Origin of the sequence: Kibdelosporangium persicum (assembly GCF_013280595.1) — a bacterium.
Taxonomy (GTDB): domain Bacteria; phylum Actinomycetota; class Actinomycetes; order Mycobacteriales; family Pseudonocardiaceae; genus Kibdelosporangium; species Kibdelosporangium persicum.
The window spans coordinates 1-88247 of the sequence record NZ_JAAATY010000037.1 but is presented as its reverse complement, the minus strand read 5'-3'; the positions used below and the strand labels follow the sequence as shown (position 1 = coordinate 88247).

Annotated in this window: 59 protein-coding genes; 29 read left to right on the top strand and 30 right to left on the bottom strand. The window is 68.2% G+C overall.

Annotated features, from left to right (window positions below):
* Positions 1 to 19 precede the first annotated feature (19 nt).
* The 3 genes from GC106_RS40515 to GC106_RS40505 all read right to left on the bottom strand — a co-directional run bounded on the left by GC106_RS40515 (position 20) and on the right by GC106_RS40505 (position 3397).
* Positions 20 to 1402, bottom strand: a complete 1383-nt coding sequence (locus tag GC106_RS40515) for an IS1380 family transposase (protein WP_312872492.1) — start codon at positions 1400 to 1402, stop codon at positions 20 to 22.
* Positions 1403 to 1554: 152 nt separating this feature from the next.
* Positions 1555 to 2193, bottom strand: a complete 639-nt coding sequence (locus GC106_RS40510; RefSeq protein WP_173141486.1) for a class I SAM-dependent methyltransferase — start codon at positions 2191 to 2193, stop codon at positions 1555 to 1557.
* Between the two features lie 31 nt (positions 2194 to 2224).
* Positions 2225 to 3397 (bottom strand): cytochrome P450, encoded by a 1173-nt coding sequence (locus GC106_RS40505; RefSeq protein ID WP_312873265.1) that lies wholly within the window; start codon positions 3395 to 3397, stop codon positions 2225 to 2227.
* An 89-nt stretch (positions 3398 to 3486) separates the two neighbouring features.
* Between GC106_RS40505 and GC106_RS40500 the strand changes: the two genes are divergently transcribed.
* Both GC106_RS40500 and GC106_RS40495 read left to right on the top strand, forming a co-directional pair.
* Positions 3487 to 4101, top strand: a complete 615-nt coding sequence (locus tag GC106_RS40500) for a TetR/AcrR family transcriptional regulator (protein ID WP_173141484.1) — start codon at positions 3487 to 3489, stop codon at positions 4099 to 4101.
* A 540-nt stretch (positions 4102 to 4641) separates the two neighbouring features.
* On the top strand, positions 4642 to 5499 hold the full coding sequence (locus GC106_RS40495) for a DUF8757 domain-containing protein (RefSeq protein WP_173141483.1): 858 nt from the start codon (positions 4642 to 4644) through the stop codon (positions 5497 to 5499).
* On the opposite strand, the gene GC106_RS40490 is transcribed toward GC106_RS40495, so the two are convergent.
* Positions 5485 to 5937 carry a DUF488 domain-containing protein gene (locus GC106_RS40490; RefSeq protein ID WP_173141482.1) on the bottom strand — a complete coding sequence of 151 codons (453 nt, stop codon included), beginning with the start codon at positions 5935 to 5937 and terminating at the stop codon, positions 5485 to 5487. The two genes, GC106_RS40495 and GC106_RS40490, sit on opposite strands and share 15 nt — an antisense overlap.
* A 461-nt stretch (positions 5938 to 6398) precedes the next feature.
* Here GC106_RS40490 and GC106_RS40485 point away from each other — a divergent pair, with 461 nt between their 5' ends.
* The 7 genes from GC106_RS40485 to GC106_RS40455 all read left to right on the top strand — a co-directional run bounded on the left by GC106_RS40485 (position 6399) and on the right by GC106_RS40455 (position 14397).
* Positions 6399 to 6890, top strand: coding sequence for a SigE family RNA polymerase sigma factor (locus tag GC106_RS40485; protein ID WP_173141481.1), 492 nt, complete (start codon positions 6399 to 6401; stop codon positions 6888 to 6890).
* Entirely contained in the window at positions 6887 to 7660 is a 774-nt protein-coding gene (locus GC106_RS40480) for a hypothetical protein (protein ID WP_173141480.1), read from the top strand. The genes GC106_RS40485 and GC106_RS40480 overlap by 4 nt, the downstream gene beginning before the upstream one ends.
* Positions 7661 to 8306: 646 nt before the next feature.
* Complete coding sequence (locus GC106_RS40475; RefSeq protein ID WP_173141479.1) at positions 8307 to 8810, top strand: MarR family winged helix-turn-helix transcriptional regulator; 504 nt, start codon at positions 8307 to 8309, stop codon at positions 8808 to 8810.
* A gap of 277 nt (positions 8811 to 9087) precedes the next feature.
* On the top strand, positions 9088 to 9321 hold the full coding sequence (locus tag GC106_RS48420) for a hypothetical protein (protein ID WP_246367938.1): 234 nt from the start codon (positions 9088 to 9090) through the stop codon (positions 9319 to 9321).
* Positions 9322 to 9347: 26 nt separating this feature from the next.
* Positions 9348 to 10226, top strand: coding sequence for a phytanoyl-CoA dioxygenase family protein (locus GC106_RS40465; protein WP_217281565.1), 879 nt, complete (start codon positions 9348 to 9350; stop codon positions 10224 to 10226).
* A gap of 17 nt (positions 10227 to 10243) precedes the next feature.
* Entirely contained in the window at positions 10244 to 12166 is a 1923-nt protein-coding gene (asnB, locus tag GC106_RS40460) for an asparagine synthase (glutamine-hydrolyzing) (protein WP_173141478.1), read from the top strand.
* A 308-nt stretch (positions 12167 to 12474) separates the two neighbouring features.
* Positions 12475 to 14397 carry a S53 family peptidase gene (locus tag GC106_RS40455; protein WP_173141477.1) on the top strand — a complete coding sequence of 641 codons (1923 nt, stop codon included), beginning with the start codon at positions 12475 to 12477 and terminating at the stop codon, positions 14395 to 14397.
* Between the two features lie 114 nt (positions 14398 to 14511).
* Here GC106_RS40455 and GC106_RS40450 read toward each other — a convergent pair whose 3' ends face one another.
* The gene (locus tag GC106_RS40450) at positions 14512 to 15219 is read right to left on the bottom strand and encodes a DUF2306 domain-containing protein (RefSeq protein WP_376777816.1); all 708 of its coding nucleotides are present in this window, start codon (positions 15217 to 15219) and stop codon (positions 14512 to 14514) included.
* Between the two features lie 118 nt (positions 15220 to 15337).
* On the opposite strand from GC106_RS40450, the gene GC106_RS40445 reads away from it, so the two are divergent.
* Positions 15338 to 16129, top strand: a complete 792-nt coding sequence (locus GC106_RS40445; RefSeq protein ID WP_173141476.1) for a TetR/AcrR family transcriptional regulator — start codon at positions 15338 to 15340, stop codon at positions 16127 to 16129.
* Between the two features lie 118 nt (positions 16130 to 16247).
* Positions 16248 to 16616 (top strand): AQJ64_40280 family protein, encoded by a 369-nt coding sequence (locus tag GC106_RS40440; RefSeq protein WP_173141475.1) that lies wholly within the window; start codon positions 16248 to 16250, stop codon positions 16614 to 16616.
* Between the two features lie 157 nt (positions 16617 to 16773).
* Here the strand turns inward: GC106_RS40440 and GC106_RS40435 are convergent, their stop codons facing one another.
* From GC106_RS40435 to GC106_RS40410, 6 genes are all read right to left on the bottom strand, one after another.
* A complete protein-coding gene (locus tag GC106_RS40435) occupies positions 16774 to 21549 on the bottom strand; it encodes an RHS repeat-associated core domain-containing protein (protein ID WP_173141474.1) in 4776 nt (1591 codons plus the stop codon).
* Positions 21550 to 21567: 18 nt separating this feature from the next.
* A complete protein-coding gene (locus GC106_RS40430; protein ID WP_173141473.1) occupies positions 21568 to 22191 on the bottom strand; it encodes a YbaB/EbfC family nucleoid-associated protein in 624 nt (207 codons plus the stop codon).
* Positions 22191 to 22577 carry a type VII secretion target gene (locus tag GC106_RS40425; protein WP_173141472.1) on the bottom strand — a complete coding sequence of 129 codons (387 nt, stop codon included), beginning with the start codon at positions 22575 to 22577 and terminating at the stop codon, positions 22191 to 22193. The genes GC106_RS40430 and GC106_RS40425 overlap by 1 nt, the downstream gene beginning before the upstream one ends.
* Positions 22578 to 22605: 28 nt before the next feature.
* Positions 22606 to 23403 (bottom strand): ESX secretion-associated protein EspG, encoded by a 798-nt coding sequence (locus GC106_RS40420; RefSeq protein WP_312873263.1) that lies wholly within the window; start codon positions 23401 to 23403, stop codon positions 22606 to 22608.
* 4 nt (positions 23404 to 23407) lie between these two features.
* Entirely contained in the window at positions 23408 to 25423 is a 2016-nt protein-coding gene (locus GC106_RS40415; RefSeq protein ID WP_173141471.1) for a WXG100 family type VII secretion target, read from the bottom strand.
* A gap of 175 nt (positions 25424 to 25598) precedes the next feature.
* Complete coding sequence (locus GC106_RS40410; protein WP_246367936.1) at positions 25599 to 26009, bottom strand: hypothetical protein; 411 nt, start codon at positions 26007 to 26009, stop codon at positions 25599 to 25601.
* Between the two features lie 168 nt (positions 26010 to 26177).
* Here GC106_RS40410 and GC106_RS40405 point away from each other — a divergent pair, with 168 nt between their 5' ends.
* Positions 26178 to 28904 (top strand): AfsR/SARP family transcriptional regulator, encoded by a 2727-nt coding sequence (locus tag GC106_RS40405; RefSeq protein ID WP_173141470.1) that lies wholly within the window; start codon positions 26178 to 26180, stop codon positions 28902 to 28904.
* A 103-nt stretch (positions 28905 to 29007) separates the two neighbouring features.
* Here the strand turns inward: GC106_RS40405 and GC106_RS40400 are convergent, their stop codons facing one another.
* Together GC106_RS40400 and GC106_RS40395 are read right to left on the bottom strand one after the other, a co-directional pair.
* Positions 29008 to 29442: a hypothetical protein gene (locus tag GC106_RS40400; protein WP_173141469.1), complete on the bottom strand. Its 435-nt coding sequence runs from the start codon at positions 29440 to 29442 to the stop codon at positions 29008 to 29010.
* Positions 29443 to 29896: 454 nt separating this feature from the next.
* Positions 29897 to 32554 carry a helix-turn-helix transcriptional regulator gene (locus GC106_RS40395; RefSeq protein WP_246367934.1) on the bottom strand — a complete coding sequence of 886 codons (2658 nt, stop codon included), beginning with the start codon at positions 32552 to 32554 and terminating at the stop codon, positions 29897 to 29899.
* Between the two features lie 213 nt (positions 32555 to 32767).
* Here GC106_RS40395 and GC106_RS40390 point away from each other — a divergent pair, with 213 nt between their 5' ends.
* The 7 genes from GC106_RS40390 to GC106_RS40360 all read left to right on the top strand — a co-directional run bounded on the left by GC106_RS40390 (position 32768) and on the right by GC106_RS40360 (position 42340).
* Entirely contained in the window at positions 32768 to 34198 is a 1431-nt protein-coding gene (locus GC106_RS40390; protein WP_173141468.1) for a vanadium-dependent haloperoxidase, read from the top strand.
* Between the two features lie 61 nt (positions 34199 to 34259).
* Entirely contained in the window at positions 34260 to 34745 is a 486-nt protein-coding gene (locus tag GC106_RS40385; RefSeq protein ID WP_217281564.1) for a DUF4904 domain-containing protein, read from the top strand.
* A gap of 113 nt (positions 34746 to 34858) precedes the next feature.
* Positions 34859 to 36523 carry an NAD(P)/FAD-dependent oxidoreductase gene (locus tag GC106_RS40380; RefSeq protein ID WP_217281563.1) on the top strand — a complete coding sequence of 555 codons (1665 nt, stop codon included), beginning with the start codon at positions 34859 to 34861 and terminating at the stop codon, positions 36521 to 36523.
* A gap of 46 nt (positions 36524 to 36569) precedes the next feature.
* Positions 36570 to 37097 (top strand): flavin reductase family protein, encoded by a 528-nt coding sequence (locus GC106_RS40375; protein ID WP_173141467.1) that lies wholly within the window; start codon positions 36570 to 36572, stop codon positions 37095 to 37097.
* A 213-nt stretch (positions 37098 to 37310) separates the two neighbouring features.
* Positions 37311 to 38594 (top strand): cation:proton antiporter, encoded by a 1284-nt coding sequence (locus GC106_RS40370; RefSeq protein WP_173141466.1) that lies wholly within the window; start codon positions 37311 to 37313, stop codon positions 38592 to 38594.
* A gap of 31 nt (positions 38595 to 38625) precedes the next feature.
* On the top strand, positions 38626 to 40620 hold the full coding sequence (locus GC106_RS40365) for an FAD/NAD(P)-binding protein (protein ID WP_173141465.1): 1995 nt from the start codon (positions 38626 to 38628) through the stop codon (positions 40618 to 40620).
* The gene (locus GC106_RS40360; RefSeq protein ID WP_217281562.1) at positions 40607 to 42340 is read left to right on the top strand and encodes an AMP-binding protein; all 1734 of its coding nucleotides are present in this window, start codon (positions 40607 to 40609) and stop codon (positions 42338 to 42340) included. The genes GC106_RS40365 and GC106_RS40360 overlap by 14 nt, the downstream gene beginning before the upstream one ends.
* A 9-nt stretch (positions 42341 to 42349) precedes the next feature.
* Here GC106_RS40360 and GC106_RS40355 read toward each other — a convergent pair whose 3' ends face one another.
* Positions 42350 to 43576 carry an MFS transporter gene (locus tag GC106_RS40355; protein WP_246367932.1) on the bottom strand — a complete coding sequence of 409 codons (1227 nt, stop codon included), beginning with the start codon at positions 43574 to 43576 and terminating at the stop codon, positions 42350 to 42352.
* 548 nt (positions 43577 to 44124) lie between these two features.
* Here GC106_RS40355 and GC106_RS40350 point away from each other — a divergent pair.
* Positions 44125 to 45135, top strand: a complete 1011-nt coding sequence (locus tag GC106_RS40350) for an alcohol dehydrogenase catalytic domain-containing protein (RefSeq protein ID WP_173141464.1) — start codon at positions 44125 to 44127, stop codon at positions 45133 to 45135.
* A 169-nt stretch (positions 45136 to 45304) separates the two neighbouring features.
* Here the strand turns inward: GC106_RS40350 and GC106_RS40345 are convergent, their stop codons facing one another.
* From GC106_RS40345 to GC106_RS40325, 5 genes are all read right to left on the bottom strand, one after another.
* Positions 45305 to 45514 carry a hypothetical protein gene (locus GC106_RS40345; protein WP_173141463.1) on the bottom strand — a complete coding sequence of 70 codons (210 nt, stop codon included), beginning with the start codon at positions 45512 to 45514 and terminating at the stop codon, positions 45305 to 45307.
* Positions 45515 to 45637: 123 nt separating this feature from the next.
* On the bottom strand, positions 45638 to 47362 hold the full coding sequence (locus GC106_RS40340; protein ID WP_173141462.1) for an HAL/PAL/TAL family ammonia-lyase: 1725 nt from the start codon (positions 47360 to 47362) through the stop codon (positions 45638 to 45640).
* A gap of 152 nt (positions 47363 to 47514) precedes the next feature.
* The gene (locus GC106_RS40335) at positions 47515 to 48651 is read right to left on the bottom strand and encodes a hypothetical protein (protein WP_173141461.1); all 1137 of its coding nucleotides are present in this window, start codon (positions 48649 to 48651) and stop codon (positions 47515 to 47517) included.
* A gap of 722 nt (positions 48652 to 49373) precedes the next feature.
* On the bottom strand, positions 49374 to 50783 hold the full coding sequence (locus GC106_RS40330; protein ID WP_173141460.1) for a glycosyltransferase family 87 protein: 1410 nt from the start codon (positions 50781 to 50783) through the stop codon (positions 49374 to 49376).
* Positions 50784 to 50979: 196 nt separating this feature from the next.
* Entirely contained in the window at positions 50980 to 51546 is a 567-nt protein-coding gene (locus tag GC106_RS40325; RefSeq protein WP_173141459.1) for a helix-turn-helix domain-containing protein, read from the bottom strand.
* A gap of 52 nt (positions 51547 to 51598) precedes the next feature.
* On the opposite strand from GC106_RS40325, the gene GC106_RS40320 reads away from it, so the two are divergent.
* Complete coding sequence (locus tag GC106_RS40320; RefSeq protein ID WP_173141458.1) at positions 51599 to 51961, top strand: nitrilase-related carbon-nitrogen hydrolase; 363 nt, start codon at positions 51599 to 51601, stop codon at positions 51959 to 51961.
* The gene (locus tag GC106_RS40315; protein WP_173141457.1) at positions 51958 to 52872 is read left to right on the top strand and encodes a serine/threonine dehydratase; all 915 of its coding nucleotides are present in this window, start codon (positions 51958 to 51960) and stop codon (positions 52870 to 52872) included. Before GC106_RS40320 ends, GC106_RS40315 begins: the two co-directional genes overlap by 4 nt.
* Before the next feature lie 682 nt (positions 52873 to 53554).
* Here GC106_RS40315 and GC106_RS40310 read toward each other — a convergent pair.
* On the bottom strand, positions 53555 to 53785 hold the full coding sequence (locus tag GC106_RS40310) for a hypothetical protein (protein ID WP_173141456.1): 231 nt from the start codon (positions 53783 to 53785) through the stop codon (positions 53555 to 53557).
* Here GC106_RS40310 and GC106_RS40305 point away from each other — a divergent pair.
* The 7 genes from GC106_RS40305 to GC106_RS40275 all read left to right on the top strand — a co-directional run bounded on the left by GC106_RS40305 (position 53711) and on the right by GC106_RS40275 (position 59983).
* Entirely contained in the window at positions 53711 to 55069 is a 1359-nt protein-coding gene (locus GC106_RS40305) for an asparagine synthase-related protein (RefSeq protein ID WP_246367954.1), read from the top strand. The genes GC106_RS40310 and GC106_RS40305 overlap by 75 nt on opposite strands.
* Positions 55066 to 55320 (top strand): lasso peptide biosynthesis PqqD family chaperone, encoded by a 255-nt coding sequence (locus GC106_RS40300; protein ID WP_173141454.1) that lies wholly within the window; start codon positions 55066 to 55068, stop codon positions 55318 to 55320. The genes GC106_RS40305 and GC106_RS40300 overlap by 4 nt, the downstream gene beginning before the upstream one ends.
* Entirely contained in the window at positions 55320 to 55730 is a 411-nt protein-coding gene (locus GC106_RS40295) for a lasso peptide biosynthesis B2 protein (RefSeq protein ID WP_173141453.1), read from the top strand. The genes GC106_RS40300 and GC106_RS40295 overlap by 1 nt, the downstream gene beginning before the upstream one ends.
* Before the next feature lie 243 nt (positions 55731 to 55973).
* A complete protein-coding gene (locus tag GC106_RS40290) occupies positions 55974 to 56096 on the top strand; it encodes a lasso RiPP family leader peptide-containing protein (RefSeq protein WP_173141452.1) in 123 nt (40 codons plus the stop codon).
* 232 nt (positions 56097 to 56328) lie between these two features.
* Positions 56329 to 56451, top strand: a complete 123-nt coding sequence (locus tag GC106_RS49565; protein ID WP_173141451.1) for a lasso RiPP family leader peptide-containing protein — start codon at positions 56329 to 56331, stop codon at positions 56449 to 56451.
* 98 nt (positions 56452 to 56549) lie between these two features.
* Positions 56550 to 58244: an ABC transporter ATP-binding protein gene (locus tag GC106_RS40280; RefSeq protein WP_173141450.1), complete on the top strand. Its 1695-nt coding sequence runs from the start codon at positions 56550 to 56552 to the stop codon at positions 58242 to 58244.
* Complete coding sequence (locus GC106_RS40275) at positions 58238 to 59983, top strand: ABC transporter ATP-binding protein (protein WP_173141449.1); 1746 nt, start codon at positions 58238 to 58240, stop codon at positions 59981 to 59983. The genes GC106_RS40280 and GC106_RS40275 overlap by 7 nt, the downstream gene beginning before the upstream one ends.
* Here GC106_RS40275 and GC106_RS40270 read toward each other — a convergent pair.
* The 10 genes from GC106_RS40270 to GC106_RS40230 all read right to left on the bottom strand — a co-directional run bounded on the left by GC106_RS40270 (position 59963) and on the right by GC106_RS40230 (position 88229).
* On the bottom strand, positions 59963 to 61753 hold the full coding sequence (locus GC106_RS40270) for an AfsR/SARP family transcriptional regulator (protein WP_173141448.1): 1791 nt from the start codon (positions 61751 to 61753) through the stop codon (positions 59963 to 59965). The two genes, GC106_RS40275 and GC106_RS40270, sit on opposite strands and share 21 nt — an antisense overlap.
* Before the next feature lie 235 nt (positions 61754 to 61988).
* Positions 61989 to 63818: an AfsR/SARP family transcriptional regulator gene (locus GC106_RS40265; protein WP_173141447.1), complete on the bottom strand. Its 1830-nt coding sequence runs from the start codon at positions 63816 to 63818 to the stop codon at positions 61989 to 61991.
* 94 nt (positions 63819 to 63912) lie between these two features.
* Positions 63913 to 64047: a hypothetical protein gene (locus GC106_RS49050; protein ID WP_281368752.1), complete on the bottom strand. Its 135-nt coding sequence runs from the start codon at positions 64045 to 64047 to the stop codon at positions 63913 to 63915.
* 391 nt (positions 64048 to 64438) lie between these two features.
* On the bottom strand, positions 64439 to 65317 hold the full coding sequence (locus GC106_RS40260; RefSeq protein WP_173141446.1) for a GHMP family kinase ATP-binding protein: 879 nt from the start codon (positions 65315 to 65317) through the stop codon (positions 64439 to 64441).
* The gene (locus GC106_RS40255) at positions 65314 to 66528 is read right to left on the bottom strand and encodes an ATP-grasp domain-containing protein (RefSeq protein WP_173141445.1); all 1215 of its coding nucleotides are present in this window, start codon (positions 66526 to 66528) and stop codon (positions 65314 to 65316) included. Before GC106_RS40255 ends, GC106_RS40260 begins: the two co-directional genes overlap by 4 nt.
* Entirely contained in the window at positions 66518 to 67933 is a 1416-nt protein-coding gene (locus GC106_RS40250) for an argininosuccinate lyase (RefSeq protein WP_173141444.1), read from the bottom strand. The genes GC106_RS40255 and GC106_RS40250 overlap by 11 nt, the downstream gene beginning before the upstream one ends.
* Positions 67930 to 68970: a pyridoxal-phosphate dependent enzyme gene (locus tag GC106_RS40245; RefSeq protein WP_173141443.1), complete on the bottom strand. Its 1041-nt coding sequence runs from the start codon at positions 68968 to 68970 to the stop codon at positions 67930 to 67932. The genes GC106_RS40250 and GC106_RS40245 overlap by 4 nt, the downstream gene beginning before the upstream one ends.
* On the bottom strand, positions 68967 to 69374 hold the full coding sequence (gene panD, locus GC106_RS40240; protein WP_217281566.1) for an aspartate 1-decarboxylase: 408 nt from the start codon (positions 69372 to 69374) through the stop codon (positions 68967 to 68969). Before panD ends, GC106_RS40245 begins: the two co-directional genes overlap by 4 nt.
* A gap of 19 nt (positions 69375 to 69393) precedes the next feature.
* Positions 69394 to 84942, bottom strand: a complete 15549-nt coding sequence (locus GC106_RS40235) for a non-ribosomal peptide synthetase (RefSeq protein WP_173141441.1) — start codon at positions 84940 to 84942, stop codon at positions 69394 to 69396.
* Positions 84939 to 88229, bottom strand: coding sequence for a non-ribosomal peptide synthetase (locus GC106_RS40230; protein WP_312873266.1), 3291 nt, complete (start codon positions 88227 to 88229; stop codon positions 84939 to 84941). Before GC106_RS40230 ends, GC106_RS40235 begins: the two co-directional genes overlap by 4 nt.
* Positions 88230 to 88247: the final 18 nt, after the last annotated feature.

Genomic DNA, 88247 nt, shown 5'->3' with positions numbered 1-88247 from the left:
GGGGTGCCTTGGTGGGTGGTCAATGCTGGAGTGGGGGTGGGGAGTGTGCCCGGTCGAACAGCAGTAGCCAGGCGTTGCGGTGGGGCCAGTGGGTGGGCAGGCGCAGGGTGGTGCGGCGTGCTTGGCGGGTGAGTTGGGCGGCCACGGTGATCAGGGTGCGGCGCAGGGTGGTGGTGTGGGCGCGGGCGAAGCGTCCGGTGGCCAGGCAGCCGGTGGCGCGCAGGAGGTTGTGGGTGATGGTGGCCAGGATCAGCCAGGCGGCGTTGGCGATGAAGGCGTGTGACGGGAAGTGGGTCAGGGTGCTGGTGGCGAGTTGGCCCAGGACGTGTTCGATGCTGCCGGCTCGTTGGCGGTGGCAGGCCTCGGCTTGGGTCTTTTCGAGTGGGGAGTTGGTGAGGATGGCGTGGTAGCGGTAAGCGGGGAATAGTGGTTGTTGGTCGGTGTGCGGGGTGGTGATGGGCACGCGGCGCACGATCAGCCGGAGGGTGGCTGGTCCGGTGGGGTGCCGGGTGATGTTGGTGAGAACGGTCAGGCTGGTCTCGGCGATCTCGGCGTGGGTGATCAGCTGCCCGGTGTCCTGGTCGCGGATGGGGGTGGCGAAGGTGACCGGTTGCCAGTGTGGTTCGGGGATGTCGTGGATGGCGGCGGTGACGTTGCCGCTGTGGCGTGCGGTGATGGAAAACCATGCGCCGGCCGTGATCACCTCGGTGATGACCTCGCCGTTGAAGAACGCCGAGTCCATGCGTACCAGGATGGGGCCGGTCGCGCCGCAGGCTCGGGCGGTGGTCAGCGAGCGGCGCAGCAGGCTGGCGGCGTTGCGGGCGGAGTGGGCGTTGCCGCCGCGTAGCCGGCTGTCGAGGATCACCGGAGCGGCCAGCGGGGTGCCCAGCGTGATGAGTTGGTAGTCCAGGCCGAACAGGTTCTTGTGCCCGTACGCGGCACCTTGTTTCTTGCTGTGCACCTGCTGGGTTTTGGAATCCATGTCCACAAAGGCCAGCTGATCGACGCCGGGCAGCAGCGGGGTCTGGGCGGCCAGCCTGACCAGCACCCCGTGAGCCACGTGCTGCAACTGGGTCAGGTGACCGATGCCGAAATACCGCAGGAAGCTGCCCAGCGTGGACGGTGCCCTGATACCGTCGAACAGCAGCGGCAGCCCGCCATGGCGGATCACGTCCAGATCGTCGATCGAGTCCGCGCCACAGACCATGCCCGCCACGATCGACGCGATCTTCGCGCCGGCGTTGGCGCCGATCGAGCCACCCAGCCGGACATGCCTATCGGCCAGCTCAGACAGGCCCGCATCCTGCGCTAATCGCATCGCCGGCACCAGCCCGGCCTGCGACACCAACGTCGGATGGTCGAACCTCGCGTCAATCCCACCACGGGTATGCGATGCTTTCACTTAACAGGTGCCCTCTTCTGTGATGGCTTGTTCCCTAGACAAGAACAATCATCCCAGCTCAGAGGGCACCTGCCCGTCTACGACATACCCACCACCAACACATTCACCGGTGGATCAGGGTTCTAACCCTGATAAACACTCACGAGGAGAGCTCAGCTGCCTTCCGCGGAAGGCTTGGTCGCTGCCACCCGTTCCACCATGCCGGCTTTGAGCCGTTCCTGCCGATGGATGACAAACCCCGCCTGTTCCACCAGCGGCAGCGGCCGGCGGGTCTGGTAGTCCCCCAGCGTCCGCACGGTGAGCTTCTCCAGCAGCCACTGTCCGAAGTAGATCAACCGGTGGTGGCTGCCGACGTGGTCGAGGAGCAACAGTGTCCCGTTAGGACGCAGCACTCGATGCATTTCCGCGATGGCCGTACGTTCGTCTGGAAAACCACACAATCCGAGTGTGCACACCACAGTGTCGAATGAGGCGTCCGGAAACGGCAACGCCTGCGCGTCCCCTTCGTGCAGGTCGATGTCCTGGCCGAGGCCGGCCGCCCGGACGCGGGCCAGCTCCAGCATCGCCGGGCTGAAGTCGACGCCGGTCAGCCGCACGCCGTGCGGGTAGAGCGGCAGGTTCAGGCCGGTGCCGACAGCCACTTCCAGGACGTCGCCGTGGGCTTGCGAACAGACCCATTCGCGCCCTCCGCGGAACTGCAGTCGCTCAAAGAAGCTGATGTCGCGGTCATACCGGGGTGCGTACTGGTCCCACTTCGCTCGCAGTCGGTCGACACCATTGTCCTTGCTCATCGCGTTCTCCTCGTGAACCCAAGCCCGTAGGTCACCATCGCACGGGAAGCTCGGCTGGACCGCCGGTCAGCACGTCGTGGCGCATGGTCAACTCCTGCACGTCGACGGCCAGCCGCAGGGCCGGGAACCGGGTGGCGAGCTGGCGGAACACCACCTGCAGTTCGATGCGAGCCAAGGGAGCTCCGATGCAGTACCGGGCGCCATGGCCGAAGGTGAGGTGGTTGGCAGCCGGGCGGGTGACGTCGACCTGGTCTGGGTCGGCGAAGACGGCCGGGTCGTGGTTGGCTGCGCCGTTGTCGAGGATGACGAGTTCACCGGCGTGCACGGTGACACCGTCGATGTCCAGATCAGTCCTGGCGTAGCGGGGGATGCCGCCGCCTCTGCCGGACGCCCGCAGCAACTCTTCGACCGCGCCTGGCACCAGATCCGGGTTGTTCACCAAGGCTTGCCATTGCTCACGGTTGGCAAGCAACAGAAGGGTGCCCATGCCGATCTGCACGACCGTGGTCTCGTGCCCCGCCAGCAGTAATGCCATGGACATCCCGGCGGCTTCGAGATCCGACACCCCGTCGGTGGCGCACAGCCGCGAGATCACGTCGTCGCAGGGATTTGCCCGCTTGCGGGCCACCAACTTCCGGCCATACTCGAACAGTGCTCCCAGGCCTTGTTCGGAACGGGCCCGATCAGCGGTGTTGATCGCATCGTCCGTCCAGGCCCGGAACTGGTCACGATCCTCGTAGGGAACGCCGAGCAGCTCGCAGATCACCAGAACTGGCAGCGGCAGCGCGAGCGCCGTGTGCAGATCCACCGGCGACCCGTGCTCGGCCATGTCATCAAGCAATCTTTCCGTGAGAGCTTCCGCTCTGTGCCGCAGCGCACGCATGCGTTTGGGCGAAAAGTGCGGCTGCAACAGAGATCGCATCCGTGTGTGGTCGGCCCGCTCGGTGGCGAAGTCACCCAAAGGGCCGCCGAACAAGGCGGAATCGCCGGTTCGAGCCGCGGTCTCCGGTGCCGGATGGCCACGGCTGAGCCGGTCGTCGTCCAGCAAACGCCGCACCTGCGCATGACCGACCACCAGCCACGCCTCATCGTCCACTGCGGTACGGACCCGATGAATCACACCCCGGGACTGCAGCTCGCGCAGCTCGGGCGCTCTGCGCAACGGGTCTACCTGCTCGAACGGCAGGCGCACAGGATCACTCACCACTACCTCCATAGTTACAGATCACTTGTACAAGATGTCTTAAACAAGTTACTTGTATAGTCTGACTTGAACAAGAGGAGGTTGGTGCGATGGCGACGGAACGACGTTCCACGCAGCCGACATCGGCAACGGAAGTGGAGCGCGTCCGACGCATGCCGCGCGCCGAGCGGCGCGAACAGATCCTCGACGCGGCCACCCGCGCGTTCGCCCGCACCGGGTACGCCGCCACCAGCCTCGACGATGTGGCGTCCGAAGCAGGCGTGACGCACGTGATCCTCTATCGGCACTTCGCGTCCAAAAGCGACCTGTACCGTGCGGTACTCGACCGCGCGTGCACCCGACTCGGAGAAGCAGTCGGCACCGAGAACTACGACGAAAGCAGCCTTCCAACGCTGCTACGCGCGGCCGCCGCTGATCCCGACGGGTTCCGGCTGCTGTTCCGCCACGCCGCCAGGGAACCGGAGTTCCGCGACATCACCGACACCATCCGATGGGACTCCACCGACATCGCCTACCGCCACATCGCCGAAGCGATTCCCGACGGCGCCTGGCAGAACTGGGCAGCCCAGGTCATTCCCGCCTTCACGCTGGAAGCCGTGATCGCCTGGCTCGACACAGGCCAGCCCGACCCCGACGGCGCTGCCGAACGCATCTCCCGCGCCATCGCAGGCGTCATACGTGCCGCACAAGCTGACGCACCGTAGGCAGCTCATGAACGATCACCTGGTCGACCATCACACTTGAGTGGTCGAACGAGCGGGACGCCGCATCAACACGTGTGGGAATCACCGGTAGCGCCTCACGAGCCGATGCTCAAGGCATCTGACTCCACTCCGGGACCGATTCGGCCGATCCTCGAGTAGATCGAACAGCCGGCGATGCCTTAGGTCGTGTTTCGAATGTCCCGGTCGATGAGAGTCTGCCCCGGCCGGAGGCCGGAATCGGCTCGGTGGGGCGGTTCCTGGCGTCGCCGCGGGATCGCCGCGAATACTGGTTGTCTTTGGGCGGTCCCGCGGTGGCGTCAGGGGCCGCATCCGGCCCGGCTATCGCGATCGGGCATTTGAAACACGACCCAGGCGCCTGCTTTCCGGGCGCCGTTAACTGGCGGCTCCCACGAGGCGTGTCCACTGGCGCACGTCACCCTGACTCACAGCCGCGCACAGACGGATCACCCCTTCGGACGATCACAAAACGACAGCTTGCGAATTACGTTGAGTAGTTCACGCGCGGATCGGGGAGGTCTGATGACACAACTTCCGATTTTCGGCCAGCCACCGGACAGACCCGCTGAGAAGCCCGCCGGCGACCGGGCTGTCACGCTCCAAGTCCTGGTTACCGTGAAGGCAGCGCCCAATCCTTCGGAAAAGTACGGTGAGACAGTCTGCGTCGCCGGGCTGAGCACCGACCCAGAGCGACCAGGCTGGGTCCGCCTGTACCCGATCAACTTCCGCGAGCTCGGCCGAGACGCCAGCTTCAAGAAGTACGACATCGTGTCGGTGGAAGCAGTACCGGCAAGGCAGGACAGCCGACGAGAGAGTTGGCGACCGCGAATGCCGACACTGAAAGTCACAAATCACTTGAAGGACTGGGCTCGTCGCCGCCGTTGGCTGGACCCGGCAATCACCGAAATCACCATGTGCCGGCTGCACCGCGGCGCCACCATGGACAGCCAGTCGCTCGGACTGATCCGACCGAAGAGGATCACGGCGTTACGGATCACTCGCCACCCCGGCTGGTCATCCAGCCAGCAGGCCAAGATCGACGACTACGTCAAGCAGATCACTCTGTTCGGCAACGAGGACCGCACTCCGCTACGGGCACCGCGCTTCGCGGGCACCTACCACTACGAATGCCAAGAGCCAACCTGCCGCGGGCACAAACAGGGCTTCATCGACTGGGAGTTCGTGGCGTTCCAACTGCTTCGACTCGGCGGACTGAACGACACCGCAGCGTGCGAGCACCTCGAACGGCGATTCCTGCACAAAATGTGCGCCCCCGACCGAGACGTGGCATTCTACGTCGGCAACGTGGCTGCCCATCCCAGGACGTTCAGCGTGCTCGGCGTCTACTATCCGCCACGGCTTGCTTCAGTTTCGAGGTAGTCGGCCGGCTATCTCACCCAGCACGACGTCGCGGTGACAACGCCGTTGATCGGCCTCAAAGCACAGCACGGCGATGCATTCGTCAACAGCCAACCGCGCGAGGTCATCCAGGCTGGCTTGAGCCTCATCCGCCTCAAGCAACTCGGCGTAGCGATCCTTCGCCTGCTTGAGTTCGATCTCGTTCCCCCCGAAACCAGCACGATTCGCTTTGAGGTTTCCCAGTTCCCTGCGATGGTCGTACTCGATCCCCACTTCGGCGAGCGCATCACGCAACGCTGTCTTGCTGAATCCACGCTTGCGAGATATCGGCGTCAGCCTGACGTCGACCAGCCGAGACACCCCGCGCCGCACAAGCTCCGCGACGAACTCGTGGATGTCGCGGCCCTCGTAGCCGACGCCGAACGCCCCACTCCTAAGTCGCGTAGCGCTGCTGCTCATGGTGACACCTTGTCATGACGACGGATCCCACACGACCCCACCCCACTCGACCTGAGGTCAATTCACCTGGTCGCGTACAGCTGTCCGCCACCTCGCGCGGAGATGGCGATGACGTGGTCCGATGGTTGTGCGGCGTGGTGGGATCTCGGCATCCGTGTCTCCGCCGTCTGATCACGGTTGGCGGGTGATTTCTCCGAGGATGGGGCAGTCGCGTAGCTCGCGGGGCTTGTCCGGTCACCGTCATGGTCGATAGTCGCTGTCTATACGACCGCCTTCCCGCCCTACGCGGATCACCCGGCCGAGTGCCAGGAACAGGCGTGCCATGCCGGACGTAGTCGTGGGTGGCCGGTCCGGGCATCAGCGGCAGCATTGGTCCGGTGCGGAACGGTCCGGCGATTCCGGCGCGAGGCAACCTCCGGCGGGTGTCGTTCCGTACTAAGCGGCGACCGAGGAGGGAACCGTTGGACCGTGATCGTGAGTTCGGGGAGTACGTGGACGCGCGTGCTCTCGTGATGCGGCGCACCGCGTACCTGTTGTGCGGGGACTGGCATCGCGCCGAGGACATCGTGCAGACCGCGCTCACCAAGCTCTACGTGGCATGGCCTCGGGTACGGCGCGACGGGACCGTGGACGCGTACGCCAGGAAGGTGCTGGTGCGGTGCGCGATCGACGAAGGCCGGCGTGGCTTCCTCCGGCGGGAGGGGGCTGTTGCCGATGTGCCCGACGTGCCGGTCTCATCGGCCGCGCCGGATCTCGACGTGCGGCGCGCGCTGGCCGCGTTACCGCTGGGGCAACGCACGGTCGTGGTGCTGCGGTACTGGGAGGACCTCAGCGTCGCCGAGGTCGCCCGCCTGCTCGGCCGGACCGAAGGCACCGTCAAGAGTCAGGCCGCGAAGGGTCTCGCCGCGCTGCGCACCCTTCTCGGGACCCCGATGTTCGAGGAGCAGCGATGAACGACATCAAGCAGGTACTGACGACGGCGTTCAAGGCCGAACCACCCGTTCGGATCGACCGGGCACAGCTGATCAAGAACGGACGACGCCGGTTGCTGCGCCGGCGGATGGCGACGACCGGTGGGACGGTGTTGGCCGCGGTCGTCGTGGGCACGACGGTGTTCGTCGGCGTCGGCCAGCCGGAGCAACTTCAGCCTGGCGCACCGCCACCAACGCCCCCAACGCCCTCGACGTCGTCGTCGCGACCAACGACGTCGCCGTCGCCACGACCACCGCTGTCGGCGGGTGTGGCGCAGCAGTTCACCAAGGTGCTCGCGGAAAGCCGGATCGTGCCCGCCGAACTCGCGCTCAGGGCACCCACCGAATCTGGGAGGGCATTGCAGTTCGAACCGGAGCGCAACCACTACGAGGCCGCTGCTGATCTCGTCGACCGACATGGCAACGAGGGCACGTTGTACGTGATGGTCGCCGACAGCAGGAGAAACGACGCGAGGCCGACCTGCGCGGCGCCCAACACCTGCGTCCAGCGCGAGTTCGGTGGACGGTCGGTGCAGCTCACCACCGTGCCTTTTAGTTCCCGGGGTGAAGTACTGCTGATAGCGCACACGAGGCTGCCCAACGGCACGCAGGTCTACGCGATGACGTCCAACGTGTCGACCAACGCTGTGGAGCAGCACGGCAAGGCCAAGTCCCCGCCGACCACTCCGCACCATCTGGTCACGCTCGACCAGCTGGGCCAGATCGTCGGGCTGGCCGAGTTGAAGCTCTGAATCCTGCAGAGGTGACAGAGGACGTGACCGTGACTCGGACGCTGCTTGGACCGGCGTCCGAGTCGCGTGGACGCTTCTCCGGCTCCGCGGGATCGGAGTGGTCCCGCCCGCAACGAGCCCCGCTTCGACCGAGTCAGCGATCAGCTCCGCTCCCCCGGTGACAGCGATGCTGCTGCCGTGGCGCGACACGTCGGGCGGCGGCCGCGCTGATCGCGCTGCCCAGTAAACAGGTAAGTAGTTCCGCCTGACGTTCCGCGGGTGGACGTCGATCGTCCAGGTCAGTCCCCTGAGGACGAAGCCGGGCCCTCGGGGATCGCCGCCGCCGAACCCTTGCGCGGTGCCGCTTCCACAGTGGACGGACGAGCATGCCGCAGCCCGGCTTCACTGTGACGTCAGATCGACTTCAGGCCTCGGACCCGGGCGGCGATGGCGCGGGCGCCGTCGGAGTCGAAGGCGATGGAGTCGAACTCGTGCGGGGCGCCGGGGCGGAGGTGTGCGCGCGGTACTCGACCGACAGCATCGACACACCGCTGGCGGACACGTAAGGGTGACCAGCCCGTCGACACGCGCTCACGAGGTCACCCATCGGGCCGCGATGCCCGCCCAGCCACGGCGCACTTCGAATTCGAAGCAGTAGACTCGTGCCATGCCTGATTCGCCGCCGTCGCTCGATCCCGTGCAGCTCGGCGCTTACTTCGACCTCATCGAGGTGACCAGCCTGCTCCGGCACGCGGTCGAGCAGCAGCTGCGTGAGACCGGCGATCTCAGCTACGTGCAGTTCCAGCTCCTGGCCCGGCTCGGCGACTCGCCGACAGGCAGCCATCGCATGACCGACCTGGCCGACGGCGTCGTCTACAGCCGCAGTGGCCTGACCTATCAGGCAGGTCTGCTCGAAAAGGCGGGCCTGGTCATGCGTGCCCCCTCTCCGGACGACGAGCGGAGCATCACCGTCACCATCACCGATGCCGGACGCGCGCTGCTCGCCAAGGTGCTGCCCGGTCACATCGAGGTCGTCAGCAGCATGCTCTTCGAGCCGCTGTCGCGTGACGACGTCAAGGCCCTCGCCGGTCTGCTCGCACCGGTGCGCGACCACATGCGCTCGACGCCGCCTCGCTCAGCAGCGCCTCGCCGCCGCAGAGGCCGAGCGTGACGCCGTGTCGACGAGGCGATCCGGTGGATGAGGCGACGTAGGTCGCCCTGGACAGGGACTTGTACCGCCCGCCACCGCACACCGGCAACGAGATCCTGGTCCGGTGGCACCAATTCGCCATCCTGCGACGCCAAGTCCACAAACCACCCCTCTCCCCCACCCGGCCGCGCCTTCCTCGCCGCACCGGCAGCCCTGGGCCACTTCCTGCTCAGCCGGGCACCCGCCATCCTCGCCGCCGACGTCTTCGCAGCCCCAGGCCAGGCTGTTCGTCCTCGCCGTGATCGAACACGCCACCCGCCGCATCCGCATCCTCGGCACCACCGCTCACCCCACAGCAGCGTGGACCACCAACAGTCCGGGAACCTTCCCGACGCCGGCGCCGCCGCGGATCAGGGTTCCGGAACTCGCGCTTTTTCACACTCAACCCTCCGTCCTGGATGGACGTAGTAGGGGCAGCGGCATCGCGGACGCCACCGATGCCGGCACCAGGAGGCGGCTGGTGCGCCTTTGACGGTTATTGAGGCAAGAAGGTGACCATTGAGTACTCCGGTGATGAAGCACGCCTGGAAGTCGATGACTCTGACCGAGCGCGACCAGTTCGAGAAGGACGGCTACCTGCTGATCCGCGGCGCGCTCAGCCAAGAGGAAGTCGACTTCTACACCGCGGCGATCGACCGGGTCTACGAGACCGCGGCCGCCGAGCGGTCCAAGGAGGGGTCGTTGCACCTGCTCAGCGCGGTGCGCAACTGCCCCGAGTTGGTGAGCATGCTCGACCACCCCGCGGTCTTCGGCTACGTCTGGTCGATGCTGGGCTGGAACGCCCACGTCTACCACTCCCACATCGACGTGCACCCGCGGATCACCGAGCGGAAACCGTTCTGGTGGCACTGGCACCAGGACGGCGGGCGGCAGAACCGGGAGATCGAGACCGATCCCCGGCCGCGCCTGTCGGTCAAGCTCGCGTTCTGGCTGTCGGACGTCTCCGAGCCCGGGCGCGGCAACCTGACCATCGTGCCCGGCAGCCACAAGACGAACTGGCTGCCCGGCCCGCCCAAGCGCGACGTCGAGTGGCCGCAGCCGCCGGGCGCGATCCAGGTCACCGTCAACCCCGGTGACGTGCTGTTCTTCGACCGGCGCATCTGGCACGCCCGGTCGGACAACTACTCGGACTTCACGCGCAAGGTCGCCTTCTTCGGCTACACCTACCGCTGGATCACCATCCGCGACGAGGTCGCCGACCTGCCGCAGCAGCCGTGGTGGGACACGGTCAACCCGGTGCAGCGGCAACTGCTGGGGCACGTGGGCGACGGCAGCGGCGACCACGCGTGGGGGCACTACCCGGAAACCACACCGCTGTACGGCGAGCTGTCCGGCCGTGGCCTGCTCGACTCGAGCATCCCGGCGCTGATCCCCTGACGAGGACCTGAAAACTCATGTGCGGACTGCTCACCTATGTCAGCGCCGCCGGCGCCGCACGCGCTCACGCGAACGGCATGTCGGAAGCGTTGGAAAGCATTCACCACCGCGGTCCCGACGAGACAGTGGTACGTGTCGAGGGCGACGACGTCGTGATGGGCTTCAAACGGCTGTCCATCATCGACGTCGAGCACAGCCACCAGCCACTGAGCTACGCCGACGGCCGGTACACCATCACCTTCAACGGCGAGATCTACAACTACCTGGAGCTGCGAGCGGAACTCGCGGCCGAGGGAGCGGTGTTCGCCACCGAAGGCGACACCGAGGTGATCGTCGCGGCGTACCACCAGTGGGGGCCCGCGGCCGTCCGGCGGCTGCGCGGCATGTTCGCCTTCGTCATCTGGGACCGGCAGGATCGCGTCGCGTTCGGCGCGCGCGATCCGTTCGGGATCAAGCCGCTGTTCCACCTCGTCACCGAGCACGGCGTGTTCTTCGCCAGTGAGAAGAAGGCGCTACTGCCGTTCGCGACCTCGGGTGACACCACGATCAACCAGGCCAGCCTGGCGCACTACATGACGCTGCAGTACGTCCCCGAACCCGGCACGCTGCACCGGGACATCGGGCGGATCGGCTCGGGCGAGTGCTTCACCTACCGGCCTGGTGGTGACGGGCTCGCCATCCGGCGGTACTGGCGGGCGGAGTTCCGCCCGACACCGCAGGACCACCCGGAGGAGCTGTACCGGCGTATCCGGGAGGTCCTGCGGGAAAGCGTGCGGATCCACATGCGCTCGGACGTGCCGGTCGGGGCGTTCCTGTCCAGCGGGATCGACTCCACCGCGGTGGTGGCGCTGGCGCGCGAGGTCAACCCGCGCATCCTGACGTTCACCGCCGCGCTGGAGGTGGACGGCTACTCCGAACTGCCGGTGGCGCAGGAGTCGGCGCGGCACCTCGGGGTCACGATGCACCCGATCTCGGTGACCGCGCAGATGATGATGGACGCCCTGCCCCGGATCGTCTGGCACCTGGACGAACCGGTCGCGGACCCGGCCCTGATCCCGCTGTACTACGTGGCGCGCAAGGCAAGCGAGCACGTCACGGTGGCGCTGTCCGGCGAGGGCTCGGACGAGTTCTTCGCCGGCTACCGGGTCTACCGCGAGCCGTTGTCGCTGCGCCCGGTGTCCGGGTTGCCGGCGCCGATGCAGCGCGGCCTGCGTGCGGTGTCCAAGGCGATCCCCCAGGGGATGAAGGGAAAGAGCTTCCTCGAACGCGGTACCACGCCGATCGAGGAGCGGTACTACGGCAACGCGCGGATGTACACCGAGCAGGAGAAGGCGACGCTGCTGCGGCAGTACGACTCGTCGGTGCAGTACACCGACGTCACGGCGCCGATCTACGCAGAGGCCGCGCATTTGGGCGACGTCGAGAAGATGCAGTACATCGACGTCTACACGTGGCTGCGCGGCGACATCCTGGTCAAGGCCGACCGGATGTCGATGGCGAACTCGCTGGAGGTCCGGGTGCCGTTCCTGGACTACAACGTGTTCGACGTCGCCTCGACGATCCCCACGGACCTGAAGCTGCCGCCGCGGTCGGCCGACACGAAGTACGCCCTGCGCCGTGCGATGGAGGGCGTGGTGCCGCCGGAGATCGTCAACCGCGTCAAGCTCGGCTTCCCCACGCCGATCCGGGTGTGGCTGCGCGGCGAGATGTACGAGTGGGCCACGCACGTGCTGGACACCTCCAAGGCAGGGCACCTGATCGACCTCGGGTACGTCCGCCGCCTGCTGCACGAGCACAAGCGGGGCGCGGCGGACTACAGCCGCAAGATCTGGACCGTGCTGGTGTTCTGCCTGTGGTACGCCATCTTCGTGGAGGGCACGATCGACCCGCGGCCCGCGCCGGTGGCCTCGCAGCTGCTGAGCAAGCCGGTGGTCAGCTGACGTGCAGTGCGGGCCGGTGAGGCGCTCCACAGTGGACGTGACACGCTCGGCTCGGCCGGGCATCACGGCCCACGCCTCGACCGCGCCGTAGACCGGCGATTCCGGCCAACCGGCCGCGAGCATGCCCGTGCGGGCATGCTCGCGGCCGATGTGGCCTAAGGGCCGCCTGCCCGGCGCGGTGCCATGACCGGGCAGATTTCCCTTGCCAGCCAAGGATTCGAGCTGTTCGTGACGACGTCGGGATGTGGTAAACCTCCGCCCGCGGGCACGCGTCATACGAGTGCGTTGTTGTCGCACCAAGGAGAGACATGCGGAGAAAACGCACGCTCTACACGGCATTGGGCGTTCTCGTCGCCACAGCCGTCAGCCTTTCCGGGATCAGTACGGTTCATGCGGGCGAGCCGGGCCGGGTGCCCGTGGCACGCCTGACGGACACCCTGGCGGACCGGCTGATCCGGAAGGGCACCGACACCGGACCGACTGATCCGTCCACTCAGGTCACCGTCCAGGTGTTCCTCACCGGGGACGCCGCCGGCCTGGCCGCCTACGCCCGCGCGGTGTCCGACCCGGCCAATCCTCGCTACCGCCACTTCCTGACACCTGCCCAGACACGCGCCCGCTTCGGTCCCGCACAGCAACGGATCGACGCGGTCACGGCTTGGCTGCGCGGCACCGGTCTGTCGATCGACCAGATCAGTCACCGTGGCGTCGTCGTGCGCGGCACCGTCGCCCAGGCATCCACCGCCTTCGGCACGCGGATCAGGAACTACACGTTCTTCGGAACCCCGTTTCGCGCAGCGGTCGATCCGGTTACCGTGCCCGCCGCGGTCGGGCGCGACGTTCTCGCCGTCACAGGTCTCACCGTCCTGCGCGGGAAGCCGAAGCCGGCTTCTCCGGCCGGCGCCTTGCGTACGGAATCCGCACCACACAAGGCAGTCCGCTCAGCCGGCGCACCGGTCAACCCCTGTCCCGACCACTACGGTGACACACCGGCCACCGAGCTACCTCCTGCCTACGCGCGCCCCGTCCAATGGGCACCGTGCGGCTACACCCCGAAACAGATCCGCGACGCCTACGGAATCACCGGCACCGGCCTCACGGGCAAGGGTGTGACCATCGGCATCATCGGGTCCAGCTACGAAGCCAACGCCCTGGCCGACACGGACCGCATCTCCGCCGAGCACGGCGAACCCACCTTCGCGCCAGGCCAGTTCACCGTGCACGTCGCACCCGATGTCACCCCGGAACCGACCGGCGGCGAGTTCACCATGGACATCCAGGCCGCGCATGCGATGGCACCGGAGGCGAACATCGCCTACGTGGTCGGATCGAGCAGCACCTGGGGAGACCCTGTGCTGGACGCGATCGCCAGGGTCGTGGACGAACGCCTGGCCGACGTCGTGTCCGGATCGATCATCACCGGCTACACCCCCGGTTCGGCACCCGACGCGATCGCCGCGTATGAGCGGCTGTTCCAGGAGGCGGCCGTCGAAGGCATCACCTTCAACTTCGCCAGCGGCGACTCCGGCGGCGGCATCGTCGATGGCATGAGGACCGTCGAGTACCCCGCGTCCAGCCCGTGGGTCACCGCGGTGGGCGGCACCTCCCTCGGCATCGGCGCGGGGAACAGGCGCCTGTGGGAGATCGTCTGGGCGACCGACTACACCGACCTGTCCGCCGACGGCACTGGCTGGGACACGGAACCGCCCGGCTACCAGGGAAAGGCGACCGGTGGCGGCACCAGCACCGTGTTCGGCCAACCCTCCTACCAACAAGGTGTGGTGCCCCCGGCCTTCGCCGGCACCCCGCCCATGCGCACCATCCCTGACGTCTCCGCGCTCGCCGAGTACTACCTCGGTCTCCGCATCGGCATCACCCAGTACGACGCCGGCCGCAACATCGTCTACATCAAGAGCAACGGAGGCGGAACCAGCCTCGCCTCCCCCTTGTTCGCCGGCGTCGAAGCGCTCCTCGTGCAGAAACACGGGCCGCTCGGCTTCGCCAACCCGGCCTTCTACACCCGCGCACACACCTTCCACCGAATCAGCGACAACCTGGCGGGAACACCGAACACGATCGCCTTCGCGGTCAACTATTTCGACGGTGTCCGACTCGCCACCCCCGGCCAGTACGCCAACCACAACCTCGATTTCGTGCCCGGCTACAACACCTCGACCGGTCTCGGCTCGCCGGCCAGAACACTGATCGACTCGTTCCCACCACGGCGATAAAGACCTGAGCCGTGCGTCGACCGCTGCTGTGCGGCCGACGCACGGCTGTTCACGCCGCTGCACAAGGGGTTACGCCCTTCCGCACCCCTGGCAGGACCGGAGAACCCGCAGGAGTCACGCGGACGGCGCGGGACGGCGGGCACCGGGTTTGCGGCGTTCCAGCAGCCAGTCCGTGAGCAGTAGCAGGAGCAAGGGGCTGAGCCAGACCCCGATGCTCGCGGCGCTGTACTGCATCAGTTCCGCGCTGCCGCCGAAGGTGGTGTCCACCTGGGGCGTGAGCGCGATCGTGGCCACCACGTTGATGACTCGGCTCAGAACGATCGACATGGTGAGCGCGAAACTGCGTGACATCCACTTCCGGTGTTCGCCGTAGCGGCGCTGGCGGGCCATCCGCAGCCCGATGATCGTGACCGTGAGCCACAGCGCCGAGCCCACGAGGTTGGCCACCCGCACGGAGGGGCCGGCCGCGGTGTGCCAGCCGATGTACAGCCCGAGCAGCGCGGCGGGCAGCACCCCGCCGAAGACGTAGACCCGGCCGGTGATCCGGTGCCCGCGCCGGTGTTGTGTGCGGAACGCGGGCCAGATCTGGAAGCACGCAGTCACCATCGCGACGGTGCCGAAGAGGACGTGCGCGACGAGCAACGGGTAGTAGATCTGGTTGCCCTCCGGCGGTTCCAGGCGGGACAGGGACGGGTCGAAGGTCAGGTAGGGCGGCACCGAGAAGGCCAGGAACGCCGCGACCACCAGCAGCAGCGGCACGATCCAGGGGCGGCGCCACCAGGTTTGGGCACGGCGAGGCGGAGCCGCGGGAGGTGCGTTCATCGTGTGGGTCATGGCGATCCGTTCGTGACGAGGCGGGACAAAAACTACGTACACCATACATAAAAACGTATGTCATACATAGTTTTAGAATGGCGGAGACACCACGACGGGATGGCGGATGACAACACGAGACAGCAAGGGCCCTGATCTGCAGCACAGCCTCACGCTGCTGTGGGCGGGGCGCTCCCGGGGCCGGCGCGGCCCCCGGCCGAAGCTCACCGTGGCACAGATCGCGGACGCCGCCGTCCGGATCGCCGACGTCGACGGCCTGGAGGCGCTGTCGATGCAGCGGATCGCCGCCGAGCTCGGCTACTCGACGATGTCCATCTACAACCACATCCCGAGCAAGGACCTGCTGCTGGAGGTCGTGGCCGACATCGCGGCCGGGCAACCACCCGAACTCGACAACACAAGGGACTTCCGGCACGCGGTCCGGCAGTGGGTCGGCGCGCTGTGGACCGGCTTCCGGACCCGCCCCTGGCTACTACGTGTCCCGCTCGACCACGCACCGATTGGACCCAACCAGCTCGCATGGCTCGACCGCCTGCTGCAACCCCTGCTGACGGCCGGGCTGGTGGGTGGCGAGGCAAGGGCGGCAGCCCTGCACCTCACCGCGGTCGTGCGCGGCACAGCACAGATCAGCATGGACATGACCAGCGCACACAAGACCGCCGACGGATCGCCGCACAACGAAGCCGAACTGGCACACGCACTCGCCGAGCTCATCGACCCCCACGCCTACCCCGCGCTGACAGCCGTCCACGCCGCCGAAACCGCCAGCGGCCACTCCGGACCCGAGCGGGCTGACGGGGAAGTACTGCCCGTCGAGCTCAGCTTCGGAGTGGACCGATTCCTGGACGGCATCGAGAACTGGGTAGCGGCGAAGACTCGCCGTGCCGATCGTGGCTGAGCAACTCGCATTCTGAAGCGCGCCGGATGGCACGGTGGTGCTGATCCGATGTGACAGTGGGCGATATCTGTCACAGCCGGCACTCATCAACGCCCCTCGACCAGAAAGCACCGTCCGCATGAAGACGACAGTCGAATGGATCCGGGCCGACGAGCGACTCCCCCGCGACGGCGCCGGCATCGTCGCAGCCGTGACCGGCCGCTATCCCGGCGAGCCGGAAGATGACCCCGACTCGCTCTCCGGCCGGGAGTTCTGGCTGGTACTCCCCATGTACTTCCGTCGCATCCACCCGGTGGAGGAAACCGGAGAGGTCATCGAGAACTGCTTCTTCGACTCCGACGGCGTGGTCCGTCTCCCCATCGGCAGGCCGACCGGCGAGGAGGTTGTCACACACTGGGCCGAGATGCCGAGCCTCCCCGGCACGGACGTACAGCGCATGTTCGGCGACGCAGTACGCCCCGCGCTTCGCGCCGTGTCCGACCGGTAGCCACCTGCTGACCCACCAGGGCCTCGCGAGTTGAGCGAGCAGCCGCTGGCCGGGAGTGCGCACTGTCACCCCTGCGCGAACCGGCCGCCTGACCGCCGGCGCGGCTCAACGCTCCAAAGAGGACATTGCGGTCCTCTTTGGAGCGTCTCACCGCGGGTCAGGGTTTCTTGGTGGGCGGCTTCTGGTAGGGGCGGGTCTCACCGGTGTCGGCGTTGTGCTCGGTGACCTGGATGCCGTGCTTCTCCAGCCTCGGGTACTCGGTCACGTCGAAGACGTTGTTCTCCCGGCGGTAAGGGTAGATGTCGCCGTTCGGGTTGGGGATGCCGGTGCTGGTCTGGCTGCCCGGCGTGCCCGGGAAGACGACGTGGGTGTCCTTGCCCGAGTTCTCCGCGAACGTTTCCGACGCGATGTCCCACTTTTCCTTGACGAACTTCTTCTGGTCCTCGTTGCTCATCGGGGTGCCGTCGGGGTTCTTGAGGTCGCTGTGCGTCCAGTACCCCTGGTTGTTGTCCTTCATCATCTTGTCGTCGACCCAGCCAGGCATCTTCATGCGGTTGTCGGCGACGAGGCCTTCGAGGGTGTTGCCACCGTCCTGCTTGGCCATCTGGTTCGCCTTCATCTCGATCGAGCCCAGGTAGGGGTCGCTGTCGGCACCCTGGCCCTGCTTGTACCCGCCGGACCAGAAGTAGTGCTTGTCGGCGCGCATCATCTGGTCGAGCTGGGGCTTGAACTTCTCGAACTCCTCCCTGCTCATGCGGTGCACGGCGATGCTGGTGTCCTGCTTCTTGGCGGGCGGCGGCGGGTCGAAGTCGTCCGGCCGGGGCCGCTTGCGGCTCGGCGGCGCGCCGCTCGCGCCGCAGGAGCCCACGAGCCCGAGCGGGTCACCGGTGAGCAGGGGTTCGGTCACGTAGCCGACCGGGTTGGGCGCGGCGGCCAGACCGAGCGGGTCCTGACTGATGTAGCGCGCGGTCTCCGGGTCGTAGTACCGGAACACGTTGTAGTGCAGCCCGGTTTCCTCGTCGCGGTACTGCCCGGGGAACGCCAGCGGCATGGCGGCACTGCCCGAGCCGGGCAGCGCCGCGCCCCAGAAGCTGCTCCGGTCCTGCCAGACCACGGCGCCCCGTTCGTCCAGCAGCTCGGTCGGCGTACCGGCGGGCGACGTGATCACCGTGCGGAACCGGCCTTGCTCCGCGAGGCCCGTGCGCTCGATCTGCACGATCGGGCGGCTGTCCATGGGGTGGCGCTCCCAGGTGGTGATCCGGGCTGATCCGTCCACACCGAACTGCACGCGTTCGACGAGGTCGGTGCCGCTCCACAGGAACCGGGTGTCCGCGGTGAGCTGGGGTTCGCCGTCCGGTCCGGTGACCCACCGGCGCTTGGCGAACCGCCTGCCCAGCGGGTCGTAGTGATATGTCCACAGTGCACCGTCCGGCGTACGGACGCCACGCATCCGGTCCAGCTGGTCCCATGTGTACGTCCAGGACGCGCCGGCGCGGTGCCGACCGGTGATCCGGCCCTGCGCGTCGCCGGTGTAACGGGTGCCGCCTGCTGTGAGCAACGCGTTCCCGTTGTAGTTCCGCGGGCCCGGCAGGATCGGCGTGGCGGCCCACGTGATCGCGCCCGTGGCGTCGTAGGCGAACTGCTCGACGCCGGCCGGGCCGTGCGCCTCGCTGATCCGGCCCGCCTGGTCGAACCCGAACCGCCACGGCCGCGACGCGTCGTCGACCGCGGCGAGCTTGCCGTCCGGCCGGTAGCCGTAGGTGCGCTGCCCGACTCCGGCGATGTCCTCCGCGGCGAGCCGGTCCTCCGCGTCGAACCGCCGCCGGAGCACCACTTTGCCGTCGACGCTCCGGAAGACCTCCCGTTCGGCCTGGTCGTGCTGGAACTCGACGACGTGCCCGGCGATGCGCAGTGAACGCGGCAGGCGCGCCTCGTCGAAGCTCCATTCACTGTCCACACCGGACGATGTGCGGCGGCGGAGCACCGTGCCGGCGTAGTCCCAGGCCACGCCGAGCCCGTTGATCGTCTCGGCGATCACGCGGCCGCGCTCGTCCCGGATGATCGCCACCCGGGACTCGGGGTTCTCGGCCAGGACCAGCTGGCCCAGCGCGTCGTAGGCGTACCGGGTGACTTCCTCGGTCGTGCGCCGTTCGACGAGGTTGCCGAGCAGGTCGTAGTCGTACTCGGTGGGCTGGCCGAGGCCGTTCACCATCCGGCGCAGCTGCCCGGCCGCGTCGTAGGTGTAGGTGAACTTGCGGCCGTCGTAGTCGGTCTCCTCGACCAGGCGGCCTGCGGCGTCATAGGTGTAGCGCCACGTCAGGCCGCGCGGGTTCGTCACCGAGGTCAGCCGCAGCTCGCCGTCGTAGGTGTACGTCGTGCGCGCACCCGCGGTGTCGATGTCCTGCATCACAAGCCCAAAAGGCCCGTAGCTGCGCCGCCGCACGCCCCCGGCCGCGTCGCGGTACTCGACGACCTGGCCCTCCGCGTCGTACTGCCAGGTCTCCCGGTGCCCCTGGGGACCGATCCGCACGGACCGGCGGCCTTCGGCCGTCCAGCCCAGGCGAACGGCACCACCGGAAGCGGTGTGCACCAGCTGGGGCCGGCCGAACACGTCCCGGTTCTCCGGGCGCACCGACCGGTCGATCACCGGCTCGTCGCCGAGCGGGTCCGGCGCCGCGGCGAGATCGGTGGACATCGCGGCCCCGGGCAGGGTGGTGAACGGGTCGATCGCGGCGACCACCCGGTGGACGGCCGAGTCTGCCTCGCCCGCCTGCAGCCGCGTCTCGCCCTCGGGCGTGGCCGCCACCCGCACCACCGAGCCGTCCGGCCGGGTGACGGCGGCCAGCTCGCCGTTCTCGTAGTCGTAACGGGTTTCCCGGCCCAGCTCGTCCACTTGGGACAGAAGCTGGTCGTAGCGGCTCCAGGTGTACCGGCGCGAGTTGCCGAGTGGATCGATCCGCTCGACCAGCTGCCCGGCGTCGTTCATCCGGTAGGTCCAGGTGTGGCCGAGTGCGTCGGTGTGCCGGGTGGTCCTGGGGTTGACGTCGTAGGCGAACGCCGCGTCGTAGAAGCCGTCCGCGCCGACCGTGCGCACGCAGCGGCCCGCGGCGTCGTAGATGTACCGGTACCAGGTGCCGGTGCGGTCCTGCCATCCGACGAGCCGGTGCTCGGTGTCGTAGTCCAACGTCATCGGGCGGCCCACGAAGTCCATGACCGTGGTCAGCTGACCCAGCTGGTTGTAGCCGAACCGGACCAGCGGCGCGGCTCCCATGGCGCCGTACGCGACGATCCGGCCGTTGACGACGCTGATCTGGACCTGTGTGCCGTCGTCGCGGCGCAACGCGGTGGGCGCGCCGTCGGCAGCGCGCGCGATCTCGGTTCGGCTGCCGTTCTGCTCGATCGCCGTCAGCGGCACGGTGTCGCCGTTACCGGCGAAGTGCAGGTCGCGAGTGCCGGTGGACAGCACGTAGCCGTCGGGCGTGCGGGACAGCGGGTGCCGCGGCCCTTCCAGCGGCAGCACCGGCTGACCGGCCGGCAGCGGGTAGACCAGGACCATGCCGTCCTCGGCGTAGAACCGGACCTCGTCCCGGCCGACCGCCAGCCGCTGGTCCACTGTGGACGCCCAGGACCGGCCGAACCACCGGCCGGCGCCGTAGGACGACAGGTGGGTGCGGGACAGCACCAGCTCGCCGGCCGCGCTGGGCAGCGTCAGGTCGACCTGGGTCATCACGACCTCGCCGGTCGCGACGTCCACGGGGTCCGAGACGAGGTTCTTCGAGTCCGACGGCACGGCGCGGTCGCGCGGGCCGTCCAGTCCCGGACCGCCGCGGCTGGTGCTGGGACCGTGCGTCGAAGCACCGCTCGTCGTGAAGTCGTTGCCTGTGCCGCCGGCGGGCGGCGGAGTGGCTGGACCGTTGGCGGGCGGCGGGGTGGACGGACCGCCGTTGGTACCGGGTGCGCCGCCGCCCGGCGATCCGGACAGGTTGGTCTGCCCGCCACCGCCCGGCGACCCGCCACCGCCGGGCGAACCACTCGAACCGGTGGAACCCGACGGGGTGGTCACTCCCCCGCTCCCCGGCGAACCCGACGAGCCGCCACCGGGCGAACCACTGGGGCCGGTCGAGCCCGGGGTGCTGGTGTCCGGGCCGAGCGACCGGGTCTGCGGGGCGTCGACCTTGCCCGCCTCGATCTTCTTGAGCGCGCTGCCGACCTCGTCGAAGTTCTTGCTGAGCTTGGTCAGCAGATTGCCGAGCTTGCCCATCGCCTCCACCAGGCCGGAGGTGATCTTGGCGATCTTGGTCGCGGTCTTGGCCACGGCGGCGATCACCTGCGGCACCACCCACACCATGCCGATGCCCAGCGTGAACAACACCTGCAACGCCCAGCTGATCAGGCGCCCGACCAGCTCCGCGATGATGTCACGCACCAGCGTGCGCACCGCCGCGACGACCTCACCGGCGATGCCGACCCCGCTCGCGGCACCGTCGGCGGCCGTCTGCGCGGCGGTGATCAGGTTGGCCATGTCGGTGGCCTGGCCGCGGTAGGCGTCCGCGGACTCGCCGGTCCACGCCGAGGTGTCGGCCTGGATCGCGGACGCCAGATCCGCGCTGATCGACCCCAGCTCCTGGGCGATGTTCGTCCACGTCTGCGCGTGCGCCTTGATCTGGTCCGGGTCGCCGGTCAACGCGTCGAGCGCGTCGGACAACGGACCGACGTGCTCGATCAGCCAGCCGACCCCGGCCGCGAAGATCGAACCGAACGGGTCCAGCGCCATGCTCAGCGCGTCCAGCGCGGTGCCGGCGATGCCCATCACGCCGGACGCCCAGTCACCGCTGCTGATGGCCTGCGCGGTGTCGTTGGCCGATTCCAGCAGCGGCACACCGCTGAACCCCGTCGTGGAGTCCTGGCGTTCGGCGACCAGGGGGTTGCTCATCGGTTCTCCTCGAACGCGTTACTCGCTGAAGGGGTCGAAGTCGTCGTCGTCTTCGTCGCGCGCCGGCGGGCGGCGCCTGGGCGGCGCGGACGGCGGCTGCGTCGGCGACGGTGGCGGCACTGGGGGCGCCGCGGGCGCTGGTGGCGCCGGTGGCGTGCTCGCCGAGTCCTCCACGGGCGGCTCGTCCTCGTCGGTCAGATCCCACTTGTCCGCGTCCGCGGGATCCTCGGCCTGGTCCTCCAGCTCGGGGAACCGGTCACGCAGGTTGCCCAGCATCACCGACCTGGTCTGCTGGTCCTCGTCACCGAGCTGCTCGGTCATCACCTCGCCGACCTTGTCGGCGATGCCCGACTGCGCTTTCCGCATCGTCGCCAGCACCTGCGCGGACAGGTCGGCCAGCGGCATCGACCGGATCTTCTCGGTGAACTGGAGGTCCGAGACGGTCCCGTCGGCGCGCACGGTCACCCGCACGCTGCCGTCGGAGCTGGCCGCGCTGAGCCGCAGCTGCTCGGTCTGCTCCTGCGCCGCGCGGTACCGCTGCGCCTTGGCCTCGAAGCCCGCGGCCCACTGCTGGATGCTCCGTTGGACCGCTTCCGGGTCACGGGCCAGCCCCGCGATCCCCCCGGTGTCAGGCTGGGACATCATCGATCTCCGTCACTGGACTGGGCGACGGCGTTGTCCGCCCGCCGCACGGACAAGGACCTCACGGCCGCCGGGGTGCTCGACTCCGTCAGCGTTTCGGCGAACGGCCGGCTGATGGCCTGGTCGACCTGCTCGTAGCGATCGGCCGCCAGCCGGACGTTCCCGGCGGTCGTGCCGACGGCTTCGCTCGCGGCCCGCAGCGATTTCAGGCCCTCCTGCTCCATCGGGTTGATGATCAGCGGCAGGAACGAGCAGAGCAGGCCGTACGCCTCGTCGCTCATGCTCACGGTGTTGGCGGCATCGATGGCCGTACCCAGCCGGTCCATCAGGCCGTTGAGGTGGCTCGCGTGTCCCCGCAGATCGTCGACCACTACCTCGAACGACATGGCCGGCACCTCCTTCGTGTCGCCCGGCTCACCGGCCGGCTCCGGTCTGTTCGGTCGCGCCGGCCAGCACGTCGGCCAGCCTGCGTTCGATCCGTTCGTTGTCGGTGGGCGCGAAACTGAGCCACGAGTCGTCGGCGACCATCAGGTAGCGCCCCTCGTGGGTGTCGAACCAGGTGATCAACGGGTTGACCCGGCGGCCGCGCACCGACACCCCGAACTGGCCGCCCGCCTTGCGGTTGCGGGCCAGGTCGAGCAGGTTGCCCGCGTCCTCGGCGGACACGCCCGCTCTTGTCAGGGCGGTGCGCTCGTCGTCGTCCCCGGCGAACGGGTCGTCATCGTCGTCGCCGTCGTAGCCGATCGCCGCCGCCAGCGCGGAGGCCTGTACCGCCATGGCCTTGCTGGTCCCCGGCTCACCCGGGGGGAGCAGCGCCACGAGCGACGCCACCAGCGCGGTCGGCCGGACCTCGGCGAGCTTGATCCTCTCGTCCTCCATCCACGCGACCACGCCCATGTCGTGGTCCGTGACCGCGAGGGCCCGCAGCGGCCTGCCCGCGTAGCCGACCGAGTCGATCGAGACGTCGTGCTCCAGCAGCAGGGTCAGCACGTCGACCAGGCCCTCGTCGACGCGGTCCCCGGACGCCAGATCACGCCGGGCCAGTGCCCGGTGCACGTCCTGGCGGATGCTGTCCCGTTCGGACATCGTCCGGCCGACGCTCGGCACCTGCAACGGGTACGGCACCTGGCCGAGGCCGAGATCCCCGCAGAGGATGTCGAACTCGCGCTCGGACAGCACGTAGCCGGGATCGATCTGTGCGGAGTCGGTCACCGGCTCAGTCCTGCTTCTTCTTGGGCTTGGCGCCGCCGATCACCGACGGCGGCAGCTCGGCCCCCGGCACCTCGATGATCTGCTCGCCGTCGACGTACTTCATCTTGCGCTCGGCGTCTTCCTGGTTGCGCGCGCCGCCCGCGGCACCCATGCCGCCCATCGCACCCATGCCCGCGCCACCGGCCGGGCCGGCGGGGCCGGCTCCACGGGGCCCGAACCCGCGCTCCTCGGGCGTCACGGGTCCGGCCACCGGGCCCACACCGGACATCGACGCGGGCGCGCCGGGCATCCGGCCCGCCGCACCGCCACCGAACGCGGCGGCACCGGCACCGCCGCCACCGCCCGGAATCCCGGGAACGCCGCCACCCGCGCCCCCACCGCCGGGAATGCCGCCGCCGGGAAGACCGCCCGGACCGGTTGTTCCACCGCCGAACGGCAAGGGAACGCCGCGGACGCTCGAAGGCGGTGGCTGGAACGGCGGAGGCGGCACGGCGCCGGGTGGCCGCCCTCCGGGCACGTTGCCCGGAGTGGTGTTGTTCGGGAAGTTGCCGGTACCGGAGAAGTTGCCGCCGCCGAAGTTGCCGCCGCCGGTCGGCCCGCTGCCCATCGGCGGCAGCGGGGGAAGCGGCGGCATCACCGGCGGTTGCTGCTGCTGTTGACGCCGGGTGGAGTCCTGGCCGCCGCCCATACCGGAACCGGGGATGCCGCCGGGCATGGTGAACGGCGGCGGCATGCCCGGGGTGTTCTGCGGTGTGGTGCCGGGCATGCCCGGCCGTTGCGACGTGAAGTCCGTACCGCCGTTGGGGCCGAAGCTGCCCGGCAGCGGAGGCATGGCGGCGCTCTGGCCCGTGGTGCTCCCCGGCCCGCCGGGCACGTTCCCGCCGCCCATCGCGCTGCCGAAACCGCCGCCGTCGGGGATGCCGGGCGCGCCGCCGGCCGTCGAGGCCAGGAACCGGTCCGCCGAGCTGGCGAAACCGGCTGGTTCGCCGGCGGCTCCGGTCACATCGGGGATCGGCGGGGGCATGCCCGCGCCTCCGGCACCGCCTGGGCCACCGCCACCGGCGAACGCCGCCCCACCAGCCGGACCACCGCCACCGGCGAACGCCGCCCCACCAGCCGGACCACCGCCACCGGCGAACGCCGCCCCACCAGCCGGACCACCGCCACCGGCGAACGCGGCGCCACCGGCCGGCCCGTTCCCGCCGGGGAAGCCCGGCATTCCGGCCGCCCCGCCCGCCGGGGAGCCCGGCGCGCCGACGTCCATCCTGGTGCCGGTCATCCGCCCGTCGAGGGTCGCCGGGTCGATCTCGCCACCGGCCGGGCCGCTGCGGATGGCCGAGTCGGGGATCGTGGGTTCCCGCAGCTCGCCCTGCCGGAACTCTTCCTGCTCGACGCTGCGGTCCGGGCGTGCGGAACGGAACGCCATCAGCTGGTCGGAGTCGTCACCGCGGACGGGGTTCGGCGGCATCGCGAACACCGGGACGTTGTTGTCCACCGCGCGCGACTCGTTCTCCATGGTGGTCATCACCGCGACAGCCTGCTGGTGCGCCGCGTTGGCCCGGTCGCTGGCCGCCTTGACGTCGGCCGCCGCGATGGCCAGGCCGATCAGCCCGCCCATGGCGAAGCCGCGCATCAGCATCGCGCCCATGTCGAACTCCACCGGTTCGGGCATGGTGTCGCGGGCCTTCTGCGCGATGTAGGCCTGTTCGGCCACCCGCCCGCCGATGCCGGTGGCGGTCTGCGCGGCGCTCTCGCCCCAAGCGGACAGCCGCATCATGGCGTTGCGGGCCTTGGTGGCCGACGCGCCCTGCCACCCGGCCTCACTGGCCCGCAGCCCACGGGCGACCTCCTGGGCCGCCTCGCCGATGTCGCTGCCAATGGTCGCCCACTCGTTGGCCAGCGCCGTGGCCTGCCCTGGGTCGTTGTTGGCGTGGACCGCCTCGTAGAGAGCGCGGTGGCTGCGTGAGCCCCAGTTCTCGACCTCCTGGATCGCAGGCCGGTTCGGCTCCTCGTACGTCATCGAACTGCCCTTCCCCCTGCCACGGCCGGCCCCGGGCCCGCACCGTCCCGTTCGGACCCCGGTTCGGATGTCACCAGTCCGGGTTTCACCGCAGTTGATATCACCGCCGCCGATGTCACTGGGACTGATGTCATTGGGGCTGATGTCACTGGGACTGACGTCACTGCGGCTGATGTCACTGGGCGAGCCTCTTGAACGTCTCGCTCGTCCGTTCCTCCACGTCCCGGTAGCGCCGCATCGCCTCTTCGACGGTGTCGTCGGTGTCCTGCAGGACCTGCCGGTAGCTGGTGAACACCGCCGTGAAGGACGTGCCGCCGCCGCCCGCGCGTTCCTCGAACTTCGCCGCCATCGCGTCACCGACCGGGTTCTGACCGAGCGGGGCCCGCCGGGCCAAGCCGCGGGCCTGGGCCAGCCAGCCGTCCACCTGCTCCATCTGCCTGGCGAGCATGTCGCGGATCTGCTGGCCCGCCTCAGGGTCGAGCCGCAGTTGGCCGCTTTCCACATCGTGGCGCAAAGTTGCCATGTCGGCGGCGAGCACCGCCAACCGCTCCCGCATTCCGGCCTGCACCGGCTGATCGTCGTACATGTCTCCCCGAAACAGTGCGCGCGCGGCGTGAACTGGATCTCCGGCACGCTGCCAGGACCGGCTAATGTTCGGCCAACGCCAGCCCAACTCCGGGCGGGCACCTTGAGGCTCGCGGCGTGGAAGCGCCACCACCCCGGCCTCCGAACCACCGTTGTTGGGGAGCACCACATGCGGATCCGGCTGTTCGGCCCGGTCGAGCTGATCGGCCCAGGCGGGCAGGTCGTGGCGCTGAGCGCGGCCAAACGACGGACCGTGCTGGCCGTGCTCGCCCTCGAGGTGAACAAGGTCGTGTCCGCCGACCGGCTGATGGACATCGCGTGGGACGGCCACCCACCGCCGAGTGCCCGCGCCGCCCTTCAGGGCCACATCGCCCAGCTGCGCAAGGTGCTCGGCAACGGTGTGCGGCTGGTCACCAGGGCGCCCGGCTACCAACTGGTGGCCGACCGTTCCACTGTGGACGTCAGCCGGTTCGACGACCTGGTCGCCGCCGCCAGGACCATGCCCGCGGCCGAGCGGGTGGAGGTGCTGCGGTCGGCGTTGGCGCTGTGGCGCGGCCCGGTGCTGGCCGACGTCCCGGCGGCACCGCTGCGCGAGCAGGTCATGGCCCGGCTGGACGAGACCAGGCTGGTGGCCCTGCAGGAGCTCGGCGAGTCGCTGTCACAGCTCGGCCGGGTCGGCGAGGCGGTCGAGGACCTTCAGGACGCGGTGGACCGCTGGCCGATCCGGGAGCCCCTGGTCGAACTGCTGATGCGGGGCCTGTTCGAGACCGGGCGGCAAACGGAGGCCCTGCGGTTGTTCCACCGCACCAAGGCCGCGCTGGCCGACGAGCTCGGCGTGGACCCGAGCAGCGGCCTGCGGCACACGTACCAGCTGCTCCTGGCGGGCACGACCGTGCCGGACGCGGTCCAGCCCGGTGTGGTGCCCGCGCAGCTGCCCCGCAGGAGCCAGGGCCTGGTCGGCCGGGACAAGCAGCTGGCCGAACTCACCGCCAGCCTGCATCCGCACGACGCGCCGATCCGTGTGCTGACCGGACCGCCGGGCGTGGGCAAGACCGCGCTGGCGCTCCACTGCGGACATAGACTCGCCGCCGACATGCCGGACGGCCAGCTTTTCGTCGACCTCAAGGGGTTCGACGAGGGCGACCCGGTCGAGCCCGGTTCGGCGCTGGCAGGTTTCCTGCGTGCACTGGGTGTCCCCGACGTGCGCATCCCGGCCGAGCCGGCGGAGCGCGCGGCCCTGTACCGCTCCATGGTGGCAGGCAAGAGGATGCTGGTCGTGCTGGACAACGCCCACTCCGCCGAGCAGGTCCGGCAGCTGCTGCCCGGTTCGTCCTCGTGCGCCGTGATGGTGACGAGCCGGCACCGGCTGGACGACCTGATCATCACTGAGGGAGCCGTACCGTTCCCGGTCGACGTGCTGTCCCTTGACGACTCGGTCACCGCGCTCGGCCTGCTGGCCGGCCGCACGCGGGTGTGGGCCGACAAGCAGGCGGCGAAGCGGCTCGCCGAACTCTGCGACCGGCTGCCACTGGCGCTGCGGATCGTGGGCGGCCGGCTCGCGGCAAGTCCCCAGTGGACGGTACGGGACCTCGTCGCGGAACTGTCCGACGAACGCCGCAGGCTCCGTGCGCTCTCGCCGCCGTCCGCGGGATCGGGAGTGGACGCGGCCCTGCGGTTGACCTACCGCAGGCTGTCCCCGTCGGCCGCGCGGCTGTTCCGGCTGCTCGACGGGCACGGCGGGCCGGACATCGACAAGTACTGCGCCGCGGCGCTGATGGGCACCGGCACGGACGAGGCGTGGTCCAACCTGGACATGCTGGCGGCCGTGCACCTGTTGCAGGAGACCAAACCCGGGCGTTACAGCAGCCGCGCCCTCACCCGGCTGTTCATGGCCCGGGTCGCCGGGCAGGAACCTGACGAGCAACGCGAGGCCGCCACCGTCCGGCTCGTCGACTACTACCTGCAGACCGCCGAACAAGCCTGCGCCCTGTTCGCCGGCCATCTCTGGTCGCCGCACCTCGCCGTGGAGTACCCGGCCGCGGAGACACCGGTGCCGCAGGACGCCGTCCACTGGTTCACCACCGAACTGGCCAACCTGCACAGCGTGCTCAATCTCGCCGAGGCACAGGGGTACCGGGAACGCACGTGGCGCCTGGCGCTGTGCCTGGCCCGCTACTACTACCGCCGCAGCGACCTCAACCAGCAAGCCGCGGTGTGCGCCAAAGGGCTGGCCGCCGCCCAGGCCGTCGGCCACGACAAAGCCCAGGCCCTCTTCCTGATGACGCTGGGCACCGTCCTGGTCAAGGCAGGCCAGGCCGCGGACGCCTTGGCGTACTGCACGGCAGCCGCGCGGCTGAGCCGCCACGACCGGCACACTGAGGGCGTCGTGCTCGCTTCGCTCGGTTCCTGCTACCTGTCACTCGGCAGGCTGGACGAGGCGGCCGCCGCCCTTCGGTCCGCAGTGGACATCGCCAGGGAGACCGGCGACGTCGTCCTGGAAACGTACGCCCTGACCGGCAACGCCAATGTGTTGCTGGAACTCGGCCTCTTCCGTGACGCGCTGCGACTGGCTCGGCAGGCGACCGACCTGTGCGCGGTGCACAAGGTGTCCAACGTGCACGCCTTGGCACTGCACACAGCCGGCCGGGCGATGTACGCGTTGGGCCGTCCGCACAGCGCGCTCATGCTGTTCCACCAAGGCCAGGCCATCATCAACGACATCGGCGACCGGTACCTCGATGCGCTGTACCACCGCGAGATCGGCAACGTCATGGCCCATCTCAGCGGTGAGCAGGCGGCCCGGCCGCACTGGGCGCAGGCCGAGCGGCTGGGGAACGAGCTCAGGCTGCCGGCCATCCTCCGGCTCGGCGAGACACCCGCCACCCAGGCCTCCTGAGGCCGGCGGAGCCCGTCGCGAGGCCTGTCAGCCGCTGTGTCAGGACAGGGTGTGTCGCGGACGGGCCCTGCCACGGTGCGCGGCAGGGCCCCGGTCCACCGGGTCAGGGATTGTTGAGCTGGAGACCCTTGACCACCTTGCCGGTGCTTCTCTTGATGATGTTCGCGAAGTACGTGCAGTCGGTGTCCCGCGTCGTGGCGGAGGTATAGGTCGTCCGGTCGATGTCCTTGGACGTCGTGGCGGAAGCGCAACCCAGGCCGATCTGGAATCGCAGGGTGTGGTCGCTGTTGTACGTCGACCCGGGCGAGGCGACCCGGCCCCAGAGGTACGTCCTGCCGTCGTACTTGCCGCGTCGGATCTGGAGGTAACCGCCGGAACCCAGCTCCGCCTCCATCACGGTCTCCACGTTCGTGGCGTTGGTGGGCACGCTGCTGTACCAGCTGGCCGCGTTCGCGGCCGGCGCGGTCAGCAAGCCGGCCACCACCGTCGCCATTGCCATGAGCCCCATACTCGTGGCGCGGCGCGTCGTCTTCCCCATCTGCACTCCACCCTCAGTTCGCTCTCGATGGCCGCGTCGCCGCGGCTATCCATAAGGTAGGAGTACGACTTCGTTTCCGATGTCCGGCGAACACCCGACAGTGCGGCGCCCGACCCAACTGCGACACCTCGGACGCCACTGCCCCGCAACCGGCGAGCTGCGAACCGCCGGTCGCCGAGATCGTCGTCAGTGCTGGGCGTCAATGCTGGGGGTGTGATCAGTCGGTTGGGTAGGTGTTGGTCAGAAATCCGCGACCACCTCGTCCGCCAACGCGGCTGGCCCCGCGGATCGATCACCGTGAAACCCTTCTGGACCCCGGGAAAACGCGGCCTCCACTAGGAGCAAGAGGTCGACGGCACCTCAGTCCCGGCCAGGACAAGCATCATCAACGAGTACCACCAAGCCGTCCGAACTGCGGCGACGAGTTTCGAGCGGCACAGCGTCGGAGAAGGTACTAGGCTTCGTCGATCAGGGCGGCCAGTTCCGCGCGGTTGGAGACACCGAGTTTCGTGCTGGCACGGTAAAGGTGGTTCTCGACTGTCCGGATGGACACGACCAGCCGCTGCGCGATTTCGCCGTTGGACAGGCCACTGGCGGCAAGGGCGATGATCTCGCGTTGCCGGCGGGTGATCTCCGGCGGTGCGGTGAGCGCGGCCAGCGCGGGAGTCCGTGCGCCTTCGCAGGCTTGCGCGAGCCTGCGGGCGCGAGCCGTTGCCGTCTGGGCGGAGCCCCGCCGGTTGTGGCGGAAGAACGCTGCCGCTGCTTGGGCAGCGGCGTCCACGGCCAGGAGCAGGGCGCCGATCTGTTCGAGTCTCACCGAGACGGCCTGCAACCCGGGACCATCGTCGGCCGCCAGTGCGACGGCGTGCGCGGCCGCGATCTGGGCCCGGGGCCCGTTGACCTCCGTGGCCAGCCGAGTGAGCCTGTCGGCCACCGTGCCGTCGCCGAAACGGACCGCGGTGTGCAACGCGAAGACCTCCACCGCCGACTGGCCCTGCGACGCGGCCACGCCCGCCGCCTTGCGGGCCAACGCGGCGGCTTCGCTCACCTCACCTTCGGCGGCGACCACCCATGCCCGCGCTATCAGCACGTTCGGTGCCAGGTAGACGTACGTGGGATGGTGCTCGGCTGTCATCGCCTGCAGTGCCTGGCGTGCGGAAGCCGGGTCACCGCGCATCCCCAGCGCGGTGGTGAGGCCCACCAACCCGGTGAATATCCAGCCGTTGGGATCCGCGCCGTGGTGCGCCGCGACAGCCTGACGGTACCCGCGCGCCGCGGTCTCGACCTGGCCGCGGAAGCTCGCCGACTCCGCCGACATGAAGCCGGTGAAGATGTCAACGGAACGACGCCCGGGGGAATCGGGGCATTGTTCGCGGAACCATCGTGCGATCCGGTCCGCCTGATCGGGCAGACCGGCCAGGAGCAGTCCGCGCATTGAGGACATCACCACGAGGGCCAGTTGGTGCAACCCGGCTCCCGACGCCTCGGACTCGATCCGTCGCAACGCCTTCTCGATGCCGTCGAGACGCCCGAGTCCCCCGCACGCCATCGCCAGCCCCCAACTCACCCACGGCACCGCGGCCGACGGGCATCGCGGGTGGGCCAGCACCTCGGCGCCTGTTTCGGCAGCCTGAACAGTCCGGCCGAGGTAGGCGTCCAGCACCGAACGCACCCCGGCCAGCTCAAGGGCGGCGGCCTCGTCGTTGGTGGCGTAGGCCGCGGCGGCCAGCTCGGCCTCGGCTTCCGCCGGACGGCCGGACCACGCCAGCACCTTCGCCCGTGCCATCGCGGCCTGTGCTTGCTGGACGTCGGTCTGGGCCAGGGTGCGCAGCGCGGCCCACTCGCTGCCGGCCTCGGCCACCCGGCCGGTCCAGCCAAGCGCGGTGCCAAGCAGCAACCGTGACTCGAAACCGCCTCCGACGTACACCGCGGTCCTGGCCAGCCGGGCGGCCAACGCGAGGTCTCCCAGTTCGGTGGCCCGGCGAGCGGCTTTGGTGAGCAACACGGCATCGGGCTGGACATCGGAATCCAGCAGCAGCACCGCATGACGCAGCGCGTCGTCGGCTCGCCGCCCACCCCTCGCGCTCAGCGCGGACGCGATCCGACGGCGCAGCCGCCGGGCGTACAGCGCGCCTGTCCGCATCCGCTGCACCTCACCCAACATCGGGTCGGCCAGCCGGACCTGCCACCGCCGCCCCTGCTGGCATACCTCGATCAGCCCCTTGTCCTCCATCTCCTCCATCACGCGGGCACCGGTCAGCTCCGCCAGCAGCGGCACCTCCAAGGGGCCGCCGAAGGTGAGCACATCGAGAACGTCGCGCTGGTTCTGCGGCAGCTTCCCGATCCGGGGAGCGACCAGCTCCACCAACGCCGGCGACAACGTGAACCGCCCCGACCACCGCCACACCCCGACGACCTGGCGCAGCCGGCCCGATGCCAGCTCGTCGTCGACCAACTGCCGCAGGTACAACGGATTGCCCCGGGTGATGGACCACAACCGCCGCACGGCGACGTCGTCCACCAGGCCACCCAGCCTCGTCTCCACCAGGGTCGCGGTCTCCTGCGGGGACAGCGGTTCGAGTTCCAGCCGCAGTAGGTGCCCGTCCTTCCACAACGCCGTCACCGCGTCCGGCGCTGTCTCCCCGGTGCGCAGCGTGAGCACCACATTCGCCGCCTTGCGCAGCACCAGCTGGTGTACGAGCACCGCGGACAGCTCGTCCAACTGGTGCGCGTCGTCCACCACGACGACCGCACCCGCCGGACCCGCACCCGCCAGCAATGCCTCCGTGGCCTGGGGCACCAACCTGGCCGGGTCCAGGTCGGTGAGTTTCACGGTCGCCGCAAAGGCCCCCAGCGGCAACTCCCGTGCCGAAGCCGTGCCCGCCACCCACCGGACCAGCGCGCCCCGCTGTTCGGCCGCTCGCAAAGCCTCCCGCGCCACCCGGGTCTTCCCCACCCCCGCCGGGCCGATCAGCACCGCTCCAGCGGGCCCGGCCCGGCCACGGGCCGACGCGGCGATCCGCTCCAGCTCCTCGGACCGCCCGGCCAGGGACCAGACCCCGGTCGCGGCCGACGACGGCGAGTCGTCGCGCACCAGTGTCATGCCTTCCATTCGATGCTCCCCCCACCAATGAGGTCATCGACAAAAGAGCACCAGGGCAGAGTGCAGATACCCGTGGCCGCTCCCCCCTTTGAGGGTACTTACGCCCGGAGTTGAGTAGCCGACTACTCATCCCCGCACATCCCGGCCCAGCGACATTGGGAGAGCACCACCAAGCCGAACAGCAATGCCACACGGCCACCCGTTGACGGAGGTAGACAACCGATGGATCCCATCCTGTACTGGAACGAAGTCGCCGCGGAGGCCGACCGGACCACGCACACCACGCTCCCGTCGAGCGAACTCGGCGTCCGCGGTGGTCCGGGAGGGGCACGGGCCAACGCGATCGTGCACCTGGCGATGCACGACGCCTACTTCGGCATCAACACCGGGCACTACGAGCCCTACCTGGGGGACGACCTGCCTGAGGCTCCTCCCGGCGCTGACTCCGCCGCGGCGGTCGCCAGTGCCGCCCACGCCGTGCTGAGCGCGCTCTACCCGACCCAGAAGGCGTTCTTCGACGCGCGGCACGCCGCGGCCGGCCTGATCGCCAGCAAGGCGGACGTGGACGGTCACGACTTCGGCCGGAAGGTCGCCAGCAAGATCATCGCGCTCCGCAAGAACGACCCCGGCTTCGGCGACAACGGGCATAGCTTCTCGGTCGCCCCCGGGCGCCACCGGCAGGACCCGGACAACCCCGGCCAGGGTTTCTACGGGCCGTTCTACGGTGCCCGGTCGGCCTGCTTCGCGGCCACCACCCGCCACCACCTCGACGCGCCCCCGCAGCCGGGGAGTGCCGAGTACGAACAGGCGATCAAGGAGGTCCGCGCCAAGGGCATCGCCCCGCACCTCATGGGCACCCTCCCGGCCGAGCTGCAGTCCATGCGGCGCACGCCCACCGAGACGGGCATCGGACTGTGGTGGGGTTACGAAGCGGCCAACGGCATTGGCACGCCGACGCGGCTGTACAACCAGATCATCCGCAAGATCGCGGTCGCGCAGGGCAACGACGAGGCACAGAACGCCCGGTTGTTCGCATTGGTCAACGCGGCCATCGCCGACTCGACCATCCTCGCGTGGGCCGACAAGTACGAGTACGACCTGTGGCGGCCGGTGCTCGGAATCCGCGAGCACGACGCTTCCCTGGGCCCGGCCGGCGTCGGCGGCAACGAACTGGACGCGGACTCTGACCCGGGCTGGCTCCCCCTCGGCGCGCAGGCGACCAACGTGACCGGCGGGCGTAACTTCACGCCGTCCTTCCCGGCGTACCCGTCGGGCCACGCGTCGGAGGGCGGTGCGGCCTTCCAGATGGTCCGGCATTTCTACGGCCAGACCCAGTGCGGGCCGGACAACCTGGCGGACAACCTGGAGTTCGTCTCCGACGAGCTCGACGGAATCAGCACCGACGTCACCGGAAACGTCCGGACGCGCGTGGTTCGCACGTTCCCCGGCGGGTGCTGGCAGATGATGATCGAACAGGGCTTCAGCCGGGTCTTCCTCGGGGTGCACTGGGTGTTCGACGCCTTCGCCGTCGACGAGAACGGCGACGTGGACCTCTCCCGCAACATCGGCGGCGTCAAGCTCGGCATGGACATCGCCGACGACCTGGCCGCCAACGGGCTCAAGGCATCCGCCGCGGCCGGCCCGGTGGAGTGATCCGCGCGGAAAGCGGCGGAAACCGTCTCACTCGTTCACGGAATCACAAGCTGGAGCAGTCATGACCACGACACAGACACCGGCGGGTCAGGGCAGTCGCCCGCTGGTCGAGTCCCACCCGGCGAACCGCACGGGCCCGGCTGCGAACTCCGGACAACTGGACAAGGAAACGTATCGCCGGATCATCGAGGCCTACTTCAAGGCTTTCGAGACCCACGACTTCTCGAAGGTCCAGTTCTCGCAGAACGTCGAGTTCCTCCCGCCGATCAGCAGGCTCGCCCTGAAGGGGCGGGAGGAGATCGAGAGCTTCGTCGAGCCCGTTTCGAGCCGTGTGCTGGCCGTGCAGGTGCTCAACGTCAACGTGGACTTCCCGACCGCGAGCGGTCTGTGGCAGATCACGACCACGAAGGGCGCCCAGTACACAGTGCACAACTTCTTCCGGCTCGACGATGAGGGACTGCTCTACATCTGGCCGGTCATCGACCCGTTCGTGACCATCAACGACCCGCTCGGCGTCGTCGAGTGGCTCACGGGCAACGGCTACTGAGCAGTCACCCCGCAACACCTCGTCGGCGCCGCACCGGCATCAACCAACCTCGTCCACCCGTACGCGGGCGGGGGCCGAACGAGTTTTGACAAAAAGGACACACGAAAGGAACGGTGAGTTCGGTGCCGGGTATCAACTCCGCCTCGGCGGACCGGTATGACGTGGCCATCCTCGGAAGTGGCATGGCCGGCGGGATGCTGGGCGCGGTGCTGGCCCGCAACGGGGTGAAGGTGCTGATTCTCGACGCCGGCACCCATCCGCGGTTCGCGGTCGGCGAGTCGACCATCCCCTACACCTCGGGGATGATGCGGTTGATCGCCGACCGCTACCAGGTGCCCGAACTGAAGGCGCTGTCGAACCACACCGAGACCATCAAGATCGCACCCCATTGTGGACAGAAGCAGAACTTCGGCTTCGTCTACCACAGGGAGGGTGAGCCGCAGAACCCTCTGCAGGTCAACCAGTTGGTGGTCCCGGTGGCCTTCCGCACCGAGTCGCACCTGTTCCGCCAGGACGTCGACGCCTACCTGTTCCACGTCGCGGTCCGGTACGGCGCCGAACCACGCCTGGCGACCCGGATCACCGACGTCGAGATCGATCCGGCCGATGGTGTCGTGTTGCGCTCGGACCGGGGCGAGGAGTTCCGCGCCGACTACGTGGTGGACGGCAGCGGATACCGATCGCCGTTGGCCGAGCGGTTCGAACTGCGTGAGACGCCAACGCGGGCGAGGACGCATTCGCGCTGCCTGTTCACGCACATGGTCGGCGTGCGCCCGTTCGACGACTCACCCACCGCCGAGCGGCACGAGCAGCCCAACCCGTGGGACCACGGCACGCTGCACCACGTCTTCGACGGTGGGTGGCTCTGGGTGATCCCGTTCAACAACCACCCCGGCGCGCTCAATCCCCTGTGCAGCGTCGGCCTGACCCTGGACCCGCGCAAGTATCCCAAAGGGACACTGCCGCCCGAGCGCGAGTTCGCCGACTTCCTCGGCCGTTTCCCGGAGATCGCGTGGCAGTTCAAGGACGCGACGGCGGTACGGCCCTGGGTGTCCACCGGCAGGCTGCAGTACTCGACCACGAAGGTCGTCGGCGATCGGTACTGCCTCACGTCACACGCCTCGGGATTCATCGACGCGCTCTACTCGCGCGGGCTGGCGAACACGCTCGCGGTGGTCAACGCCCTCGGCTGGCGGCTGATCGCGGCGTCCAGGGACGGTGACTGGTCCACCGAGCGGTTCGCTTACGTGGAGGACCTGCAGCAGGGCTTGTTCGACTTCCACGACGACCTGGTCTACAGCTCGTTCGTCGGGTTCGGCGACTACGAGCTGTGGAACGCGGTCAACCGGACCTGGATGCTCGGCACGATGAGCGGCAACATGATGCTCGAAGACGCGCACCACCGGTTCCGCCGGACCGGCGACGACAACGTCTTCATCGAGGCCGAGCGGTACGGCCACCCGGGGTCGCCGTTGCCGATCAGCGAGAGTTTCGTCCGGATGGGCACCCGGACCCGTGAGCTGTGCCAGGCGGTCGAAGGCGGAACACTGGCGCCGTCGGCCGCGGCCTCGGAGATCCTCGACTCCGTCAGGAAAGTGGACTTCTTCCCCTACGCGGAGCAGTTCGGCCGGCCGGAGAACGGCTGCTACCACATGACCAGGGACCGGATCGAGGCGGCCAAGCTGTGGGCCCGTGTGGACGCGCCCGCGGACATCGGGCCGCGAATGCTGAACGCGCTGGAGAACATGGCCATCGCCAAGGCAGAGGAAGGTCTCTGATCCACCGGCCCGGCTCGGCGCGGTCCGGCCGGTAGGAGGGAAATCCATGTCACACACCGGATACGACGTCGACGTGCGGCGCCTGATGGTCGGATTCCCCACGGGTGTCTCGGTTGTCACGGCGATGACCCGGGACGGCAACCCGTGGGGGATGACGTGCACGTCGCTGTGCAGCGTCGCCCCTGACCCGCCGTCGATCCTCGTTTGCCTGCGGCGCGGCAGCCCTACTCTGGACGCCGTCCTGGACAGCTCGTCCCTTGCGGTGAACCTGCTGCACCGGACCGCGCGGCCGGCCGCGGAACTGTTCAGCTCGGGAGACCCGGACCGGTTCAACCGGATCCCGTGGGTCGCCGCGCCGCACGGCGGCCCGCACCTGATCGACGCCGCGCACACCATCGCGGACTGTGCCGTCAGCACAGCGCACACGGTCGGTGATCACGTCGTCGTCATGGCCGAGATCGTCATGATCACCAGCCTCCGTACGCCTGCGCCACTTCTGTACGGCATGCGTCGGTACGGGGTCTGGACCGATGACGACGACAGCAATTTCCTGAACTACGACTTCATTTCGTGACACCGGTTCGCGGCGGGTCCTGGACGGAGAACCTCGACCGCGCGCAGCCGATCCCTGTTCCAGGAGCCGAAAACCATGATGGCTGCAGACTGCCAGGAAAATCCCGATCAGAACGCGGTGACGCCGCCGCGGCGGAAACCGGCGGATGGGGTACGCAACGCCGCGGCGGTTGTCGTGATAGTGGCGGTTGTCTCGGCAGGCATGATCCACGCCGTGCCCACCTTCGGACAGCTGGGAACCATGGGCTGGCCGCTTGTCCTGCGGTTCCTCCCCGCGGTCGCGTTGATCATCGCGGTCGGCCGTCTCGGCGGCTGGGTCGCGACCCGGTGCCGTCAGCCCAGGGTCATCGGCGAAATGGCGGCGGGCATCGCGCTGGGGCCGTCCCTGCTCGGCCAGTTCGCGCCGGAGATCCAGCACGCGCTGTTCCCCGCGGAACTGATTCCCCACCTCGGCCTGATCGCACAGCTGGCGATCATCTACTTCGTGTTCCTGCTCGGCGCCGATCTCCCGCTGGAACTGCTGCGCGGGTCGGGCCGCCGGGTGGCCGCACTGGGAGTAGGCATGGTGGCCGTACCGTTCGCCTGCGGGCTCCTGCTCGCGGTGGGCATGGCCGCGACGTACCGGCCGGACAGTGTGGGGCTGGTGCCGTTCCTCCTGTTCTTCGGTACGTCGATGAGCATCACCGCGTTCCCCGTACTGGTCCGGATTCTGGCCGGGCACAACCTGATCCGGACTCGGATCGGCGCGCTCGGCCTGGCCACCGCGGGCGTGGGGGACGTCATCTCGTGGTGCATGCTGATCGTGGTCGTCGCGATGGCACAGGGCGACTCAGCGGCCGCGGTCATCCCGACCGCGGCGTGGCTCATCCTCTTCACCACGGTGACGCTGACCGCCCTTCGCCCCGCGCTGCGCCGGCTCCTGGCCGCCGCGGAGAGCAACGCCGGACTGCGACGCGTCTCGACCGCGGTGCTGGTGCTCTGCGCGCTTTCCGGAGCGGCCATCACCGACTGGATCGGCATCCACGCGATCTTCGGGGCCTTGCTCGTCGGCGTGGTCGTGCCGCGGGAGAACAGCGTGGTGCGCGACCTCGGCCGCACGGTCGGCCGCGGGGTCAACGTCATCCTGCCCCTGTTCTTCGCGGTGATCGGGTTCAGCATGCAGATCGGATTCCTGCGCACCACACAGGACCTGCTGGTGTGCGGGCTGATGATCGTGGTCGCCATCACGAGCAAGGTGGGTACGACGACGCTCGTCGGCAGGCTGACCAAGCTGACATGGCGGGAGTCGGCCGGACTCGGCGTCATGGTCAACTGCCGTGGCCTGACCGAACTCGTGGTGGTCGCCGCGGGGCTGTCGCTCGGCATCATCGGACCGGACCTGTTCGTCATGTTCGTGGCGATGACACTCGTGACGACGATCATGACCGGCCCGTTGCTCGGCTGGCTCAAGCTCGGCGAGACCAAGGCGGGCACACAGCCGGTCGCCAGCTTCGTCTGAGCCGGTATTCACCAGGGGAACGGGGAGAGCCGTGTCGGAGATCCAGTCAGACCTCGTTGTCGCGATCGTCGGCATGGGGCCTCGCGGGCTGTCGGTTCTTGAACGCCTGCTGGTGCGGCTCGCGGAGCGAGCGGCGGGACCGGCGGTGTCGATCTGGGTGTTCGATCCCGGCGAGCACGGTGCCGGCCGAATCTGGCGCACGGACCAGCCCGACTGGTTCCTGATGAACACCCCCGCCGGTGAGGTGAGCATGTACTCCGGTGACCCTGACGAGGGGCCACCGAGGGCGGGTGCCGGACCGTCTCTTCACGAATGGCTGTCGGCAGGCCACGCCGGTCCACAATGGTCCACCCTTGGCGCGAATGGTTACGCGCCGAGATCGTGCTACGGCAAGTACTTGCGCGACGTGTTCCACAATCTCGTCGCGCACAAGCCGGACAACGTGACCATCCACTCCGTACGGTCAAGCGTCGAGCACGTTCAGCGGCACGAGGACCGGATGCGCCTGGTCACCCGTTCGGGCCGGATCGTCTTCGCCGACAAGCTCGTGCTCACCACCGGGCACCCGAGAAACACCCCCAGCCCGTGGGAGCGGAAAATGCTCGACCATGCCGACGGTCGCGGCGGCCTGCGTTACATTCGTGGCGATTCGGCCGCGGATCTGGATCTCGCGTCCGTGGGTGCCGGTGAACGGGTCGGAATCCTGGGGCTGGGCCTGACCTTCCTTGACGTCGTCATGGCGCTGACCGTCGGCCGTGGTGGTGTGTTCGAGGCCGGACCGTCCGGCGAGGTGCGCTACCGGCCGAGCGGCCGGGAGCCGCGCGTCTACGCCGGATCTCGCAGTGGCCTGCCGATGCTCGCCCGCGGGCTGAACCAGAAGGCCCCGAAATACCGGTATGAGGCCAAGTTCCTGACCCCTGGCGCGCTCGCGGAGGCACGGCGCCGGGCACGGCGGGAAACCGGGTCCGCCCAGCTCGACTTCCGTCGGGACGTGCTGCCGCTGCTGCAACTGGAAGTCGACCACGTCTACTACACCGCCATGGTCCGCGACCGCGCCGGCGAGGTGGCCGCCGACCGCTTCGCCCGCGCCCATCTGGCCTGCGCCGGGCAGAAACAGCCCGACGTCGTCGAGAAGACGCTGGCCGAGTTCGGGATCGCGCACGCCGTCCCCCTCGACCTGGAGCGGACGGCCCGGCCGTTCTCCGGTCAGCGGTACGCGGACCCGGCCGAGTTCCACCGGCACGTCCTCGGCCTGCTCCGGCAGGACACGGTGGAAGCCTTGCGGGGCAACGTGCACGGGCCGGTCAAGGCCGCCCTGGACATCCTTCGTGACCTGCGTGGCGCCGTTCGCGCGGCGGTGGACTTCGGCGGCCTGCGTCCGCGGTCGCACCGCGAGGACTTCCTCGGCTGGTTCACCCCGATCAACACGATGGTCTCGGCCGGGCCACCGGCGCTGCGGCTCGCGCAGGTCCGCGCGCTGATCGAGGCCGGCGTGGTGCACCTGGTCGGGCCGGGCCTGCGGGTGCGGCCCGACCAGGGCGGTTTCCTGCTGGACTCCACCGCGGTCGACGGAGCCGGCCAGGTGGTCACCACGTTGATCGACGCTCGCATTCCCCGGTCCTCGGTGCGGCAGGACTCCTCGCCGCTGACCCGGCAACTCCTCTCCGACGGCCTGATCTGCGAGTACATCAACGCCACTCCGCGCTCCGACGACGGTTTCGCCACCGGAGCGGTGTCCGTCACCCGGGCGCCGTTCCACGCCATCGGCTCCGACGGGAGAGCGAACCCGAACCTGTACGTACTCGGCATCCCCACCGAGAACCTGCGGTGGTTCACGCAGATCGGCAACGGCCGGCCGGGACCGCTGAGCGCGTTCCACACCGACGCGGACGCCATTGCGGGTGACGTCCTCGCCCGCCTGCGCACGGCGGTCGCGGTGCCCGCGGCGGACCGGTTCACCGACGACTGGAAGTTCCGCTTCGACCGGCAACCAGCCAGACCAGGAGGCGATCATGGCCACCGGTAACACCGAGCGGTTCCGTGCGGCACGGGACCTGTTGCTGGAGCTGCGCGAGGACCACGACGAGGCCTACACCCGTTTTCGGTGGCCACGGTTCGAGACGTTCAACTGGGCTCTCGACTGGTTCGACCCCATCGCGCAGCACAACTCCCGGCCAGCACTGCGGATCGTGCACGGCCACACGGTGGCGTCGTTGACGTACGCGGAGCTGTCCGACCGGTCCAGCCAGGTGGCCAACTGGTTGCGTGGCCGCGGGGTGGCGCGCGGGAACCGCGTCCTGGTCATGCTGGACAACCAACTCGCGACGTGGGAGATCCTGCTGGCGGCGATGAAGCTCGGCGCGGTCGTCATCCCCACCTACACGACGATCTCCGCCGCCGATCTGGCCGACCGCATCAAGCGTGGCGGTGTCACGCACGTCATCACCGTCGACGTGCTGGCCGACCGCTTCGCGGGGATCGCGGACCACCTGACCCGGATCAGTGTCGGCGGTCCGGTCGCCGGGTGGGCTCCTTACGTCGACGCCTGTGCCGAGCCGGCCGACTTCACTCCGGACGGCACCACCCACACGGACGATCCGCTCTTCCTGTACTTCACCTCAGGGACCACGTCGCGGCCGAAGCTGGCCCTGCACACGCACACCAGCTACCCGGTCGGACATCTGTCCAGCATGTACTGGAACGGCGTACGGCCCGGTGACCTGCACCTGAACATCTCCGCGCCCGGCTGGGCCAAACACGCATGGAGCAGCTTCTTCGCACCGTTCAACGCGGAGGCGACCTTGTTGACGGTCAAGGCCGGGGTCAAGGGCGCGTCAGACGTGCTCGACGCACTCATCACCCAGCGGGCAACCACGTTCTGCGCTCCACCGACCGTGTGGCGGATGCTGGTACAGCAGGATCTCCGGCGCCGCCCGGTCGCGCTGCGTGAAGCAGGCAGCGTCGGCGAACCGCTCAACCCCGAGGTGATCGACCAGATCCGCCGCGCATGGGGACTCACCGTCCGGGACGGCTACGGCCAGAGCGAGACGACCGCGCAGATCGGGAACACACCGGGGCTCCCCGTCCGGCCCGGTTCGATGGGCAAACCGTTGCCCGGGTACCGGATCGTGCTGCTGGACCCACTCACCGGCGAGCCCGGTGACGAGGGTGAGATCTGCGTGGACCTCACCGACCGGCCGGTCGGGGTGATGCCCGGTTACCTCGGCGACCCGGAAAAGAACGAACGGACGTTCTCGGGCGGCCTCTACCACACGGGGGACATCGGCCGCCGGGATGACGACGGCTACCTCACCTACGTCGGTCGTTCCGACGACGTGTTCAAGTCCTACGACTACCGGATCTCCCCGTTCGAGCTGGAAAGCGTGCTGCTGCGGCACGCTGACGTGGCGGAGGCGGCGGTGGTTCCCGCACCCGATCCGATCGGCCTGGTGATCCCGAAGGCATTCGTCACGCTGGCGGCGGGATGTCCGCCCTCTGCCGAGGCGGCGCGGTCGATCCTGCGGCACGCGCAGGACCACCTGGCGCCGCACCAGTGGATCCGTCGGCTGGAGTTCGGTGCGCTGCCGAAGACGACCTCCGGCAAGATCCGCCGGGCGGAACTGCGTGCCTCCGAGGAACGGACCGGCGACACCTCGCGTGAATATCTTCTCGACGAACTGGTGGGCTCGGTTGGTTCGGAGCCTGCCGCGCCGGGACTCGGGCGAATGGACACGCCAAGCGGCTGACGTTCCGCCTTACTGTCGCCCGGCGCGAGCCGTCAGCAGTAATGCGACAGCGGCGAACAGCGCGAGAACCGCCGCGAACACCGTACCGGCGACAACAAGACCAAAAGCCTCCGCGGCGGCTCCGACCCCGATCACGGGAATCGAAATACCGGTGAAGAAAGCCACGAAATAGCTGGAAGTGACCGCACCGCGCTTGTCAGGCGGGCAGATTTCGGTCACCGACCCCAGCCCTGCCCGGAAACTCAGGCCCTGCCCGGCTCCCGCGACAAGCGCACCCAGGACGAGGACCGCGAGCGAAGCGACCAGCAAGCCCGTTCCGACGAGGATCGCGCCGACGGCCAAAGCGGCGCATCCCATCGTCAGGGCGCGCTGCGTACCGATGACCGAAGACCAGGCCTGGCCGAATATCGAGGCGACGAACACGGACAACACCACCACACCCGTGACCGCGTGATCGGTGTTGTGCAGCACGGTGCCGAGAAACGCGGGCGAAACCGCGGTGAACAACCCCAGCACCGCGAACCCGGCGAACCCGGCCACCACCGCGCGGAGGAACACCCGCCGGACCTCGATCGGCACGACGATCCGCTGCGGGCGCAGACTCGGTTTTCCGGTGCGCCGCACGGGTTCTCGCACAGCTTCGACACAGATCGCCGCCAGGGCGACGAGCACCAGGTCGACGATGAAACACAGGGACAGCGGGAGTGGCGCGTACTGTGCGAGCACCCCTGCCAGCACCGGCCCGGCACCGAGGCCGCCCGCGTTCACCGCGGCCGCGACCAGGCTCGCCCGGCCCCTGCCGTGCGCGGGGGCGAAGTCCATGATCGCCGACGTCGCCGTCCCGGTGAAGATTCCCGTCGACAGCCCGGACAGCACCCGCCCGGCGAACAGCCAGCCGGGTGCGTCGGCAAGAAGGAAAAACACGGCGGAAAGACCGGACAGCGCCAGTCCCGCCCGCAGCATCGGCCGTCTGCCGACCTGGTCCGACCAGCCGCCGACCAGCACCAGTGCGGCGATGACACCAGCCGCGTACACGGCGAAAACCAGCGTCGTGCCCAGTTCGCCGAACGCGAAAGCCTCCTGGTAAAGCGGATACAGTGGCGTGGGCAGCGTGGCGCCGAGCATCACCACGGTGAAAGCCGCGCCGATGAGCGCGACAGCGGGCCAACCGGCCACGCGACGGCCTGGCCGCTGCCGAGCACCGAGTTCCTCATGGGACACGGAAAAAGGACGCATCGCGCACCTCGTGAAGATTCAGCAGGACATTTCCGACCAAGCCGATCAAACGCCGAACCCGACGTTACCGTTCACGATCGCAAGGTCGCCGGTAACTCGCGAAAGCCAGTGTACAACGCGAAATAGGCCACTGGCATCACAATTTCCGACAGGCGGCACCGATCTGACGATCGAGCTTTCCGAGGTGCCGACACTTTCGACGGGAAGTTCCAGATCACCGTTTTCCTGGACGGCTCAGTCCACCTGGCTATTTACCCCCGAGTACGGTTCGCCCTCAAGTGCCGAGAAGCGCAGTCTTCCGGGCAGAGTGTGGAGCCGTGCGGAACGGCGTTTTCGAGGTGCGCCCGGGCGAATTCCGTGGTCGCGCCGCAGGACGGACGCGGGCCGACGCGCGCTCGGGCGGCGGGAACGAGAATTGCCACGGCCGTGAACGGTTTACCTTTGCACCAAGTCCCGCCGAGCTGTGACCGGGAGGCGTTATGCCCGCGTTGGCGTGGATCGGCAATCGTCGTCCCATCGTGATTTGGGCTGTCTGCTGAGGAGCAATGATGCGTGCCGCCGTCATCACCGATTTCTCGACCCCGCTCGAACTGCGGGAGGTGCCAACCCCGGAGCCCGGTTCACAGCAGGTCCTGGTCCGCATGGAGGCCTGCGGGATCTGCCACACCGACATCCACATCACGTACGGCGACTGGCCGATCCGGCCGGAGCTGCCGCGGATCCCGGGCCACGAAGGCGTCGGCATCGTCGAACGGGTGGGCGCGGGCGTGACCACGAGCCGGATCGGGCAGCGGGTGGCGCTGCCGTGGCTCGGCTCCGCCTGCGGGCAGTGCGGATTCTGCGTCTCCGGCTGGGAAACGCTGTGCGAGTCACAGCGGAACACCGGTTACTCGATCGACGGCGGCTACGCCGAATACGCGGTCGTGGACGCGCGCTACGCCGTCGCAGTGCCCGACGGTGTCCCGCCCATCGAAGCGGCGCCGCTGACGTGCGCCGGGGTCACCAGCTACAAGGCCGTGCGCGCCGGCCGGGTCGGTCCGGCCGACCGCGTCGCCGTGTTCGGCGTCGGCGGCCTCGGCCACCTGGCGATCCAGTACGCCCTGCACGCGGGAGGATTCGTCACCGCCGTCGACATCGAAGCGGACAAGCTGGACCTCGCCCTGAAACTGGGCGCGGAGCAACTGGTCGACGCGAGCGCCGGCGACCCGGCCGCGGTCATCCAGGCACAGGGTGGTGCCGACGTGGCGATCGTGCTAGCCACAGCGCCGAGCGCGTACGAACATGCCCTCCGTTCCCTCCGGCGCGGTGGCCGGCTGGTCTGCGTCGGCATCCCGGCGGGCGGGGTTCTTCCGGTACCGATCTTCGACGCGGTGACCCGGGGCATCTCGGTGATCGGCTCGATCGTCGGCACCCGCCAGGACCTCGCGGAGGTGTTCGCCCTGCACGCTGCCGGAAGGACGACAGTGACGGCCGAGCCCCGGAAGCTGGAGCAGATCAACGAGGCTTTCGCCGACGTCTTGGCCAACCGCGTCCGTGCCCGGCTGGTGATCGAGTACTAGATCCGCTGTGCGCGCGGAGCGTCCGTGCTCCACATAGGACCGGCCACCACAAACCGTGTCATACGGGCGATCCGCGGCGAAACATTCGAGAGAGAGCAGGCCGCGGTGCCGCTCGCCGGGCGGCACAGCGTGGGCACCACGGCCCTGGAGATGGGCATCCGCGACCGGGTCAGACTCTGTTGTACTGGTAGTACCAGCCGCCTCCTTCGCCCTGATAGCAGCCCCACGCCGGGAAAGCCTGGCTGGTGCGCTCCTTGTCGGGCTGGCAGGTTTCCTTGCTCGGATACGGCCCCACAATGATCCAGTTCGTCGCCTGGGCCACGGGGGCGGCGGTCGCGATGACGGCACCGGCGATGAGACCGGCGGTGATAAGGCGCATGGACACCCTCCACGGTGAAGACTGGAGGACATCGTGACCCGCCGGCCGCACTTCGCCACACCGCCGATCGGCGGCCATGGTCTAGTCCAATGTCGACGACAAGGTTATTGAACCCCAACGAGATCAGGCGGCGCACTTGTTGTCGGCCGGTGCGGTCGCCGCGTGCACCACCCGGCTGAGTTCGCTGCTGCGGACCAGTGCGATCGACTTCTCGACGTCCGGGGTCATGTACCGGTCGTCACCCAGCGCGGGGACGTGCCGCCGGACCGCGGCGTGCACCCTGGAGGTGCCCGTACCGAGCGGCAGGCCCGTCATCTTGTCCTTGATCAGGTCGATGCCCTGGGCCGCCATCATCACGTGCACGGCCAGCACGGTCTCCAGGCGGTCCAGGTTGTCGTGCAATCCCCGCACCGACGCCATGGCCATGGTGTTGTGGTCCTCCTGGCCGAACTTGGCCGGGCGGGAGAGCGTCCCGGCGGGCAGTGCCCGCACCTGCATCTCGGGCACCAGGGCGACAGCGACGGTCTGCACCTGCACCATGCCGGAGTTCAGGCCGACCTGGCCGCCGGCGAGGTTCGCGGGCAGGTGGTAGCTCCACTTGTCGGCCAGCAGCCGCCCCGACAGCTCCTGCGACAACACCCCGAGGTCCGCCACCTGGGCGTTGAGCGCGTCGATCTCGTGCCCGAGCAGCGCCGCGTCCCAGTTGCCGCCCATGACGAACTCGTACCCGCCACCGGCCTTGGGGAAGACCAACGGGTTGGACGTGGAGGCGTTGGCCTCCCGCTCGATGTGGCCGCGCGCGTCCGCCAAGGTCTGCCGCAGCGCCCCCACGATGTGCGGGTTGGCCCGGACGGACACCGCGTCCTGGATGCGCGCGCTCTCCTCGCCCAGTCGCCGTCGTCCCTCCGGTGTCATCCAGCCGGTGCCGCAGATCAGCGCCCTGGTCCGCCGGGCGGCGTCCACCTCGGCCGGGATGCGCCGCTCTTCGTGGGTGCGGGGGTCGAACGCACCCTGTTCAGCCCTGGTGGCCTCCAGGAACAGGGCGAAGGCCGCGTCATAGGCGTCGACCAGCCGCTCGCCCCGAACGACCGCGTCGACGTAACGCGCGGTGAGCACGCTGCCGCCGCTGATCAGGGGCAACGCCTCGCCCTGTTCGAGCTGGAACGACCGCGGCAGCCCCGCCGCGGCCAGAATCTCCGGTGCCGGCGCCTCCCGGCCCTCGAAGCGGGCGGGCGCGGGTTCACCGGTGAGCACCAGGCCCGCCGCGGCCATCGGCTGCAGGTCGCCGGTGCCCAGCGACCCGATCTCGGGCATCACCGGCGTCACCCCCGCGTTGACCAGCGCCGTGATCCGGTCTACGAACTCCGGCCGCACCCCCATGGCCCCGCGAGCCATGGTGTTGGCCCGCAAGATCAACGCCAGCCGGGCCACCCGATCGGAAAGGGCGGGCCCGACGCCGGCGGCGTGCGAGCGCAACACACGGCGCTGGAACTCCACCCGGTCTTTCTCCTGGAGCGGCTCGTCCTTCAACGGTCCCAGTGCCTGGTTCCAGCCGTACACCCGTTGCCCGGCCTCCACCGCGGCCACCGCGCCGTTGCGCGAGTCGGTCATGGCCTGGCGCGCCTTGAGACCCAGCCTGACCTCGACGGCATCGGCGTCGAGAACGCCCGCCAACTGGTCCCAGGACAGCGAGTTGCCGTCCAGTTCCAGCCGCAGCGGCCCCTTCCCGCGCTGCTGGGGTCGCTGTGCCTGGTCGGCGGCCACGGCCACGGGCGACAGGAGACTCGTGCTGAACACGGTGATCCAGGCCGCGGCCAGCAGGACCAGGAACCGCCTCGGTCGCGTCATTTCGACCCCTCTCAACGATTGCGCTCACGAGGGTTATCGAACGGAAGGACGCAGATCACCATGGTGGCCCTGCCGAATCACCGCTCCTCGCACTCAGGACCACTCGGACGAGTGAGCCGTTTCGTCGGACGGCGCAGGGCCCACATGGGTCATCAGCTCTTCTCGCGCGGTCGCGTTTGCTGGAGGATGAGGTCGGTTGTGCTCCGATCGGCACGGACAAGGCTCAGCACCGCGGCGAGGATGAGCGCGACCCGCACCGGAGTGGCCTGCGTGTCGGTCAGTTTGAGCAGCACCGGCACGAGCACCGCCGCGGCAAGCAGAAGCGCCGACGGCGTGAACCGGGCGATCAACTGTCGTGCCCGCTGCGGTGCCGTGGTCGACTCAGCGTTGGCGGTGACCGTCTGGAGATTCCCTGTGGCGCAGGCAATAAGGAGTGTTCGCAGCCTCGTCGTCGCCTCGCCCGCGATGGCCTCTCCGTCGTCGAGCACAGTCATGTCGCGCACGGACCGGAGGCTTCCCGCCACCCGCCGCCCCAGTTCCGCCAACGGCGCCAGGCAGGCCGTGTCGGGAACGAGGTGCCGGCCGCTGGCCACCCATTCCGTCTCACACCACCGGGCCGTGACCTCCAACTGCCGGGCCAGACACCGCCGTGCCCCGAGCGGGGTAAGGGCAGGGGGATCGAAGAACAACCCTCTTGAGGGTCGCACCACGGAAGCAAGGTAACGGGCGGTGTCGAGGCTGTGGCGGCCGGGTCGGCTGACCAGCTCGGCGTGCACCTCGAGGAGGAACAGTTGCCACAGCAACAAATCCGCTGGAAGGTTGGGCCACGAGGCCGGTGCCCGTACCCGGTGGAGATGAGCGGACAGCGGCAGCGTGAATCGGCGCACGATCATCTGGATCCAGGGGAGGAAGGTGTACGCGGCCACCGCAACGGTGATGGGAGGGATCCACCCGCTCCGCCACCCGAGCAGCCGGACGACGACGAGGGCCAGCACCATGAGAACCGCGCGTTGCGCGGGCCACCGGTCGTTGATCGCAGGGGTGAGATCCCACCACGCTACCCCCCGCCCCCAGTTCCAACGCTCGAACACCAACAAGGCAAGCAGCGACAACAAAGCTAGGCCATAAACAAGTAGCCAGTCGGCGATTGCCGCGAACGGCCAGGCGACGAGCATCGCCACGGCGGGAGCGGTGAGTCCGGCGACCAGCAGAGCGAACCCCGAGACGGCATCACGCCAGCGTCGCTGGATCACCTGCCAACCGGCAGTCACCACGGCGGCGCGCGACAACCGCTGGTGAAGCAGTGACCGGCGGGAGTCAGGTACGTCCATTCGTTCGAGTGCTGTCACCGCTTGGTTGTGAAAGTAGGTCGCTGGTCCCCGCACTTGGGAGTAGAAGCCCGTGAGCCGTGCGTGGTGCTTCCTGGCAGCCTTCTCGAACTTCCGGACCATTTTGGCCGGTAACGGAGGCAGTGGGAGGAGCGCGTCGTCAGGTACGGGATCCGGATCCGCAGAGTCCACGGAAGAGTTGTACACGAACGCGAGTCGAGCACGGTGTCTGCGACGTCAACCGCTCGCCGGACGTACTGGGCCAGACCGGCACCGGCGCCGAGGTCATCGTCTCCGAGAACGACGGCTCCGTGCGGCCTCGGCCCGCAGGTTCGGGATGCGCAACGAGTCCGCTAGGGTCTCCCGCACCGCAGGCAGCTCGCGCGGTGCGGGCGGGCTCCAGCGTCCCGGCGCTGTGAGGTCCTCGGATGCCGTCACGACCATTCACTGTAGAGCCACGGTGCTGGCTTCGATGCCGAGCGACGGGCATCGCTCAGCAAGCCGGGCAACAGGTGGCAATCACCTGCTCGGCCCACGGACATCCGTTGCGGGTCAGTCGTCGGCGCTTTCCTTCAGCCGCCGCCCGCGCTGGGTTTGCTCGGGGCGCCAACCCTTTCTGCTGACAAGGTCAACCTCTATCGACACCGCTTGCCTGGTACACGAACTTTGCCGGCGGAGCTGTCTTATTGGTGTGGGGTGAGGAAACGGGGGTGGCGTTCTCGTTCGGGCTGGAAGGTTTCCTTTGCTGCCAGGAAGACGAAGAACAGGCCGACGAGCAGGACAGCTCTGCCCCAAACGCCGACCATCACGGCCTGCGCGGCGAAGCCTTCGTAGACGTTGCCGGCTTGGCCGTAGAAGATTTGGGAGTACCAGCGGAAGATGCCGATGCCCATCGCGAGGTCCGCCACGTAGTAGGCCACGATCCAGCCCCAGCGGATTCTGAGCAGGACGAACATCGGGATCAGCCAGAGCATGTACTGCGGTGAGTGAACCTTGTGCAGTAGCAGGAATCCGCACAGCATTGCCGCAGATACCGGGATCCACGGATATGTGCCTTCGCGTTTGTACCGCAGCCAGCCGATGCCGCACGCCACTACGAACGAGATCAACATCATGAGTGGCGAGAGCGTGCCGATCAGGTCCTGGACAGGCACGTTGTCCGGGTCGGAGTCGGGCCGGGCTCCCCAGAACCAGATCGAGTTCGTGGTGATGTCGGCCTTGCGTCGCAACTGGAATTCGAACGACGCGAGCCAGCCTTCGAAGCCGGCCAGCATGAAAGGCACGTTCACGGCCACCGCGGTGCCCAGTGACACTCCCGCGACTCGCAGCGCGCCTTTCCAGTCTGGGCCGCGACGACCCGAGAACTCCGCACCGTCGCGACCGCCTGTCAGGACATAGAGCATCAACGGCAGCACGAAGATCGCCGGATATAGCTTGAATGCGAAGCCGAGGCCCAGCAACACGGCTGCCACTGTCGCGCGTGTCAGCAGAGGGCGGCCCGGCCATCGGTGCATCACGTAGAACGCCGCGGTCGCGCACAGCACGACCGGCAACTCCCAGTTGAGGAACGCGTACATCACCAGCGGTGGACCAATCGCCCACAGCAGTGCCCGCCAGCCCGACATGCGGCCGAGCAGCCACGCTGTGGCCAGGCCGAATGGAGCCAGCAGCAGGGCCGAGTACAACAAGAAGTCAGCGTCGGTGTGGGCGAAGATCGCCGACGCCCAGATGAACACACCGGTCAGCACGGGGTACTCGACGACGCCGCCGATCGGCTGGCCGTCACCGGCCAGTTTGCCGTGGACGTAGGGGAAGACGTGGCGGTCGATGTCGCGGCCGATCCACAGGGTCTGGATGTCGGAGTAGCAGATGTCCTCGTACCGGCGTTTCTCGAAGTCGGGCTGGCTGCGGCCCCACTGGTCGAACGTCGGCCCGGTGCAGCGGTCCTTGTTGAGGTATCCGAACACAAGGGTGATCCCGCACAACACGACGAGCACGATCAAACCGAACGACGTGAGGCGAGCACCGACCCCAGGCGGGGCTGCCTGTCCTGAACTCGGCTGTGACTCGGGAGCCGCTGTACCGATGCTCATGGTCCGCAAGCGTAGGGACATCCTGCCGGACCTTGCTCGCGGCATCACGGATCAGCGCGACCTGATTGCCGCCGGCGGCCTGACCTCGAAGCATGCCGGTTGATCGATCTTGGTGTCGTTGTGCTTGCCGGAAGGAGCGACATGAAGCCAGGCAGGTCGCCGCGGGCTCCGCCAACGATCACAGGGGCCGGCCTCGTCATGCGGTGAGGTCCGGCAGCGCCAGGAGGTAGGTCATGACCACGGCGGCCTGAACGGCCTCGGCTCCGGCGACGTAGGAGTGTGGGATGTCGGCACGGTAGCTGATGAAGTCCCCGGCGGCCACGTCGTGCAGGTTGTCGGTCGGACCCGTCCGCAGGCTTCCGGTGATCACGGTGATGTGCTCGGTGGTGCCGGTGGCGTGCGGTTGCCGGTCGAGGCGTTGCCCCGGACCGAGCCGCAGGCGCCAGAACTCGGTCATGCCGCTGCCGCCGACGCGGGTGAGCAGTTGCTGACTGGGTGTCGGATCAGAGTCGGAGGGGCTGCGGTCGAGCCGTACGGCGGGCGGGGTCAGCTCCGCGACGAGGTCGACGAGCGGCAGGCTCAGCGCTGCCGCCAGCGCCCCGATCGTGTCCAGGGTGGGGTTGCCCTGACCGGCTTCGAGCTTGGACAGGGTCGCTCGCGCCACCCCGGACGCGCGGGCGAGGTCGGCGGCGCTCATCGCGCGTTCCTCGCGGAGCCGGCGCAGCCGCTCCCCCAGAGCCGCTTGCAGGTTCGAACCATCCATGTGTCTACTATAGCGAACGCATCGTTCACTGAAATAGACAGTCGGAGGATCGATGACCACACGCGCCGCGGTCGCCCAGGCCACACCCGTCCTCTTCGACCCGGCAGCCACGCTGGACGTGGTGGCCGACTGGTCGGCACGTGCAGCCGAAGCCGGCGCCGAACTGCTCGTGTTCCCGGAGGCTTTCATCGGTGGCTATCCCAAGGGCAGCACCTTCGGCGCCGTCGTCGGTGACCGCACCGTGGCGGGACGTGAGCAGTTCCGCCGCTACCTGGAGGCGGCCATCACCGTTCCCGGAGACGAGTGCCTGCGCCTGGGCCGCATCGCCCGGCAGAATGGCGAAAGCCCGAAGTCGGCCGTCACGACGACGACCTGCGACTGGCAGCCGGCACCGACGCCCGGGGCCGCGGCGTGATCCCCACCGACGAAGACCTGGCCCAGGCCCGCGTCCGCCTGCGCGACCGCGTCCGCCGCACCCCGATTCTGCACATCGACGGCCGGGACGTGGGTTTCCCCGGCGCGCTGACGCTGAAGCTGGAGCAGTTGCAGCACACCGGCTCGTTCAAAGCCCGAGGCGCGTTGAACGCCGTGCTGACCATCCCTGCCGGGGCGACCTCCGTCACCGCCGCCTCCGGCGGAAACCACGGAGCGGCGGTGGCCTGGGCCGCCCACCAGGCCGGCGTCCACGCCACGATCTTCGTCCCCTCCTTCTCCCCTCAGGTCAAACAGGACGCCATCCGCCGGTACGGCGCGGACCTGCACCTCGTCGACGGTTTCTACGCCGACGCCCTGCAGGCCAGCCGGCAGTACGCGGCCGACCACGAAGTGGTGCACGTCGACGCTTACGACGAGGTCGCCACCGTGGCGGGGCAGTCCACCGTCGGCAGCGAGCTGGCCGAGCAGATCCCGGTCGGCGACGTCGTCATCGTGGGTTGCGGCGGAGGGGGCCTGTTCGCCGGTGTCAGCCTCGCCCTGCGCGGCCGCAACAAGGTCATCGCGGCGGAACCCGAAACCGCCCCCTCGCTGGCTTCGGCGATCGCCGCGGGCCGGCCGGTCGACATCGATGTCGACCGGACCGGAGTCGCCGTCGACAGCCTCGGCGCCCGCCGGGCCGGTGCCATCGCCACCGCCGTCGCGCTGGACCAGCGCTCCCAGGTCCTGCTCGCTCCCGATCAGGCGATCCGCCGGGCGCAGCGGCAACTGTGGGACAACCTGCGGATCGCCGCCGAACCCGGCGGCGCCACCGCGTTCGCCGCCGCCCTCCACCACGCCCGGGACCTGCCGGGAGAGCGCATCACCGTGCTCATCAGCGGCGCCAACTCGTAGCGGCTGACGCTAGTGCCGCCCAGACCGGCGCGAATGATCAATCCCGTGAGGGCCGTGCGGACTGAGGGCTTGGCGTTGGCGTCCCAGTGGTCGACGTGGTCGCGAATCTGTCCGATGAGGACTTTGACCGACGTGAACGTGCCGCGGCGGATGGCCTGCGGGTGATGATGCCCGGGCCCCCTCGGTCGCAGCTCATCGCGTGCTTCGACGGATCCGGTGGTAGCGGCTCGTGCGATGCATCGAGGCCCCGGCGGCGTACCACGGCGACGCCACAACAGCGCCACATTGGGACAACTCAGGTGCCACGGATCGTTGGCATCGTTGGCTGTGCCGCCGCAGAACAAGTGGCGCCCCTGGATCGGGAACTCATGAGGAGAACGTCGTGCGGGCTCATCGGGGATGGTACGTATTGGCACTGCCGGACAGCGACCGCGGCCGCCTAGTCGCTGAGCGGCTGTCAGTGGGTACAGTGCTGAGCCACGCGTCCGGGCGGCCCTGGGTGATCCACACCTATCCCACAGAGCAGGTCTTGGTCAACACCGCCGGTCCGAACCGAGTGGCGGTGATAGGGTTCTCGTCCGCCACCACGGAAGCCCTTCAGCGTGCCGCGGACAACTGCACACAGGTATCCGACCTCGACACGCTGGCCGGCACGCTGGCAGGAAGCCACATTCTCGTGGGTTCAGTCGGTGGCCATGTACGGGTGCAGGGCACGGCCAGCGGCGTGCGACGAGTGTTCACGGCCATCGTCGACGGCTGCGAAGTAACTTGTGATCGGGCAGATGTGCTCGCACATCTGGGTGGGTTCGCGATAGACGAGACTGCGCTCGCCATCAGGATGCTGCGCCAGATCCCCCATCCTTTGGGCGAACTGCCTGTCTGGCAGGGCGTTCGGCCGGTTCCCGCCGATCATTACGCCATCCTGGACGGTTCCCGGGTGAGGGTCGCACGTTGGTGGCGCCCTCCCGAGCCTGTGCTGTCTCGTACCGAGGGCGCAGCAAGGTTGTGCCGTGCCCTTGAGGAGGCAGTGTCGACCCGGACGCGGAGCAGCGATGTCGTGTACGCCGATCTTTCCGGTGGTTTCGATTCCACGCCCCAGGCGTACTTCGCGGCGCGCGGTCCGGCGCGGCTACTCGTCGGCACGGCATACAACAACGATCCAGGTGGTGGCGAGGACCTGATCTGGGCACGGCGCGCGCTCAGGACGATTGACGTGGCGCACCACAGTGTTTTCTCCACTGACGAGATGCCGCAGTTCTACGACGGATTGCTCGAGATGGACGCCCAGCTGGACGATCCGTCGGATACGTTCCGTGCCGGGCCTCGCATGCGGTACATGATGCAGCAAGCCAAGGAACTCGGTGCGAGGGTGTACCTCACTGGGCTGGGTGGTGATGAGCTGCTGTTCGGCCACCCACGTGCCGAGCACACGTTGTTCCGACGTCGACCGCTTTTGGCGTTACGCAGACTGCGCGCGTACCAACTACTTGAACGCCTGCCGGCCCGAGCGACCTTCGTCAAGCTGTTCGACCGGCGCGGGTACCGGCAGTGGCTTGTGGACAACCTCGAACGAATCGGCGAACGTGACGAGAAGACCAAACCCACGTTGAGCCTCGACTGGGATGCCCCCTTGTCGTGGCCCCGCTGGTACACGGCCGATATCCGCGCGGCGATCGTCGAGCGGATAAGGAAGGTGTGCGAGGACGTCGAGCCGCTGGGCCCGGACCTGGCTTCGCACGGAGAAATCAGCATGATCCGCCACGGTGCACGCAGTACGCGCGGCGGCGAACAGCTCGGCGCCGAGCTCGGGCTGGCTTTCCAGGCACCGATCTCCGACGACCGCGTGGCAGAGGCGGTGCTGTCGGTTCGACGTGAGGAACGGGCCGAGCCCAAGGCGTTCAAGCCATTGATGCGCGAGGCGATGCGTGGCCGGCTGCCGGACGAGTTCCTCACGCGCAGCAGAAAGAACTCGGGCACCACGCAGGCCACCCGCGGCATCGAACGGTACAAGGAGGATCTCCTGGCTTTGTGCGGGCAGTCCCCGTTGGCCGGTCTCGGCATCATCGACCTGCGGCTGCTGGCCGAACACGCCTTTCCACAAGGACCCGGGGCGATCAACCGCGATCTGGACACCACCCTGAACGGCGCGGTGTTCGCACGCAACCAGTCGGGAGTGAGGGAACGGATCACACCATGACCCGCTTGCACGAGGACGTTTCGATGGCGAAGACGGAGTACGGCGTCGTCCTGTTACACCAAGTGACCGGAAAGTACTGGCAGCTCAACAAGACCGCCGAGGTGATACTGGCCTCGCTGAGCGAAGGGCAGGACGTGGCCGGGGCGGCCACTGCCCTCGCCGCGCGGTTCGACGTGACGCCCGAGGTCGCTCGCCGGGATGTGTCACGGTTGCTGACGCAGTTGCGGGCAAACGGCGTCGTGGTGGGCTGATGCCGATTCTTCCGGATGCTGACGCGAAAGTCTCCGTCGCCGACCAAGTGCTGGTCCGTGCCGTCGTGGGGGTCGCGAGACTGCTCGCGAAGCGGAGTCCCAAGAAGATCGCGCATGTGCTCAGGAAGCTGAGCGCGAACTGCCGCCCGGCTACGTTCGAGGAGGCCAGAGCGGCCCGCAACTCGGTGCTTGTCGTCAGCACACGGTGCTGCGGAGGCAACGCATGCCTGCCGCGGTCGCTGGCGACTGTGCTGCTGTGCAGGCTGCGTGGCAGTTGGGCTGCTTGGTGCGTCGGAGTTCTTGCTGCTCCCCCGTTCACGGCCCACGCCTGGGTGGAGGCTGACGGAATGATGGTCGGCGAGTTCGCCGACCAAACCGTCTACATCAAACTGACTGAAGTCGCCGCTTAGGTCGTGTTCTAATGCCCGATCGCGATAGCCGGGCCGGATGCGGCCCCTGGCGCCACCGAGCCGACTCCGGCCTCCGGCCGGGGCAGACTCTCATCGACCGGGACATTCGAAACACGACCTCGTGGTCGGCGACCGGCCTCATTTCCGGTTCGCATCGGACCGGCGAAGGCACGCGGCATCGAAACCACATGCCGTGGTGAGCGCGACCGGCGTCCGTCGGTTGCCCTTGAGAAAGGAGATGTGGTGAACAAGGAGATCTACGAACCTCCGGCCGTGTTCGAGCTGGGCGGTTTCGCCGAGGAAACCGGCAGGTACGGCATTCGCAACTGGGATGAGAACGTGTGGATGTTCGACACGTGGGAGTGATCCCCATCGTCGTATGACCGCACGACGCGCCACGTTCGTCCACTGTGGCTGATGCGCCGCTGGCCACGCCACGCCGAATTCGTCGCCACCTAGCGGTTGGCGATCGAGTTCATTCCCCGATTCACAACGGCCCCTGGCACTCGATGTCCGGGGAAGAACGTGGGCACCAAAGCCATGTGCAGTGGTGAGCGCGACCGGCGTCCGCCGGTCGCCCCTTGAGAAAGGAGATGTGGTGAACAAGGAGAACTACGAGCCTCCGGCCGTGTTCGAGCTGGGCGGTTTCGCCGAAGAGACCGGCAGGGTCGGCGTTCGCAACGGCGACGAGATCGTGTGGCTGTACGACACGTGGGAGTGATCCCAGTCGTCGTGTGACCGCACGACGTCATCGCTCTTGTCTTGTGTGGCCGGTGGCCTGTGGCCACCGGCCACACCAATCGTGCGCAGGGAGTCGCGGTGTCAAGCATTCGTCTGCTGGCCGGCGCGGTCCGGGCGGCGGGTCGCTGGGCTGTGTCGTTGTTCGCGGTCGCCCTTGTGGATGCTGCCGTACGGCTGGCCTTGCCGATGACCATAGGACTCGCCGTCGACGCCGCCCTGGGCGGGACTACGTCAACGGCGCCCGTGCTCGCTGTGTGTGCCCTTGTACTGCTCGCCACGGCAGCGGAAATGCTGCGTGAGGCCGCTGACGTCCGCGCCAAGGCCGCTGGCGCACTTTCGTTGCGGCGCAGGATGCTCCGGCACCTCTTCGACGTCGGGATCTCGGCCAGATCCAGGATCGGCGACGCGGGAGCGTTGACACGGCTTTTGGAGTCGAGTACGGAAGCCGCAACGGTTACGTCGGTCGCGGTCACCCTGGTGACCTCCTTGCTCGTCTCCATCGGCGCCGTGGTGGCGTTGTTCCTGATCGACATCCCGATCGGTCTGTTGGCTGTCGCAGCCGCGTTGGTGGTCTGGCTGCTGATGCGCTGGCTGGTCACGCGAATGGCCGGTACCACGAAGAACTACCAACAAGCACACGAGGAACTCGTCGCCGGTCTGACGAACGCGGTGGGTGGCGCACGCACCATCCGCGCCGCCGGTACCTTCGACTGGGAACTCGGCCGAGTGCTGAAGCCGCTCGACAGGTTGCGAGCGGCGGGTGCCGGCTTCTGGGCGATGCAACGCCGCGCGTGCTGGCAGTTGGGACTGTTCGGTCCGATCGCGCAAGTGCTCGCGTTGGCAGTAGCCGGGCTCGGTGTCACGAGTCAGCGCATCACGCCCGGCGAGATGCTGTCCGTGGTGGGCTATCTCGGTTATGCGATGGGCTTGTTGCGCCAGGTCGCGGCGATCGGACGGCTCGCCCGCGCGAAGGGCTCCGCCGATCGGATCGCGGAACTGCTGGCATTGCCCGTGCCACCTCCGGGCCGGCTTGACCTGCCGCCAGGCCGTGGTGAGCTCCGGTTGCGCGGAATCCGGGTCCGGGCCGGCGACCGGGACATCGTCAACGGGCTTGACCTCGACGTGGCCGCCGGAACGTCGATCGCGATCGTAGGCTCCTCCGGATCGGGAAAGTCCACCCTGGCGGCCGTCGTGGGTGGATTGATTCCGCCCGACGAAGGTACGATCTTGCTGGACGGAGTTCCTTTGTGCGAGGTGAAGCCGAAGTCCCTGCGCGCGGCCTTCGGATACGGCTTCGAACGCCCCGTCCTGCTTGGGGCCACCATCGCCGAGGCGGTCGGATACGCGGACAGACCGGCCGATGAGGGCCGTGTGGACGCGGCGCTGCGGGCCGGGGCCGCGGCGGAGTTCGTGGCTCGTTTACCGGAAGGCGCACACACCGAGGTCGAGGCACTGCGGTTGTCGGGTGGCGAAACGCAACGGCTCGGCTTGGCCCGAGCACTCTGCCGTGACGTGCGTGTGCTCGTCCTCGACGATGCTATGTCCAGTGTGGACACCGCTACTGAGGCCGAGATCACCGCCGCTCTGGCGCACGGCAAGAGTCATACGACCCGCATCCTGATCGCACATCGCATGTCTGTCGCCGCGCGAGCTGACGTCGTGTGTTGGATGGAAGCCGGACGGGCCCGCGCCGTGGCACCACATCACCAATTGCTCGCCGATCCGAACTACCGCGCGTTGTTCCGTGCTGAGCCAGCGGAGAGCACATGCTGAGCCCGAAAGGTGGCTGGCGGCTTTTCGTCCTGCCGGTGCTCGGCAGACATCGACGGCAGCTCTTGGTGCTGGCCGGGTGGTCGGTCGTTGAGGTCCTGCCGATCTCGCTGTCGGGCTGGCTGGTCGCGTCCGCGCTTGACCGTGGATTCATGGTTTCCGCGCCAGGAACCGGCCTGATGTTGCTGGGCTGCTATGGGGTTTCGTTGGTCGTTGGTGCTTTCGCGGGAAGGCAGGCCGTCACGTCGACCGGGCACGTGGTGGAATCCCTGCGGGACGACATAGTGCGCGCGGTGGTTGGCAGCGCCCTACAGGAGGCGGTTGAACGACCTCACCGGGCTGACTCCAGTACAGTCGCGCGGCTCGTCCTGCAGGCAGAGTCCGTCCGCCAGCTCGGCGCGAGCCTGCTGATGGTGGCTCGCCTCGTCGTGTTCAGCGTTGGTGCGTGCGTGATCGGCCTGGCTTCGCTCGCGCCCGCGATCGTCGTCTTATCGGTGCTTTGTATGGTGCTGGGCGCCGCCGTGCTGGTGCCCATGTCCCGACTGTGGCGAAGGCGGTACGAATACACGTTGGTAGTGGAGGAACGCCTTGCCCGGCGTGCTGGGCGCACGGTTGAAGGGTTGCGCGACGCGCTGAGTTGCGCAGCCGGTGATCGTGCGGTCGCTGAGCTCGATCAGGTGTTCGTCGCCAACGCTGAAGCTGACGCTCGAGTGGCGACCGCCGGAACCGCCCGAATCGCCGCGTTCGCCGTGGCGGCGCGCATCCCGCTACTGGCACTGCTGATTCTCGCACCGTGGCTGGTCTCGTCCGGTCTGATGTCCGCGGGGGCACTGCTGGGTGCCGCCACCTACCTGGTCGTCGGACTCGAGCCGGCGGTGCGCACACTCGTCGAGGCTGTCGGCAACTTGGGCTTGGAGATGTCGGTGTTGCTCGGCAGGCTGGCGGCCCACACGCGCCCTCCACGGGCATCTGAAGACAACCGCGGACCAGTCGAGCGGCTCAGTGCCGACGTGGACATGGAGGGGATCAGCTTCCGCTACGGCGAGCATTCCCGTCCGATTCTCGACCGGTTCACCCTGAGGATCCCGGCAGGTGAGCACCTGGCGATCGTCGGTCCGAGCGGGATCGGCAAGTCCACGATGGCCGGCCTGCTGACCGGGCTGTGCGAACCGGAGACGGGCGTCGTCCGGATCGGTGGACGGCCACTCGGTGATCTCGCGGAATCGGTGCTGCGTGAAAACGTCGCGCTGGTCCCACAGGAAGCTTATGTGTGTGCCGGCACGGTCCGCGAGAACCTGGCGTATCTGAACACCGCGGTTGACGACGCCACTTTGTGGACAGCCGTGACCGCTGTGGGGGCGAAGGAACTCGTTGATCGCCTGGGTGGGCTCGGTGCGAGGATCGAGCGACCCGGGGCGCTTTCGCCAGGAGAACGACAGCTGCTGGTGCTGGCCCGGGTGTTCGTTTCGCCCGCCCGGATTGTCATCCTGGACGAAGCCACATGCCACCTCGATCCCAGCGTGGAGGCCATCGCCGAAAGTGCGTTGGCGGACCGTGAAGGCACTCTGATCGTGATCGCCCACCGCATCACGTCCGCGTTGCGCGCCGATCGTGTGCTCGTACTGGACGGAGCTCGCCCGCAAGTCGGCACCCACGCACAGCTGTGCACGAGCTCTGCCACATACACAAATCTGGTTGGCCATTGGCAAGCCGTCGACAACTCAGCGGTCCAGCTGGACTGAGGCGAGCGGACGACGAGTCGCGGGACTGGGTTGCTGCACTCCGTCGACAGACACTGTTCCGGGAGTTTCCTGCGCCACCGCACGCTGCAGCGCATGCATCCGATAGGTCTGCAACCCTCGCTGTTCGAGAAAACCAAGCGATACCAACTTGTTCAGCGTCGCGCGCGCTTCTCTTGGCGGGACATCGGCCAGCAACATCACATCGTTGACATCGAAAACGGACTTCCGTAGGCAGGAAAGCCGGTGCAGCAGGTTCACTTCGCTCGCGCAGAGCAGGCGCTGTGACCGGCTCAGCACGGCACGGACACTCGTTGTACAGTCGTCCCCCGTCTCCAGCAGATCCAGCCGGCCGTTCACGTCACACAGTTCGCCGACCAGCCTGACCAGGCTCATCTCAGGTATCCGTGTCAACTTCTCGATGGCGATCCGCAATGCCAGGGGCATCCCTGCGCAGAGCTCGGCGAGCTCATCAACCAGGGCCAGTTCTTCGGTCCGCATTGGACGGCCAACGAGGGCTGTGACGAGTTGCCTGCTCTCGCTCAGATCAAGCGGGCATACCGTCAGCCGACAGGCGCCTTCTCTGGCCACGAGGCCGCGTAGTTGCCCGCGGCTGGTGATGATGGTCAGGCTCTCAGAACCGCCCAGCAGTGGCCGTACCTGGTGGCCGTTCAAAGCGTTGTCCAATATGACCAGTGTACGGGTCCGCGACAGCTCGGCACGCAGGAGCGCTGTTCTGGCCGGGACGTCGGCTGGCACATCGTCAGCGGCCACCCCGAGTCCGCACAGTAGTTCGACGAGCGCCTCGTTCGTGGACAGTGGAGGCTCGGGATGAAATCCACGGAGATTGATCCGCACGACCTTGTCGCCGAAACGTGCCGACGCGACGTCTGCCCAACGCGACACCAACTCCGACTTGCCCACCCCTGCTCCCCCGTCGACAACGATGATCCGTGCGCGCTCGGACAGCTCGTCAAGGCGAGCGATCTCCTTCTTCCTGCCGACGAACTCGGTGGGACCGGGCCTGGGTTTCACCGAGGTCTGCCTGTCCTGTGTGGAGGCCAGAATCTCCTGGTGCAGATCTCGCAGCGGAGCGGACGGTTCGACGCCGAGACGGTCGGCCAAGTGGCGCCGGATCTCGTCGAACCGGTTCAGCGCCTCGGCGCCACGTCCAGCCCTGTGCAGGGCAAGGATGAACCGGTACCACAAGCTCTCCCGAAAAGGGTGATCACCCAGCAGGTGGCCAAGGCGCGCGGTCGCCGGTTCCGGTGCCCCGGTGTCGATGTCGAGGTCACTGAGCCGTTCGATAGCCTGCAACCACTCTTCCTCGAGCCCCAACGCTGTCTGCTCGGCCCACCGGCTCGGGCCGAGACCGTGCAGCGCGGGGCCGCGCCACAGGTCGATTGCCTCGGCCAGCACGGCTTTCGGCGCATCGGTTTGACCGATGAGCCGGCGGAAGCGATACAGGTCAATGGCTTCAGGATCGACCCGCAGCCGGTAACCGCCGTTCGCGGTTTCGACAACGGGCTGGCCGCCCGGTACGCGCAGTAGCCGCCTTAGCCGCTTCACGTGTCCCCGTAGCGTTGACCGTGCCGACGGCGGTGGGTTGTCGTCCCAGAGCCGGTCGATCAGCTCCTCGACGGTGACGACCGCACCGCTGCTCAGCGCCAGCGCGGTCAGCAGAAGTTGCTGCTTCCTGCCGGCAATTCGCATTTCACGGCCGCCGACGCGCACGTGCAGCTCGCCAAGGACCCCGATGAACACATCTGTCATTCACAATCCTCCGACGCCGGAACTCCGACCACCACACCGAGCGGAATTTCACTGCCCGGCACGAAAGCCGGGCCGGCGAGCACGAGTCACGGCCAGAGTTGACGCAATGGTTGTCCCGAAGCCCCACAATGCCGCCGTGACCATCGGCGGCGAGCGGTCAGGCCAAGCGCCGCGTCTGCTCTGGTTTCACATGGCATCACGACGTGGTGGCGCATGCACTTTTCGACGGCCACTGTCAGGGCGAGTTCGCTGATGGAAGCAACGCGCGCACGCACCCGGCGACGACCGGATGGAGCCGAAACTGGTCTGTGCCCACCTGCATCAGCAAGTTGCGGTCGACAAGCTGGTCCAGAGAGGCCTCGACTGCGCCGACGCCCATGTCCAGCCGGGAGGCGAGCACGTTCCGGGTCGCGCTCAGCCGATCGGCCACCGCGCATGCGCCCAGTACCTTGTGCGCTTCCGCGTCGAGCCGGGACAGCGACGGCTCGAGATTCGCGAGCAGGCTCGCCGATTCCGCTCGTAAGCCGAGGAATCCATCGGGCGCGCTCACCAGGTGTCGCGCCAACGTGCTCGCGCTGATCATCGGCCTGTGCCGCAGTCTCGCCCCAACGAGGGCCAACGCCAACGGGTGACCCGCACACGCCTGGACCAGCTGGGTGACCCCCTCTTCGTCGGCGGCGAGCCTCTCCGGTCCGATATGGCTGCCGAGCAAAGCTCGTGAATCCTGCTGTTCCAGGGGATACAGCGACAGAGTGCGGGTCGCCGGCAGGGCCAGTAGCTTGTTCCGGCTCACGGCCAACACAGCCGATGCGGCTCCGCCTGGCAGCAAGGGCAGAATCTGGTCCGTTCCGATCACATCGTCGAGCAGGATGAGCAGCCGACGGTCCGCGATCGTCGCCCGCAGCAACGCCGCCGCCTGTTCGACGTCGCCAATGGGTCGGGCAGGAGGCACTCCCACGCTTGCGAGCAACGACCACAAAGCGTCTGAAGTGGACAACGGTGGCTGCTGTGTGCTGTGACCGCGAAGATCCACGTAAAGCTGCCCGTCCGGATAGTCGGTGGCGACCATACGCGCCAGCCGCAGCGCGAACGCGGTTTTTCCGATCCCGGGCATGCCGTCCACGGCGATCACCTGACGACTTCCCCGGCCCGCCCGGATCGCACCGGCAAGCGCGGCCAGTTCGAAATCCCTGCCCAGCAGCAGCCCGGCCTCACCCGGCAGATCACAACGAGGTGTGTGGACCGGTACCTCCGTCACGGTCTTCCCAGGCGCCGCGGTCATCGGACACCCACAAATCCTGTCGAGGGCATCCTGGTCGCCGGTCAGCACAGCCCGATGCGTCGTGACCAGTGCCCTACCTGGTTCGCTGCCCAGTTCGTGCAGCAGCCGGAGCCGGATCTTCGAGTAGACGGCGAGTGACTCGGCCTGCCTGCCGCTTTGGTACAGGGCGGTCATCAACAAGCAAGCGACTTGTTCGTGCATCGGGTTTCGTTCCTGCAGGTCCAACAGGTCGAGCACAGCCGCTGCGTGGTTGCCGCTGACTATGTCGAGACCAGCTCGACGCATCAGTAGTGTCAGCCGCATTTCGTGCAGCTTCGCGCGTTCACTGGCCAACGCCGGACCTGGCAGCCCTTCGAACGGTTCGCCACGCCACATCTCCAGCACACTCGCCACGTGACCGTACTGGTCATCGGACGACATCATCCTGGTCGCATTCATCGACTCGGTGGCCCGGGCAAAACGCGCGGCGTCCACGGCATCCGCCTCGATCCGCAGCGCATAGCCGTTGCGGACCCGCTCGATCACCGCCTCGTCACCAGCCATCTGAAGCGCCTGACGTAGCCGGTAGATGTAGGTCGGAATCACCTTGTGCGTGCTTTTCGGCACCTGGTCGCCCCACACCCAGTGCAACAACTCGTCGGACGAGAGTGCCATATTGGGACGAGTCAACATCACGCCAAGCAGAGCACTCTGCCTGGCCGGCCCCAGTTCGATCGCCCGTCCTCGGTAGTGGCCCCGCACCGGCCCGAGCACGTCAAAACTCAACGCGGTAGTCGATCTCACGAGCATAACCCATTCCTTGTGTAAGGGGACGAGAAACCCGTTCGACGAACCCGGAACCATCGAACAGCCGGACGCAAGCGCCGACAGCCGACGTTCATTTCGTGAATGTGGCGACCCGGACCGGAAACTTGGATCCCGTCGACGGATCGTCCGGTTCGTCACCGACCAGGGTGAAGCCGTCGATGGCCGCGGCGCAGCCGAGAACGACGACGTCTTTCGCCTTGACCACTCCGCCTGGGCACCGCCGCCGTACCGAGCAAGGTCATCACGATTCGTTTCACCGTTGACGCTTCCCCTCCACGAGCAATTGCTCCGATTCGGACGACGCGACCGACAGGGTAGGAAGCCGCACAGGGGACCGGTCCCCAGCGATGTCAGATCGGCGACACACCACAATCTGCCTGTGTGATTACAGGAATCAGGAGACTGATCCCCCCAGCCGCGACGCCACGGTGCCGGAACCGAGGAGGTGACGCATGCATCCACAGCGAGCTTGTCGTGCGGTTCTGGCCGTGGTGCTCACGGCCGGGCTAGCGCTGGCGATGGTTCCGCGGGTTCAGCTCGGCAGCCGCTCGACTCGTACCACTGCCACGGTGGTGACTGCCCGGCACCGCAATGAGTCAACGGCGCGACTGGTAACGTAACCGGGCGGTTCCGCACATTACGGCCGACTCCAGCAGCGCCCCGTGTTTCTCACAGAAGCCGGGCTCGGATTCGTCAAGCATGACACCGATCATCGTGCCGCTGTGCGCTACGACTATTCCGACTCCGCCGATATCGGAGCACGTCTTGACCATGTCGTCGAATGTCGATTTTGGACGAATTCGCTGGTTCATCTCCGCGCTCCGGGTGGCGACCAGTCCAATGGTCCGCAGATCCCCGTTTCGCACAGCCGTGCCGAGCCGGTCGAGCAGTGTGGCGTACTCGGCCCTGTCGCCAGGCGAGAACGGCTTCGGCAGGCGATTGAACGCAATCGTGTCGACCTGACCACCCTCGTCAACCGCCATGATGGTGACCGGCGGCAGGTCGCCAAGTCGGGCACGCAGGCGCGCGGTGCGATGGTGATATGCCACGGCCTCTGGGTACAACACACCGTCCGTCGGCTCGATGATCCGCAGGAACGCCTCGATCCGCGCGGTGGAGAGCTCGATCCCCAGCGCGTCGCTGATCGCCCTGGCGCTGGCCACCAGGTCGGCGGACGAGCTGGCCAGCCCTTTGCCTTCCGGCAGCTCACTGTCGATGGTCAACCGGCCGCCGGCCGGAAGGCCGGCCCAGTCCAGGATCAGCCGGGCCAGCGTGGCGGACTTCTGTTTCCCGGCCGGACGCACTCGCAGATCACCCCGGCCGGGCTCGAACGTCGCCGTGGAACCGAGCGTGATCGGCAGGGTGACCAAGAAGTCGCCGTCGGGTTCGGGCAGTACACCCTGTAGAAGCTCACCGAAGGTGCCGAACGCCGAACCCACGCCTGTCCGGGCCATCGTCGGGTGTTCGGTCGTCATCGGCCGGCTCCGCCGACCTCGACACGCAGGTGGGCCAGTGCCTCCTCAGCGCACGCACCGGCACGCACGGCGTCTTCGGCTGTCGCGATGACGTATCCCACGCGGTCCCTGAACGAGTGCGTGACACGGATCTGGTCACCGGGTGCCGCCGTGATCACTGCTTGGTCCACGCCAGGACTGCGTGCCGCTTCGGCCAGTCCGGACACTGATCGCACCACGCCCTCCTGCTGTACCTGCACGAACCGGATCGCGGCGGACGACTCCTGCGAGTGCCGACGAGACACCGGATGACCGGCCGCCTTCGCGATCACCCAGTCGACCAGATCGATCCCACGCGCCCGCTGGACCAGTGCCGGGATCATGCCACCCGCCAGCCTGGGATTGACCTCGATCACCATCGGCCCGGCCGCCGACATCCTCAGTTCGGTGTGCGTCGCCGACCAGTGCACCCCGAGAGCCGACAGCGCGGCCAAAGCGCACTCGCCCAGCGCCGCGGCCACGTCCCCGGACAGCGGTGCGGGGAAGTCGTGGCCGAGTTCGACGAAATACGGGTGTGGTCCCAGATGTTTGGCCACCACGCCGATGACCTCGTCGTCGAACACCTCCACGGAGAACTCGGCACCGTTCACGTACTCCTCGACGAGAACCGGTGTCGCGGCCGCCGAGTCGAACAGGACACGTGTGAACACGTCCACTTCGGACAACTTGTGACACAGTCGGACACCCGCGGATCCCGTGCCGGTGCTCGGTTTCACCACGACGGGCAGTCCGAGGTCGGCCGCGGCCGACACGGCCTGGACCACATCGGAGACGATCCGGAACCTCGGAACGGGCACACCGCTCGCGCTGAGCACCATCCGCTGGTGGTGTTTGCTGCGGCAACGGGTGATCGCGGCAGCGTCGCCCGCAGGCAGTCCCATGGCCGACGCAACCGCGGTCGCCGTCCCGATGAAGTATTCGGAACTGGAGGTCACTCCGGCCAGTCCGTCCGATTCCGACAGCAGTTCGCAAGCGGCGAGCACCTCGTCGTGCTCGCTGGTACTGACCACCCGCACATCGATGGAGTCGTGCTTCAGGTACGGGTAACGCGACGGATCAGCGGTCAGGACAACGGGTCGCATGCCACGTTCGCGCGCCGCGGCGGCGAACAACCGACCGGAACCGGTGGTGTTGCTCTCCACCAAAGCAAAGGCCTGGCCGTCACCGCGCACGAGCCGTCACATCCCCGATGATCGCCCGTGCCGCGGTGGTCAGGGCTGTGTCGGCCACACCGATGCGGTCGTGCCAGTCAACTCGTGTTCTGTTGTGGTCTGCCAGCTCACGGTGTGCCTCGGCGAAAGCCTCCGCGAACGCACCTGCTCCCCCGCCGAAGCGGTGCTCGGCGACGCTGTCGGCCGGGGCCGGGAATCGCGCACCGGTCTCGACCGCGAGCCGCACCGCTTCGCCGATCGAGCGGTGCGCAGACCGGAACGGCACACCTGCCAGAACCAGGCGGTTGGCAGCAGCGGTGGCGGTCACGTAACCATCCACGGCACGACAGTTCATTGTGGTTGTCTGCGGACGTGCGCCGCTGACCAGCACTTGAGTCAGCAGTATTGCCTCCCGGACCGCGGCCAGCGCCGGCCAGACAACGTTCATCGCTTCGGTACTCACTTCGATCGTGTTGGTGAAGGGTGTGGATTTGGTCATCGCCGCGGCGGCCGTCCACGCCCCGGTGACTGCCCCGGCCTTGGCTTTCACATGTTCCAGCAAGAACGCGTTGCGTTTCTGCGGCATCGCCGAGCTACCGCCCACAAGGCGGTCGGGAAACCACAGGAAGCCGAATTCGCTGGTGCTCCACAACTGCAGGTCAGTCGCCATGCGACTGAGCACAAGCACGACGCCGCTGACCGCGGACAACGCGCGCAACGGCACGTCTCGGCTGGCGACGCTGTCCAGCGCGTGCAGCGGCGGGTGGTCGAAGCCAAGCAACGCCGCAGTCCGAGCCGGGTTGATCCGCAGGTCCGTCCCGGCGACCGAGCCCGCTCCCAACGGGCATCGGCGCAGGCCGTCCATCGCATGGAGAACCGCCGCGCATTCACGACCGAGTGCCAGCGCGACGCCGAGCAGGTAATACCCATAGGTGATCGGCATGGCGGCCTGGAAGTGCGTGTACACCGGCATCACGACGTGCTCGTTCGCACGCGCACGAGCCAGCAGCACGGCACGTAACCGCACCAGTTCGCCGAGCACGTCGAGCAGTTCGGTGCGTAGCCGCAACGCGGTCGTCGTCGCCTTCAGGTCGTTACGCGAACGGGCCGTGTGCAGTGCGCCGCCGATCTTCTCCCCGAGCCGGTCGATCAATGTGTTCTCGTACATCAGATACAGGCCACGCGGCATCGGTCGGCCGACGAGTGAAGCGAAATCCTCGGCCCGCAGGGCAGTGATGTCGCGCAGCAACGCCGACGCCGTCTCCCTGTCCAGCAACCCACTTTCGGCGAGCATCGTCACGTGGGCGAGGTCGACCGTCGTGTTGAGACGGAGTTCGGCCTTGATCGTGTCCGCGTCGGCGTCACCGAAGACGAGCTGCCTGGTTCGCGGCCATAGCCCGGACACCAGCCGCCCTGTCTCGGTCACGAGCCAACCCCGGTCAGCGCCATGACGTCCGCATAGGACCGCCGCGCCCACAGGAACCGGCTCCACTGGCCGGTCGGCACGGTCGGGTCGGTGATCTCGACCGGTTCGCTGCCCGCCGCGGACAGGTCGACCCCCTGGCCGGCCAACCAACGATCGTCATACACCGTTTCCTGGTACCGGTATCCCTCATCGGGCAGCATGACCACGGTCAACCGTCCGGGATTCCGAGCGCTCCACCACTTGCCCACGTGGTAGGCCGCGCCGCTGGTCGGTCCCTGGAACAACGCACGTGCCCGGTGCAGTTGCCGCGTGGCCGCGTACACCTCGGTCGCGCCGCACCAGTGCACCTCGTCGAACACCCGGTGGTCGAGATTGCCCGGCATGAGGCTGTTTCCCAGGCCACGGATCAGCCGCTGGCCGTCCGGCTGGCCGAACAGCACGCTGCTGTGGGTGTCCACACCGACCGCTGTGATCTGTGGTCGCATCGCCCGCAACGCACTGGTCGTCCCGCACATCGACCCGCCTGAACCGACGGGGCCGACCACGCAGTCGATCTGCCCGAGCACCCGGTCGAGATGCTCGGCGACTACCCCGTATGACGCTGGATTGTCCGGATTCGTGTACTGCTCCGGGCAGAAGGTGTCGGTCATTCCGGCCCGGATCTCCGCCACCCTGCGCAGCCGTGCCGCCTGGAAGCCGCCGACCGGATCGGGCCGCGGGCAGATCTCCACCTGGGCGCCCAGATCGGTCAGCCTGCCCACAAGCCTGCGGTCCGCGACCGGGTCGCTGACCAGAATGAGCCTGCGGTCGAGCAGTGCGGCCTGCATCGCCAGCGCCAGCCCGAACGTGCCGGAGGTGGTTTCCACGATCGCAGTACGGGGGCCCAGTTCGCCGCTCCGCAGCGCCTTCCTCAGGATGTACCGAGCCGGCACGAGTTTCATCAGGGTGAACACACAGCCGTACAAGTCCTTGCCGAGCCTGACCACCCGGGGTATTTGCTGGGCTGCGGTGATCTCGTCGTACACGCTGGTGATCACGAGGTACCCGCAGCCGGAGTCGAGCCGTGCACGAGGCCCGGCAATGGTTCACCCGGGTCATTGCCTTGCTTGACAACACGGTTGTGTTTGTCGACGAACACAATGGACGGCACGAACTCGCGTGCCTCTTGCTCGGACATCTGCGCGTAGGCGATGACGATCACGAGGTCACCCGGACTGATCAGGCGTGCCGCCGCGCCGTTGATGCCCACTGTCCCGGTTCCGGCCGGTCCTTCGATGACATACGTCGACAGGCGGGCGCCGTTGTCGATGTCGACGACGTCCACCTTCTGCCCTGGCAGCAGCCCGGCCGCGGCGATCAGGTCCGCGTCGAGGGTCAGCGAACCGACGTAGTGCAAGTCCGCCCGGGTCACGGTGGCGCGGTGGATCTTGGCCTGCAACATCTCCAGCTGCACTGGACTCTCACTCCCCGGCCGGTGCGGCACCGGCCGCCCGGTCGATCTCGGCGGACAGGATGGGACCGATCTCGGCGAGGGTCTCCGTCCGCATCAGGTCGGTGTGCGCGCCGGAAACCGGGAACACCCGGAGCTCTCCGGCCACACAGGACTTCCAGCGGCCGGCGGCGGCCGGTCCGCCCGCCGCGTCCGCGGCGGTGATCACCACGGCGTCGCACGTGACCATCCCGTGCTCGGCGTAGGCGCCGATGTAGTTGTTGTGCAAGGTGTTCGCGACCAGAACCCGCACCTCGTCCTCGGTCAGACCGGCGAGTGCGGTGTTGTGCTCCCGCAACAGGTCCACGACCGTCTCGTGCGTCAACGGCCCGTCCGTGTGCTCGATGTCGAACAGCGCGAGCATGCCCTGGTACATCAAATTCATGTCCTCATCGGACAGTTCGCGGTCGAGTTCGGGCCGCTCGCCCGGATCGGGCGGGTAGGCGTCCAGCAGGGCCAGCAATGCGATCCGCTCGCCTCGGCGCTCCAGCTCACCAGCCATGGCCTGGGCCAGTTGGCCACCGAAGGACCAGCCGAGCAGGTAGTACGGGCCGTGCGGCTGGATCTCGACGATCCGGTCGACGTATTCGCGTGCCAGGACAGCGACCGATTCCGGCCGATCGCCGGTCATACCGGGTGACTGCAGGCCGTACACAGGGATGTCCGCGTCGATGTGCGGCAGCAACGACGCGTACGGCCAGCTCATGCCAGACGCCGGGGGCATGCAGAACAGCGGTGGCCGATTGCCCGTCGACCGCAACGGCAGCAGGGCGTCCATCGCTTCGCGCTTGTCGCCCACGCCGAGCCGCTGCGCGAGTTCAGCCACGGTCGGCGACTCGAACACCGCTCGTACCGGCAATTCGTGTCCGAGCACGGCCTTGATCCGGGTCACGAGCCGGGCGGCAAGCAGCGAATGCCCGCCCAGCTCGAAGAAGCCCTGATCGACCGCGACCCCCGGCAGGCCGAGGACTTCGGCGAACAACGACACGAGCATTTCCTCGTGGGGCGTGACCGGGGCTCTGCCGGTGACCGTGGCCGTAGGCGGAGCGGGCAGTGCGGCCCGGTCGGTTTTGCCGTTCGGCGTAACCGGAATCTGCTCGACCGCGACGACGACCGACGGCACAAGGTAGTCCGGCAACCGCTCGGCCAGCCACATCCGTAGCGTGTCAGGCACCTCACCGCCGTTACCCGGCACGACGTACGCCACAAGGCGGGCGTCACCTGGCCGGTCCTCGCGTACGACGACCACCGCCTGCCCGACGGCCGGATGGCTCACCAGCGTGGTCTCCACCTCCGCGGGCTCGATCCGGAAACCTCGGAGTTTGACCTGTTCATCCACCCTGCCAACGAAGTCCAGCCGGCCGTCGGCGGTCCTGCGGACGACGTCGCCTGTGCGGTACATCCGGCTGCCGGGCGGCCCAAAAGGATCAGCGGGAAAGCGGCCGGCGGTAAGCCCGGGACGGTCTCGGTATCCCCGCGCGACCTGCGGACCGGCGAGATACAACTCGCCGGTGACCTTCGGCGGCACGGGCTGCAGCCGATCGTTGAGCACCCTGATGCCCATGCCTGCCAGCGCAGTGCCGATCGACGGCTCGGCAACGGAGTCGTCGACGGTGCACGACGTGGCCCAGACCGTCGTCTCCGTGGGCCCGTAGACGTTCGTCACCGAGGCGGCTCTCGCCACCAGGTCCGCGGCGACTGAGCCGGGCAGCGCCTCTCCCCCGACCAGCACACGGAGGTCACTGAAGTCCGCAGCCCAATCCGCGAGCAGTTCACGCCACAGCGTCGGTGTCGCCTGCGCGACCGTAACCCCGCCTTGCCTGATCACCTCCAGCACAGCGGCGGGATCACCTGCCGCCTGCCCCGGTACCATGACCACCCGCGCTCCGTTCACCAACGGGAAGAACAGTTCCAGCGCGGCGATGTCGAAGCTGACTGTGGTGACGGCGAGTACCCGGTCAGCGGGCGACAGCCGGACGATTCCGTCCATCGCACCGAGGAAGACATCCAGGCTGTGGCGCGTGATCTGCACACCCTTGGGCCGTCCAGTCGAGCCCGAAGTGTGGATCACGTACGCCAGATTGTCCGGTCCCGCGTCGCTCTCGGGCACGCCGGCCGGTAGCTCTGTCAAGTCCAAGCGCCGCAGGAGGTTCTCGTCGAGCGTCAGCACAGGCCTGACGTCCGCCACGATCTGCGCCCGCCGCAGTTCCGGCTGCCCGGGGTCGAGCGGCAGGTACGCCGCACCCGATTTCAGCACCGCGAGCAATGCGACGACGAGGTCTTCCGAACGTGGCAGGGACACCGCCACCACGCTCTCAGGCCGAGCGCCCTGCGTGACGAGCCAGCGTGCGAGCTGGTTCGTCACCCTGTCGAGCTGGCCGTAGGTCATTCGCTTGCCCGCGCAGTCGACCGCGGTGGCGCGAGGACTGCGCTGGACCTGCTCGGCGAAGCGACCAAGCAGACTGGCCGAAGTTGCGGGGCGGGCCGATGACGTGACCGTCAGGCTGTCCCGTTCCGCCGGACTCAGGATCTGCATGGTGCTCAACCGCGCGTCCGGATCGGCCAGCACGGCACGCAGCAATCGGGTCCACTGCTCGATCAGTTGCCGGACTGTCCCGGCATCGAACAGGTCGCTCGCGTATTCGACGTACACCGCGATCCCCCGGGCCGCGCCCGAGGCGTCCGTGGACTCGGACAGGTGCACGGACAAGTCAACCCGTGCGGTGCCCGCCTCGACCGGCTGCGCGCTGATGTCCACGTCAGACAGCTGGACGTCGGCGACGGGGGTGTTCTGTACGGCCAACATCACCTGGAACAACGGGTGATGCGACATCGATCGCGTCGGGTTGAGAGCTTCCACCAGGTACTCGAACGGCACGTCCTGGTTGGCGTAGGCGGCGAGACTGTGTTCACGCACCTGGCTGAGCAGGTCGGCGAACGTCGGGTCGCCACTCGTGTCGGTCCGCAACACCAGTGTGTTGACGAAGAACCCGACCAGCTCGTCGAGGGCCTCGTCGGTACGGCCCGCGACCGGCACGCCGACAGGGATGTCGTGACCAGCGCCAAGTTTGGTCAGCAACGCGGCAAGACTGGCCTGCATCACCATGAAGACCGTCGCGCCTGACCGCCTCGCCAACTCGGCCAGGTCCGCGTGCACGTCCGCGTCGAACGACGCCTCGACCATTCCACCACGATGGGAGGCCACAGCCGGACGAGGCCGGTCTGTGGGCAGATCCAGCCGCTCGGGCAGCCCGGCCAGCCGCTCGGACCAGTACCGCAGCTGTGCACTGACGACACTGTCCGGATCAGACTCTTCGCCGAGCAGGTTCCGTTGCCACACGGTGTAGTCCGCGTACTGGACCGGGAGTGCACGCCACTGCGGTGGTTCACCGGCCGTGCGAGCGCCATACGCGACCGCTAGGTCGTGGGTCAGCCTGCCCATCGACCAGCCGTCACACGCGATGTGGTGGGTCACCACGAGCAGGACGTGCTCGGCCGCGCCAATCTGGAAAAGCCGGGACCGGACCGGGATCTCGTGGTCCAGGTCGAATCCCTGGCCAATGGCCTCGGCCATCGCCTCGGACAGCGTCGCCTCGTCCAGTTCGCTGTGACTCCAGTCGATCTTGACGTCGGCAGGGGCGAGAACGAGCTGCTGAGGGCCCTGCTCGGTGTCCGGGAAGACCGTTCGCAACGTCTCGTGCCGGGCAACGACGTCTGTCAAGGCAGCACGGATGGCCTCCGAATCGATCGGGCCACGCAGGCGCAGCGCGATCGGCACGGCGTAGGTGCCGGACGCCCCTTCCAGTTTGTGCAGGAACCACAAGCGCTGCTGGGCGAACGACAGCGGAAGCACCGCCGGCCGAACCTGCGGCACCAGCGGTGGCCTGGTGACCTGGGTGGCGTGCAGCACGCGAGCCAGTCCGGCGGGAGTCGGTGCTTCGAACAACGACCGAATCGGCAACTCCGCACCGAGCACTGTACGCACCCGGCTGATCAGCCTCGTCGCCAGCAGCGAATGGCCGCCCAGTGCGAAGAAGTCGTCGTCGACCGACACCGAGGGCAGGGCGAGCACCTCAGCGAACAGTCCACAGAGGAGTTCAAGGTCGGGTGTCCGGGCGGCCGTGGACCGGCCACCGGTCGCCGCGACCGGCGGCGCGGGCAGCGCTGATCGGTCGAGCTTTCCGTTGGCGGTCAGCGGGATCTCCCGCACGGGCACCAGCACGGAGGGCACGCTGTAGGCCGGCAGGCGCTCGTCGAGCATGGCCTTGGCTGAGGCCAGCAAGCCCGGAATCCGTCGAGCCGTCGCCGGACTGTTCACCAACGGCCGGGTGGTGTGGCCGGATCGGTACAGCCCGGTGATGACGCCAGTGGTGCCGACTGGCAGCAGGACAGCGTCGAACAAGTCGGGACGGTCGGCCGACCACGTGGTCAGCACCGTCGCGTCCGGCCGGGTGATCGCGGCGGGGTCCACCGCTGCCCCGGGATCGGCACCGAACTCGTCGGCGAGTCTGGCATTGGGTATCCGGGCCACCCGGACCGGGAGGGTGGCCGGAATGTCGTCCAGGTCCACGATGTCCCGGTTCCACACCAGTTCTGTGACGTCGTCCACCGAAAGCACGTCCTGGGGCTGTTTGTGCAGCACCACCTCGTACCTGTGGCGGGTCAGCTCGTTGTGGTAACCGCCTTCCTTCAACCGGATGTCCACTGCGGCGGCGGTGAACGTGGTGAAGAAGTCCGGCGCCACCACGAGTTCCTTCTCGAGCAGCAGTGCCCGGTCCACATCGGACGCCGTGGCCGGCTTGCCGGTGCGGCTGTGCACGACGGCGGCTCGCAACTCCCGCACGGTGTCGGCGTTGCGAACGTCGCCGAGCACCAGTCTTCCTCCTGCTGCCAGCATGTCCATCAGCCGCTCGATGACCAGCGTGAGATACGTCCCGCTGGGGAAGTACTGCACGACAGAGTTCAGCACCACAGTGTCGAAATACCCGGACGGCAGGCCGTCCAGCACGTCCGCGGGCTGACAGCGCAGGACCACCTTGTCACCGAGACCGCGTTCTTCGACATGACGGCGTAGCCCGGTGATCACTTCCTCAGACATGTCCGTGCCCCAGTACGCTTCGCACTCGTAGGCCAGTTGGGAAAGCAGCAGACCTGATCCGACACCGACTTCAAGCACACGGCGTGGGGAGTACTCGCGCACGCGCCGCACCGCCGCGGCACGCCACTCCCGCATCTGCGCCAACGGGATCGGCTCACCGGTGTACGAGTCGTCCCAACCGGAGAAATCCTCGCCGAACGCGTCCGAGGCGAATGTCGATGCGACCGAGTCGTGGACTTCACGCCACTCCGCGAGCTGGTCGGCTTCCGTGTCCGTCAGCGACCGCGTCTCCGGAACGACGTATCCGACCAACCGCCGGTCCCCCGGCTGGTCCTCTCGTACCACCACAACAGCTCGGGCGACACCGGAGTGCGTCCGTAGGACTGCCTCGACCTCGCCCGGCTCCACGCGGAAACCCCGGATCTTGACCTGGTCATCCGCCCGGCCGAGGAATTCCAGCTCGCCTGCCGGGTTCCACCGCACCAAGTCACCAGTGCGGTACATCCGGCCACCGCCCTGTCCCGCGACGAAGCGGCGAGCCGTCAGCCCTGGCCGGTCAAGGTATCCGCGGGCCACTTGCGCCCCGAGGACGTACAGCTCGCCCGGCACGCCACGGGGAACCGGCCGCAGGCGCTCGTCGAGCACCACCAGGGTCGTACCGTCGACGGGTCTGCCCAACGGCACCGTGGACCGGTTCTCGTCGGCGGTGCCGGAAGCGACCTGAACGGTCGTTTCCGTTGGGCCGTAGAGGTTCACGACCGGGCAGCCCCATGCCGACGTGGCGGCGGCGACCACGTCCGGACTCAACTGCTCGCCGCCTGAGTACAGCCGTTTGACGCTGTGTGCCACAGGCGGTTCGGGCAACAAGGCCAGTAAGGACGGCACGAACTGGGCCACAGTGACGCCGTGACGCACCATCAGGTCGACGAGGCGGTACGGGTCGCGCACGTCGTCATCGCCGGCCACACAGACCGCCGCGCCGGACGTCAGCGGGTGCCACATCTCCCAGGTCGCGGCGTCGAACGACGGCGCCGTCCGGAACAGGACAACGTCCGCCGGACCGACTGGGTGCGCGCGCCTGAGCCAAGCGATCTGCGCGGCGACGTTGCCGTGCTGGACGACGACACCCTTCGGTTTCCCGGTAGAGCCGGATGTGTAGATGACGTACGCGGCATGATCGTCCCGGATGGACACACTGGGCACGTCACCCGGACCGGCCTGATCCGCGTCGACCACTCCGGGAACGCACTGCCTCAACGCTTCCGGCAACTCACGGCCCACCAGCAGCACCGGACGCGCATCCTCCAGTGTGGACCGGGTCCGTGCCACGGGCTCGTTGGGGTTCAACGGCAGGTACGCGGCGCCACTGCGCAGCACAGCCAGCAAGGCCACGAGCAGATCCGCTGAACGCGGCAGCAGAACGGCAACCAGGTCATCCGGTCCGACACCGTGTTCGGTCAGCACGCTGCTCAACCGGGCCGACCTGGCATCCAGCTCCCGGTAGGTCAGCTCGACGCCATCGCCGGCCACAGCGATCGCGTCCGGCGTTCGAACGGCCTGCGCGGCGAACAGTGCCGGCACGTCCGCGGGCCGATCCGGCAAGGCCGCGCCACTGCCAATGGTGAGTTCGGCATGTCGTTCGTCGTCGCTCAGCAGGTCGATGTCACCGACTCGCAGATCCGGATCGGCGACGACGGCGCGGAGGAGGCGTTGCCAACGATCGACGAACCGCTGGATCGTCGCCCGGTCGAACAGGTCCGTCGCGAACTCGACGACGCCGCCGAAGCCTTGTGGCGCGCCGGCATCATCGTGCCCCTCGGTGAGCGAGAACAACAGGTCGTAGCGGGAGGTACCCGTACCGACCAGATACGGCCGGACGTCCAGGCCAGGCAGGCCGAACCGGGCCACCGGAACGTTCTGCAACGTCAACGCGACCTGGAACAGCGGGTGGTGTGCCATCGAGCGGCGTGGGTTGAGCACCTCGACCAGGTATTCGAATGGCACGTCCTGGTTGGCGTACGCGGCCAACGCGACCTCCCGCACCCGGCCGAGCAGTTCGGTGAATCCGGGGTCGCCGCTGGTGTCGGCTCGCAGCACCAAGGTGTTGACGAAGAAGCCGACCAGGTCGTCGAGCGCCTCGTCGGTGCGCCCGGCGATTCCGCTGCCGAGCGGGATGTCCGTGCCCGCGCCGAGCCTGGTCAACAGCGCCGCCATCGCCGCCTGCAACGTCATGAAGACCGTCGCACCGCTTCTCCTGGCCAGCTCGGCGAGGCCCCGGTGCAGGTCGGCGTCGAACGTGAACGCGAGGTGGTCGCCACGGTACGACGCGATCGCCGGGCGCGGCCGGTCGGAGGGCAGATCGAGCCGCTCCGGAATCCCGGCCAGCTGATCGGTCCAGTAGGCAACCTGCTCGGCGAACCGGCTCTCCGGATCGTCCTCGTCACCGAGCAGCTTTTGTTGCCACAAGGTGTAGTCCGCGTACTGCACCGGTAAAGGACGCCACGACGGGGCGTGCCCTTCGCGGCGTGCGGAGTACGCGGTGACGATGTCGTTGGCCATCGGTCCCATCGACCAGCCGTCACCGGCGATGTGGTGCAGCAGCACCAACAACACAGCGCCGCCGGACTCACATTCGAACAGCGACGCCCGCATCGGCGGTTCTGTGGCCAGGTCGAACGGAACACGGACTGCGTCAGCGAGCCTGTCGTCCAGTTCGGCATCGCCGACCTGAACGACCTCCCAGCCGACACGGGCCTGGCCGACCGGCAGGACAAGCTGCCGGGCTTCGCCGTCGACCTCAGGGAACACCGTGCGGAGTGATTCGTGCCTCGCCGCGACGTCCTGCAACGCCGCACACAACGCGTCGCGATCGACCTCACCGGCCAGCCGGAGCGCCATGGGCATCGTGTACGTGGGTGACGGGCCTTCGAGCCGGTACAGGAACCACAGTCGGCGCTGGGCGAACGACAGCGGGACGGTCTCCGGGCGTTCGCCTGCCACGAGCGCCGGGCGCGCTGGTTTCGTGTCGCTGATGTGCTCGGCCATCGCCGCCGGGGTGCCGCGTTCGAACACACGACGGATCGGCACCTCGATGCCCGTCACCGCACGGATCCTGCTCACCAGTCTGGTGGCGAGCAGGGAATGCCCGCCCAACGCGAAGAAGTCGTCGTCGACACCGACTCGTGGTATGCCGAGCACCTCGGCGAACAGCCCGCACAGCACCCGTTCGGTGTCCGTCGTCGGCTCACGGCCGGTGGCCAGCAGCCCGAAGTCCGGTCGCGGCAACGCCTTCCGGTCGAGCTTTCCGTTGGTGGTCAGCGGAAGCTGGTCGAGTACGACAAACGCGGCGGGCACCATGTAGTCCGGCAGCCACGACCGGAGCCTGGTACGCAGGACGTCGTTGAACTCCTTGAGCCTGCGTGTCCGAGCGGGACTGTTGACGTATGTGCCCACAGGCCGCACGTCCGACCGCTCGTACAAGGCGACCGGCACGGAGTCGTCCGGCAGGAAAGCGACGTCGAACGAGTCCTCGTGAGTGTCCGACCAAGTCGTCACAGCCCGCACACCGTGGACACCGGCCAGGTCGTGCAGGTCTTCGGGATCAACACCGGCATCACCCGCGGCCAGCGACTCCACCACCCGCCGGATGCCGGCGCCCGCGCGCAACTCCCGCAGCGCCGCGATCTCGCCGAGCACACGCCGGTTGGGCACCCACGTGACCACGACACCGTCCGGATGCGCCGCCACGACGACGGCGAAATCCAAGTCCGGCTGCCACTCCAGCCGCGGCAGATCGGCCACCGACGTGATCTGCCCTGTCGTCAGCACGACCTCATAGCGGTACCGGGACAGTTCGTTGGCGAACCGGCCGCGCTTGAGCCGGATGTCGACGCCGGTGATCCGTTCCGTCTTGTCCGCGAAGGCGCCGAAGAACCCTGGGTCGACGAGCAGTTCCTCCTCGGCGGCGACCTTCTGCTCGATCGTCGCGCGCACCTCGCCCGCGCTGACGCCTCCAGTAATGCCCTCGGTGACGCCGTGACACACCACTCCGGCCTGGAGTGCCCGCAGCAGCCGCAGATTCCTGACGTCGCCCAGGTACACCGATCCGCCCGGCGCCAGCAGACCGAGTGCCTTCGTCAGCACTTCACCCAGGTAGTGGGCGTGTGGGAAGTACTGCACCACGGAGTTGATCACGATCACGTCGAAGTAGCCGCGCGGCAGGCCCGTGTCGTCGTCCGCCTCCTGCACGCGCAGCCGGACCGTTTCCGAGAGCGTGGGATCGGCCGCCACCCGGGCACTCAGGTCAGCGATCGCCGACGAGGAGAAGTCCGTTCCCCAGTAGCTCTCGCACCCAGCGGCGAGCCGGGACAGCAGCAGGCCGTTCCCGACACCGATCTCCAAGATCCGGCGCGGGCGCAGTGACCGGATCCGCTCGACCGCGGCCGCACGCCAGGCGAGCATGTCCTCGATCGGCAGGAAGGATCCGTCATAGCTGCTGCGCCAGACCGAGAAGCCTTCCCAGAAGGCGTCGTCGGCGATCTGGTCCCGGTAGAGGGCGTCGTAGAGCTGCTGCCACGAGTCGACTTGGCGGTGCTCCTCCTGTTCGTCTCGGCCAGCGGCCCATTCCTGGTCCGGCACGACATATCCGACCAGCTTGCGGTCGCCGCCATCGGCCCGTACCAGCGCGGTCGCCTCCCGGACGCCCGGCTGGCGCGACAACGCGGCCTCGATCTCGCCCAGTTCGATCCGGAAACCACGGACCTTGACCTGGTCGTCCACCCGGCCGACGAAGTCCAGCCCGCCGCCGGGCAGCCACCGCACCAGGTCGCCCGTCCGGTACATCCGGCCGCCCGGCGCCTCGAAGGGACTGGCCACGAACCGGCCGGCGGTCATGCCCGGACGTCTGAGGTATCCGCGTCCCAGGCCGGTTCCCCCGATGTACAGCTCACCGGTGACACCTGGCGGGACTGGCCGCAGCCGTTCGTCCACCACGTACATCCGCACTCCGGGAATCTGCGTGCCGACGGACGGCGGCCGGTCGTCGGCGACGACCGGGCAGAGAGTGCTCCACACAGTGGTTTCGGTGGGGCCGTACAGGTTGACCACTTCCCGGCCCACATCCCGCATCCGCCCGGCCAGGTCGGCCGACAGTGCCTCGCCGCCGACCAGCAGACACACATCCCGCAGCCCATCCGGGGCGTTGGCCAACATGGTGCGGTACAACGAAGGCGTCGCCTGGAAAACCGTGACCCGATGCTCGGCCAGCAATTCCGAGAGGGCAACGGGGTTCTTCACCGTCTCGGTCGGCACAACGACGACACTCGCCCCATGCAGCAGCGGGAGGTGGACGTCGACCGCGACGATGTCGAACGCGATGGTGGCCGCGGCGGCGATCCGATCCTCCGGCCCCATCGGGAACCGCTCACCGAAGCCGGCCAGGAAGTTGGTGAACCCGGCATACGTGATCAGCACGCCCTTCGGCATGCCGGTCGACCCGGACGTGTAGATGATGTACACCGCGTGCCGCGGATCGATCGGCGCCTTGCGGTCCGCATCGGTCACGTCCGCCGGATTCTGGCCGTCCAGCCGCTGTTCGGTGTCCCGCGTGCCGAGGACAATCTGGACAGCGGACGTTTCCGGCAGCTTGGCCTGCCCGTCCTCTGTGGTCACGATCGCGGCTGGTTCGGCATCGCTGAGCAGGAACGCCAGCCGATCGCTGGGGTGGCTCAGATCCATCGGCAGGTAGGTCGCACCTGCCTTCATGACCGCCAACATGGTCACAGCCATGTCCTGTGTCCGGGGAACGGCCAGGGCGACAACGTCGTCGGCCCCGATGCCGTGCGCCAGCAGCAAGCGCGCCAACCGGTTCGCGCGTTCGTTGAGTTCGCGATAGGTCGTCGTTCGCTGGTCGAAAATCACCGCGGGCGCCTCGGGTGTCCGGGCGGCCTGCTGTTCGAACTGTTCATGCGGCCACGGCCCGATTTCTGCGCGGGTGCGGCTGTTGCGCCCGGTGATCAGCTCTGCCCGCTCCTCGGGGGCGAGGAAGTTGACCGAGCCGATCGCGATCTCTGGGGCATCCGCGACGCGACGCAGAAAGCGGTGGTACCACTCACCGATGTTCCGGACGGTGTCCGCGTCGAACAGATCCGTGGCGTACTCGAGGACCACCAACAGCCCGCCTGAGTGTCCGGTGTCCTGTCCGGTGACGGACTCGTCCATCACAGTCACGAACAGGTCGAACTTCGCCGTGCGAGCCTGCATCGGGTACAGCGACACGTCGAGTCCGTCGAGCCGCATGGCCGGTGGTTCGACGTTCTGCAGCGCGAACATCACCTGGAACAGGGCGTTGCCGCTGAGTGTGCGTGCCGGGTTGATGGCCTCGACGAGGTACTCGAACGGCAGGTCCTGGTTGGCGTACGCGTCGAGATCAGCGGTGCGGACCCGGCGCAGCAGGTCAGTGAAGGCAGGGTCACCGGCGGTGTCGGTGCGCAGCACAAGGGTGTTGACGAAGAACCCGACCAGGTCGTGCACCGCTTCGTCGGTACGACCGGCGATCGGCGTGCCCAGTGCGATGTCGGTGCCTGCGCCGAGCCTGGTCAGCAGTGCCGAGAACGCCGCCTGCAGCACCATGAACAATGTGCTGTGCTGGTCCGCGGCCAACGCGCGGAGTGCCTGGTGTAGCTCCGCGTCGATCGGGACCGCCACGGAGTCGCCACGGTAGCTCGCGGTCGAAGGACGTGGCCGGTCGGTCGGCAGGTCGATCTGCGCGGGCACGCTGTCCAGAGCCGCTTTCCAGTACGCCAGTTGCTGGGCCGCCAGACTGTCCGCGTCGTCGACCTCGCCGAGAAGATCGTGCTGCCAGAGTGCGTAGTCGGCGTACTGCACTGGCAGCGGTTGCAGTTCCGGTTCGGCGTTGGCACGCCTCGCGCGGTACGCCGTGCTGAGGTCACGCATCAGCGGCGCAAGAGACGAACCGTCTCCCGCGATGTGGTGCAGCAGTACGACGAGCACGTGCAAGTCCGGTTCGTCGGTGGAGAACAGCCACGCCCGCACCGGAGGCTCGTTGATCAGGTCGAACCGGTGGTCGAGGACTGCCTGCACCGCGGCGGCCAGGTCCGTCCGCGCCACCGTGACTTCGTCGAGGCTGAACGCGGCTTCTTCGACGGTCAGAATCCTCTGGTACGGCTCGCCGTCCCGGTCGGGGAACACCGTCCGGAGGCTCTCGTGCCTGCCGACGACGTCGGTGAGCGCGGCGGCCAGCGCGTCCCGGTCCAACGACCCGCACAGTTCGAGCGCGAGCGGGCTGTTGTACGTCGGTGACGGACCTTCGAGCTTGGTGAGGAACCACAGCCTCCGCTGGGCGAACGACAACGGGATCATCTCAGGCCTCGGTGAGGCCACCAGCCGGGTACGTCCGGCACCGCCCGCGTGCAGGTGACGGGCCAGCCCGGCCGCTGTCGGGCCCTCGAACAACGCGCGGATCGGCAGTTCCACCCCGGTCACCGCCCGCACCCGGCTGGTCAGCCTGGTCGCCAGCAGCGAATGGCCGCCCAGGGCGAAGAAGTCGTCGTCGGCGCCGACTCCGGTGACCCCGAGCACCTCACCGAAGAGCGTGCAGAGGATTTCTTCTTGCGGCGTGGCCGGCGCGCGGCCCGTACCCGCCGTGCGGACCGGAACGGGCAGGGCCGCGCGGTCCAGTTTTCCGTTGGTGTTCAGGGGAATCTCGTCGAGCACGACCACGTCGGTGGGCACGAGGTGGTCGGGTACGCGCTGCTTGGCCAGGCGCCGTAGGTCGGCCGGGTCGACCGGGCCGGTGACGTAGGCGACCAGACGGCGATCGCCGGGGCGGTCCTCGCGGACGACGACGACCGCCTGTGTCACGCCGGGCAGCGAGGCGAGCACTGCCTCGACCTCGCCCGGCTCCACGCGGAAGCCCCGGATCTTGACCTGGTCGTCGGCACGACCGGCGAATTCCAGTTCGCCACCGGGACGACGGCGGACCAGGTCGCCGGTGCGGTACATCCGCGAGCCGGGCGGTCCGGACGGGTCCGCGACGAACCGTTGAGCGGTCAGCCCGGGCCTGCCGAGGTAGCCCCGGGCGATTCCCGGCCCGGCCAGGTACAGCTCGCTTTTCGCACCAGGTGGTGCCGGCCGCAACCACGCGTCCAGGGCGTGTGCCCGGGCGTTCGCGATCGGAGTGCCGATGGGCACGGGCCAGCCACCGCCGGGCTCGCCGATCGTCGCGCACACGGTCGTTTCGGTCGGGCCGTAGGCGTTGAACAGCCGCCTGCCGGGCGTCCATCGGTCGACCAGGGCCTGGGACGCGGTCTCGCCGCCCATCACCACGGTCATCGCCTCCGGCACCGCGTCCACCGGCACAGTGTCCAGTGTGGACACAGGCAGCTGGACGTGCGTGATCCGCTGCGCTGTCAGGACCGCGGCCAGTTCGGCTCCGGCGAGTTGTTCGCGACCGGGTAGCACCAAGGTCGCGCCTGCCGCGAACACGGTGCACAGGTCGGCGAACGAAACGTCGAAGCTCGGTGAGACAGCCTGGAGAATCCGGCTTGCCCGCGTCACACCGAACCGTTCGGCCTGTGTCACGGCGAGGCTGGCGATCCCGGCGTTGGTCACCACCACGCCCTTCGGGCTACCGGTCGAACCCGACGTGTAGATCACGTAGGCGCCGGACGACGGGTCGACTTCGACGGCCGGATCGACGTCCGGGTATCGCGTCCAGTCGTGTGCCTCATCGGACAGCACAAGCTTCGGGCGTGCGTCGGCGATCATGTATCGGATGCGCTCAGCCGGCTGGTCCGGGTCGAGCGGGAGGTAGGCAGCTCCCGCCTTCAGCACCGCCAGAGTCGCGATCACCGATTCGAACGACCTGGCCAACTGGATTCCCACCACGTCGTCAGGTCCGACGCCCTGGGCACGCAACCAGTGAGCGATTTGGTTGGCGCGGCGGTTCACCTCGTCGTACGTGAGGGTCGAGTCTCCTTGCGCCAAGGCGACCGCGCCCGGTTCGGCCTGGGCGGCGAACAGCTCCGGCAGTGTGCTCCGGCAGTCCCTCGCGGTGTTGTTCACCGCTGCCAGCGCACGCAGTTCCCGCTCGTCGAGCAAGGCCGGGGCGGAGATCGGCCGGCCTGGGTCGGCAAGGACCGCGGCCAGCAGACGCCGCCACCGGTCGATCAGGGTGCGGACTCCGGTCTCGTCGAACAGATCGGTCGCGTACTCGACCGACCCGGTCAGGCCGCCAGGGGACTCCGCCAGGTTGATCGCGAGGTCCACCCGCGCGGTACCCGTGGCCAGTGATTCGGCCGTGACGCGCACACCGGGCAGTTCGGCAGACCTGGCCGGCAGGTTCTGCATCGCCAGCGTCATCTGGAACAGCGGGTGGTGCGCCATCGACCTGGCGGGGTTCAGCACCTCCACGAGGTGCTCGAACGGCACGTCCTGGTGCTGGAAGGCGTCGAGGCTGGTCCCCCGCACGCGGTCGACCAGCTCACGGAAAGACGGATCACCAGACGTGTCCGTCCTGATGACAAGCGTGTTGACGAAGAACCCGACGAGATCGTGCAGGGCCTCGTCGGTGCGGCCCGCGACCGGTGCGCCGAGGACGACGTCCGTGCCCGCCCCGAGCCGGGTGAGCAGGGCCGCCATACCCGCTTGGAGGACCATGAACATCGTCGCGCCGCGTTCCCGGGCGAGCGTGGCGATTCTGCCATGGAGGTCGGTGCCGAACTCGAAGGACAGGGTGGCGCCCCGGTGTGACGCCACCGCGGGCCGTGGCCGGTCCGTGGGAATGTCCAGGATGGCGGGAACACCAGCGAGCTGGCTCGTCCAGTAACGGACCTGCTCGGTGTACAGACTGTCCGGATCGGACTCGGAACCGAGCAGATCCCGTTGCCACAGCGTGTAGTCGGCGTACTGAACGGGCAACGGTGCCCAATCGGGTGCCTTGCCCGCGCACCGTGCCTGGTAGGCCGTGAAGAGATCGGCCGACAGCGGGCCGAGCGACCAGCCGTCCCCCGCGATGTGGTGCAGCAGCAGGAGCAGGACGTGGTCCTCGGCACCAGTCCGGAACAACGTCGCCCTGACCGGGATCTCGTCGGTCAGTTCGAATCCGTGCCTCGCGGCGGCCTCGGTGGCCTGCTGAAGACCAGCCTCGTCCACCGTGATCAGTGACCAGTCGGGTTGGGTGCCCGGCGGCAGGATGTGTTGGCGCGGCTCACCATCCACCTCGGGGAACACCGTCCGAAGTGACTCGTGCCGGTCGACGACGTCCGTCAGTGCCGTGCGCAACGCGTCCTCGTCGATCGGGCCGGACAGCCGCAGCGCCAACGGCATGTTGTAACCGGCCGATGCGCCTTCGAGGCGGTACAGGAACCACAGCCTGCGTTGGGCGAACGACAGCGGGATCATCGGGCCTCCTCCGGCCTCTTGCGTGGACGAAGCGCCGGGCGTTGCCGGGCAGGCCCGATGAGACGGCCGGCCATCCCGGCGGCCGTCGGTGCGGCGAACAGCGACTGGATGGACAGTTCCTTGCCCAGCACCGTCCTGATCCGGCTGATCATCGTGGTGGCCAGCAGCGAGTGGCCGCCCAGGACGAAGAAGTCGTCGTCGGCGCCGACCTGCTGCACGCCGAGCACCTCGGCCATCAGTCCGCGGAGGATCTTCTCCTCCTCGGTGCGCGGGGCACGGCCGCCGCCGGAACCGGCGACCCGGGCGGCCGGAAGGGCGTTCCGGTCGATCTTCCCGCTGGGAGTCAACGGGAACGCCGCGATCGCCTGGATCGAGGCCGGGATCAGGTGTTCGGGAAGCCGGTCGGCCAGGAAGTCCCGCAGCGTGCCGGTGACGTGCGCGATCCTCCGGGCACGCGCGGGATTGTTGAGGACCGGCGCCTCGCTCTCGTCGCGGTACACCCCGTCGAACACAACGCCGCCCGGTGGGATGAGAACGACGTCGAACAGGTCAGCCTGCTTCGCGTTCCAGGTTGTCAGGACGGTCAAGCCGCGCGATTCACCCCACGTGACGACGTCTTCGGGATCGACCGCGGAGTCCGGCACCCGCCGCCGCTCCCCCGCCAACCTCGCATTCAGCAGACCAGAGACGCGGACCGGACTGTCCACCTCGGACGGCAGGTCGGCGAACGCCGACACGTCACCTCCCCAGATCAGCTCGGGCACATCGGCGAGTCCGACGAGGTCGTCCGGTTGTTTGTGCAGGACCACTTCGTAGCGATGACGGGTGAGCTCGTTGTGGTGTCCACCGCGCTTCAACCTGATGTCCACCGCGGCTCGATCGCGATAGGCCGTGAAGAATCCCGGCGGGATGACCAGTTCCTTCTCCAACATCACCGCCTGCTCGACCGCGGCGGGAAGGTCCGGCGTGGACTGCCCAGCCCGTCGAACGTGGACGGCCGCGCGCAGGGCACGCAGCGTGTCGGCGTTGCGCACGTCGCCGATCACGATCCGGCCACCCGGGACGAGCAGTTCCAGTGCCTGGTCCACGACTCGCGTGAAGTAGGTCTCGTCGGGGAAGTACTGCACCACGGAGTTCAGCACGATGGTGTCGAAGAAACCGGCCGGGAGCCCGTCAAAGTCGTCGGCGGCTTGGTGCCGCAGCACGACCCGGTCGCCCAGTCCTGCTGCACGTACCTGGGTGGACAGCCGGTCGATCAGCGGCGCGGAGAAGTCCGTTCCCCAGTACTGCTCGCACTTCGCGGCGACTTCGGCCAGCAGCAGCCCGGAACCGACGCCGATCTCCAGCACCTTGCGGGGCCGCTGCGCCAGGATCAGGTTCACCGCGGCGGCCCTCCACTCCCGCATCTCCTCGAGCGGGATCGGGTCCCCCGTGTAGGTACTGTTCCAGCCGGTGAAGTCCTCGCCGAGAGCGTGCTCGGCCTCCCGTGTGTAGACCGAGTCGTAGGTATCGCGCCAGTCCTCGACGGCTTCGGCGGTGTCACCCGCCGAGTCGTCCGCCGGGATCACGTAGCCGACCAGTCGCGGATCGCCGGGCCGGTGCTCGCGGACCATCACGAAGGCCTGCTCGACCAGTGGGTGTGCACGCAGCGCGGACTCGACCTCGCCCGGCTCGATCCGGAATCCTCGCAGCTTGACCTGATCGTCCACCCGGCCAAGGAACTCCAACTGCCCGTCAGCGTTCCACCGCACCAGATCACCCGTGCGATACAACCGCGAGCCCCCCGAACCGAACGGATTCGCCACGAACCGGCCCGCCGTCAGACCCGCACGCCGCAAATAACCACGGGCCAGTGAGTTTCCGGCCACGTAGAGCTCACCAGGTGTGCCTGGTGGGACAAGGCCCATCCGGTCGTCCAGGACGTACACCGCACTATTGGCGATGGGCGAACCGATGGGTGCCGTGTCTCCGGTCAACGGACCGCTCATGGTGGCGCAGACCGTCGTCTCCGTCGGACCGTAAGCGTTGATCAACCGGCGTCCCTCAGCCCACACCTTGGCCAGGTCGACCGGCAACATTTCACCAGCAACCACAACGGTCGACAGATCCGGCAGTTCGCCGACCGGCAGCGTGGCCAGTACCGACGGTGGCACCGTCATGTGGGAGACCGCATTCGTGGAAAGCGTCCGGGACAACGGTTCGCCACTGAGCTGCTCGTTCTCGGCCACGACGAGTGTGGCGCCGGACGCCAATGCCATCACCAGTTCCCACACCGAAGCGTCGAAACTCGGCGACGCGAACTGGAGCACCCGGCTGTCAGGCCCCACTTCCAAACGGTCCCGATGCGACACGGCCAGGCCGGCGAAACCGCGGTGTGACACCACAACACCCTTGGGCACACCCGAAGAACCGGACGTGTAGATCACGTACGCGGCCTGGTCCGGCTGGATGACCACGTCCAGTGTGTCGGCCGGACACTGCGCGAGATCGGCCGGCAGCCTGTCGAGTACGAGCACCGGCTGGGCGTCCTCGACCATGAAAGCCAGCCGCTCATCCGGATACGCCGGATCCAACGGCAAAAACGCACCACCAGCCTTCACCACACCCAACACAGCCACAACCACATCAACCGAACGCGACAACCGAAGCCCCACCACCGACTCAGCCACCACACCACGCCCACGCAACCACCACGCCAGACGATTCGACCGCACATCCAACTCCGCATAGGTCAGCTGAGCACCATCGGCCGCGATGGCCACGGCAGCCGGGCTCCTACGTACGTGTGGCTCGATCAAGCTGAGCAAGGAGACCGGTGGAATGGTCTCTGCCGGGTGGTTCCAGCCGGTCGTCAGCAGGTCGCGTTCCGGGGTGCTGATCAGCGCGACAGCTCCGACGGGTGTAGTGGGATCGGCCAGCACGGCGGTGAGCAGCCTGGTCCACCTCTCGGTCAGTGCCTCGATGGTCGCCTCGTCGAACAGGTCCGTCGCGTACTCGACGAACGCGTCTAGGCCCTCGGGCTTTCCCGCGGCGTCAAACCGTTCGGTCAACGAGAAGAAGAGGTCGAACCGGGCCGTGCCGGTCTCGGCCGTCACGGGGCTGATGTCGAGGCCGGGCAGTCCGACGTCGGACGCCGGTGCGTTCTGCAGCACCATTCCCACCTGGAACAACGGATGATACGCAGCCGACCGCTCCGGATTCACCACCTCGACCAAATGCTCGAACGGCACATCCTGATTCGCGAACGCACCAAGACTCCGCTCCCGCACCCGCCCGACAACATCCACGAACGACGGATCACCAGA

Bases quoted from the DNA above. Each gene is read 5' to 3' on its own strand.
- GC106_RS40510 (WP_173141486.1), bottom strand. From the start codon at position 2,193: ATGAGCAAGGACAATGGTGTCGACCGACTGCGAGCGAAGTGGGACCAG.
- GC106_RS40500 (WP_173141484.1), top strand. From the start codon at position 3,487: ATGGCGACGGAACGACGTTCCACGCAGCCGACATCGGCAACGGAAGTG.
- GC106_RS40495 (WP_173141483.1), top strand. From the start codon at position 4,642: ATGACACAACTTCCGATTTTCGGCCAGCCACCGGACAGACCCGCTGAG.
- GC106_RS40490 (WP_173141482.1), bottom strand. From the start codon at position 5,937: ATGAGCAGCAGCGCTACGCGACTTAGGAGTGGGGCGTTCGGCGTCGGC.
- GC106_RS40480 (WP_173141480.1), top strand. From the start codon at position 6,887: ATGAACGACATCAAGCAGGTACTGACGACGGCGTTCAAGGCCGAACCA.
- GC106_RS40475 (WP_173141479.1), top strand. From the start codon at position 8,307: ATGCCTGATTCGCCGCCGTCGCTCGATCCCGTGCAGCTCGGCGCTTAC.
- asnB (WP_173141478.1), top strand. From the start codon at position 10,244: ATGTGCGGACTGCTCACCTATGTCAGCGCCGCCGGCGCCGCACGCGCT.
- GC106_RS40455 (WP_173141477.1), top strand. From the start codon at position 12,475: ATGCGGAGAAAACGCACGCTCTACACGGCATTGGGCGTTCTCGTCGCC.
- GC106_RS40450 (WP_376777816.1), bottom strand. From the start codon at position 15,219: ATGAACGCACCTCCCGCGGCTCCGCCTCGCCGTGCCCAAACCTGGTGG.
- GC106_RS40445 (WP_173141476.1), top strand. From the start codon at position 15,338: ATGACAACACGAGACAGCAAGGGCCCTGATCTGCAGCACAGCCTCACG.
- GC106_RS40440 (WP_173141475.1), top strand. From the start codon at position 16,248: ATGAAGACGACAGTCGAATGGATCCGGGCCGACGAGCGACTCCCCCGC.
- GC106_RS40435 (WP_173141474.1), bottom strand. From the start codon at position 21,549: ATGAGCAACCCCCTGGTCGCCGAACGCCAGGACTCCACGACGGGGTTC.
- GC106_RS40430 (WP_173141473.1), bottom strand. From the start codon at position 22,191: ATGTCCCAGCCTGACACCGGGGGGATCGCGGGGCTGGCCCGTGACCCG.
- GC106_RS40425 (WP_173141472.1), bottom strand. From the start codon at position 22,577: ATGTCGTTCGAGGTAGTGGTCGACGATCTGCGGGGACACGCGAGCCAC.
- GC106_RS40415 (WP_173141471.1), bottom strand. From the start codon at position 25,423: ATGACGTACGAGGAGCCGAACCGGCCTGCGATCCAGGAGGTCGAGAAC.
- GC106_RS40410 (WP_246367936.1), bottom strand. From the start codon at position 26,009: ATGTACGACGATCAGCCGGTGCAGGCCGGAATGCGGGAGCGGTTGGCG.
- GC106_RS40405 (WP_173141470.1), top strand. From the start codon at position 26,178: ATGCGGATCCGGCTGTTCGGCCCGGTCGAGCTGATCGGCCCAGGCGGG.
- GC106_RS40400 (WP_173141469.1), bottom strand. From the start codon at position 29,442: ATGGGGAAGACGACGCGCCGCGCCACGAGTATGGGGCTCATGGCAATG.
- GC106_RS40395 (WP_246367934.1), bottom strand. From the start codon at position 32,554: ATGGAAGGCATGACACTGGTGCGCGACGACTCGCCGTCGTCGGCCGCG.
- GC106_RS40390 (WP_173141468.1), top strand. From the start codon at position 32,768: ATGGATCCCATCCTGTACTGGAACGAAGTCGCCGCGGAGGCCGACCGG.
- GC106_RS40385 (WP_217281564.1), top strand. From the start codon at position 34,260: ATGACCACGACACAGACACCGGCGGGTCAGGGCAGTCGCCCGCTGGTC.
- GC106_RS40375 (WP_173141467.1), top strand. From the start codon at position 36,570: ATGTCACACACCGGATACGACGTCGACGTGCGGCGCCTGATGGTCGGA.
- GC106_RS40360 (WP_217281562.1), top strand. From the start codon at position 40,607: ATGGCCACCGGTAACACCGAGCGGTTCCGTGCGGCACGGGACCTGTTG.
- GC106_RS40355 (WP_246367932.1), bottom strand. From the start codon at position 43,576: ATGCGTCCTTTTTCCGTGTCCCATGAGGAACTCGGTGCTCGGCAGCGG.
- GC106_RS40350 (WP_173141464.1), top strand. From the start codon at position 44,125: ATGCGTGCCGCCGTCATCACCGATTTCTCGACCCCGCTCGAACTGCGG.
- GC106_RS40345 (WP_173141463.1), bottom strand. From the start codon at position 45,514: ATGCGCCTTATCACCGCCGGTCTCATCGCCGGTGCCGTCATCGCGACC.
- GC106_RS40340 (WP_173141462.1), bottom strand. From the start codon at position 47,362: ATGACGCGACCGAGGCGGTTCCTGGTCCTGCTGGCCGCGGCCTGGATC.
- GC106_RS40330 (WP_173141460.1), bottom strand. From the start codon at position 50,783: ATGAGCATCGGTACAGCGGCTCCCGAGTCACAGCCGAGTTCAGGACAG.
- GC106_RS40325 (WP_173141459.1), bottom strand. From the start codon at position 51,546: ATGGATGGTTCGAACCTGCAAGCGGCTCTGGGGGAGCGGCTGCGCCGG.
- GC106_RS40320 (WP_173141458.1), top strand. From the start codon at position 51,599: ATGACCACACGCGCCGCGGTCGCCCAGGCCACACCCGTCCTCTTCGAC.
- GC106_RS40305 (WP_246367954.1), top strand. From the start codon at position 53,711: ATGCTGCGCCAGATCCCCCATCCTTTGGGCGAACTGCCTGTCTGGCAG.
- GC106_RS40310 (WP_173141456.1), bottom strand. From the start codon at position 53,785: ATGATCGGCGGGAACCGGCCGAACGCCCTGCCAGACAGGCAGTTCGCC.
- GC106_RS40300 (WP_173141454.1), top strand. From the start codon at position 55,066: ATGACCCGCTTGCACGAGGACGTTTCGATGGCGAAGACGGAGTACGGC.
- GC106_RS40295 (WP_173141453.1), top strand. From the start codon at position 55,320: ATGCCGATTCTTCCGGATGCTGACGCGAAAGTCTCCGTCGCCGACCAA.
- GC106_RS40275 (WP_173141449.1), top strand. From the start codon at position 58,238: ATGCTGAGCCCGAAAGGTGGCTGGCGGCTTTTCGTCCTGCCGGTGCTC.
- GC106_RS40270 (WP_173141448.1), bottom strand. From the start codon at position 61,753: ATGACAGATGTGTTCATCGGGGTCCTTGGCGAGCTGCACGTGCGCGTC.
- GC106_RS40260 (WP_173141446.1), bottom strand. From the start codon at position 65,317: ATGACGACCGAACACCCGACGATGGCCCGGACAGGCGTGGGTTCGGCG.
- panD (WP_217281566.1), bottom strand. From the start codon at position 69,374: ATGTTGCAGGCCAAGATCCACCGCGCCACCGTGACCCGGGCGGACTTG.
- GC106_RS40235 (WP_173141441.1), bottom strand. From the start codon at position 84,942: ATGATCCCGCTGTCGTTCGCCCAACGCAGGCTGTGGTTCCTGTACCGC.